Below are 113,502 nucleotides of genomic sequence, written 5' to 3' on the forward strand. Positions count from 1 at the left end.
CACACAGGATCCGCCCGCCTCGCAGCGGCGGATATCCTGGCTGTTGCCCCAGATACGGTTGCCGCTCAAGCGCGTGGCGGTGAGGTCCGGTTCCGGGCGCAGGGCGACGCCGATGCGATTGCCGTGGATCAGGTTGCCATCGAGGATGTTGCCTTCGCCGGTCACGCTGACGCCGATCGAGTTGCCGCTGAACGTATTGGCGCCCAGGTAGTTGCGCTTGCCCCAGTTGATCTGCAAGCCATCCGAGTAGTCCTCGAAGCGGTTGCGCACCACCGTGTTGTCGTTGCCCAACAAGATCTCGATGCCTTGTGACGGCTCGGGGTTGGCGGTGGTTGAGCGGAACAGGTTGTCGGCCACCAGGTTGAACGCCGCGCCTCGGGTCAGCTCCAGGCCGTCGCCGTTGTCGATCAGTTGGTTGCGCAGCACCTTGTTGTTGATCGTGGTGGTGGCTGTGGGGTTGCCGGCACCGTCGTCGCCGGTGAGCATGATGCCCGCACCGCCCTTGTTGGCGACGATGCGGTTGTCTTCGATGATGTTGCCGCTGGCACGGTTGACCAGGATGCCGATGCAGAAATTGCGCACCTCCAGGCCACTCAAGTGCACGCCTTGGGTATCACGAAGCACCAGTCCCGGATTGGTGGTGGTTCGCACATTGGTGCCGAACTGGCCGGGCAGGGCGCCGGGGCAGGTGCGTACACCTTGGTCCTTGATATAGCCGGAACCGTCGATGGCGATGTATTGCCCGTCGCGCGCCCAGGATTGGCCGGTGATGTGCACCGGGCCCTTGATTTCCGGCAGGGCACGGGTCGGGCGGATGACATACGGAGCCTGGCCGACCGCGGCGATTTCGATGCGGTAATGGCCGGGGTGCTGGTTGCTGGTCTCGATGGCCCAACGCAAGGTGCCGGGCTGGCCATCGTCGGCATAACGGTTCACCAGCAGGGTTTCACTGGCCGGTGCGGCGGCGAGTGCAGGCAAGGGCAATAGCGGTAGCAAGGCCGCGAGCAAAGGCATGAGGCGCATGGGTGCGGGTTTCCGATAATGGTTGTTCTTGTCGGTTGGCAGCCTGCTTCGGGTTGCCGTTTGCCCGCGATTCTAGGGGAGCCGGTTGGCGGGGCGTAGCGGCCCGGGGCTGATTTGGTGCGGTATTCGCCCGCAGATTCACCGCTCGGCTTGAGCGGGGCAAATTGTTTGAAACTCCTGGTGCAGAGGCTCGGTCCACCGACTGTCGACACGGTCCCCGTGTCTCCATTTGCAGGAGATTTGCCATGAGCGGCACCAAAGACAAAGCGAAAGGCTTGGCCAACGAAGCTGTAGGCAACATCAAGCAAGGTGTCGGTAAGGTCACCGACAACGAAAAGCTGCGCGCCGAAGGCAAGGCCCAGGAACTCAAGGGCGAGGCGCAGCAGATCAAGGGCAACGTCAAGGATGCGGTGAAGAAGCCTTGATGATGCACTGACTGGACCGGCCTCTTGCTCGTAGAGGCCGGAACAGTTTCAAGCAGGCAACTTCTTCTAGTACGGTAGGGAGCAGTACATCAGTCGCGTGGTCTATTAGACTTCCCTGTTGTATTGATCAAGCGGCGAAAGGAGACGCTATGATTTTCCCCGACCTGCGCGGCCTGCCCTTGCACCGCGTGCTGGTACGCACCGTCCAGGAATTTCTCGATGACGAGATGTCCACCTATGCGTCTGCGCTGGCCTACCAGATGCTGTTCTCGCTGTTCCCGTTCCTGCTGTTCCTGATTGCCTTGATCGGCTTTTTGCACCTGCCCGACTTCTTCTCCTGGTTGCGCCTGCAATCAGAACTGGTGCTGCCACCCCAGGCGCTTGAGCAGGTCAACCCGGTGATCGACCAGTTGCAACAGTCCAAGGGTGGCCTGCTGTCGGTGGGTATCGTGATCGCCTTGTGGACCGCTTCTGCCGGCGTGCGCCTGATGATGAGCGCCATGAACGCCGCCTACGACGTGCCCGAAGGCCGCCCGGTATGGAAACGCATTCCGCTGTCGATCTTCTACACCGTCGGCATCGCCGGCATGTTGCTCTCGACGGCAGCATTGATGGTGCTGGGGCCGCAGGTGATGGAGTGGATTGCCGCCCAGGTCGGCATGCAAGAGGTGGTGGTGACGGTGTGGACGATTCTGCGCTGGCCGGCGATCATCATCCTGATGATGGTGGCGGTCGCGTTGATCTATTACGTGATGCCCGATGTGAAGCAGAAGTTTCGCTTCATCACGCCAGGTTCGGTGCTGGCGGTGGTGGTCTGGATCATCGCCTCGCTGGGCTTTGCCTACTACGTGAAGACCTTCGCCGACTACAACGCCATGTACGGCAGTATCGGTGCAATCATCGTGCTTTTGCTGTATTTCTACATCTCTGCGGCCGTGTTGCTGTTGGGCGCAGAAATGAATGCCGTGATCGAGCACATGTCGGCCGAGGGCAAGAACCCTGGCGAGAAGGATTTCGAGGGCAGCAAGGCCAAGGAAACCATCACCGTGCTCGGCCATGAGCACCCCGTAGAGCCCCAACCGTCCGAGCCGAACCCGCGATGATCCGTGACATCCTCAAGATGGGCGACGAGCGCCTGCTGCGCGTTGCCCCTGCGGTCCCCGACCACCTGATCGGCAGCGCCGAACTGCAGCAACTGATCGACGACATGTTCGAAACCATGCGGCATGTCGGTGGGGTAGGGCTGGCAGCGCCACAGATCGGCATCGACCTTCAGCTGGTGATCTTCGGTTTCGAGCGCAGCGAGCGTTACCCGGATGCCGAACCGGTACCGCAGACCATCCTGATCAACCCGGTGATCACGCCGCTGTCGACCGAGATCGAGGATGGCTGGGAGGGCTGCCTGTCAGTCCCGGGTCTGCGCGGTGTGGTACCCCGCTACAAACACATCAGTTATGCGGGCATCGACCCGCAGGGCCAACCGATCAATCGCTTTGCCGACGGTTTCCACGCGCGGGTGGTGCAGCATGAATGCGACCACCTGATCGGGCGGCTTTACCCGTCGCGCATCCAGGATTTCAGCAAGTTCGGCTACACCGAGGTGCTGTTCCCCGGGCTGGACGCCAGCGACGACTGAGCACGCACCAAGGCGACCAACTGCTTGCTGCGTTGGTAGCGTGAAAGTCGGCTTGCCAAGGCTTGCGGGAGCGCGGCGGCGTGTTCGAAGCCAAGGCGCTCATACAGCGCGACAAGCTCGGGATGACAGAACAGCCAGGTGCTGCCCTGCGTTTGGGCCAACGCGGCGTTGACCAGTTGCCCAGCCACCCCCTGGCCCCGCAGCTGCGGGGCAACGAACAGACCGGTAAGCCAATGGCCGTCGTCGACGGGCCTGAGACTCAGGCCTGCAACGATGCCCGAAGCGCGCGCCACCCAAAGTTGCCCTTCATTGTCTGCACGCATGCGCGAGCCCTGCTGGCGGTAGAAATGGTCGAGCAGGCGGCGTTCGGCGCCAATCAGTTGTGTGCAGTCCAGCGAAGTCATGGGTTTTCCATTAAAAAGCATTTGCGACAAGGGCGCGTGTGAACCCGTGGCAGAGGCTCTGGGGCGGTATTTTCAGACGTTTTTTGTTGCGGATTGTTGCAAATCACACAAGGGTGAATGTCCGACGTCGGGGTTCAACTATTCCTATCCGGGAGTAGAATTTTACTCATCCCCCCTGGCAGTACGACAAAGCGGGATCGGTACTTCGTGTCATCTTCGCAGTCGATGACAACTTCTCCGCGCCATTGACGGCATATGAAGTCAATCGATCAGCTTGATTGCTTTGAAGGCCAAACACCATGAAACCATTACTGATTCTTGCACTGGTCGGTATGTCTTCGTTCGCCCTGGCGGATGAGGCCAAGCCTGTCTCCACCGAGCCTGTGGCCCAACAGTACGACTACTCCATGAACCTGGACATCAAACGGGTGATCAACCTGTCGACGATCCCCAATGTCTGCGAAGTGGTGCCTGCGACCATGACCTATGAAGACCATCAAGGCCAAGTGCACACCATTCAGTACCGGGCCATGGGCGAGGGCTGCCAGCAAGGTTGATGCGCAAATCCCAAAGCTGACGCAAATCCCTGTGGGAGCCGGCTTGCCGGCGATGAGGCCGGAGCAGGCAGAAGACTTTCGTCTTGAGTAGCCTGTTCTGGCCCTATCGCCGGCAAGCCGGCTCCCACAGGGGGCAGCGCTGTTTCCAATGACTGCTTCAGGCAGTTTGCCCCCCTGCCAACACCTGTCGCACCACCTCCAACCCTCGCTTCAGCCCGGCCCGGCTTGTCGCCGCCGACAAGCTGATACGCACCGCCTGTACCTCGCTCGCGCCAATCGCGAAGACACTCGCCGGCACCACCTCCACGCCTTGCGCCCGGCACTGCGCCACCACCCTGTCAGCTCCCCGCGAAGCCGCCACCCACACATGCGGTGAGGGCTCGCTGGCGTTGTGCAACGCATCCCCCAGCAACTGGCGCGCCAGGCGCCAGCGCACGGCCACCTCCCGGCGCTGCCAGGCCAACCGCCGCGCCGCCGTGCCGTCTTCGATCCACTGGCAGGCGATGTGCAGGTTCAGTGGCGACACTGGCCAATGGCTGGCACCCGCATGCGGATCGACCTGCTCCAGCAGGCCCGGGCTGGCCACGATCCACCCCAGGCGCAACCCGGCGGCCACGGTCTTGGACAGGCTGCTGATCAGAATGCCGTGGTCGCCCAGCAGCGGATAAAGCGGGGCGTGGTCGCTGAGTGCGCCGTACACATCATCCTCGATCACCCGCAGTCCCAGGCGCCTGACCACCTCGGCGATGGCCTGGCGGCGTGCGTCGCCCATGCAGGCACCGGTGGGATTGTGCAGGGCAGGGGTCGTCACCAGCACCCGTGCGCCACTGGCCCGGGCAACCCGGTCCAGCTCCTGCGGCAGCAGGCCCTGGGCATCGAGTGCGACCCCGTGTACCGGCAGGCGCAGTTGCCGGCACGCGGCCTTGATGCCGGGCGCGGTCAGGGCTTCGAGCAGCACCGGCTCACCGGCCTGGCAGAACGACTGCAGCAACAGAGTCAGGGCCTGCTGGGCGCCGCCGCAAGGTAGCAACTGCTCCGCCGACAGGGCCAGGCCGCGATTGCTCAGCCAGCGAGCACCCTGAAGGCGGCCCAGCAACAGTTGCTGCGGACCAAGGTAATGATCGAGCAGCTGCGTCTGACCTTGAGCCAGCAAGGCCTGAAGGCTTGTCTGCAGGTCCCGGTTGGCAGGGTCGGCTACCGGCACGTTGGTCGACAGGTCGATCAAAGCGCCCGGGCTGTCGTGCTGCTTGAGGCGAAATAGCGTGGCCTCTCGGCTGCCCGCCAATACATAGGTGCCGCGCCCGACTTCGCCCGCCACCAGGTGTCGGGCGGCCGCTTCGCGGTAGGCCTGCTGGGTGGTGCTGGGGTTGAGCCCGAGCTTCCAGGCCAGGCGGCGCTGGGGCGGCAGGCGCTCACCGACCTTGAGCGTGCCGGCTTCGATGGCGCTGGCGATGGCGTCGACCAGTGCCAGGTAGCGGGGCTGGCCATCGTCGGCCAGTTGAGGCATCCACATGAAATTGCCGCCCATGCAATATAAGGATTTACCCATACAATGCCCGGCGCCTAGGATCGGTTCAACCTCGTACCGATAAAGGATGACCGCCATGTTCGACCTTGCCGCCCTGCGTGAAGCCGCCGCCTACGTCCACCAGCATGTTCCCGCTACCGCGCAGTACCGTTGGCCGTTGCTGGCCGAGCAGCTGGGCTGCGAGGTCTGGGTCAAGCACGAGAACCACGCGCCCACCGGGGCGTTCAAGGTACGGGGCGGCCTGGTCTACGTGCGCTCGCTGCTGGCCGCTGGCGAGCCGCCCCGCGGGCTGGTCACCGCCACCCGTGGCAACCACGGCCAGAGCATGGCCCTGGCCGCGCGCCAGGCGGGTGTGCCGCTGGTGATCGTGGTGCCCGAAGGCAATTCGAAAGAGAAGAACGCCGCCATGCGCGCCCTCGGCGCCGAGTTGGTCGAGCACGGCGTGGACTTCGATGTGGCCCGCGAGGAGGCTGCCCGACTGGCCGAGGCCCTGGGCTATGACATGGTCCCCTCGTTCCACCCGGAACTGGTGCGTGGCGTGGCCACCTATGCCTTGGAGCTGTTCGAAGCCGTGCAGGCGCTGGACTGCGTCTACGTGCCGATCGGCATGGGATCGGGCATCTGCGGGCTGATCCAGGCGCGCAACCTGCTGGGGTTGAAGACCGAGATCGTAGGGGTGGTTTCCAGTGCGGCCGATGCCTACGCGCAAAGTTTCGAGCAAGGGCGCATCGTCACCACCCGCAGCGCCGAGACCTTCGCCGATGGCATGGCCTGCCGGGTGCCACACCCTGATGCGTTTGCCCTGGTCCGCCAGCATGCTGCGCGGATCGTGCGGGTCACCGACGGCGAAATCGCCGAGGCCATGAGGCTCTACCACGAGGCCACCCACAACACCGCCGAAGGTGCCGGGGCGGCGGCACTGGCGGCATTGATGCAAGAGCGCGAAAGCCAACGGGGCAAACGGGTGGCGGTGGTGCTGAGCGGGGCCAACGTGGACCGTGCACGCTATGCGCAGGTGCTAGCGGGGGACGAAAAATCCTGAATGAATATTGAGGAAAAAGTGCTATCTTATTTTGATAGCATTTTTCCATGAACACTCGATACCGAAAGATTTTCGATGCCATCCACCGGACGCCAACCACGTCGTCATTGGCCTTATCCGAGATCGAAGCGCTGGTGCTTCACCTCGGCGGCGAGGTGCTGGAGCGGCAAGGGTCCAGGGTCAAGCTGATGCTTGGCGGCCAGTGCTGGAGATGTCATCGCCCCCATCCAGGCAAGGAAGCCAGGCGGTATCAGATTGAAGAAGCCCGCGAATTCTTGTTGCGGGCAGGAGTCAGCCTATGAGTTGCATGCGCTACAAGGGCTATGCCGCCCGAATCGAATACGATGAGCGTGACGATATTTTCGTCGGCCGCGTGCTTGGCATGCGCGACATCATCAGCTTTCACGCAAGCTCCGTCCCCGAGCTGCATGAAGCCTTCCGTGAAGCGTTGGAGGATTATCTGGCCGACTGCGCCGAACAAGGCATCACCCCTGAAAAGCCCGCATCGGGCAAGGTCATGCTGCGTATCCGGCCGGAGGTGCATGCAGCTGCCAGCATTGCCGCTCGTGCTGCCGGCAAGAGCTTGAACCAGTGGGCGGATGAGGTGTTCGAGCAGGCGGCTTTCGCCTGACCGAACACCTCGCTTCCAATCCCCGGTTCACTCGTGGCAGGCTCTACCGCGCCTAAATTGGTCAGCCACCGAGTACTCAATGCCATTTTCCAACGGTTTTCTCCTCAGCCTGTCCCTGTGCCTCGATATCGGTATCGCCAACATCGCGATGATCACCCTGGCCATGCAGCGTGGCTTCCTGCAAGGGTTCTGGCTCGGCCTGGGCACCTGTGTCGGTGACCTGGTCTACGCGATTGCGGCGCTTGCCGGCATGACCGTGCTGTTGCAGTTCGAAAGCGTGCGCTGGACGTTGTGGCTGGGTGGCTCGGCGTTACTGGTCTGGTTCGCACTGAAGATGCTGATGGCTGCCTGGCGCGGTGGGCATATGGAGGCGCGAGCAGAGGTGGTGGTGGAGTCGGGATGGCGCGAGTTCTTGCGCGGTATCTTCCTGGCCATGTCGTCGCCCAGCGCCATTCTATGGTTCGCTGCGGTAGGTGGCGTACTGATTTCCCGCTCCGGCGGCGGCAGTTTGCTGGATGCGGGATTGTTTCTTGGCGGCTTCTTCGCTGCCGGGCTGGTGTGGTGCATGAGCCTGTGCGGCATTGCCAGCCACGGGGGGCGCTTGCTGGGTGATCGGCTGCTGACCTGGTCGTACCTGCTGTCGGCGGCGATTTTTTGCTACTTCGCGGTGTATGTCATCGTTTCGGGCTACCGTGAATTTATCCTGGTCAGCCCGGTGGTGTAAGCAGTGATCGTGTTGTGGGTGCGAGGGGCACGGTTTTAGCGCTTTGGCGCCCTCCAGATCGAGCGCCGCCCGCGCGGCGCTGGATCTTGAACCCCTGAAAATGGCATGGCGAACACTTCGCGCATCACCGCCCATCGACCGCCACGCCCTTCATGTCGATTTTTCGCTCCTCCGTTCGACCAGTGTTGAAGGCCCCCGCAAACGCCGTGGCCACTCACTACTTCGGAGACAACCCGATGAACTCCCAAGCCGAATCCGAAATCCGCCAACTGATCGATCGTTGGATGCAGGCCGTGCGCGACCGTGACATCCCGAACATCGTCGCCCCCTATGCCGACGATATCGTCGCCTTCGATGCCATCAAGGAACTGCAATTCAAGGGCAAGGCCGTGTACCAGGCGCATTGGGAAATGTGCATGGGCCTTTGCACCGGCCCCATGGTCTTCGAACTGGCCGAGCTCACCGTGCATGCCGATGGCGACCTGGGCCTGGCTCACTGGCTCAACCGCTGTGGCCCCTCAGACGATGAAAGCCAGTGCGGCTTCATGCGCGCCACCGTGGGCTATCGCAAGGCAGGCGGCCAGTGGCAGGTGATCCACGAACACTGGTCGGCACCGTTCGACATGGAAACCCAGAAAGCACTGTTCGATCTCAAGCCCTGAGCCGCTATCGCCAAACGCACTTTGCCGATGCCCTGGAGACGACCATGAAATACCTGTGCCTGGTCTATTGTGACGAAGGGCTGCTGCACAGCCTGCCCGACAGCCCGGAAGATGCCGAATGCATGGCCTACGCCGAAGCGCTGCACGGCTCCGGGCGCATGCTCGCAGCGGAGGCGCTCAAGCCTGTGCAGACCGCCACCACGGTGCGCATGCGCGCAGGGCGCATGAGCCTGACCGATGGTCCGTTCGCGGAAACCAAAGAACAATTGGCGGGCTTTTACCTGGTCGATGCCCGCGATCTCAACGAGGCGCTCAACATCGCCAAGGGCATCCCCGCTGCGCGGGTCGGCAGCGTTGAAGTACGGCCAGTGCGCGAATTGCAGCCCTGACAGCCACGGAGAACAACCAGCATGAGCCTTGCCCAGCCTGCGCAAGCGCAGCACGAATTGTCCATCAGCCGCCTCATCGATGCGCCGCCGGCCAAGGTGTTCCGTGCCTGGACCGAGCCCGAATGGCTGATGCAGTGGTGGGGGCCGCATGGCATGACGACCCCGGAATGCGAGATGCAGCTGTGGGTCGGCGGCCTCTTGCGTACCTTGATGCGCGCGCCAGATGGCACCGAGTACCCCACCCAGGGCGTGTTCCTGGAAATCGCCGCCCCACGTCGGCTGGTATTCACCGACGCGTTCGGCCCGGGCTGGGTGCCTTCGGACAAAGCCTTCATGACGGCGGTCATCACCTTTGACGAGGAACAGGGCAAGACCCGTTACACCGCCCGCGCCTGGCACTGGAGCGCTGCCGACAGCCGTGCCCATGAAGAAATGGGCTTCTACCAAGGCTGGGGAGAAAGCCTGGACCGCCTGGTGGAGGTCGTGACCCAGCGGATGCCGGACTGATGGCCCAGGTGAGCGCGGTGGGTGCTGAAGTCGAGGCGGTGTACCGCCGCGACTCGCGGCGCATTCTCGCGACGCTGATCCGTTTGCTGGGCGATTTCGACCTGGCCGAGGAGGCCCTGCACGATGCCTTCTTCATTGCCGTGGAGCGTTGGCAGCGCGATGGCATCCCGGACAATCCGCGCGCCTGGCTGGTGTCGGCCGGCCGCTTCAAGGCCATCGACGCGCTGCGCCGGCGCGCACGGTTCGACCGCTCCCAGGCAGACCTGATCATGCTCATCGAGGGCCAAGGCCAAGACCCCAGCGAGGAGGAGTTGCTCGCCGACGACCGCCTGCGGCTGATCTTCACTTGCTGCCACCCGGCCCTGGCCGCCGATGCCCAGGTGCCGTTGACCCTGCGTGAAGTCTGCGACCTGACCACCGAGCAGATTGCCCGGGCGTTTCTGCAGAGCCCGGCGACCATCGCCCAACGCATCGTGCGTGCCAAGGCCAAGATCCGCGATGCGTGCATTCCATACCAGGTGCCGGAGCTGCACGAGCTGCCGGAGCGGCTGGAGAGTGTGTTGCGAGTGATCTATCTGGTGTTCAACGAGGGGTACTCGGCGTCTTCTGGCGAGGAGGTGCTGCAACAGGCGCTGAGCGATGAGGCGATTCGCCTCGGACGTTTGCTGGTGCAGCTGTTGCCGGACCCGGAGGCCGTCGGCCTGCTGGCGCTGATGCTGTTGCAGGCATCGCGGCAGCGGGCGCGTAGTGATGCCGAGGGCAACCTGGTGCTGCTCGACCAGCAGGACCGCAGCCTTTGGGACCGCGAACAGATCAGCGAAGGTTGCGAGCTGGTGCGGTTGGCGTTGCGCAGCAGAGCGTTCGGGGCCTATACCGTGCAGGCGGCGATCGCTGCAGTGCATGCCGAGGCACCGAGCGCCGATGAAACGGACTGGGTGGAAATCGTCGGGCTTTACGATGTGCTGCAGCAGCATTGGCCTTCACCCGTGGTGGCGCTTAATCGGGCCGTGGCACTGGCCCAGCGGGATGGGCCGCAGGTGGGGTTGCGTGAGGTCGAGGCGATTCTGCGGGCTGGGGACTTGCGTGAGTATCACCTGGCGCATGCGGCGCGGGCCGAGCTGCACCAGCAACTGGGCAATGTCGAAGAGGCCAGGGCGGCCTGGCGGCGGGCGCTGGAGTTGACCCGGCAGGCGCCGGAGCGGCGGCATATCGAACAGCGGTTACAGGCGTTGGGGTGAGTTGCCTGTACCGGCCCTATCGCCGGCAAGCCGGCTCCCACAGGTATTGCGCAGCACTCAAATGCAGTGGGGTACCTGTGGGAGCCGGCTTGTCGTGGCGACGAACCGCGGCGATAGGGCCGGTACTGACGGAATCAATCAGCTGGCAACAAAATTCGGCGGCGACACCAGCTCGACGGTCTGCTGCTTGCGCGGCGCCAGGATCTCGGCCTCGCCCTCGACCACCAGTTCATCGTTCTGGTTGTACACGTTGGTGGCGATGCGCACCTTGAACTTGGGCAGCTTCTCGAGGATTTCCAGGCGCACGGTCAGCGTGTCGCCGATCTTCACTGGCTTCTGGAAGCTCATCTTCTGGCCCAGGTAGATGGTGCCAGGGCCGGGCAAGGTGCAGGCGACGGCGGCGCTGATCAGCGCACCGCTGAACATGCCATGGGCAATGCGCTCGCGGAACATGCTCTTGGCGGCGAACTCGGCATCCAGGTGCACCGGGTTGTGGTCACCGGACATGGCGGCGAACAGCTGGATGTCGCGTTCTTCCACGGACTTCTCGTAACTGGCCGTCTGGCCCACTTCAAGAGCTTCGTAAGGCGTGTTGGTGACCTGGGTCATTGGCGTTTCCTTGATGAAAGGACGAGGCCGCCATCATTCACTGCGGGCAGGGCGGCCAAGGGCCAGCGCCTGCTCCAGCCAAGCGAGGATATCGGCGGTGACCTCGTCTTTGTTGAGTTCATTCAGCACTTCGTGCCGCGCCTCAGGATAGACGCGCAGCTGTACATGTCGATTGCCGGTCGCGCGCAGGGCGTCGGCCAGATGAGTGAGACGCTTGCCGGCACTCACCGGATCACATTCGCCGCCAATTACCAGCAACGGCAGGTTCGGGTCGATCTGCGCCAGGTTCCTGGCCTGGCTGATCTGCGCCAGGCCCTGCAGCAGATCGAGCCACAGCTGGTTGCTGCAGCGAAAGCCGCACAGCGGGTCTTCGACGTACTTGTCGACTTCGACAGGATCGCGGCTTAGCCAGTCGAAAGTCGTGCGATTGGGCTTGAAGGTTTTGTTGAACGAGCCGAACGACAGCCAGTCGATCAAGGCACTTTTGCCCAATGGCCCCTGGCGTAAGGTTTCCAGGCGGGCAATCAGGCGCGCCGCCCGGTACAGCGCCGGCGGTTGCAGGTTGGAGCCACTGAGCACCGCCCCATGCAGGCTGCCACTGTGGTGCATCAGGTAGGCCTGGGCGATGTAGCTGCCCATGCTGTGGCCGAACAGGAACAGCGGCGTGCAGGGAAACTGCTGGCCGATGTGCTGGGCCAGCAAAGCGAGGTCGTTGACCACGGCATTCCAGCCATGCTTCCGGGCGAACAGGCCAAGGTTGCCGAGCTCGGCGGTGCGGCCGTGGCCGCGCAGGTCGGGTGCCAGTAGCGCGTAGCCGGCCTCGCTGAGGGCATGTCCCAGACGCTGGTAGCGGCCGGCATGCTCGGCCATGCCGTGCGCCAGCAGCACCACCGCCTTGACCGGCGTGGCGGGCAGCCATTGATGCACGTACAGGCTGCAATGCTCGCTGGCGGGCAGCCAGAAGGCGTCATGGGGCATGGCGAATCCTTTGCGCAGGGGTACGAGCACAGTGTATGCACAACCGCCCGGATTGCAGGAAGGCCACAAATAAGATTCACAATGTTAATGGCGGCACTTGGCGTATATGCCACCTTGGGCTTACCTGCTAACGTCGGTTCAACGCCTTTTTGCCATCAGGCAAACGAGGCAAGGGATCATGCAGGTCAAGGCAGAGGAACAACAATAAATGCAAGCCGACTTCTGGAATGACAAGCGCCCGGCGGGCGTACCTTCCACCATCGACATCCATGCATACACCTCGGTCGTCGAGGTGTTCGAGCGCTCCTGCAAGCGCTTCGCCGACCGCCCGGCGTTCAGCAACCTTGGCGTGACCCTGACCTATGCCGAGCTCGAGCGCCATTCCGCGGCCTTCGCCGCCTGGCTGCAACAGCATACCGACCTGGTACCGGGCGACCGCATCGCGGTGCAGATGCCCAACGTCCTGCAATACCCCATCGCGGTGTTCGGTGCCTTGCGTGCCGGGCTGATCGTGGTCAACACCAATCCGCTGTATACCGAGCGCGAGATGCGCCATCAGTTCAAGGATTCCGGTGCCCGCGCGCTGGTGTACCTGAACATGTTCGGCAAGCGCGTGCAGGAGGTACTGCCGGATACCGGCATCGAGTACTTGATCGAGGCGAAGATGGGCGACCTGTTGCCCACGGCCAAGGGCTGGCTGATCGACACCGTGGTCGACAAGGTGAAGAAAATGGTCCCGGCCTACCACCTGCCACAGGCGGTTTCGTTCAAGCAGGTACTGCGCGAGGGCCGCGGCCTGGTGCACAAGCCGGTACCCTTGACCCTAGACGACATCGCCGTACTGCAATACACCGGCGGCACCACCGGGCTGGCCAAGGGGGCCATGCTCAGCCACGGCAACCTGGTGGCGAACATGCTCCAGGTGCTGGCCTGCTTCTCCCAGCACGGCCCGGACGGGCAGAAGATGATCAAGGAAGGCCAGGAGGTGATGATCGCGCCGCTGCCGCTGTACCACATCTATGCCTTTACCGCGAACTGCATGTGCATGATGGTCACCGGCAACCACAACGTACTGATCACCAACCCGCGCGATATTCCCGGCTTCATCAAGGAACTCGGCAAATGGCGTTTCTCCGGGTTGCTGGGCCTGAACACCTTGTTCGTTGCCTTGATGGATCATCCCGGTTTCCGTCAGCTGGATTTCTCTGCGCTCAAGGTCACCAACTCGGGTGGTACGGCGCTGGTCAAGGCCACTGCCGAGCGCTGGGAGAGCCTCACTGGCTGCCGCATCGTCGAAGGCTATGGCCTGACCGAAACCTCGCCCGTGGCCAGCACCAACCCCTATGGTCAGCTGGCGCGCCTGGGCACCGTGGGCATGCCTGTGGCGGGTACTGCGTTCAAGGTCATCGACGACGAGGGCAACGAGTTGCCGGTGGGTGAGCGGGGCGAGCTGTGCATCCAGGGGCCGCAAGTGATGAAGGGGTATTGGCAGCAACCCGAAGCCACCGCCCAGGCGCTGGACCCTGAAGGCTGGTTCAAGACCGGCGACATCGCGGTGATCGACCCGGACGGCTTCACCCGCATCGTCGACCGCAAGAAGGACATGATCATCGTCTCGGGCTTCAACGTGTACCCCAACGAGATTGAGGATGTGATCATGGGCCACCCGCAAGTGGCCAACTGCGCGGCCATCGGGGTGCCGGACGAGCGTTCCGGGGAGGCGGTGAAGCTGTTCGTGGTGGCGCGCGAGGGCGGCCTCAGCCTGGATGAGCTCAAGGCCTACTGCAAGGCCAACTTCACGGGGTACAAGGTGCCCAAGCACATTGTGCTGCGTGAATCGTTGCCGATGACGCCGGTGGGCAAGATCCTGCGGCGCGAGTTGCGCGACATCGCCTGATTTTGCGGCGGCTCCATCGCCGGCAAGCCGGCTCCCACATGCTGTGCTGTACCTGTGGGAGCCGGCTTGCCGGCGATGCGGTCTCAGCCGCTCTAAAATGCCACTCCTGACCAGAAATCCCAGCCATTTCGCGACATTTTGGATAAATACTCTAAAAATGACTTGTATCGTTCATTGAGTCATTTTTGTGACCGTAAAGGCCAGATTTGGCCTCTAGGCGACCCCAAGCAAAGCTGTTACTCTCGGCGCGCTTTCAGATGATTCGGTTTGCAATGAACCGCCATCACATATCAATAATAAGCGCATCGACGCGTGAATCGAACTTCGCTGTTGCTGAAGGAGTGGGCTTCCATGATCGAACATTTTTGGAAGGATAAATACCCAGCCGGGATTACGGCGGAAATCAATCCTGACGAATTCCCCAATATCCAGGCGGTATTGAAGCAATCCTGCCAACGCTTTGCCGACAAACCGGCCTTTAGCAACCTGGGCAAGACTATCACCTACGGCGAGTTGTACGCGCTGTCGGGCGCCTTTGCCGCCTGGCTGCAGCAGCACACCGACCTCAAGCCGGGTGATCGCATTGCCGTGCAGCTGCCCAATGTCCTGCAGTACCCGGTAGCGGTATTCGGCGCCATGCGCGCCGGGCTCATCGTGGTCAACACCAACCCGCTGTACACCGCACGGGAGATGGAACACCAGTTCAACGACTCCGGTGCCAAAGCCCTGGTGTGTCTGGCCAACATGGCCCACCTGGCCGAGAAGGTGGTGCCCAAGACCCAGGTCAAGCACGTCATCGTCACCGAAGTGGCCGACCTGCTGCCGCCGCTCAAGCGCCTGCTGATCAACAGCGTCATCAAGTACGTGAAGAAGATGGTACCGGCCTACAACCTGCCGCGTGCCGTGCGATTCAACGACGCCCTGGCGCTGGGTAAAGGTCAGCCGGTCAGCGAAGCCAACCCGCAGGCCAACGACGTGGCGGTGCTGCAGTACACCGGTGGTACCACCGGCGTTGCCAAGGGCGCGATGCTGACCCACCGCAACCTCGTGGCCAACATGTTGCAGTGCCGTGCGCTGATGGGTGCGAACCTGCACGAAGGCTGCGAGATCCTGATCACCCCGTTGCCGCTTTACCACATCTACGCCTTTACCTTCCATTGCATGGCAATGATGCTGATCGGCAACCACAACGTGCTGATCAGCAACCCGCGCGACTTGCCCGCGATGGTCAAGGAACTGAGCAAATGGAAGTTCAGCGGCTTCGTCGGCCTCAACACCTTGTTCGTTGCCCTGTGCAACAACGAGGCGTTCCGCGCGCTGGACTTCTCGGCACTGAAAATCACCTTGTCCGGTGGCATGGCCTTGCAGTTGAGCGTGGCCGAACGCTGGAAGACGGTCACCGGTTGCGCCATCTGCGAAGGCTACGGCATGACCGAGACCAGCCCGGTGGCGGCGGTCAACCCGGCCGAGGCCAACCAGGTGGGTACCATTGGTATCCCCGTGCCGTCGACCCTGTGCAAGATCATCGACGACAGCGGCAATGAACTGCCGTTGGGCGAAACGGGAGAGCTGTGCGTAAAAGGCCCGCAGGTGATGAAGGGCTACTGGCAGCGTGAAGATGCCACCGCCGAGATCCTCGACGCCGAAGGTTGGCTGAAGACCGGTGACATCGCCCTGATCCAGCCTGACGGCTACATGCGCATCGTCGACCGCAAGAAGGACATGATCCTGGTCTCGGGCTTCAACGTGTACCCCAACGAGCTGGAAGACGTGCTTGCGGGCTTGCCGGGTGTGCTGCAGTGCGCCGCGATCGGCGTGCCGGACGAGAAGTCGGGTGAGGTGATCAAGGTGTTCATCGTGGTCAAGCCAGGCATGACCGTGACCAAGGAGCAGGTGATGGAGCACATGCGTGCCAACGTCACCGGTTACAAAGTGCCGCGTTTCATCGAGTTCCGTGATGCCTTGCCGACCACCAACGTGGGCAAGATCCTGCGTCGCGAACTGCGTGATGAAGAGTTGAAGAAGCAGGGGCTGAAGAAGATCGCCTGATCGTCTTCGCTGGCCTCATCGCCGGCAAGCCGGCTCCCACAGCTACTGCACAGTTTTCAGGGACTGTGCCGCACCTGTGGGAGCCGGCCTGCCGGCGATAGGGCCTAAAGAATCAGCGCAGTTTTTCCAGCATCTGGTAGTACCACATCCCCGCCGCCAATAGCGGATTCCCCAGCAGATCCCCCATCGGCACCTTGATGTGCTTGCACGCCGCAAAGGTATCGAACTTCTCCAGCGTCCCGGTCAGTGCCTCGGCCATGATTTCGCCCATGATATGGCTGGTGGCGATGCCATGCCCGGAGTAGCCCTGGCAATACCAGACATTGTCCGAGAGCTTGCCCAACTGCGGAATGCGGTTGACCACGATGCCCATCGCGCAGCTCCACTGGAACTCGATCGGCACACCCTTGAGCGCCGGGAAGGTGCGCTCGATGCACGGACGCAGTTCGCCTTCGATATCACGCGAATCCTTGCCCGAATAATTGGCGCCACCGCCGAACAGCAGGCGTTTGTCCGCCGTCAGGCGGTAGTAATCGAGGACGAAGCGGCAGTCGTACACCGCCAGGTCCTGCGGGTTGATCTGCTCGGCCAGTTCACCTAGCGGCGCCGTGGTGACGATGCCGCCCATGGCCGGGAAGATCTTGCCCTTGAGCTGACGTTTTTCCAGCTTGTGGTAGACGTCGCCAGCCAGCATGACCTGGCGTGCCTCGATCCGGCCCTGGGCAGTGACCACCGCTGGGCGCGGGCCGTGGACGATGTCCAGCACCTCGGAATTCTCGAAGATCAGCGCACCCAGGCTGTGGGCGGCGCGAGCCTCGCCGAGGCACAGGTTGAGCGGGTGCAGGTGCAGGTTGCGCAGGTTCTTCAGCGCACCCAGGTACAACGGGCTCTGCAGATGATCGGCGACGGCAGTGCGGTCGAGCAGTTGCACCTGCTCACCCATGCCGCGGCGCTGGGCCTCGGCCTGGAAACCGCGCAACTCGTCCATATGGGCAGGCTTCATTGCCGCGTGCAGGTGGCCACGCTTGAGGTCGCAGTCGATGCCATAGCGCTCGACCCGCTGCTCGATGATCTGATGCCCGCGCCAGCGCAGGTGCCAGATGAAGTCGTCGACATCGCTGCCCAACCGCTGGCGCATCTGCGTGCGCATGGCCTCGTCGCCCGACAGGCTGCCGGTGACCTGCCCGCCGTTACGCCCGCTCGCGCCCCAGCCGATACGGTTGGTTTCCACCACCGCTACCTTGAGGCCGCGCTCGGCCAGCTCGACGGCGGTGGCCACGCCGGTGAAGCCGCCGCCGATGATGGCCACGTCGACCTGCACCATACCCTTGAGTTGTGGGTACTCGGTGTGGTCGTTGAGCGAGGCGCTGTAATAGGACGGCGCGCGCTGGGCCGGGCCGTTGTTCACTGCTGCGTTCATGGGTATTCCTTGTTCTGAATAGGGTAGGGCTCAGGCCTGGTGCAGGTACCAGCGCCAGTCCTGTTCGCTGACTTCGGCCATGAACTGGCGGTATTCGGCACGCTTGACCTTCAGGTACACGCCAAGGAAGGCTTCGCCGAGCGCTTCCCGGGCCCACTCCGAGCGCTCCAGCGCGTCGAGGGCGGTCAGCCAGTCGGTGGGCAGGTGCTCGGTGGCCTGGGCGTAGCCGTTGCCTTCGACGGGGGCGCCCGGGTCGAGCTGCTCGCGGATGCCGCGATGGCTGGCGGCGAGGATCGCTGCCGCTGCCAGGTAAGGGTTGGCATCGGCGCCGCAGATGCGGTGCTCCACATGGCGGCTGTTGGCCGGCCCGCCGGGCACGCGCAGGCTGACGGTGCGGTTGTCGACGCCCCAGGTCGGCGCCAGCGGCGCGTAGCTGTTGGCCTGGAAGCGGCGGAACGAGTTGGCGTTGGGGCAGAACAGCAGCAGCGAGTCGCGCAGGTGGCGCAGCATGCCCGCCACCGCCTGGCGCAGCAGCGGGGTGCCGGCCTTGTCCTCGCTGGCGAACAGGTTGTTGCCGGCGCTGTCGGCCAGGCTCAGGTGCATGTGCATGCCGGTGCCGGCCAGTTGGGCGAAGGGCTTGGCCATGAAACAGGCTTGCATGCCATGGGCATGGGCCACGCCTTTGACCAGGCGCTTGTAGCGCACGGCCTGGTCCATGGCCTCCAGTGCATCGCCATGCTCCAGGGTGATTTCCACCTGGCCCGGGGCGTATTCGGAAATCGCCGTGCGGGCCGGGATGCCTTGGGCCTTGCAGGCTGCGTAGAGGTCGGCGAGGAACGGCTCGATCTGCTCCAGCTCACGCAGGCCATAGACCTGTGTGCTGCGCGGGCGGCCGCCGTCGTTGTCCAGGGCCGGTTGCGGGCGGCCCTGGGCATCGCGCTTCTGGTCGAGCAGGTAGAACTCCAGCTCGCAGGCCATCACCGGGTGGTAGCCATCGGCCTTCAGGGCTTCGACGGTGCGCAGCAGCACATGGCGCGGATCGGCGACGCTGGCCGGCAGGCCTTCGCTGGGGTGCATGCTGACCTGCACGGCGGCGGTCGGCACACGGCGCCAGGGCAGGCGCACCAGGCTCCCGTCCAGGGGGTAGGCGCGGCAGTCGATATCACCGACGTCCCAGACCAGGCCGGAGTTCTCCACGTCATCGCCGTTCAGGGTCAGGCCCAGGATGGTGCTGGGCAGCGGGCGGCCGCTCTGGTACACCGCCAGCAGTTCCTCGCGGTGCAGCAGCTTGCCGCGGGGTACGCCGTTGGCGTCGAGGATGAACAGTTCGAACAGCTCGATGTCCGGGTTGTCGGCGAGAAAACGGCTGGCTTGCTCTACGGGTGCAAAGTGCATGATGGATTCGCTCGTGGGCACACAGGACCGCCGCTTGGCTGCGGTCCGGCTGAGTCAATCGGCCGAGGGGCGGCCGGGTATGTTCAGAGAGGCGAGAGCGAAGTATCCGGTGGGCGGGCGTGGCGGCAGTGCCACAGGGCCCAGAAGGCGAGGATCACATGGACCAGCGGATTTTCGCCGGCGCAGGTCCTGGCCTTCGGTAGCGAAGGGCGGGACTGCGGCGGGGCGATGGTCGGTGCGGGGGTCATGCCTTTGATACTCACATGCGGCTCAAGGTTGATTAAAGCAGTGAATGGCAACCTTCAGATCGGACTTGGCTAAACATTCGCGATGTTGCCACTGGCCCTATCGCCGGCAAGCCGGCTCCCACAAAGAGCAGGCCAGTGCCGGCCCCTGTGGGAGCCGGCTTGCCGGCGATAAGGCCGGTACAGTCAGCAAATAACCGACAAATCTGCGACAATCGCGCACCCATCGAATGCCGATCATGAAAAAGCAGGCCCACCTGCATCACTAAAAAGCCCCATGACTGACCACGCCATCGACAAACTGCTGCAAAACCTCGACCACGCCATGATCGCCGACCGTCATCGTCTGCGTCGGCAGATCCATGAACTGCGCAAGCGCCCCGACGAGGCCAAGCTTGCCCAGTGGGTGGAGAAGGTTCAGGCATCCTGCGCCCAGGTCACTGCGCGCCAGCAAAGCGTGCCGCACATTCGCTACGACGACAGCCTGCCGATTGCCGCCAAGCGCGACGAAATCAAGAAGGCACTGGCAGAAAACCAGGTGTTGGTGATCGCCGGCGAAACCGGCTCGGGCAAGACCACCCAGCTGCCCAAGATCTGCCTGGAGCTGGGCCGTGGCAGCCATGGCCTGATCGCCCACACCCAGCCACGCCGAATCGCCGCGCGCAGCGTGGCAGCGCGGGTGGCCGAAGAACTGGGCACACCGCTCGGCGGGCTGGTCGGTTACCAGGTTCGTTTCGAAGACCAGAGCGACGCCAATACCCTGGTCAAGCTGATGACCGACGGCATCCTGCTGGCCGAGACCCAGCATGACCGCTTCCTCGAACGCTACGACACGATCATCGTCGACGAAGCGCACGAGCGCAGCCTGAACATCGATTTCCTCCTCGGCTATCTCAAGACCCTGCTGCACCGTCGGCCAGACCTGAAGCTGATCATTACCTCGGCGACCATCGACCTGGAGCGCTTCTCCAAGCACTTCGATGGCGCGCCGATCATCGAGGTGTCCGGTCGTACCTACCCGGTCGACACCTGGTATCGCCCGCTGACCAGCGAGCAGGACGAAGAGGGCAACCAGGTCGAGGACGACCTCACCGTCGACCAGGCGATCCTCGCCACCCTCGACGAGATCGCCCATCACGAACGCAGTGTGGGCAAGGGGCCGGGCGATGTGCTGGTGTTCCTGCCGGGCGAGCGTGAAATTCGCGATGCCGCCGAGATCCTGCGCAAGGCGCAACTGCGTCATACCGAAATCCTGCCGCTGTATGCCCGCCTGTCACCGGCCGAGCAGCAGCGCATTTTCCAGACGCACACCGGGCGCCGCGTGGTGCTGTCGACCAACGTCGCGGAAACCTCGCTGACCGTGCCCGGCATCCGCTACGTGATCGACACCGGCACTGCGCGCATCAGCCGCTACAGCTACCGCGCCAAGGTCCAGCGCCTGCCGATCGAGGCCGTGTCCCAGGCCAGCGCCAACCAGCGTAAAGGCCGCTGCGGCCGGGTCGAACCGGGCATCTGCATCCGCCTGTACAGCGAAGAGGATTTCAACGGCCGGCCGGCGTTCACCGACCCTGAGATCCTGCGCACCAACCTGGCGGCGGTGATCCTGCAGATGCTGCACCTGCGCCTGGGTGACATCGACGCATTCCCGTTCATCGAGCCGCCGGATGGCAAGGCCATCAGCGATGGTTTCAACCTGCTGCAGGAGCTGTCGGCGGTCAACCGCGAGAACCAGTTGACCCCACTCGGCCGTCAGTTGGCGCGCCTGCCGATCGACCCGCGTCTGGGTCGCATGCTGCTCGAAGGCGCCCGCCAGGGCAGCCTGCAGGAAGTGCTGATCGTCGCCAGTGCGCTGTCGGTGCAAGACCCGCGCGAGCGCCCGCCGGAGCGCCAGCAGGCGGCTGATCAGGCGCACGCACAGTGGAAGGATGTCGACTCCGACTTCGCCGCATTGGTCAACCTGTGGCGTGGTTTCGAGGAACAACGCCAGGAACTGACGGCCAGCCCACTGCGTAACTGGTGCCGCAAGAACTTCCTCAACTACCTGCGCCTGCGCGAATGGCGCGATGCCCATCGCCAGCTGGCGCTGATCTGCCGTGAGCTGCAGCTGGCGGTGAACAAGGAGCCGTCCGACTACCAGAAGATGCACAAGGCCATCCTCAGCGGCCTGCTCAGCCAGATCGGCCAAAAGACCGAAGAAGGCGACTATCAAGGCGCGCGCCAGCGACGCTTCTGGGTGCACCCGTCGTCTGGCATCGGCCGCAAGCGGCCGCAGTGGCTGATGGCCGCCGAACTGGTCGAGACTACCAAGCTGTATGCGCGCATGGTGGCCAAGATCGAGCCTGACTGGATCGAGCCACTGGCCGGCCACCTGGTGAAGAAGAACCACTTCGAGCCGCACTGGGAGAAAAAGCGCGGGCAGGTCGTGGCCTACGAGCAGATCACCTTGTACGGCCTGATTCTGGTCGGCCGTCGCCCCGTGCATTACGGCCCGATCGACCCGGTCACTTCGCGTGAGTTGTTCATCCGCGAGGGCCTGGTCGGTGGCGAGATCCAGTCGCGCGCCAAGTGCCTGGCGGCCAACAAGCGCCTGCTCGAAGCGCTCGACGAGCTGGAGGCCAAGGCCCGCCGACGCGACATCCTGGCCGATGAAGAAACCCTGTACGGCTTCTACGAAGCGCGCTTGCCGGCCGAGATCCATCAGACCGCGACCTTCGACAGCTGGTACCGCATGGGCAGCCAGAAGGACGCCAACCTGCTGATCATGCGCGAGGAAGACGTGTTGGCCCGTGAGGCCAGTGAAGTCACCGCCGCGCAATACCCCGACAGCCTGCAGGTGGGCGAACTGCGCCTGCCCCTGACGTATCACTTCGAACCCGGTCACCCACGTGACGGCGTCACCGTGCGGGTGCCGGCGCCGTTGTTGCCGAGCCTGCCGGGCGAGCGCCTAGAGTGGTTGGTGCCGGGCCTCCTGGAGGCCAAGTGCGTGGCCCTGGTGCGCAGCTTGCCCAAGGCCCTGCGCAAGAATTTCGTGCCGGTGCCGGATTTCGTCAAGGCCGCCCTGGCGCGCATGACCTTCGGCCAAGGCGCGCTGCCCCAGGCGCTGGGCCAGGAACTGCTGCGCATGACCGGTGCCCGCGTCTCCGACGAGGCCTGGGAAGAGTCCATCAGCCTGGTCGAAGGCCATTTGCGGATGAACATCGAAGTGGTCGACGGCGAGGGCAAGTTCCTCGGCGAGGGCCGCGACCTGGCCGAGCTGACCGCGCGCTTTGCCGCCGCCAGCCAGGCAGCGTTGGCGGTGCCGCGCAACGACAAGACCGAACAGCCGGTGCAGGCCAAGGCCTTCAGCGAGGTGAAGCAGACCGCCCAGCAGAAGATCGCCGGGTTGTCGATGACGGTGTATCCGGCGCTGGTGGAAGAGAACGGCAGCGTACGGGAAGGTCGATTCTCGACCCAGGCCGAAGCCGAGTTCCAGCACCGCCGCGCCTTGCAGCGCCTGTTGCTGCAGCAGTTGGCGGAACCTGCCAAGTTCCTGCGGGGCAAGCTGCCGGGGCTGACCGAATTGGGCTTGCTGTACCGTGAACTTGGGCGCGTCGAGGCGCTGGTGGAAGACATCCTGCTGGCCAGTCTGGACACCTGCATCCTCGACGGTGAAGCGAGCCTGCCACGCGATGGCGCGGCCTTGGCCGGGCTGGCCGAGCGCAAGCGCGGCAGCTGGGCCGAGCATGCCGAGCGTCTGGCGCGGCAGACCTTGGAGGTGCTCAAGCTGTGGCATGGCCTGCAGAAGCGCTTCAAGGGCAAGATCGACCTGAGCCAGGCCGTGGCCCTTAACGATATCAAGCAGCAGTTGGCCAATCTGGTCTATCCGGGCTTCGTGCGCGAGACGCCGAATGCCTGGTTCAAGGAGTTGCCACGTTACCTGAAGGCGGTGGAACTGCGCCTGGAAAAACTCGGCAGCCAGGTGCAGAAGGACCGGGTGTGGAGCGGTGAGTTGAGCAACCTTTGGGCCCAGTACAAGGCGCGTGCCGACAAGCATGCCCAGGAGGGCAAGCGCGACGAGCAGCTGACCCTGTACCGCTGGTTGCTGGAGGAGTATCGGGTGTCGCTGTTCGCCCAACAGTTGGGCACAAAAATGCCAATTTCCGACAAGCGCCTCAGCAAACAGTGGTCTCAGGTGGAAGCCTAAACACTCGAAGTTGTGGCAATATTGATGCAATTTGCGGCTGCTTCGCAGGCAAGCGCGTTCCTTTGCAGGAGCGGGGTTGCCTGCGATAGAGGGCAACGCCCTCGCCCCGGAATTGGTACTGAAGTGCCACTGTCCATTTTCCAGCCAACGCCCAGGGCGATGGCCTTTGACCAGAGGAACCACCGTGCATAACGTCGTGATCAGCGGCACCGGCCTGTATACCCCGGCCCAAAGCATTTCCAACGAAGAACTGGTGGAGTCCTTCAACGCCTGGTCGCAGCAGTTCAACCGCGACAACGCTGCGGCCATCGAGCGCGGCGAGCTTGAAGCCGCGCCGCTGTCCGATGTTGCCTTCATCGAGAAGGCATCGGGCATCAAGAGCCGCTTCGTCATGGACAAGGCCGGTATCCTCGACCCGCAACGCATGAAGCCCCGCCTGCCGGAGCGCTCCAATGACCAGCAGTCGATCCTGTGCGAGATGGGCGTGGCCGCAGCCCGCCAGGCGCTGGAGCGGGCCGGTCGGACCGCCGCCGATGTCGACGGGGTGATCGTCGCCTGTTCCAACCTGCAGCGCCCGTACCCGGCCATCGCCATCGAGGTGCAACAGGCACTGGGCATCGAGGGTTTTGCCTTCGACATGAACGTGGCCTGCTCGTCGGCCACCTTCGGCATCCAGACCGCCGCCAACAGCGTGCAGTTGGGCCAGGCCCGCGCGTTGCTGGTGGTCAGCCCGGAAATCTGCACCGGGCACCTGAACTTCCGCGACCGCGACAGCCACTTCATCTTCGGTGACGCGGCCACTGCGGTGCTGGTCGAACGGGCTGACAAGGCTACCTCGGCGCACCAGTTCGACATCGTCAGCACCAAGTTGCTGACGGCGTTTTCCAACAACATCCGCAACAACTTCGGTTTCCTCAACCGCACGGCGGAAGAGGGTATTGGCGCGCGCGACAAACTGTTCGTGCAGGAAGGCCGCAAGGTCTTCAAGGAAGTCTGCCCGATGGTCGCCGAACTGATCGGCAAGCACCTGGGCGAGAACGACCTGCAACCGTCCGACGTCAAGCGCTTCTGGTTGCACCAGGCCAACCTGAGCATGAACCACCTGATCGTGAAGAAGCTGCTGGGGCGTGAAGTGGCCGAGGAAGACGCACCGGTGATTCTCGACCGTTATGCCAATACCAGTTCGGCGGGGTCGGTGATTGCCTTCCACTTGTACCAGGATGATCTGGCCAAGGGGGCGCTGGGCGTATTGAGCTCGTTTGGCGCGGGGTATTCGATTGGTAGTGTGATTCTGCGCAAGCGCTGATTTTCTGGCTGTCTGTTCCGGCCCCATCGCCGGCAAGCCGGCTCCCACAGGTACGCCACCCTACTCAAGAGCGGTGGTGTCCCTGTGGGAGCCGGCTTGCCGGCGATAGGGCCGACGCATTTCTGCCCGACAAAAAAAGGCAGGAAACGCCGGATGGGGTCGGTATTTCCCGCCTTGAGTGAAACAGAGGCGTTGTCGCTTAGAACTTGGCTTCCAGATCGACCTGCAGCGTATCTACGTCAGCATCGCTGTTCGGCAAGTTGGAGTAATCGGTCTTGGCCATCAGGTAGGTCGCGCCAAGGGCGAAGTTCTTGTCGATCTCGTAGCCAACCTTGAACTTGTGGCCGCGCGAACCTGTGAAGCCGTTACCGAAGTCGGAATCGGTGAAAAGGCTGACCACAGCGTTACGCTGCACGTCGCGGTAGTTGTAGTCCAGGCTCCAGGCGCCCAGCTTGCTCTTCAGGCCCGCCAGCCAGCCGATGTCCTTGCCATCGGTACTCTGGGTGTTCTTGACGTACTGGCCATAGGCCGACAACGGAATGGCGAAGCCGGTGAAGTCCACCTGGCCGAAGCCTTCCACCAGGTTGAACTGGTCGGTGGTGTTGCCCAGCGAGCGCAGGGCGGCCGAGGCTTCGTCGTTGTCGTAGGCATAAAGGCTGCCGCCGACGGTCATCTTGACGGTATCGGCGACATTGAACTTGGTGCCCAACTGGCCGTGGTACAGCTGAGCGTCATGCTTGTACTGCACACCGTCGCCGTCGACGTTGTCCTTCAGGTTGTAGTGGCCGGCGCTGCCGAACACTTCGGCCGGGCCAATGTTGGTCTTGTAGGTAGCGGCCACACCCTCGGGGTTGATGTCGCTGTCCCAGATGATGTCGCCCATGCTCACCCACGGCTGGTTCATCTTGCCGCCGATCAGGTGCAGGTTCGGTAGGGCAGTGGGGTGCCAGTCGAGGTAGGCCAGGTCGAGCCACAGCGTCTTCTTCTCGAAGTAGTTGTCCAGGCTCTGGTTGGTCGAGCGGGCATCGGCGCTGCTGCCGGTGGCCACGCGCACACCGGCGTCGACCTGAGGGTTGATTTCGCTGTAGAAGCCAACGCGGGCACGGACGCGTTCACGGTCCTGGTTGCCGCTGCGCGAGTTCGGGTTGTCGACGTTGACGTCTTCGTAGCGCAGGCGCACATCACCCTTGATCTGGGTCTTGGCGGCCCATGCCACTTTCTGTTCGAAGGCGCTCATGCGTTCGGACTGAGCTTTCTGGTCGGCCTTTTCCTTGGTTTCTTTTGCCAGGTCGCCTTGCAGTTCGTTGTACTGCGCCTGGTTGATCGAGCCATTGGCGCGGAGCATTTCGAGCAGCTTGGCGTCGACAGCAGCACTGGCCGGAGTACTAAGAGCCAGCATCATGCCGGTGAGGCTCGCTCCGGTAAGTGTAGAAACAAGACGCATAAGGTTCTCCCTACTGAAAAATATTGGGGAGGCCGAGCGCCGCCCCCAGGTTGGCATGTCTTCGGAAAGGGCCTGAATAGACAGGTTCTGGGGTTCCGGAAAACAGGCGCAAGTATTGCGAGGGCGAATGACAGAATAATGTCTAATTAGTGGCACTGCGGTTAAGTAATTGAGTATTAAAGGGTCCTTCCGCAATACTGAGGGCGTTCAGCCAAGAGTCGACACCGTGACCAGCCTCTACAGCCTTGCCCATCTGCGCGACCTGCCCACGGCGACCTGGGACGCCTTGGTGCCCGACGGCCAACCCTTCCTGCGCCATGCCTTTCTCAGTGCGATGGAAGACAGCGGCAGTGTGGCCCCCGCTGGCGGCTGGGCCGCCGAACACCTGGTACTGGAGCGTGACGGGCAGGTTCGGGCGTTGCTGCCGGCCTATCGCAAGTGGCACTCGTATGGCGAGTATGTGTTCGACCACGGTTGGGCCGATGCTTGCGAGCGTGCCGGCATCGCCTACTACCCCAAACTGCTGGGAGCAGTGCCCTTCAGCCCGGTCAGCGGCCCACGCTTGCTGGCCACGGACCCTGCCGATGGCCTGCTGCTGCTGCAGGCTTTGCCGGAGTACCTGAGCAAGGGCGGACTTTCCAGTGCCCACATCAACTTCACCGACGCCAGCCTCGATGGTCAGATGGCCGGCTTGCCAGGCTGGATGGAGCGCCTGGGTTGCCAGTTCCACTGGCGCAACCGCGGCTACCGCGACTTCCAGGATTTTCTCGACAGCCTGAGCTCACGCAAGCGCAAACAGATGCGCAAGGAGCGTGAGCAGGTGGCCGGGCACGGCATCGACTTTCGCTGGTACCGTGGTGATGAACTGGATGAGGCCCAATGGGATTTCATCTATCTGTGCTATGCCAACACCTATGCCGTGCGCAGGCGTTCGCCATACCTGACCCGTGAGTTCTTCAGCCTGCTGGCCGAGCGCATGCCTGAAGCGATACGGGTGGTGATGGCCAGGCAGGGCGGGCGCGATGTGGCCATGGCCTTCAGTCTGGTGGGTGGAGACAGTTTGTTCGGACGTTATTGGGGCTGCCTGGACGAGTTCGACCGGCTGCACTTCGAAACCTGTTTCTACCAGGGTATGGACTTTGCGATTGCCGAAGGGCTGCAGCGCTTCGATGCTGGGGCGCAGGGGGAGCACAAGCTGATTCGCGGGTTCGAGCCGGTGCTGACGCGGTCGTGGCATTACTTGCTGCACCCGGGGCTGCGGCGGGCGGTGGAGGACTTTCTGCGCCAGGAGCGGGAAGGGGTGAGGGGGTATGCCGAGGAGGCGTGGGGGATGTTGCCTTATCGCCGGGATTGAAGCGTCTGGGGCCCTATCGCCGGCAAGCCGGCTCCCACAGGTACCCCACTGAATTCAAGAAATGTGGATTCCCTGTGGGAGCCGGCTTGCCGGCGATAGGGCCCTCACAGGCGTTAGTCGACCCCGACGAACCCCCCGGTCTGGTGATGCCACAACCGGGCATACAACCCCTGCTGCTCCAGCAATTCGCTGTGGCTGCCACTCTCGACAATATGCCCCTTGTCCAGCACCACCAGCCGGTCCATCCGGGCAATGGTCGACAGTCGGTGGGCGATGGCAATCACCGTCTTGCCCTGCATCAGGGTTTCCAGGCTTTCCTGGATGGCCGCTTCCACTTCCGAGTCCAGGGCCGAAGTGGCCTCGTCCATGACCAGGATCGGCGCATTCTTCAGCAGCACCCGGGCAATGGCGATCCGCTGGCGCTGACCACCTGACAACTTGACCCCGCGCTCGCCGACATGGGCATCGAAGCCTGTGCGCCCCTGGGCATCGGAGAGCTGCGGGATGAACTCGTCGGCCCGTGCACGGCGCACGGCTTCATGCAGCGCCGCCTCGCTGGCGTCAGGCCGGCCATACAGCAGGTTGTCGCGGATCGAGCGGTGCAGCAGCGAGGTGTCCTGGGTGATCATGCCGATCTGCGCGCGCAGGCTGGCCTGGCTGACCTCGGCGATGTTCTGCCCGTCGATCAGGATGCGCCCGCCCTGTACGTCATAGAGCCTTAGCAGCAGGTTGACAAGGGTCGACTTGCCGGCACCAGAGGGGCCGATCAGACCGATCTTTTCGCCCGGGCGGATGTTCAGGTTCAGCCCTTCGATGACGTTGCCGCCCTTGCCGTAATGGAAGTCCACATCATCGAAGTGCACCGCGCCGCGACTGACTTTCAACGGCGGGGCCTGGGGTTTGTCGGTGACAGTGACCGGCTGGGCAATGGTCTGCAGGCCGTCCTGGACCATGCCGATGTTCTCGAAGATGCCGTTGACCACCCACATGATCCAGCCGGACATGTTGACGATACGAATCACCAGGCCGGTGGCCAGGGCAATGGCGCCGACGGTAATCAGCGATTGGCTCCACAGCCACAGGGCAAGGCCGGTGGTGACAACCACCAGCAGGCCATTGAGGGTGGTGATGACCACATCCATGCTGGTGACCACGCGCGAGGCCAGCTGGGTTTTTTCGGTCTGCTCGCGGATCGCTTCACGGGCGTATTGCTGCTCGTAGTCGGTGTGGGCGAACAGCTTGAGGGTGGCGATGTTGGTGTAGCCGTCGACGATGCGGCCCATCAGCTTGGAGCGTGCATCGGAGGAGATCACCGAGCGCTCCTTGACCCTGGGCACGAAGTAGAACAGCGAAGCGACATAGGCGGCGATCCACGCCAGCAAGGGCAGCATCAGGCGCCAGTCCGCCTCGGCGAACAGCACCAGCGAAGTGATGGCGTAGATCAGCACATGCCACAAGGCATCGACCGCCTGCACCGCCGAGTCGCGCAGCGAGTTGCCGGTCTGCATGATGCGCTGGGCGATGCGCCCGGCGAAGTCGCTCTGGAAGAAGTTCAGGCTCTGCTTGAGCACATAGGTGTGATTCTGCCAGCGGATCAGGCTGGTCATGCCGGGGTTGATGGTCTGGTGCACCAAGAGGTCATGCAGGCCGAAGAAGATCGGCCGCAGCAGCAGGATCACCACCAGCATCCAGATCAGCTCAGCGCTGTGCTCGCTGAAGAAGTTGGCGTTGGGGGTACCCTGGGCCAGATCGATGATGCGGCTCAGGTAACTGAACATCGCCACTTCGATCAAGGAGGCGCCCAGGCCGACCACCAGCAGGGCGAGAAAGCTCGGCCACACCTGGCGCAGGTAGTACAGGTAGAAAGGCCACACCTGGGTAGGTGGCGATTCGCTCGGGGCGTCGCGAAAGATATCGATCAATTGCTCGAAGCGGCGGTACAGCATGGGTGACGAGACTCCTGTGCTACCCGACCTCAGGCGGTTTCACGTCCTTGTGAAACCTGCGTTCAGTCGATGCGTTTGGCAGACTTGATGAACACCGGATCGGCCGGTACATCACGCATGCCTTTCTTGACGGTGGTCGGCGAGTTGACGATCTGGTCGACCACCTCCATGCCCTTGGTGACCTTGCCGAACACCGCGTAGCCACGGTCACGGCCCGGGTTGAGGAAGTCGTTGTCGGCCACGTTGATGAAGAACTGGCTGGTGGCCGAATTCGGGTCGGAGGTGCGCGCCATCGACAGCGTGCCGCGGGTGTTCTGCAGGCCGTTGCTGGCTTCGTTGCGGATCGGGTCGTTGGTGGGTTTCTGCACCATCTGCTCGGTGAAGCCGCCGCCCTGGACCATGAAGCCCGGGATCACACGGTGGAAAATGGTGTTGTTGTAGAAACCGCTGTCGACGTATTCGAGGAAGTTCTTGGTACTGATCGGCGCCTTCTCGGCATTGAGCTCGATTTCGACCTGGCCGAAGCTGGTGTCCAGCAGTACGTGCGGGGTCTTGTCGGAAGCCATGACGCTGGTGGCGAAGGCGACCGAGCAGGCGGTGAGCAGGAGTTTTTTCAGCATGGGCTCAAAGATCCTTGAGAGGTGGAAGCGGCTGCGAGGAATTGCAGCACGGTCTGGTTGAAGACCTCGGGTTGATCGAGGGGCGTAGCGTGCCGGGAATCGTCGATGACCGCTAGCGTTGCCTGGGGCATCAGGGCGACATAGCGCTGTTTCAGATTGACCGGCGTGTAGTCATGGTCGGCGGCGATCACCAGCGTGGGACAGTGGATCTGTCCGATGCGTTCCAGCACGCCCCAATCGACGATGGCGTCGAAGCTCTTGAGGTAGGCGCGCTTGTCGTTGCGCGCCCAGCGCTGGGCCATCTTGTGCCGCAGATCGGTTTGTTCGGGCTTGGGAAACAGGCGCGCGGACAGGCCCTTGCCGATCGTTTCCATGCTCAGGATGCGCGCCAGGCCCCAGCGCTTGGCCCACCAGACCCAGTCGTTGCGGGTGCGGCGCTTGACCTCGGGGGCGCTGTTGACGATGCACAGGCTGCGCAGCCATTGCGGATGGTCGACGGCGAACTGGAAACCGACCATGCCGCCCATGGACAGGCCCACCAGGTGCACCGGGCCAGTCTGCAGGTGTTCGAGCAGGGCCAGCAGGTCGGCGCTGAAGGTGGCGATCTGGTAGCCGTCGCGGGGTTTGTCGGAGCGGCCGTGGCCACGCGTATCCATCAGGATCACCCGGTAGTGGCGGCTCAGCTCGGGCACCTGCAGTTCCCAGTCCTGGCTGCTGGAGCCCAGGCCATGCAGCAGCACCAAGGGTTCGCCCTGGCCGTATTCCTGATAATGCAGCGAGCATCCTTCATGTTCGAAATAGGCCAAGGTCGAGGTCCTCTCAGGCTTGTGGGGGGGCTGCGAAGGGCACGTCCAGCGGCGCGGTGTCGAAATTGCGCAGCAGGTCGATGAGAATCTGCGTGGCTGGGCCCAGGGTCTTTTCCTTGCTCGAATAAAGGTAGAACAGTGGGTGGCGGCTGCCACCCTGATCCAGCGGCAATGGTTTGAGCACGCCTTCGGCCAACTCGCGTTCGATCATGTGCCGTGGCAACCAGGCAAAGCCCAGGCCGCTGCTGACGAAGGTGGTGGCGGTGCCCAGGCTGCCCACGGTCCAGCGCTGCTCGGCACCGAGCCAGCCGACATCGCGCGGCTGTGCGCGGCCGGAGTCGCGGATCACCACCTGCAGTTGGCTCTCCAGGTCCTGGAAGGTCAGTTCGCGGCCCAGGCGGTGCAGGCTGTGTTCAGGGTGGGCGACGGCGACGAATTCCACCGCGCTCAGTTCGGCGCCCAGGTAGCCACCGATGCTGTAGCTGCTGATGGCCAGGTCGGCAATGCCTTCGTGCATCACTTCCTCGACGCCGGACAGCACTTCCTCACGCAAGCGCACCCGGCAGCCGCGGCTCTGCGGCATGAACGCGGCCAGGGCGCGTACCAGGCGGGCACTGGGGTAGGCGGCATCGACCACCACGCGCACCTCGGCTTCCCAGCCTTGCTCCATGTGGTGGGCCAGGTCTTCGAGCTGACTGGCCTGCTTGACCAGGTGCCGTGAGCGGCGCAGCAGCACGTTGCCGGCGTCGGTGAGCACGGCCTTGCGCCCGTCGATGCGCAGCAGGGGAACGCCCAGTTGCTCCTGCATGCGCGCCACCGTATAGCTGACCGACGACTGCGACCGGTGCAGCGCATCGGCAGCCTGGGCAAACCCACCGTGATCGACCACTGCCTGCAGGGTTCGCCACTGATCCAGGGTTACGCGCGGCGCTTTCATCTTTGGCTCCTGTTGTCCTAAGCTGCGCTCTTTCAAGGAGAGCGCCCCATGAAGAAATGTTGTGCGGCAATACTGATGTGCCTACCCCTTGGGGCCATGGCTTACCCCATCGACGTGGAGAAGGAACTGACCGGGGTCAAGCTGGACTACACCGCCTACGATACCGCCTACGATATCGGTGCCATTACCCTGAACAACTATGGGAAAGTGCCGGCGGCCTGCAAGGTGATGTTCCGTAATGGCCCGGAGGCGCCACGGGTGCGGCGGGTCAATGTACCGGCCGGCAAGAGCGTAGACGTGACGGCCAAGTTCAACCGGCAGATCATCAAGCTGCGCATCGCGCTGAACTGCAAAGCCGAATAAAACGGATTACTCGATATGTTTAACCCGCTTTTTACGCTTTTTTATCGATAGGTCAAGCCTTAATCTCACCTCCATCGAATCGCAACCCTTTTTGCCGATGGAGGCAGCCATGTCCCGTGTACTGATCATCGAAAGCAGCGCCCGCCAGCAGGATTCCGTATCCCGTCAACTGACCCGCGACTTCATCCAGCAGTGGCAGGCGGCGCACCCGGCCGACGAGATCAATGTGCGCGACCTGGCCGTGACGCCTGTGCCGCACCTGGATGCCAACTTGCTGGGCGGCTGGATGAAGCCTGAAGAGCAGCGCAGCGCTGCCGAGCTGGATGCCTTGGCCCGTTCAAACGAGCTGACCGATGAACTGCTGGCCGCCGATGTGCTGGTGATGGCCGCACCGATGTACAACTTCACCATCCCCAGCACGCTCAAGGCCTGGCTCGACCACGTCTTGCGCGCCGGCATCACCTTCAAGTACACGCCGACCGGTCCGCAAGGCCTGCTCACTGGCAAGCGCGCGATCGTTCTGACGGCCCGTGGCGGCATTCACGCCGGTGCCACCAGCGACCACCAGGAACCCTACCTGCGCCAGGTGATGGCGTTCATCGGCATCCATGATGTGAACTTCATTCATGCCGAAGGCCTGAACATGAGCGGTGACTTCCACGAGAAAGGCATCAACCAGGCCAAGGCCAAGCTGGCCGCGGTGGCCTGAGCTTCAACGAATTCCCAACCCTGACACCTTGTTTGCTCCTTTGGGTGTACCTGCCCGGCCTGCATGGCCGGGCTTTTTTATGCCTGTTCCGGCCCTATCGCCGGCAAGCCGACTCCCACAGGTACAGCGCAAGCCTTGAATGCTGTGGTGTCTCTGTGGGAGCCGGCTTGCCGGCGATAGGGCCAGAACAGCCCCCACATTCCTCATGGTTGAACACAGCCCCCGCAACCCGCTAAGGTCGCCGCCTTGATCCACGAGAGGCAACCATGGGCTACCTGATTATCGTCGCGCTGATCCAGGCGTTTTCCTTCAGCCTGATCGGCGAGTACCTCGCCGGGCACGTCGACAGCTATTTCGCCGTCCTCGCCCGCGTGCTGCTGGCCGGCCTGGTGTTCCTGCCGCTGACCCGCTGGCGCCAGGTCGAGCCGCGCTTCATGCGTTCGATGCTGTTGATCGGTGCGTTGCAGTACGGCATCACCTATGTCTGCCTGTACCTGAGCTTCCGCGTGTTGACGGTGCCGGAAGTGCTGTTGTTCACCATCCTCACGCCGTTGCATGTGACGTTGATCGAGGATGCCCTCAACCGGCGCTTCAACCCCTGGGCGCTGCTCGCCGCCCTGGTCGCGGTGGCAGGCGCCGCCGTGATCCGCTTCGATAGCATCAGCGGCGATTTCTTCATCGGCTTCCTGCTGCTGCAACTGGCCAACTTCACCTATGCCGCTGGCCAGGTGCTGTACCGCCACCTGGTCGCCCGCCACCCCAGCGACCTGCCGCACTACAAACGCTTCGGCTACTTCTACCTGGGTGCGTTGATCGTCGTGCTGCCGGCCTTCTTGCTGTTCGGCAACACCCAGCACCTGCCGAGCACCGACGTGCAGTGGCTGGTGCTGTTGTTCCTCGGCCTGTGCCCGACGGCGCTGGGTTTGTACTGGTGGAACAAGGGCGCCTGCCTGGTTTCCGGTGGCACGCTGGCGGTGATGAACAACCTGCATGTGCCGGTGGGCTTGCTGCTCAACCTGCTGATCTGGAATCAGCACGAGCCATTGGGGCGGCTGTTCATCGGTGGCGCGATCATTCTGGCGTCGGTCTGGCTGAGCCGCCTGGGCAACCGTGCCGAGGCGCCACTGACGCGCAAGGCCTGACATGCATACCATCTTCGTCATCGTCGCACCGATCTTTGCCCTGATCCTGGTCGGCTACCTGTGCCGCCGGGCCAACAAGCTCGGCGACAAGGCCGCCGCCGAGATCAACAAGATGGTGGTCTGGCTGTGCCTGCCGGCGTTGTTGTTCAAGGTGACGGCCACCGCGACCTGGACCGAGATCTGGCACCCCGGTTTCATCGTGGCGTTCGGCACGGGGGCGCTGGCGATGTTCGTGGTTACCCTGGCCTGGCGCCTCCACGGCGGCCATGGCCTGGTGGCAGCGAGCATCGATGGGCTCAGTGCGGGGTATGCCAACACCGGGTACATCGGCATTCCGCTGTGCCTGCTGCTGTTTGGCCAGCCGGGCCTGCAGCCCGCGCTGATCTCGTCGTTGCTCGTGGTCTGCCTGGTGTTTGCGATTTCGCTGACGTTGATCGAGATCGGCCTGCAGGAAGAGCGGCAGATTGGGCGCGCGGTTGTCGTGGTGGGCAAGGCGCTGGCGAAGAACCCGCTGGTGATCTCGCCGCTGGTGGGGGCAGCCTGGGCGGTGTCCGGGCTGGGGCTGGCGGAGCCGGTGATGCATTTTCTCGACATGCTGGCGCTGGCCACCACGCCTTGCGCGCTGGTGTCGCTGGGGGCATTTCTGGCAGAGAAGCGTACGGGCGCGCAGGCCAGCCCTTGGCCGTTGGTGGCCATGAAGCTGGTGGGGCAGCCGGCGTTGACCTGGGTGCTGGCGTTCAAGGTGTTCAGCCTGCCGACCATGTGGGCGGCGTCGGCGGTGTTGCTGGCGGCGCTGCCGACCGGGACCGGGCCGTTCATGCTGGCGGAATATTACAACCGGGAGGCGGGGCTGATCTCGCGGACGATTCTGTTGTCGACCGTGGCTTCGTTGGTGACTTTGACGGGGTTGTTGTACCTGTTGGGTTATGCGGGGTAGTTGAGGGCCCTATCGCTGGCAAGCCAGCTCCCACAGGTACGCCACAGTATTTGAAACTTGTGGAGTACCTGTGGGAGCTGGCTTGCCAGCGATTGGGCCGCAAAGCGGCCCCGGCATTCTCAAGCCTCGCTCAACTCCTCAAGTCGACGCGGCACCCGCCCCGCCAACCCCACCCGCATGTCATTGCCACTCGGCTGCTGATACAAGCTCAAGCCAAACTCCGGCAACACTGCCAGCAGGTAATCGAAGATATCCCCCTGAATCCGCTCGTACTCCGCCCACACCGTGGTGGTGGTGAAGCAGTAGATCTCCAGCGGCACGCCTTCGGCAGTGGTCTGCATCTGCCGGACCATGCAGGTCATGTTCGGGTGCACATTGGGGTGATTCTTCAGATAGGCCAGGGCAAAGGCGCGGAAGGTGCCGATGTTGGTCAGCTTGCGGCGGTTGGCCGCCAGCTCCGGCACCGGCCCCAGGGCCTCGTTCCAGGCCTGCAGCTCCTGGCGCTTGGTGGCCAGGTAGTCGCCCAGGAGGCGTACCTGGCCCAGGCGCTGTTCCTCTTCCTGGGTCAGAAAGCGCACGCCCGCCGCGTCGATGAACAGGCTGCGCTTGATCCGCCGCCCGCCCGATTGCTGCATGCCGCGATAGTTGCGGAACGACTCGCTCATCAGGCGCCAGGTAGGGATGGAGACGATGGTCTTGTCGAAGTTCTGCACCTTCACCGTGTGCAAGGTGATGTCCACCACATCGCCATCGGCACCGACCTGGGGCATTTCGATCCAGTCGCCCACATGCAGCATGTCGTTGCTGGTCAGCTGTACGCTGGCGACGAACGACAGCAGGGTGTCCTTGTACACCAACAGCAGCACCGCCGACATCGCACCCAGGCCCGACAGCAGCAACAGCGGCGAGCGGTCGATCAAGGTGGCGACGATGACGATCGAGGCGAAGATCCACAGCATCATCTTGGCCAACTGCACATAGCCCTTGATCGAGCGGGTGCGGGCATGCTCGGTGCGGGCGTAGATGTCCAGCAGGCCATCGAGCAGGCACGACAGCGCCAGGGTCATGAACAACAGGGTGAAGGCCAGGGCGACATTGCCAAGGAAGTGCTCGGCGGTATCGGACAGCTCCGGCACCAGTTTCAGGCCGAACTGGATGACCAGTGAGGGTGTGGTCTGCGCCAGGCGGTGGAAAACCTTGTTGTGGCGCAGGTCGTCGAGCCATTTGAGCGCCGGCTGACGAGCCAGCAGGCGGGTGCCGTGGAGGATCAGGAAGCGCGCCAGGCGGCCGATCACCAGGGAAATCAGCAGCAGCACGGCCAGGCCGATAGCGGCGTGGAGCATGGGGTGTTGGTCGAGGGTGCCCCACAGGTCGAGGCTGTCACGCCAGATTTTTTGCATATCCATAAGCTTGAAACGGTCTTTTCTTGCGAAACGAGGAGGCATTAGAGCGCGGATGGCGACAAAGTTGCCAAAAGAAATTCGGCTCTTGCGGCAGAAAACGTTACCCTATGCAACTGAATTTCCCCGCACTTGCCTGAGGTTACCTCCGTGTTCTCCCAATTCGCCCTGCATGAACGCCTGCTTAAAGCCGTGGCCGAGCTTAAATTTGTCGAGCCAACCCCGGTGCAGGCCGCGGCCATCCCCTTGGCCCTGCAAGGGCGTGACCTGCGTGTGACGGCCCAGACCGGCAGCGGCAAGACCGCGGCGTTCGTCCTGCCGCTGCTCAACCGCCTGGTCGACCTGAAAGGCGGGCGCGTCGAGATCCGCTCGCTGATCCTGCTGCCGACCCGCGAACTGGCCCAGCAGACCCTCAAGCAAGTGCAGCTGTTCTCGCAGTTCACCTACATCAAGGCGGGCCTGGTCACCGGCGGTGAAGACTTCAAGGAGCAGGCCGCCATGCTGCGCAAGGTGCCGGATGTTCTGATCGGCACCCCGGGCCGCCTGCTCGAGCATCTCAACGCTGGCAACCTCGACCTGTCCCACGTGCAGGTGATGATCCTCGACGAAGCCGATCGCATGCTCGACATGGGCTTCGCCGAAGACATGGAGCGCCTGTGCAAGGAGTGCGAGAACCGCGAGCAGACCCTGCTGTTCTCCGCCACCACCGGTGGTGCGGCGCTGCGCGACATCATCGGCAAGGTGCTGAAAGACCCTGAGCACCTGATGCTCAACAGCGTCTCGCAGCTCGCCGAAGGCACTCGCCAGCAGATCATCACCGCCGACCACGACCAGCATAAAGAAGCGATCGTTCAGTGGCTGCTGGCCAACGAAACCTTCGACAAGGCGATCATCTTCACCAACACCCGTGCCCTGGCTGACCGCATCTACGGCCACTTGGTCGCCAAGGATGTGAAGGCCTTCGTCCTGCACGGCGAGAAGGACCAGAAAGACCGCAAGCTGGCCATCGAGCGCTTCAAGCAAGGCAGCTCCAAGGTACTGGTGGCCACCGATGTGGCGGCCCGTGGCCTGGACATCGACGGCCTGGACCTGGTCATCAACTTCGACATGCCGCGCAGTGGCGACGAGTACGTACACCGTATCGGCCGTACCGGCCGTGCCGGCGGTGAAGGCCTGGCGATCTCGCTGATCACCCACAACGACTGGAACCTGATGTCCAGCATCGAACGCTACCTCAAGCAGCAGTTCGAGCGCCGGGTGATCAAGGAAGTCAAAGGCACCTACAACGGGCCGAAGAAGGTCAAGGCGTCGGGCAAGGCTGTCGGTACCAAGAAGAAAAAGGTCGAGAAGAAGGGCGGCGACAAGAAGGCCGCCGCCAAGCGCAAGCCTACCGCCAAGCCGAAGGCCAATGCACCGCTGGCCAGCTCCGACGGCCTGGCACCGCTGAAGAAGCGCAAGCCTGCGGCTGAGTAATCAGCTTTAGGCCCTATCGCCGGCAAGCCGGCTCCCACAGGTACAGCACAGCTCTTCAGCCCTGTGCTGTACCTGTGGGAGCCGGCTTGCCGGCGATAGGCTCACCACAGCAATTAATCAATCAGCCTTTTTCTCCGCTGTCTTCAGTTCCTTGATCCGTTTGTCGATCAGCTGACACTTGTCGGGCAAGTCCTTGCTCGCCGTCCCCAGCTCCATCCCCTGGAGCTCATCATTGATCTCCTTGGCTTTCTGCGGGTTCTGCTCGGTCAACTGGCTCACCAGCCCGGCCAGCTCCTCACGTTTCTGGGTGGCCTCTTCCGGCGTGCAGGCCCAGGCGGGCAGGGCGCAGAAGAGGGCAGTGGCACAGGCGATGCGCAGCAGCGGTTTCATCCTTACTACCTCCGGCAGTTGGGTATGCCCGGTGGAGAGGCGTGAGGTCCGGCAAGTTCAATGCTTGCGACCGCTGGCGATGTGGCTGGGCCTGATTCCTGTGCTTTGGTAGTCCTTTTCTGAATGCTGCTAATTGCCTATTGGCGATATTGATGACCCGGCAGCACTGCACTAGCCTCGCTCTCAAACAGGAGATATCGTATGTACAAGTGTAAATACGGAGCGTTCCATATTCTTTGAGTGGGACGACGCCAAGAATCAGATCAATATCCGCAAGCATGGAATCGATTTCAGCGATGTCCCGGACATGTTCAATCATCCCATGTTGATTCGCCGGGATGACGGTCTGGAATATGGTGAGGAGGGCTGGGTCAGCCTTGGTTGGTTGAAGTCGCTGATAGGCGTGGTTGTTTACGCAGAAAAGCGTGGTGAAGTCATACGTATCATTTCCGCGCGCAAAGCCACCAGATGGGAGGCCAAACACTATGACCAATACATCGAAAACTGACTGGGCTCGCCTGGCTCAGCAAGACGACAAGGATATCGACACATCGGATGTTCCAGAGCTGGATGATGATTTCTTCCGCCAAGCTGAGCTGCGAGTACCTGCCAAGCAGACAGTTACGATTCGCCTGGATGCCGATGTGCTTGCCTGGTTCAAGGCGCAAGGGGCGGGCTATCAGACTCGGATCAACCAACTGCTGCGCCAGTACATGCAAGCCCAACAACGAGACCGCTGATTTCTTTCTGAACGCTCTCGATCACCGTCTGGTCCCAAGCTGTGTACCCCTTCGTCCACAGCAAGAGGCCATCGCCATGAGCATCACCTACGACTGGGACCTGATCGAGCGCTTGCTGCACGAAGTGCAGAACGGCGCCGGTCACAACTTCACGCCGCGCCCCTATGCCGAGCAGCACGCAGCGGCGCTGGCCGCCAAGGGGCAGCCGGTGGGTGACATCGACCATCTGAAAACCCGCGCCTGCGAATACGAAAAGCTGCTGTTCGAGCGCGGCTTCATCGACAGTCGGACGCCGGAAGATGGCGGCACGGGCGAGAATTTCGTGCTCACCGAGCGCGGTTCGCGCTTGCTTAGCCTGCTCGACAGCAGCATCCCCGGGTTCGAGCACCCGCGCCAGGTGCTGGACGAGCAGGAAGATGCCCTGGACGAAGCCACGTTCGATCGGGTGTCCGCCAAGGCACAAATCGCTTGAGGTCGTTTTGAGGCTGGCAAGGGTGGTCCAGGAAAACCGATAATCGGTCCTTCTTGAAAACTGCCGAGCCTTTGCCATGCCATCGACCACCCTGGAGGGCCGCCCATGAGCGCGGCCCGCAAGAACCCCGATGCCTTTGCATTTCAGGTCATGCTGGGGCTGTGCCTGATCTGGGGCTGCCAACAGGTATTGATCAAGACAGCTGCCGTCGATATCGCACCCGTGATGCAGGCGGCCCTGCGCAACTGCCTGGCAGCGGTGCTGGTAGGTGGGATGATCTGCTGGCGCGGTGGCTGGGGGCAGGTGAGCACGACGTGGCGTGGCGGCCTGCTGGCCGGCGGGCTGTTCGGTATTGAATTTCTGTTCATTGCCGAGGGGCTGAAGCTGACATCGGCCGCGCACATGTCGGTGTTCCTCTACACCGCACCGGTGTTCACGGCACTCGGGCTGCACTTCATGTTGCCCAGCGAACGCCTGCGCTTGCTGCAATGGCTGGGCATCTTGCTGGCGTTTGGCGGGATTGCCACCGCGTTTGCCGGTGGCATGTCGTTCGAGGACATGGATGGGCGCATGCTGCTTGGCGATGCCTTTGGTGTACTGGCCGGCCTGGCCTGGGGCGCGACGACGGTGGTGGTGCGCGGCTCGCGATTGTCCGAGGCACCGGCGACCCTGACCCTGTTCTACCAGTTGGCGGTGGGTTTTGTCGGGTTGCTGCTGATTGCCCTGCTCAGCGGGCAGATCGACCAGGTGTCGTGGACGCCCTTGGCGATTGGCAGTGTGCTGTTCCAGGGCATCGTGGTTTCGTTCGTCAGCTACCTGACCTGGTTCTGGTTGCTGCGCAAGTACCTGGCCTCGAACCTGGCGGTGTTTTCGTTCATTACGCCGTTGTTCGGCGTGACCTTTGGGGTGTTGCTGCTGGATGAGCCCTTGAGCGTGAACTTTGTGCTCGGGGCGGTGATGGTGTTGCTGGGGGTGGTTCTGGTGAGTGCGGAGCCCTGGGTGAAGCAGCAGTTGCGCAGGTTTGTAGGATAAGGGTTGTCTGTACCGGCCCTATCGCCGGCAAGCCGGCTCCCACAGGTACAGCAGGGAACTCAGGACTTGCACAGTCCCCCTGTGGGAGCCGGCTTGCCGGCGATAGGGCAGCCCCGAGCACTGCGCGTCCCCGTAATCACCAACACCCCCGCCAGCCCCAGACCTGCAGCTGCCAGCACCAGCGCCGGCTGCAGGCTCCCGCTGTAATGGTTGCTCAAGGCGGCCAACAGCGGCCCGCTCAACTGCCCCAGGGCAAAGCAAGCGGTCAGCAGCCCGGCATTGCGTTGCGTCGCATGGGGCGCCAGCTCCCGCGAGCGCTGCATCACCAACTGCATGCAGGCCAGGAACGGTGTCCCGCAGAGCAACACACCCAGGGCCAGGCCAATGCCACCCCCCATCAGACAGGCCAGCACGCCCAGGCCTTGCAACCACAGCGTGGCGGTGAGCCAGGCTGAGGTGCGACCTGCACGGCGCGCACTGACCAGTACCACGCCCAATGCAGCCGCAACACCGAAGGCCGGCCAGAACAGGTCGGCCATCCACTGGCCCTGGAACTGCTGGTTGGCCATCTGCGACAGGAACGTGGCCGGCAGAATGTAGCCAACGCCATACAAGGCATACACCAGGCCGAGGCGGCCGATACCAACGCTGCGCGTGGAGCCCGCTTGCACGCTGCTCGAAACTACGGCGGGCTCCAGCGCGCGCGGCAACCACGGACGCACGGCCAGCAGCATGACCAGCGCGGCCAGCGCATACACAAGCCACAACGCCGCTGAACTCAGCCCCATCAGGTGCGCTGCCAGCGCCAGCAGACCCGTGAGGGCGATGCCCAGGCCGGGCCCTGCGAACACCAGGGCACCCAGGCGCTGACGATTGTTGGCATTGGCTATCTGCTGGCTGAGGCTGGTGATCATCACCAGCACCCAGGCGCTGGCCACACCGGTGCCAAAGCGCAGCAGCAGGTGGCTCCAGAAGCCGTCGGCCAGCCATGAGGCCAGGGTCAGCAGCACGCACAGCCACAGCCCGCCGTGCAGGCGCAGCCTGACCTGGTTCGGCCTGCGGGCGAACATGGCGTCCGCCGCGCCAAGGAAGTAACCCAGGTAGTTGGCTGCCGCCACCAGACCGGCGGCGGTCAAGTCGAACTGGCCTTCGGCGATCAGTTGCGGCAGTTGTGGGGTGAGGGCAAAGCGGCCTATGCCCATGGCCATCATCAGGGCCACGGCGCTGGCGAGCAGTTGTACGAGCGGCGACATGGGGCACTCCTGCGGGAAACGGTAAGCGATGGATGGCAGGTTAGGGCGGATTGACTTTCAATAAAATTGAATAATGATGATCAAGTTATTCTGTTTTTGAGAACAATATGGAATTCAGCCAACTGCGCATCTTTCAGGCCGTCGCCGAAGAGGGTTCGGTGACCCGAGCGGCCGAACGCTTGCACCGGGTACCTTCGAACCTGTCGACGCGCCTGCGTCAGCTGGAGGAGCAACTGGGTGTCGAATTGTTCGTGCGCGAACGCCAGCGCCTTCAGTTGTCGCCTGCGGGCAAGGTGCTGCTGGATTACGCCAACCGCCTGGCGGTGCTGCGTGATGAAGCGATGGCGGCCGTGCAGGGTGGCCAGCCGGCCGGCGACTTCGTGTTGGGCACCATGTACAGCACGGCGGCCATCCACCTGCCGGCGCTGCTGGCCCGCTATCATCAGGCCTACCCGGCGGTGAACCTGCAAGTGCAGGCGGCGCCCAGCGGCGAACTGCTCGAAGGCCTGCTCGGCCATCGCCTGGATGCGGCCTTGGTGGATGGCCCGCCGAGCCTGGCCGGGCTCGATGGTGTGCGGTTGTGTGACGAGGTACTGGTGCTGATCACCAGCCCTGAACACCCAGCGGTCCACAGTGCCCGGGATGTAGCCGGCAACGCAGTGTTCACGTTTCGCCAGGGCTGTTCCTACCGGATGCGCCTGGAGGCCTGGTATGCCCATGCGCACACGCCCATGGGCAGGGTGATGGAAATCGAGTCGTACCAGAGCATGCTGGCCTGCGTCATCGCCGGTGCGGGCGTGGCCCTGATGGCGCAGTCGATGCTCGACAGCCTCCCGGGGCGTGACCGGGTGCGGGCGCACCGCCTGCAAGCGCCGTTCGATCAGGCGCAAACCTGGTTGATGTGGCGCCAGGGTATGCGCGGGGCGAATTTGCAGGCGTGGGTCGATTTGCAACAAAGCGAAACGATTAACCAGTCGTCGGAATGCACCGTTTCCGCTTGATCCGGGTCAAACTCGGCCATATCTGTAGGAACTAGGGCATGCGTAATACAGGACATCGGGCTATGATCTGTATGAAACATCGCAGGATTGATTGACCGTGAGGCTGACCCGTCAAGGGGGCACTATGAAAAACCAAATGTTCAACTGGCTCCATGACTTGGCTGTCGCGCTGGGGCTGATTCCACCACCCCTGCAGCCGGTGCCGATCCCGACTGATGAAGAGCAGCGCCGGCGCCAGCCGCGTCGCCGCTGAAAAGCAAAAGGCCGCCGCATCAGTGTTGATGCCGCGGCCTTTTTGTTGCTTTTGGATTATGGGTCGCTTGTACCGGCCTCTCGCCGGCAAGCCGGCTCCCACAGGGATCGCACCGCCCTTGAGCTGGGTGCTGTACCTGTGGGAGCCGGCTTGCCGGCGAGGGGGGCTGTGATCAGGCCAGTTTCAGCTCAGCCAGTGGCTTGCGCGACAGCAGGCTCACCATGACAAAGCTCACCAGTCCGACCGCCAGGCTGTAGTAGATCGGCGTATTGGCATCCAGCCCATCCTTGAACATGAACAGCAGCGCGGTGGCAAAGCCCAGCGACATGCTGGCGATGGCCCCTGCGGTGGTCGCGCGCTTCCAGAAGATCGCACCGATCAGCGGGATCAGCATGCCGCCAACCAGCAGGTTGTAGGCCAGGGTCAGGGCGCTGATCACATCGTTCACCGCCAGGGCGATACCCAGCACCACCAGACCGGTGAGCAGGGTGAACAGGCGGCTGACGCCCAGGCTCGACTGCTTGCCACCGCGCAGCTTCGGCAGCAGGTCTTCGGTGATGGTGGTCGAGGCGGCCAGCAGGCCGGCACTGGCGGTCGACATCATCGCCGCCAGGGCAGCGGCCATCAGCAGGCCGCGGATGCCGTCAGGCAACTGGCTCTTGATCATCTCGGCGAAGGCGTTGTTCGGGTTGGCCAGATCCGGCATCAGCACGTGGGCAGCCATGCCGATCAGGGCGCAGGCCAGGCCGTACAGCACGCAGTACACACCGGCGGTGGTGCCGGCGCGCTGGCAGACTTTCTCGTCACGGGCGGTAAACACCCGCTGCCAGATGTCCTGGCCGATCAGGATGCCGAAGAAGTAGATCAGGAAGTAGGTGATGATGGTGTCCCAGCCGATGGTGGTCCAGCTGAAGCTGGCCGCTGGCAGCTTGGCGACCAGGGTGTCCCAGCCTCCGGCGTTGTACAGGCACACCGGCAGCAGGATGAACATCAGGCCCACGGTCTTGATCACGAACTGGACGATGTCGGTGAGGGTCAGCGACCACATGCCGCCGATGGTCGAGTACACCACCACCACGCCGCCGCCGAGCAGCAACGACATCCAGAAAGGCAGGTCCAGCAGCACTTGCAGTACGGTTGCCATGGCCAGGGTCGAGGTGACTCCGATCATCAGCGCGTAGGCCAGCATGATTGCTGCACTGGCCTGGCGCGCCATAGGGTTGTAGCGACGCTCCAGCACCTGGGTCACGGTGAAGATCTTCAGGCGCAGCAGGGGTTTTGCGAGGAACAGGTTGAGGGCGATGATGCCCAGGCCCAGGGCCGCGCAGAGCCAGAAGCCGGAGATGCCGTGGACGTAGCCCAGGCGTACGGTGCCGACGGTGGAGGCGCCGCCGAGCACGGTGGTGGCCATGGTACCCATGTACAGGGTCGGGCCCAGATTGCGCCCAGCCACCAGGTAGTCCTCGTGGGTTTTTGCGCGGCGCATGCCATACCAACCGAGCCCGAGCATGCCGGCGGTATAGATCATTACAACGATGATGTCCAAGGCCATTGGGGGTCTCCCGATTATCTTTATTATGGCGAGATCGACCGCGCAGGCGTGTTCACGGCGCCCGGCGGCCTAGTCTTGTATTGGCGGGCCTCAGTGGCCCTCCCAGATGGCTCCTGCCAGGGTGTTTCTTCTGCCGCAGCGCGTTGGCTGTATCGCCGGCAAGCCGGCTCCCACAGGGGTCAGCGGCGCACCACGCCTGGCAGCACGCAGAGCATTTCGAACAACAGGTTGGCACCGAGCAGCGAGGTGTTGCCGGTGGTGTCGTAAGGCGGGGAGACTTCGACCAGGTCACAGCCGATCAGGTCCAGGCCGTGGCAGCCGCGAATGATCTCCATCGCCTGGATGGTGGTCAAGCCGCCGATTTCCGGAGTGCCGGTGCCAGGGGCCCAGGCCGGGTCGATACCGTCGATGTCGAACGACAGGTACACCGGGCCGCCACCGACCTTTTCACGCACTTCGGCCATCAGGGGTTCCAGCGACTTGTGCCAGCACTCTTCGGCCTGGACAACGCGGAAGCCCTGGCGACGGCTCCAGTTGAAGTCGTCGGCGGTGTAGCCCTGTGCACGCAGGCCGATCTGCACCACGCGGTCGCAATCGAGCAGGCCTTCTTCCACGGCGCGGCGGAAGGTGGTGCCGTGGGCGATCTTCTCGCCGAACATGTGGTCGTTGACGTCGGCGTGGGCGTCGATGTGCACCAGGCCGATCTTGCCGTGTTTCTTGTGCAGGGCGCGCAGGATCGGCAGGGTAATGGTGTGGTCGCCACCCAGGGTCATGGGGATGACGTTGTGCTCGACGATCTCGTCGTAGGCTTCTTCGATGATGCGCACGGCGTCAAGCAGGTTGAAGGTGTTGATCGCCACGTCACCGATGTCGGCGACCGACAGCGAGTCGAAGGGCGCGGCACCGGTGGCCATGTTGTAAGGGCGGATCATCACCGATTCGGCACGGATCTGCCGTGGGCCGAAACGGGTGCCAGAGCGCAGCGAGGTGCCAATGTCCAGGGGCACGCCGATGAACGCGGCGTCCAGGCCTTGGGCACTTTGCAGGTGGGGGAGACGGAGCATGGTGGCGATGCCGCCGAAACGCGGCATTTCGTTGCCGCCCAGTGGTTGGTGGAGAACTTTGTCCACGGTGGGCCTCATCAGTCGGTCGATTGTTTTGTTTGTTCGAACCTGTGCCGCCGCGCGCCTTGAGTGGGGTTTTGCCGGCGGGCAGGGACATTTCGGCCAAGTCTGCTGAAGGTAGTGCCTGCGACAAATCGCTACAGGCAAATACTTACTTCATGAATTTCTAAACTAAAGCCTGGCCAAGCGGTTAGACTGCGCGCTATCAATCCTGCGGAACCGTTGCACCATGGCCTCGACCTTGCCCGACCTGAAACTGCTGCGCATCTTCATCAGCGTGGTGCGCCACCAGGGCTTCGCCAATGCACAGCGCGAGCTCAACCTGTCGACGTCGGCCATCAGCACCTACATGAGTCAGCTCGAAGGCGCGCTGGGCATTGTCCTGTGCCATCGCGGGCGCGGCGGTTTCAGCCTGACCAGCAAGGGCGAGTTGTTCCATCAGGAGACCTTGCGACTGCTGGCCGAGCTCGATGGCTTCGAGCAGTACGCCGCAGCGCTCAAGGGCGAGTTGCGCGGCACGCTCAACCTTGGCGTGATCGACTCGACGGTCGGCGACCGGGCGCTGCCGTTGGCCGAGGCCATTGGCGCCTACAGCCAGGAGCATCCCGCCGTGCACTTGCACCTGTCGGTGTCCAGCCCCTATGAGCTGCAGCTCGGTGTGCAGGACAACCGCCTGGACCTGGCCATCGGCGCGTTCTCCTCACGCATGAGTGGTCTGGTCTACCAGCCGCTGTACCGTGAGCAGCACTGGCTGTACTGCAGCAGCCGTCACCCGTTGTTCGTCGAGCGGCGCATTCCGGAGCCGGTGGTGACCCAGCAGCGCATGGTCGGGCGCGGCTACTGGAGCCAGGCGGAACTGGCCAGGCATGGCTTCAAGCACAGTGCGGCGACAGTGGAGAGCATGGAGGCGCAGCTGATCCTGATCCTGTCGGGTGCCTATATTGGCTACCTGCCCGAACATTACGCTCAAGCCTGGGTCGACAAAGGGGATCTGCGGGTGCTTTCTCCGTCTACTTTCGGCTATCAGGCGCCATTTTCGTTGATCATTCGCCGGGGGCGGAGTCGTGAGCCGTTGATTCAGACCTTTCGCGATCTGCTGAAAAGCCAGCTCAATGTTGGCTGATACATAGTGTTTGGTTTTACCGGCCCAATCGCCGGCAAGCCGGCTCCCACACGGATTGCGTAGGCCTCTGTGGGAGCCGGCTTGCCGGCGATTGGGCCGCAACACGGGCCGAAAATTCTGGTGTATGGCAAAATCTCTCCGCCAACGGAGAACCCCATGCCAAGACCCCGCTGCGAGCGCTGCCAGCGCCCGCTCGACCACTGCCTCTGCCCACTGATCCCCTCGCTCGACAGCCGCACCCGCGTCGTCCTGCTGCAGCACCCCAGTGAAACCGCCCATGCCCTGAATACCGCCCGCCTGGCCGCACTTGGCCTGGTGAATGCCGAGTTGCGCATCGGCGAAGTGTTCGAAGACCTCGGCGAGCTGCTGGCCACGCCAGGTTATCGGCCTGTGCTGCTGTTCCCGGGCGACCACGCCCAAGTACTGACGGCCTATGGCGAAGCGGACGACACGCCATTGCTTTTGATCGTCCCCGACGGCACCTGGCGCAAAGCGCGTAAATTGCTGTACTTGAACCCGTTGCTGGAGGCACTGCCGAGGGTGACGCTGGCGCAGATTGCACCGTCACGCTACCGCCTGCGCAAGGCGCCGGAGCCGGGGGCGGTGTCGACCATCGAGGCGGTGGTGCAGGCGTTGAATGTGCTGGAGCAACCGGCGTGTTTCGATGACTTGCTGCGGCCGTTCGAGGCGTTGATCGAGGGGCAAATCAGGGCCATGGGAATCGAAACGTTCGAACGAAATCATGGCGAAGGCTAAGGGGGGCCAGCGCAGATACACTCTGGATGAAATCTCCTACAACCCTAACCCTTGCGATAGTTGTTGTAGGGGGATAAATTCCCTTCGTCGCGGCAAATTCCGCGATCGGGTTTGGCGACCCGGATAAACTTGGCGCAACAGCGCCCCACACGATTGCAGGCGCTTTTTTTGCGTCCGCAGCTTCGTGCCATGGCGGCTGTGCGTGGGAGACCTTCGAGTCTGCCGGGTTCCAAGTTCCCGGTTCGCCAACCTGCGTACAGCTGCCACCCAATTGTTTGGCGACGATGCGTGGCAGCTCCAACCTAACTTGGAGTTTCATGCATGCTTACCTTGAGCTTTGCCAGGATCCTCGCATTCGTTCTCCGCCGTCGTACTCCGCCGGCTCGCCCACCACACCGTTTTTACCCGATCTACAGCCCATCTCGCTCGGTGCCCGCAGCAAGGCAGATGCCTCATGAATGATCAGGAGCGCTTGTTCAATATCCAAAGCTATGCCTGGACATTGGAGCTGCTTGGAGAGGCACTGGTCCAGCATGATGAGATGTTGGAGTGTGAGCACAATCCGCATCTGAGTTTTCGCAACACTGCCGGTATTCATCAGGCGATCAGGATCATCAGTCGCTTGGCCAGTGAACAGTGTGGGAAGTTGGATCAGCTGAAGGAGGACTCTGGGCCAGATTAGTTGGCAGTGCCGGCCCTTTCGCGGGACAAGCCCGCTCCCACAGATACAGCGCCGCTCTCGCAAACCGTGGTGAACCTGTGGGAGCCGGCTTGCCGGCGATAGGGCCGGTAATGACAACTCAGCGCTCGCGTAATGCCTCTGTCCTGGCCTTCAGCACCGGCTTGAGCAGGTAATCCAGCACACTCTTCTGCCCGGTGATGATATCCACCGTGGCCACCATCCCCGGGATGATCAGCAGCGGCTTGTTATCCCCACCCAGGTGGTTCTTGTCGGTCCGCACCTGGATCAGGTAGAACGCATTGCCCTTGTCATCGGTGACGGTGTCGGCACCTATCAACTCGAGCTTGGCCTTCAACCCGCCATAGATTGTGTAGTCATAGGCACTGAACTTGACCATCGCCGGCTGCCCCGGGTGCAGAAACGCCACATCCTGCGGCCGCACCTTGGCCTCGATCAGCAGGTTGTCCTCGATCGGCACGATCTCTACCAGGTCGCTGCCCGGCTGCACCACGCCGCCGATGGTGTTGACCTTGAGCAACTTGACGATACCGCGTACCGGCGACACCACCGTGGTGCGGTTGACCCGGTCGTCGATGGCGATGCTGGTGGCGGTGATCTTCGACAGCTCCGTACGCTTCTCGTTGAGGTCCTTGGCCGCGTCCGAACGGAAACTCGCGTCGGACTCCTGGATCTTGCTGCGGATCTCCGCCACCGCCGCCTCGGCGCGGGGGATGGCCAGGCTGGTGGCGTTGAGCTGGCCGCGGGCTTCGACCGTACGCTGCTTGAGGCGCAGGATCTCCACGGGCGAAACCGCACCCTTGCTCACCAGCGGCGCTGACATGTCCAGCTCCTGCTGCAGCAGGCCAACAGCGGAGCGATATTGATCGACCTTGGAGCGAAATTCGGCCAGTTCCTGGGTTTTCTGGCGCAGCTGTTCGTTGAGGGTCTGCTTTTCACTGGCCAGCCGGCGCTGGCGCGAGTCGTAAAGGGCGGTCTCGTCCTCGGCCACCTGGGGTGCCTTGGCGCGCACTTCGTCGGAGAGCACGAAGGGGCGGCCTTCGGATTCTGCTGACAGCCGCTCCACCTGGGCGGTCAAGGCATAACGATCGGCTTCGCTTTCGCCCTTGTTGGACTTGAACCGGGTGTCGTCCAGGCGCAACAGCGTGGCGCCTTTTTCGACCATTTGCCCTTCGCGCACGAAAATCTCGGTCACGATGCCGCCTTCAAGGTTCTGCACCACCTGAACCTTGCTCGACGGGATCGCCTTGCCTTCGCCAACGGTCACTTCGTCGAGCACCGCCAGGCTGGCCCAGGCCAGCGCCACCATCAGCAGCGCTGCCGCCAGCCATACGGTCAGGCGCGACAGGCGCGGCGAATCCTGCAAGGTGGCGCCGGCCAGTTCCGGCATGTAGTCGCGCTCGGCGCGCTTGTCAGAGGCTGTGTGGGAACTGCGCACGCTATGGCTTGGGGTCATGGCCTAACTCTCATAGAACAGCACATAACTGATTGGCTCAGCGGGGCCGGTTGTGGGAGCAACTGTTTTGCTCAATTTCTAAAAGCTGACGCGATTCCTGTGGGAGCCGGCTTGCCGGCGATCACCGGCGAAGCCGGTGCCATGCACCGTGGTGACTGCATCGCCGGCAAGCCGGCTCCCACAGGTTTTTTTGGGCGTCTTCTGGCATCAGCTTTACAACGCCGCGCCAATGCGGCCCTTGCGCAGGGCGTCGATGACGGCGTCCTTCGGCCCGTCGGCGACGATCTTGCCGTTGTCCAGCACCAGCAGCCGATCCACCAGGTTGAGCATCGAGGTGCGGTGGGTGACCAGCAGCAGGGTCTTGCCCGGCACCCAGGTCGACAGGCGCTGGCGCAGTTGCTCTTCGCTGCTGTTGTCCATGTGGCTGGTGGGTTCGTCGAGGATCAGGATCGGCGGCTCCAGCAGCAGCGCGCGGGCCAGTAGCACGGCCTGGCGCTGGCCGCCGGAAAGCAGCTGGCCGCGCTCGCCGACCGGGCGGTCGAAGCCGTGCGGGTGCTGCCGGGCCAGCTCGCTGACGCCGGTCAGTTCGGCCACTTCGAGCATGCGCGCATCGCTCACGTGGCGGGCGCCCAGGATCAGGTTGTCGCGCAGGCTGCCGGCCAGCAGCGGCAGGTCGTGGGCGACATAGCCAAGCTGGCTGCGCAGGTCGGCGATATCCAGTTGGCGCAGGTCGAGGTTGTCCAGCAGGACCTGGCCTTCGTCAGGGTGGTGGAAACCCATCAGCAAGCGGCCCAGGGTGCTCTTGCCCGAACCGCTGCGGCCGATGATGCCGATTCGCTCGCCGGGCTTGATCGTCAGGTTCACGTCCTGCAGTGCCGGGCTGGTTTGCCCCGGGTAACGGAAGCTGACATGGCTCAGGGCCAGGCCGCCCTTGAGCGTGGTGTGCTCCAGCGCCTGCTGCTCGGTCTGGCGTTCCTGGGGCAGGGCCATCAGCGCGTCGGTACTGCGCATGGTCAATTGCGCCTGCTGGTAACGGGTGATCAGCCCGGCGATCTGACCGAGCGGTGCCAGCACGCGGCTGCCGAGCATGTAGCTGGCGACCAGGGCGCCGACGCTGAGGTTGCCGGCGATGATGCTGTACACCCCGGCGACGATGGTAGCCATGCCGCAGAACTGCTGGATGAACAAGGTGCCGTTGCTGGCCAGCGACGACAGGTTGCGGGCGTGGGCGTCGAGCCGGGCGATGGCACCGTTGGTGTGTTCCCACTGGTACTGGCGCTCGCTCTCGGCGCCGCAGGCCTTGAGGGTTTCCAGGCCGCCGAGGGTTTCGATCAACAGCGCCTGGCGCACCGCGCCGAGGCTCAGGCTTTTCTGCACGGTATCGCGCAGGCGTGCCTGGATCAGCAGGGCGAAGCCCACTGCCAGCGGGAAGGCGATCAGCGGGATCAGCACCAGCCAGCCGCCCAGCAAACCGATCACCAGCAGCATGAGGGCAACGAACGGCAGGTCGATGATGCTGGTCAGGGTCACGGCGGTAAGGAATTCGCGCAGGCCCTGGAAGTCATGGATGCTTTGGGCGAAGCCGCCGATGGTGGCGGGCTTGGCCTTCATGGCCATGCCGGTGATGCGTTCGAACAGGGTGGCGGAGAGGATCAGGTCGGTCTTCTTGCCGGCCTGGTCCAGCAAATTCGCGCGGACCATGCGCAGCACCAGTTCGAAAGCGGTGCCGATGAACAGGCCGGCGACCAGCATCCACAAGGTCGACAGCGCCTGGTTGGGCACGACGCGGTCGTAGGTCTGCATGACGAAAAGCGGCACCATCAGGCCCAGCAGGTTGATCAGCAGGCTGGCCAGCAGGGCATCGCCGTACAGCCAGCGGGAATGGCGCAGGGTGTCGCGGAACCAGGCGTCGACCCGTGGCAGCAACGGCGAGCGCAGGTTCTCCAGGGTATGCCGTGGCCGTGCGAACAGGGCGTGCCCGGTGTAGGCCTGGGCCAGCGCCTCGCGTTCGATCCACTGCTCCCCGCCGCCGGCCTCGCAGGGCAGGATCAGCGCCCGGCCATCTTCCCCCCAGCGCTGCAACACAGCGCTGCGGCCATCGTCGAGCAGCAGCAGCACGGGCAGGTTGAGCGCGGAGATGGCATCCAGTTCACGCGCCAGCACGCGCGCTTGCAAGCCGGCACGGGCCGCCGCCCTGGGCAGCAGGTCCGCGCTCAGGCGCTGCTGGGCCAAGGGCAGGCCGCTGCTGAGACTGGTGCGGCTGGCCGCGCAGCCATGCAGGCGGCACAGGATCAGCAAGCCATCGAGCAGCGGGTCATCGACATCGGGGCGCGGCTGCGCGCTTTGCATACTGGTCACGATGAACTACTCCCGCCTCGGTGGATGGGGTGTGACGCCTGGCGCTTAGCGCATGTCGGGCAGCTTCGCCTGATTGCGTACTTCACTCTGGGCGATGGCTTCCGGTGGCAGCGAAATGCGTTGTTTGCTCAGCAGCTCACCCATGGTCGCCAGCACCCGGTACATCGAGTACTCCTCGGTGTAACGCACTTCGGTGTAGCGGCGGTTGGCGTTGTACAGCTCGTTTTCGCTGTCGAGCACGTCGAGCAGGGTTCGCTGGCCGAGGCCGAACTGGTCCTGGTAGGCCGCACGCACGCGTTGGGTGGTTTCGGCGTATTCGCGGGCGGTCGGGGTTTGTTTGCGCGCGTTGTTCATGGCGTTCCAGGCCAGGCTGAGGTTTTCGGTCAGCTCGCGCAGGGCGTTGTTGCGGATGTCCATGGCCTGGTTGATCTTGTGCGCGTCGGATTGCAGGCGGGCCTTGTCGCTGCCACCCCGGAACAGGTTGTAACTGAGTTCGACGCCGGCTTGCCAATCGTTGTTGCTGTGGCCTTTTTCGCCGCCGATGTTGTTGTTGGCGCCCGTGGCCAGCACGGCATCCAGACGCGGGTAAAAGGGCGACTTGGCCACTTCGTACTGCTGCTCGGCGGCGTTGACGTCGGCCTGGGCCGATTTCAGGTAAGGGTTGTTTTCCAGCATGCCCTGGCGCGCCAGGTCGAGGCCGGTAGGCACTTCGCCCTTGATGGTAACCGGGGTATCCAGCTCGTCGGGCATGCGCCCGACGACGCTGTAGAAGTTGGCTTCGGCGTCGGCCAGGTCGACTTCGGCGGTATCCAGGTTGTTTTCGGCCAGCGCGCGACGGGCACGGGACTGGTCGAGGTCGGCGGTGCTGCCGACCCCCCGCTCGCTGCGCAGGCCGATCTGGTCGTTGACCCGCAGGTGGGCTTGCAGGTTGTTCTTGGCCAGGGTCACCAGCTCGCGGCGCTTGAGCACTTCGAGGTACACCTCGATGGCACGCAGGGCTACGGTTTCGGCGGTGGCCTGGGTGTAGTAGGCGCGCGAATTGACCACGGCTTCGGTGCGACCGACTTCATTGGGGGTGTTGAACCCGTCGAACAGCATCTGCCGCAGGCGCAGCTCCGACTGGGTGTAGTTGAGGGTTTCCTTGTTGTGGTCGGTGGTGCCGTCGGGGTTCAGGCGGCGAGTGTTGATGTTGTCCGAGCGCTGGCGGCCATAGCCGGCAACCAGGTCGACCGTTGGGTAGTACCCGCCACGCGCGAATTTCACATCTTCGTCGGCCGACAGCCGGTTGTTACGGCTGGCGCTGATTTCCGGATGATGGTCCACAGCGTTCTGGACGGCCTCGTTGAGTGACATCGCCTGAACGTTGGCGCACGCCATGGCCAACAGAATTGCGCTGGTGATGGGGTTGATTACGCGCATGGGGTACTTCTCCCTGATCTCAAAAGTTCCTGCATTCGCCAAAAAAATGACGATATTTATTGTTCAAACCGTTTCATGTTTGTAACAACAGAGCTAAGAACATTTAACGCGCGAGCTAAGAAGATTTCTTCATAAGTCCTATGCGAAAAAAAACTTATGCGGTCTATCGAAACCAAGACATTGTTTCATTCAAGTAAATTTGGAAGCCGCTGGAAGACGCGGTTTTCAAGCTTCCGAGAGAGTTCCAGATTTTTTACGGCTAAGGACGCGGGATGAAGTGGTGAAAGCGGAATTTGGCGACAAAAATTTGGCAGATTTTGATGGCCAAATTACATTAGTCCTATCGCCAAAGTAGTAGCTTGCGAGAACGATTCTCACCGTTGAGACTGTCGCAACTCCAGGCGCTGCCGCCCCACCCGCGATTTCATTGGCTGAACAAGCCAGTCGGTTAGGGGAGGCGTGTGTCATGGCGAAGTTGGTCGGTGTGGTCAGCAAGGTGATTGGTGAGGTTTTTGCCATTGGCAGCGACGGTAGCCGCCGTCCCTTGATCGAAGGCGATCGCCTGTTCGCGGGCGAGCAGTTGCAGACCGGTGCCGCAGGCGCGGTGGCGGTGCACTTGCAGAGCGGCGCCGAATTGACGCTGGGGCGTGACAGCAGCCTGCAGATGACCCCGGACCTGCTGGCCAGCCAGGCCACCCCTGCACAGGCCCAGGACGAACCGCCAAGCCAGGCGCAACTGAGTGATGTGGAACGCATCCAGCAGGCGATTGCCGCAGGTGCCGACCCCAGCGACGCGGGTGAAGCGACTGCTGCCGGGCCCAGTGGTACCGGCGCTCCGGGCGCACTGGGGGGCGGGCACAGTTTCGTGATGCTGAGTGAAGTGGGGGCCCATGTCGATCCGGTGGTGGGCTTCCCGACGGCGGGCTTCAATGGCATCCCGGAGCTTGCCAATCGCTATGTCGGTGACCTGCGAAACGACCAGGGCAGCAACCTGCCAGGCCCAGGTATCGACAATGGCGGCGATGGCAACGGAGAGGGCACCGGGCCCGACGGCGGCTTGCAGCCTGGCCAGCCCAATCCGCCTGGCGATCCCAATCCGCCGGTAGACCCCAATCCTCCGGTGACACCTGTCGATCCCAATCCCCCGGTGACACCTGTCGACCCAGACCACCCGGTTGAATTGCAGCTCACCCCCGGTGGCTCGGAGCTGAACGAGGCCAACCTGCCCCTGGGTTCGGCGAGCGACCCGGCAGCCCTGACCCAGCACGGCAGCTTCACCGTGCTGGCGCCGGACGGTGTGTTCAATCTCAGCGTGGGTGGCATCAATGTGGTGACGGGCGGTGTGGTCACTGGTGTTGGCCAGTCGATCACCACAGGCCTTGGCAATACCCTGGTCATCACGGGCTACGACCCGGCGACCGGCGTGGTGACCTACAGCTACACCCTGACCGGTGCCGAGCAGCATGCCGACGGCGCCGGGACCAATTCGCTGAACGAATACCTGCCGGTGTTGGTCAGCGACAGCGACGGCGATGTGGCCCAAGGCACGCTGCAAATCAGCATTCGCGACGACGTGCCCAGGGCCGTGGATGACAGCAACCCGGTCAACGCCAGCGAGCAGCACACCGAGTTGACCGGCAATGTGCTGGGCAACGACATCCAGGGTGCCGACCGGGTAACGGGAGGCCCGGTGATCGCCGGCACCTACACCGGCACCTACGGTACGCTGGTGCTGGCCGCGGACGGTTCCTACACCTACACCCTGAACACCAGCGACCCGGGCTTCAAGCACCTGGGGGGCGGCGGCCATGGGGTGGAAACCTTCACCTACACCATCAAGGATGCCGACGGCGACACCAGCAGCGCGACCCTGACTCTGAATATCAGCAACCTCGACGACGGGGTGCAAATCGACGGTCTGGACACGCAAGGTGGCCGCCTGACCGTCTACGAGAAAAACCTGCACGACGGCAGTGCACCCGATGCCAGCGCCCTGACCCAGCAAGGCACGTTCAAGGTCACCGCGCCAGACGGCCTGCAGAGCCTGAGCGTGGGTGGTATCAGTGTGGTCAGCGGTGGCGTGGCGGTGGGCTTCCCGCAATCGATCGTCACCCCTGAAGGCAACACCCTGACGATTACCGGCTACGACCCCAGCACCGGGGTGGTGAGCTACAGCTACACCCTGCTGGACAACGAACAGCACCCCGTCGGCGAGGGCAGCAACGTCATCACCGAGCAGTTCCAGGTGATCGCCCAGGATATCGACGGCAGCCAGGCGACTGGCAGCGTGCAGGTGACCATCGTCGACGACCTGCCGCAGGCCCATGACGATTACGTCAGCGTGGCCAAGGGCGATGTGGTACGCGGCAACGTGATGTACAACGACGTGGTCGGTGCCGACACCCGCAGCGACGGCCAGTACGTGGTCGGCGTGCGTGCCGGCAACGACACCTCGACCTCGGCCATCGGTCAGTTGAACATGCAGGTCAACGGCCAGTACGGTTACCTGACCATCGACGCCCAGGGCAACGCCGAGTACCACGCCAACCCCAATATCGCCTCGCCTCGCGATGCGCTCGACACCTTCGTCTACACCATCCGCGATGCCGACGGCGACGAGAGCACCACCACCCTCACCATCAACGTGCACAACTCGCTGATGGCCTGCGATGACCGTGACGTCACGGTCTACGAAAAGGCGCTGGACCTGCACAAGGACGGCAATGACCTGGCCGCAGGCACCGTCACCGGTAGCGAGCCTGGTTCGACCGGCGAAACGGCCACCGGGACACTGGCTGCCAGTGGCGGTGTCGGTGCGCTGACCTACAGCCTGGTCGGCAATGCCGTGGGCCAGTACGGTCAGCTCCACCTGAACGCGGATGGCTCCTACACCTATACCCTGACCTCACCGGCGAACTCGCCGACCCATGCCAACGACGGTGCCAATACCGTCTCGGAAACCTTCACTTACCGGGTCGAGGACGCGCTGGGCAACTGGACCACCAGTACCATCACCGTCACCATCGTCGACGACGTGCCGCAGGCCCATTGCGACTACGCCAGCGTTGGCAAGGGCGACGTGGTGCGTGGCAACGTGATGTACAACGACGTGGTCGGTGCCGATGTTCGCCATGACGGTCAGTACGTGGTCGGCGTGCGCGCCGGCAACGACACTTCGACCTCGGCCATCGGGCAACTGAACATGCAGGTCAACGGCCAGTACGGTTACCTGACCATCGATGCCCAGGGCAACGCCGAGTATCACTCCAACCCCAACATCGCTACGCCCAGGGATGCCATCGACACGTTCGTCTACACCATTCGCGATGCCGACGGCGACGAGAGCACCACCACCATCACCATCAATGTGCACAGCGCGTTGATGGCCTGCGAAGACCACGACGTCACGGTCTACGAAAAGGCGCTGGACACGTACAAGGATGGCAACGACCTGGCAGCGGGCAGTGTCACGGGCAGTGACCCGGGCTCTACCCAGGAGACTGCTTCCGGCACCCTGGCCGGCTCGACCAGTGGCGGAGTCGGCGCGCTGACCTACAGCCTGGTCGGCAATGCCATGGGCCAGTATGGGCAAATTCACCTGAATGCCGACGGCTCTTACACCTACACCCTGACCTCGCCGGCCAACTCCCCGACCCACGCCAACGATGGGCCTAACACGGTGACCGAAACCTTCACCTACCAGGTGCAGGATTCGCTCGGCCACTCGACCACCAGCAGCATCGTCATCACCATCGTCGACGACGTACCGACAGCCAACAGCGATTTTGTCAGTGTCGGCAAGGGCGACGTGGTGCGCGGCAACGTGATGTACAACGACGTGGTCGGCGCCGATGTTCGTCATGACGGCCAGTATGTGGTCGGCGTGCGTGCCGGCAGCGATACCTCGACCTCGGCCATTGGCCAGCTCAACATGCAGGTCAAAGGCCAGTACGGCTACCTGACCATCGATGCCCAGGGCAACGCCGAGTACCACTCGAACCCCGATGCCGTGGCACCGCGGGATGCGCTCGACACCTTCGTCTACACCATTCGTGATGCCGACGGCGACGAGAGCACCACCACTGTCACCATCAACGTGCACACCCACTCGTTGCAGCCCTGCACTGACGGCGGCGTAGCGGTCTACGAGAGCGCCCTGGACCTGTACAAGGACGGCAACGACCTGGCCGCCGGCAGTGTCATGGGCAGTGACCCGACCTCGCCCCGTGAAACCGCAAGTGGCAGCCTGGTCGGGCAGGTCGCAGGTGGCGTCGGAGCCTTGACCTACACCCTGGTCGGCAACGCGGTGGGCCAGTATGGCCAGATGCACCTGAACGCGGACGGCTCCTACACCTACACCCTGACATCGCCGGCGAACTCGCCGACCCATGCCAACGATGGCGCCAATACCGTCACGGAATCCTTCACCTACCGGGTAGAAGACACGGTGGGCAACTGGACCACCAGCACCGTGACCATCACCGTCGTCGATGACGTGCCGCAGGCCCATTGCGATTTCGTCAGCGTGGGCAAGGGCGACGTGGTGCGCGGCAATGTGATGTACAACGACGTGGTCGGGGCCGACACCTTGGGCGATGGCGCCTATGTGGTTGGCGTGCGCGCCGGCCATGACACGTCCACCTCGGCCATCGGCCAGCTTGGCACTCACGTGTACGGCCAGTACGGCTACCTGACCATCGATGCCCAGGGCAACGCCGAGTACCATTCCAATCCCAATGCCGTGGCACCGCGCGATGCGCTCGACTCCTTCGTCTACACCATTCGTGATGCCGACGGCGACGAGAGCACGGCGACCGTGACCATCAACGTCCACGACCACTCGCTGAACCCTTGCGGCGACGGTGGCGTGGCGGTGTACGAGAAGGCGCTGGACTATTACCAGGACGGCCATGACCTGGCGGCCGGCAGTGTCAACGGCAGTGATCCTTGCTCGACCGCTGAAACCGCCACCGGCAGCCTGGTCGGACAGGTCGGTGGCGGCGTGGGGGCGCTGACCTACACCCTGATCGGCAGCGCCGTGGGTCTGTATGGGCAGATCCATCTGAATGCCGATGGTTCCTACACCTACACCCTGACGTCGCCGGCGAATTCACCGGTGCATGCCAATGACGGTGCGAACACGGTGACCGAGTCCTTCATCTACCGCGTTGAAGACACGGTAGGGAACTGGACCACCAGCACCGTCAACATCACCATCGTCGACGACGTACCCCAGGCCCATTGCGATTATGCGAGTGTCGGCAAGGGTGGCGAGGTCAGTGGCAACGTGCTGAGCAACGACGTGATCGGCGCCGACGTGCCGAGCGACTGCGGCTATGTCGTCGGTGTGCGGGCCGGCAGCGATACCTCCACCTCCGCCATCGGCCAGCTCGGTACCCACGTGTATGGGCAGTACGGCTACCTGACCCTGGATGCCAGGGGCAATGCGGTCTACCACTCCGACCCCAACGTCGCCGCGCCGCGTGATGCGATCGACAAGTTCGTCTACACCATCCGCGATGGCGACGGCGACGAAAGCACCACGACCATCACCGTGAATGTGCATGACTACTCGATCTCCGGGTGCGGTGAGGGCTATGGACGGGGGCAGGAACGAGTGGTCGAGCGCGGCGCATTCAGCTTCGATGCCAGCAGCATGACCGCAGCGCTGGTGGTGCTGGGTTACCTGGGGGCGATGGGCAGCGCCCAGGGCAGCGCTGAAGAGGTGTTCAATGTCAGTCTGCGCAAGGGTGAAACCTTGCAGCTGAACCATGACCAGCACGATGGCAATGTGCTGATGGAGTGGAAGGACGGTGGTGGTAGCTATCAGGCCATTGCCGCTGGCGACAGCTTCACGGCCAGCCACGACGGGGTGTACAGCATTCAGCTGAGCACCCCAGCGGCTAACAGCCAGGTGGGGGAAAGCGTCAAGCTGAGCATGGTCCTCGACTACGCCAATGCACAACAGCCGGTCTCGCATGACAGTGGTGCCACGGAGCATGGCGCTGCGGGTCTCTCCAGCGCGATGGATGTCGCGTCGCTGGAAAGTCATGAGCCCACTCACCAGGGGGCACATGACACGGCCACCTTCGTCCAGGCCAAGGGCGCAGTGACCGTCGACCTGGGTCACGAAGGGGCGCAGGACACAGGCGGTGCAGGCATCCAGACCTTGAATGGCATTCATAACCTGATCGGTTCGGACTATGGCGACACCTTGATCGGCGATAGCCACGACAACCTGATCGACGGCGGCAAGGGCAACGACATTCTGGTCGGTGGGGCAGGCAACGACACCCTGACGGGGGGCAGCGGCAACGACACCTTCGTCTGGCAGAAAGGTGACAGCGGTCATGACACGGTCACCGACTTCACCCCGGGTAGCGACAAGCTTGACCTGTCGCAGCTGCTGCAGGGCGAGCACGCCACGGCGACGTCGCTGGACGATTACCTGCACTTCAAGGTCAGCGGTGCGGGAACCAATGTGGTGTCGACCATTGAGGTCAGCAGCACGGCAGGCGCGGCACCGGTCCAGACCATCGACCTGGCGGGTGTGGACCTGGCCCAGCATTACGGGGTGACGGCGGGGGCGGGTGGGGTGATCTCGGCGGGGCATGACACGGCGACCATCATCAACGGGATGCTCAATGATCATTCGTTGAAGGTGGATACGGTGTGAAGCTACTGGCCCTATCGCCGGCAAGCCGGCTCCCACAGGTACACCACAGCCCTTGAGAGCAGTGGTGTACCTGTGGGAGCCGGCTTGCCGGCGATGAGGCCAGTGCTGCCAACGCAGCTTAGCCTGGCCTGCGCAAGGTCTTCTGCTTGAGGATGTACAAGCTCACCAGCACCGCACTGGTGAGCATGAACGCCCGCGCCCAGAACAGCGGCACCAGGTAGCAGGACAGGCCAATGCTCGCCCACATCAGGCCGATGGCGTAGACCTTGCCCTTGAGCGGAATGCCTTCGCCACTCAAATAGTCACGGATCCACGGCCCAAGTCTTGGGTGGTTGACCAGCCAATGGTGAAAGCGGGGCGAGCTGCGAGCGAAGCAGGCGGCCGCCAGCAGCAGGAAGGGGGTGGTGGGCAACACCGGCAGGAAGATCCCCAGCACCCCCAGCGCGACGCTGAGCCAGCCGATGGCCAGCAGCAGGTAGCGCACGGCCGACTCAGTGGTGGCGTGGTTTGAGCAGCGCCGGCTTCTCGTCAGGGGCGTGCAGCAGCAGGAACAGTGCGCTCAGCGCCTCGGGGATCTGCACGATCATGTCGTCCTGCAGGTTGGCATTGCTGGCGATGTCGGCGAACTCTGGCTGCTCGTCGAACAGGCCCGAGCCAACCATGATTGGCAGCAGCATCTCGCTGACTTCCTCTTCGGCGTTCTCGAACCAGGCTTCCTCGCGCAGGAACACGCCTTCCATGAAACCGATGCACCAGCCGCGCAGGTCGGAATCGTCCGGTTCGTCGGTCAAGTCCAGGTCGCAGGGCAGGTCGAATTCTTCGTCGCTGGCCAGCTGGCGGGCAATGTGGCCCTTCAGTGCCACCAGGGTCGCTTCGATCTCGGTGCGCTGGGCATCGCTGGCGTAGTGGGGCTCTTCGGCGAACAGCGCGTCGATCCATTCACGCTCGGGGACGTCTTCCGAGCAGATCGACAGCGCGGTCAGGTAGCCGTGGGCGGCGACGTAGTCCAGCGCTTCTTCGTGCAGCTCATCGGCGTCGAGGAAGGCTTGCAGGCGGGTCAGTTGCTCGGCGAAGGACATTACAGGGCTACCTTGGGGGAATAAACGATAGTGAATTCTAGCACCTTGCGGCGACGGCGGTGCAAAGGGAACGTCTGTCACCCGGGCATCCTGCGTGATGCGGCACTACGGTATACTCCGCGATTTTTCATGCAGGGGCGGGGTTTCCCGGCCATCTGGCAAAAGCCGCTTACGCATTTGGCGTGTGCGGAGCGGTTTTTTCGTCCAGCCTGTGTCCAGGATGGTACGGCGATTTTGGAGTTGCACATGCTCGAACAGGCTCAGCGCGTTCTCAAGGATATCTTCGGCTACGACAGTTTCCGTGGGCGCCAGGCAGCGATCATCGAATGCGTGGCCAGCGGCGGCGATGCGCTGGTGCTGATGCCCACTGGCGGCGGCAAGTCGTTGTGCTTCCAGGTGCCAGGGTTGCTGCGCCCGGGGCTGACGGTGGTCGTGTCGCCGCTGATCGCGCTGATGGACGACCAGGTCGCCACGCTGGACGAGCTGGGCGTGGCCGCCGCGGCGCTGAACTCCACCCTGAGCGCGGAGCAGCAGCGCGACCTGGCCGGGCGCCTGCGCCGTGGCGAAGTGAAGATGCTCTACCTGGCGCCGGAACGCCTGGTGCAGCCACGTATGCTGGAGTTCCTGCGCGAGATGGACATCGCCCTGTTCGCCATCGACGAGGCCCACTGCGTGTCGCAATGGGGCCACGACTTCCGGCCTGAATACCTGCAGCTCGGCCAACTGGCCGAACTGTTCCCGCATGTGCCGCGTATCGCCCTGACCGCCACGGCCGATATGCGTACCCGCGAGGAGATCGTCCAGCGCCTGCACCTGCAGGGGGCCGAACGCTTCCTGTCGAGCTTCGATCGGCCGAACATCTTCTACCGCATCGTGCCCAAGGAGTCGCCGCGCAAGCAGTTGATGGCCTTCCTGGGCGAGCGCCGTGGCAATGCCGGCATCGTCTACTGCCTGTCTCGCAAGAAGGTCGACGAGACCGCGGCATTCCTCTGCGAGCAAGGCTTCCCGGCGTTGCCCTACCACGCAGGCCTGGCCGCTGAAACGCGTGCCGCCAACCAGCACCGCTTCCTCAATGAAGAAGGGCTGATCATGGTCGCCACCATTGCCTTCGGCATGGGTATCGACAAGCCCAACGTGCGTTTCGTCGCCCACCTCGACCTGCCCAAGTCGCTGGAAGCCTACTACCAGGAAACCGGCCGTGCCGGCCGTGATGGCCTGCCATCCGACGCCTGGATGGCCTACGGCCTGCAGGATATGGTGATGCTCAAGCAGATGCTGCAGAACTCCGAGGGTGACGAGCGCCACAAGCGCATCGAGCAGCACAAGCTCGACGCCATGCTCGCCCTGTGCGAAGAGACGCGCTGCCGCCGGCAGTCGTTGCTGGCCTACTTCGACGAGGTGCTCGAACAGCCGTGCGGGCATTGCGACAACTGCGTCGACCAGATCCAGACCTGGGACGCTACCGAGCCTGCACGCCAGGCATTGTCGGCGGTGTTCCGCACGGGGCAGCGTTATGGCGTGGGCCATCTGGTCGATGTACTGCTGGGCAAAGACACCGAAAAGGTGCGCAATTTCGGCCACGAGAAACTCTCGGTGTTCGGCGTCGGCAAGACGCTTGCCGAGGTTGAATGGCGCTCGTTGTTCCGTCAGCTGGTGGCGCGCGGCCTGGTCGACATTGACCTGGAGGGCTACGGCGGCCTGCGCCTGTCCGACAGCTGCCGGCCACTGCTGCGTGGCGAGGTCACCCTGCAGCTGCGCCGCGACCTCAAGCCGCAGACCGTGGCCAAGGCGTCCTCCAGCGGCGGCAGCCCGGCCAGCCAGCTGGTGCGGGCCGAGGAGCGCGAACTGTGGGAAGCCCTGCGTACCTTGCGGCGCAAGCTGGCCGAGGAGCACAGCGTGCCGCCTTACGTCATCTTCCCCGACTCCACCCTGCTGGAGATGCTGCGCAGCCAGCCCACCAGCCTCAGCGACATGGCCCAGGTCAGCGGTGTGGGCGCGCGCAAGCTGGAGCGTTACGGCCAGGCCTTCCTCGAAGTGCTCAACGGTGCCGGTGGCGCCGAGGAGGCGCCGAAAGTGGTGCTCGACCTGCGCCACGAACTGGTCAGCCTGGCCCGCGCCGGCATGACCCCCGCGCAGATCGCCGGTCAGCTCAACTGCAGCGAGAAGAACGTCTACAGCCTGCTGGCCGAAGCCATCGGCCGCCGGGAACTGAGCCTGGATCAGGCACTGGATCTGCCGGAAGACTTGCTGATGGAGGTGCAGGATGCCTTCCTCGATGGCGAAGGGGAGCTGCCGCCGGTGTCGGCCATTGCGCCCCTGTTCGGTGCTCGTGTACCGGACGGGGTGCTGCACTGCGTGCGCGCGGCGTTGGCGGCGGAATTCGAGTTGTGATTGAAGACATTTCGGACATCTACTGACCTGAGACACCCTTTTTGACGAATATCGGCCGTTTGTGAGGCGCCCAGCCTTGCCTGATGGCACGGGACATGGTTAGCTGGCTAATAATTAGTTCTAGTCCATGAGTTACTTATGCCCCTGACCGACAACCAACACCGCTTTGGCATGCAGCTGGCCCAGATGTCCCGGGGCTGGCGTGCCGAACTGGATCGCCGCCTGGCCGGGCTCAACCTGTCCCAGGCGCGCTGGCTGGTGTTGCTGCACCTTGCCCGTTTCGAAGAGGCGCCCACCCAGCGCGAACTGGCCCAGAGTGTCGGCGTCGAAGGCCCGACCCTGGCGCGCCTGCTCGACAGTCTGGAAAATCAGGGGCTGGTGCGCCGCCAGGCGGTGCTGGAAGATCGCCGCGCCAAGAAGATCCTGTTGTGCCCGCCGGCCAAGCCGTTGATCGAGCAGATCGAGACCATTGCCAATGCCTTGCGCCTGGAGCTGTTCACCGGGGTGGACGAGGCGGATCTGCAGGTGTGCATGCGGGTGCATGCGAAGATTCTGGGCAACCTGGAAAAAACCTGAATGGCTGGGGGCTGCTTTGCAGCCCAATCGCCGGCAAGCCGGCTCCCACAGGGTTCGGTGTGATCCTTGTGGGAGCCGGCTTGCCGTGGCGACGAACCGCGGCGATGCAATCTAGAAGGTATGCCCCAGGTTCAGATACACCGCCTGCTCATGCGCGCTGTTGGCGCCATAACTCAAGTTCAACGGCCCCAATGGCGTCTCCAGCCCCAGGAAGATGCTGGCCGCGTTGATATAGCCACTGTCGAATTCGTTGTCGTTGTTCCAGACCCGCCCACGCTCCAGCGACCCCCCGATATACAGGGGGAAGTCCAGCGGCACGTAAGCGCGTGGTGTCAGGCGGCGGTAGTAGACCATGCGCATCAGGCTCAGGTTCTGCCCTGATACCGAATCCTGGCGGAACCCCGACAGCTCCCGTGCACCGCCAATCACGAAGCTCGACGTCACCACATCGGTTTCGTCCAGCGTGCGTCCATAGCGTCCACCGACTACCCAGGTGTTCGGCCCGCTGCTGAAGGCCTTGTCCAGATTGAACAGCCATTGCCGGTACGCGTTGTCGGAGTCCAGCGACTTGTCGTACTTGCGCAAGGTCAGGCCGATGTCCTCGCCACTGTGCGGGAAGTACACGTTGTCGAGGGTGTCGAACGAATATTTCAGCTCATAGAAGCCTTCGTTGAAACTGACCTTGGGCAGGTCCTGGTCACCGATGCGCACCTCGGCTTCGCCCCAGGCCTTGCCGGCCCCCAGGCGCACTTCGCCATAGGTGCCGATCTGCCGACCGAAGTTGAGGCCGAAACCGTAGCGTTCCAGCCGGTATTCGGCGATCGGGTCGTCGTCCAGGGTCGCTTCGATGTTCTGTGAGCTGAAGTCCAGATAAGGCGCGATGAAATAACGCGAGCCAACGTCCAGCGGCTGGTAGAACTCGCTGTACAGTTCTTGCTGGTCACCGATCTGCGCGCGAGTGAGCCACTCGGCACCGAGCTCGTTGATGCCATTGACCCGGTAGCTGGCGCCCAGGTTGAAGGCGCTGTCACCGCGCAGGTCATCCGACAGGTTCAGGCCCAGACGCAGGAAGTCGGTGCCGCTGCGCTTGCCACGGGCGTTGATCACCAGGGTGTTGTCATCGCCTTTGTGCACCACGCGGTATTGCACCCGGTCGAAGTAGTCCAGGCCATACAGGGTACCCATGTCAGTCTGCAGGCGGTCGAGTTCCAGCGGCTCGCCAATCGGCTGGCGGATGTAGTAACGGATCACGTCGTCACTGACCTTGGAGTCGTTCTCCACCCGAATGGCGGTGATCACGGGCGTGCGCTGGCGCGGCGAACGCGCTACCGCCAGCTCCGCATCGCCTTCGGGTTGGCGCAGGCCGGCCAGGCGTGGTTCCAGCAGCTGCGCGGCGCGGTAGCCGGCTTCGATCATGTCGTGGGCGCGGCCGAAATCGGTGACGCCGAAGGCCGCCAGCTGCGGTTGGATAAGGATGTCGTCGCGGTGCAGGCTGGCCAGTTGCTCCTCGGAATTACGCCGGGTCATCAGGGTGATCGACTGGTTGAGTACATCGACCACCGTGGCCAGCTGCTTGCGGTCGCGCAGTGGTGTACCGATATCGACCACGATGGCAAGGTCAACGCCCATGTCGCGGGCCACATCCACGGGGATGTTGTCGACCATGCCACCGTCCACCAGCAGGCGGCCATCCAGCTCTACCGGCGCGAACACCGCCGGGATCGACATGCTGGCGCGGATCACCTGGGGCAGGTGACCCTTGCTGAACACCACTTTCTCGCCACTGGCGATGTCGGTGGCCACGGCGCGAAAGGGGATCGGTAATTTGTCGAAGTCGCGGGTGTCGGCGGTGTGGGCCAACTTGCTTTCCAGCAGCAGGGACAGGTTCTGGCCCTGGATCACACCCAACGGCAGGCCGAGGCTGCCGTCATCGCGAAAGCTCAGCTTCTGCTTGACCAGAAAGTCGCGGTCATCCTGCTTGCGCCTGAACGGTACGTCCTTGCGCGGCGGTGCGTCGGACAACGCCTGTTGCCAGTCGAGCGTGGTGGCCAGTTTCTCCAGCTCCTCGACGCTGTAGCCGGAGGCATATAGCCCGCCAACCACCGCGCCCATACTGGTGCCGGCGATGGCATCGATGCGCACGCCCTGTTCTTCGAGGGCCTTGAGCACGCCGATATGGGCCAGGCCCCGGGCAGCACCACCGGAGAGCACCAGGCCGACCTTGGGGCGGGCGGGTTCGGCGGCGAGCACGGTGATGGAGGTGAGCGTCAGCAGAAGGCAGAACAGCAGGCGGTGCATCGTGAGTCTCAAAGGCTGGGCTAAAGACCGCTAGTATAAGCGGCCCCTACCTGGAGAACCTTGACCATGGCCCACAGCAAGCCGGAAATTGTCATCACCTATTGCACCCAGTGCCAGTGGCTGCTGCGCGCGGCCTGGCTGGCCCAGGAGCTGCTCAGCACTTTTTCCGACGACCTTGCCCGGGTGGCGCTGGAACCTGGCACGGGCGGGGTCTTCCGTATCACCTGCCAAGGCGTGCAGATCTGGGAGCGCAAGGCCGATGGTGGCTTTCCTGAGGCCAAGGTGCTGAAGCAGCGGGTGCGTGACCAGATCGACCCGCAGCGCGACCTGGGCCACAACGATCGCTGATCAGGCGCCTTCGGCCAGCGTGCGCTGTTTGGTTGACGGTTCGGCGGCCAGGCGGCTGGACAGCACGATGGCGAAGATGATCAGCGCACCGCCAAGCAGCATGCGCAAGGTCGGTGTCTCGGCGAACACCACCCAGGCCACGGCAATGCCGTAGACCGGCTCCATGCCGAATACCACGGCGGCGGTGCGTGCCTTGATCACGGCCAGGCTGGCGACGAACAGGCTGTGGGCGACTCCGGTGCAGAAGATGCCGAGCAGGGCGATCCACAGCCAATCCTTGGTCTCTACCGCACCTAGGCCGGGCGCGGCCACCGGAAGCAGGCACAGGCCGACCACCAGGTTCTGCCACAGCGCTGCCTGCACGGCGGGCAAGCGCCCGGAGCCGGCACGGTTGGTCAGTGAGAGCAGCGAGAACAGCAGGCCCGAGAGCAGGGCCCAGAGCAGGCCTGCGGTGGCTTCGCTGGCCAGGTCGAAGGACGGCGTCACCAGGATCAGGCCGATGCTGACCAGCACCACCAGTACGGCTTCGTTGCGGCGGATGCGTTCACGGAACAGCAGGCCTTCGAGGATCACGGTAAACGCCGGGAAGCTGGCGAAGCCGAGGGTGGCGATGGCTACGCCAGCGACCTTGACGGCGATGAAGAAGCTGACCCAGTGGCCGGCCAGCAGCACGCCGCCGAGCAGCAGGCGGCGCATGTCGCGCCCGCTCAGGCGTTGCCAGCCGGGGCCGGTGAGGCTGGCGAACAGGGTCAGGGCGAGCACGGCGAACGCGGCGCGACCGAAGACGATGATGGCCGGGCTGGCGCTGGCGGCCAGTTTGCCGAACACGCCGGTCAGGCCGAAGAACAGTGCGCCGATGTGCAGGGCCCCGAGGGCGGTGCGGTGGTTCATGGTGGTCCTTGCGATCTTCGTGGTATTGGCCTGCCCTATCGCCGGCAAGCCGGCTCCCACAGGTACACCACAGCCCTCAAGCCAGTGATGTACCTGTGGGAGCCGGCTTGCCGGCGATAGGGCCGGTACAGGCGCAGTGTAAAACCTCAGGCTTGCTCGGTCTGTCGCAAGACTCGCCTCAGTTGTCGTCAGACTCTCGCCGCAACGCCACTGGCGAACAGCCGAACGCGCGCAGCATCGCCGCCGAGAACGCACTCTGCGAACTGTAGCCAACCTGCGCCGCGATCTCGCCCATCGGCAGCGCAGTCTGTCGCACCAACTGCCGCGCCTTGAGCAACCGCCGCTGGCGGATATAGTCCATCGGCGTCATCCCGCATTCGACGGTGAAGCGCGCATGCAGCCGGGCGCTGGACAGCCCTGCGATACGCGCAAGATCAGCGACCTGCAGCGGGTACGCGGCGTTGCGCTCGATATGGCTGTCGAACGCGGCATAAGGCAGCCGATGGCTGGGCGTGACCGTAGCCGAAGCGGTGGGATTCAAGCTGGCCAACAGCAGCACCGCACCTTGCCGGGCAATCAACGGGTCGTCCACCGGGCTTGCCGCCAGCCAGTCCACCAGTTGCTGCTGACGGTTGTCCAGGCCCAGGGCTGCCGGGCGGTCGAGCAGGCGGCGACTGGCGTCGGCATGCTCACCCAGTTGCTCGTGCAGCCAGTGATCGCCTGGCACATCGAGCACCAGGCAGTGGCTGCCGGTGTCACTACCACAGCTGTGATGGGTGCCGGCAGGTACGACCATGAGGCCCTGGCGAGCGACCCGGGCCCCTTGCCCCTGTACCTCGAAATCCAGGCGACCCTGCAGACCGAACACCAGCTGTGGGTGCTCGTGGCTGTGGGCGATCAGGTCGTCGCGGTAGTGGCGCAGGGAAAGAATCGGGCCGGCGGTCATGGGGCGTCCTCGCAGGGCAGGCAACCATTGTGCCCCATTCCCGACCCCTCATCACCCGTCACATCGCTGCCACCAACCTGTCACCTGGGCCTGCCAGTCTCCAGCAAACAGCGCCGGAGCCTGCCCATGACCCACGTCGAACTCTCTCGCCCTTCACTCAAGCAGCGTGTGCGCACGTTGTGGATTTCCGACGTTCACCTGGGCACGCGAGATTGTCAGGCCGAACACTTGTCGCAGTTTCTCAAGGGCTATCAGGCCGATCGCATCTACCTGGTCGGCGATATCATCGACGGCTGGAAATTGCGCGGCGGCATCTTCTGGCCGCAAGCCCACACCAATGTGATCCGCCGTTTGCTGACCATGAGCAAGCGGGGCACCGAGGTGATCTACGTCACCGGCAACCACGACGAGTTTCTGCGCCGTTATTCGAAGTTGATGCTTGGCAACATTCAACTGGTGGACGAGGCCGAGCACCTGACGGTGGATGGCCGCCGGCTGCTGGTGATCCACGGCGACCAGTTCGACGTGATTACCCGCTATCACCGTTGGCTGGCCTTCCTTGGCGACCGTGCCTACGAGGTCACCCTGGTACTCAACCGCTGGCTCAACCATTGGCGGGCGCGCTACGGCTATGGCTACTGGTCGCTGTCGGCCTATCTCAAGCACAAGGTCAAGGGTGCGGTGAACTTCATCAGCGATTTCGAGGACGCCATTGCCCACGAATGCACCCGGCGGGGTTTTCACGGGGTGGTGTGCGGGCATATCCACCACGCCGAAATCCGCAGGGTCGGCGAGGTGGAGTACCTCAACTGTGGCGATTGGGTCGAGTCATGCACGGCTTTGATCGAGCACTGGGACGGCAGCATCGAGTTGTATCGGCTGGCCGATGCCCAGGCGCGGCATGCCGAGCAGGCTGCCGCGCTGCGCGAACCTGCCTGAGGCGACCTAGAGGCTGATGCGCCCCAGCAGGATGTCTCGAAACATCGCGAAATCGCCGATCAGGCTGTACAGCGGGTGCTTGAAGGTGGCCGGGCGGTTCTTCTCGAAAAAGAAGTGCCCGACCCAGGCGAAGCCATAGCCGAACAGCGGCACGGCCAAGAGCAGCAACCACTTGCCACTGCCGATGGTGTAGGCCAGCAGGGCAATGACCAGGCTGGTACCGACGAAGTGCAGGCGTCGGCAAGTGGGGTTGCTGTGCTCCCCCAGGTAGTAAGGGTAGAACTCGGCAAAACTGCGAAACTGCGCTGTGCTGTTCATCGCAATGCTCCGGGATTATCACTTTTTCACAGGATACACGGCGTGGAGCCTGAATCGAGTCTAGAGTCACTGACGGAGCCGGCCAGTGACAATAGGCGCCAATTGAGTATCCTTAGGTTCACCGCATGAAGCGGTCAGCATAAGAAGCCTGTCATGAGTGAGAGAACCACGTCAGCCAGCTGGGCATCAGGGATCGTCAAGGCACTCGAGCTGGAAGGGCTCGATTGCCGTGCCATGTTCAAACAACTCGGGCTCGACTTCGCCGCCCTCGACGACCCGGATGCGCGTTTTCCGCAAGACTCCATGACCCGCCTGTGGCAGTTGGCGGTGGAACTGTCCGGCAATGAAGCCATCGGCCTGAACATGGCGCGGGTGGTGCGGCCGGCATCGTTCCATGTGGTGGGCTATGCGTTGATGTCGAGCCGCACCCTGGCCGAAGGTTTCGAGCGGCTGGTGCGCTATCAGCGCATCATCGCCGAAAGTTCCGACCTGAGCTTCCGTCTGGGCCCCGAAGGCTATTCCCTGATCCTTACCGTGCATGGCGATCATCTGCCGACAACCCGGCACAGTTCGGAGGCATCGCTGGCGTGCGCACTGGCCCTGAGCAAGTGGCTCAGCGGCCGCCCCATACAGCCCAGGCGGGTGCTGATCCAGGGGCCGCAACCGAAGAACATCGAACCCTACAAGGTGGCGTTCCATTCGCCCCTTGTGTTCGGCGCCGCCCACGATGCGCTGATCTTCGAACGCGCAGACATGGAGGCCCCGCTGCCAACCGCCAACGAAGCCATGGCGGTGCTGCATGACCGCTTCGCCGGCGAGTACCTGGCGCGTTTTTCCGAAAGCCGGGTAAGCCACCGTGTACGTCAGGTGCTGTGCCGCATCTTGCCCCAGGGCGAGCCCAAGCGGGAGACCCTGGCCCAGGCCCTGCACCTGTCCCAGCGCACCTTGCAGCGCCGCTTGCAGGAAGAGGGCACCAGTTTCCAGGCGTTGCTGGACGACACCCGCCGGGAGCTGGCCGAGCAATACCTCGCCCAGCCAGGCATGACCCTGCTGGAAACCGCCTACCTGCTGGGTTTTGCCGACCCCAGCAATTTCTACCGGGCGTTCCGTCGCTGGTTCGACGTTACCCCAAGCGAATTCCGCTCCCGTCTGGGCGCGGAACCCCTGGTACTCAGTGACGCCAGAACGCCGGCATACACAACACCAGCACCGTGATGATCTCCAGGCGACCGAGCAGCATGCCGCTGGCGAGGATCCACTTGGCAGCATCCGGCAGCGAGGCGTAGTTGCCCGAAGGGCCGATCACTTCACCCAGGCCCGGGCCGACACCCGAGACGGTGCCAGCGGCGCCCGTTAGCGCGGTCATCCAGTCAACGCCCAGCAGTGACAGCAGCAAAGCCATCACGCAGATGGTGATGGCGAAGAAGAACGAGAACGTCAGGATCGAACGCACGATTTCTTCGTCGAGGCGGTGGCCGTTGTACTTCTGCTTGATCACCGCGCGCGGGTGGATCAACTGGTTCAAGCTGGCCTTAAGCAGGATGTAGGCCACCTGGAAGCGGAAGATCTTGATGCCGCCGGCGGTGGAGCCGGAGCAGCCACCGACGAAGCCCAGGTAGAAGAACAGCATCAGCGAGAAGTTGCCCCACAGGCTGTAGTCGCCCAACGCAAAGCCGGTGGTGGTGACCACCGACGTCACGTTCAGCGCCACATGGCGCAAGGCATCCAGCCAGTGCAGTTTGGTGGTGGCCCAGTACCAGGTGCCCAGCACCAGCCAGGTGACCACCAGCATGCCGAGCAGCCCCTGGACCTGCTGGTCGCGGATCAGCGCCTTGCGGTTGCCGCGCAAGGTGGCCACGTACAGGGTGAACGGCATGCTGCCGAGGATCATGACCACCACGGCGACCCAGTGCACCGCCGGGATGTCCCATTTGGCCAGGGATTGGTCCGAGGTGGAGAACCCACCGGTGGAGATCGCCGACATGGCGTGGTTGATCGCATCGAACGGCTTCATGCCGGCCCACCAGAAGGCCACGGCGCCGAGCACCGAAAAACCGACGTAGACCCCGACGATCGACTTGGCGACCATGTGCGAGCGCGGCATGACCTTTTCCGAGCGGTCGGACGACTCGGTCTGGAACAGGCGCATGCCACCGATGCGCAGCAGCGGCAGGATCGCCACGGCCATGGCGATGAAGCCGATACCGCCGAGCCAGTGCAGCATCGAGCGCCACATCAGGATACCCGGCGACATGGTGTCCAGCCCGCTGAGCACGGTCGCGCCGGTGGCGGTGATGCCGGACATGCTCTCGAAGAAGGCATCGGTGTAGCTGATGTGCTGGGTCAGCAGGAAGGGCAGGGCGGCGAACACGCACACCACCAGCCAACTGCTGACGGTGAGCAGGTACATGTCGCGCGGGCGCAGGTGCACATGCTCCGGGCGGCCCTGCACGACCATCGCCAGGCCGGCGACGAAGGTGATCAGGCTCGACCAGAGGAACGACGGCATGTCGCCGGTGCGCTCGAAGATCACCAGGGTCGCCATGGGGACAACCATGCTGACTGCCAGGGTGATGAGGAAGATGCCGATGATGAAACCAATGATCCTTAAGGTCGGCAAGGCCATGTGATCTGCTCTGACTCTGAACGGAAGGGCGCCATTCTACCTATGGGTCTGGTGATGTAAACGCTAGAATGGCCGCACATTTACCAGCCAGGAGGGTAGCCGATGGAGGCTCTCGACGCATTGCTCAACCGTGTTTCCGTGCCACGCCTGACCGAACCTGCGCCCAATGCTGCCCAGCGCGAGGCGCTGTTCCAGGCGGCGCTGCGGGCGCCTGACCACGGTCAACTGCGGCCGTGGCGCTTCCTGACCATCGAGGGCCAGGGCCGCGAGAAACTCGGTGAGCTGTTCGCCCAGGCGCTGCAGAACAAGGGCGAAGCGAGCCAGGCTGCGCTGGACAAGGCGCGCGCCATGCCGTTGCGTGCGCCGTTGCTGATCGTGGTGATCGCCAAGTTGCAGGACCACTTCAAGGTGCCCAAGTCCGAGCAGCGCCTGGCCGCGGGCTGTGCGGCCCATGGCATCCTGATCGCGGCCTATGCCCAGGGCATCGGCGCGGTGTGGCGCACCGGCGACATGGCCTTCGATGCCTTTGTGCACCAGGGGCTGGCGATGGCCGAGAACGAGGAGGTGATCGGTTACCTGTATGTCGGTACGCCGCTGGCCGAGCCGCGCACGGCGCCGGTGCTGGAGACTGCAGCGTTCGTCAGCGCCTGGGGCGAGTGATGCACGGGGCCGCTCTGCGGCCCATCGCCGGCAAGCCGGCTCCCACAGGTATGGCACAAGCCTCAAGGCTAGCGCTGTACCTGTGGGAGCCGGCTTGTCGTGGCGACGAACCGCGGCGATGGGCTGCGCAGCAGCCCCTGTACCCCATCAAATGGTCGTAACAGTCACAGGCAGCTCCAGCCGAGCCACGAACCCACCCTGTGGATGATTCTCCAGCACCAGGCTGCCGCCATGGCGCTCCACCGCCTTGCGCGCGATCGCCAATCCCAACCCATGTCCCGCCGCCTCCTGCCCCGGCGCGCGGAAGAACGGTTCGCCCAACTGCGCCAGATGCTCCGCAGCCACCCCCGGCCCATGGTCGCGCACGCTCACCACGATCCGATCCTGCTCACGCTCGGCGCGAACCTCAATCGGTTGCCCCGACGGATTGAAGCGCAAGGCGTTGCGCAGCAGGTTGTCCACGGCCCGCTCGATCAAGGTCGGCCAGCCCTGTAGGGTCAGCCCTGGCTGCGCCTCCAGCTTCACCTCCTGCTCCGGTGCGCTGAGCTGGGCATCCTTGCGCACGCTGCCGAGCAAGGCATTCAGGTCGACGGGCTCGGCATGCGCCTGTTCGGCATCGACTCGGGCCAAGGTCAGGATCTCGCTGATCAGGTCTTCCAGGCGGTCGCACTCGCGGGTCAGGCGTGGCCACAGTGCCTGGCGTTGATCGGCCTCGGCCCGCTCGGCCAAGGCCAGGGCGATGCGCAGGCGGGCCAGGGGTGAGCGCAGTTCGTGGGAAACATCCCGCAGCAACTGGCGCTGGCTGCCGATCAGGCTCTGCAGACGAGCCCCCATCTTGTTGAAGTCCTTGGCCAGCACGCCGAACTCATCGCGCCGGGCCGCCAGGCGGGCCAGGCTGTTCTGCTGGTAGCTGGCCTGGCCGAGGTCGTGCACGGCGCTGCGCAGGCGGCTCAGTGGACGGGTGATGGACAGGGTCACCAGCAGGCTGAACAGGGTCAGCACCACCAGGGCAATGCCCAGGGCGCTCAGTGGCCAGAGCAGGCTCTCGCGGTGCCAGGCGTCCAGTTCGGGGTGAGGGATACGGTAGATCAGCAGGTAGGTTTCACCGCTCTCGGGGCTGGTGTATTCCTCGGTCAGGCGGCGCCACGGCAGGCGGCGCTGGTCATTGTGCTGGCGCGCCTCGAACGCGGCAGCACGGCGCGGGAAGGTTCCAGGCACCACCGCCTCGCCACTGTCATCGAGCACCTGCACGTCGATCTTGAAACGCTCTCTGCGTCGTTCCAGAAACATTTGCGCAGACTCTACGCCTTCCTGTTCGTAGTGCTTGGCCCAGTGGCTGGCCAGGGTGTTGAGGCCCGGGTGGCGGCTGAGGATCCAGGCGTCCTGGTTGAGCATGTGGCCCAGCAGGATCGACAGGCCAGCGACGAGGGTGATGGCCAGCCAGAAGCTGGCCAGGATGCGCCAGAACAGAGAACGCAAGAGCACCTCCTGTAAACGGGAAAAGCCCGGCCCGCGGGGGCGCGGGCCGGGCATCGGTGGGGCAGCTTACTGGGCCTTGTTGCCTTTTTCAGCTTTCCAGGCCTGGAATTCCTTCCATTCAGCCTTGCGTGCTTCTCGCTCTTTCTGCAATTCGTCGAACTTCTTCTGCTGGTCAGGCTTGAGCAGTGCGCGGACCTGGCTCTCGGTCTTGTCGTGGCTGGCCTTGAGCTCGTCCTTCATGGCTTTCTGTTCGGCGGCTGGCAGTTTGGCCATGTAGCGTTCGGTGATGTCGTGGCGGTTTTTCATCTGCTCGCCCATCAGCTTACGGATCTCCTGGCGCTGCTCACGGCTCAGGTCCAGTTGGGCGAAAGGCGCATCACCGCGATGATGCGGGCCGTCGTGGCGCGAGCCGCCTTCAGGCATGGCCATGGCCACGGTCGGCAGGGCGGCGGCGAACATCAGGGCGATAAGGGTCTTGCGCATGGTGTCTCTCCTTTCATAGGCCGGTGGTTACCGGATGAGCTCAGTCTAGGGAGATCAAGGTCAAGCGCGGTCAGGGAAGGGTAAAGGCTCGGTAAAGATGAGCAGGTCAGAGGCTGTAGTAATAGCCACGGCTGCGCAGAGCCACGATGCGCGGGCGACCGTCGGCGTGCGGGCCGATCTTCTTGCGCAGGTTGCTTACGTGCATGTCCAGGCTGCGGTCATACAGCGTCAATTTGCGACCCAGGCCGATTTGCGCGAGCTCCTGCTTGTCCAGCGGCTCGCCGGGTTGGCGCAGTAAGGCTTCGAGAATACGGCTTTCGGACAGGGTGAGGCTCATCTCCCGGCCGTCGATGCTGACCACGCCACGTACCGGGCTGAAAGCCAGGTCACCGATCTCCAGTTGCGTGGTGGCGGCCGTCGGGTGGCTGCGGCGCAGCACGGCCCGCAGGCGTGCGGTGAGTTCACGGGGGTCGCAAGGTTTGGCCAGGTAATCGTCGGCACCCAGTTCCAGGCCGAGAATACGGTCCAGCGGCTCGCCACGGGCCGAAAGCATCAGCACTGGCAACTCGGCATGCTCGCTGCGTAGCTGCTTGAGCAGCTCCAGGCCACTGCCGTCGGGCAGCATCACATCCAGCACCACGGCCGCGGGTTCGTGCTCGGCCAGGGCCTTGCGTGCGCTCTGGCCGTCGTGGCAGGCACGCACGGTAAAGCCTTCCTGGGTCAGCCAGCTGCCGAGCAGCTCGCAGAGTTCCTGGTCGTCATCAATCAGTAACAGCTCGCTCATGACTCACTCAATTCAAATCGACGGCGTCTGACGTATGCGCCAGAGGTAAAGATACAGCAGGCGCCGCCAATTCTTCGGTTATGGCAAGACTTGCTTGAATGGCTTGACGATGACCTTGTCATACACGCCGGCGGCAATGTACGGGTCGGCATCGGCCCAGGCCTGGGCGGCGGCGAGCGAATCGAACTCGGCGACGATCAGGCTGCCGCTGAAGCCGGCAACACCTGGGTCGTTGCTGTCGATGGCCGGGTGCGGGCCGGCCAGCACCACGCGGCCTTCTGCCTTGAGCTGCTGCAGGCGCTCGATGTGCGCCGGGCGTGCGGCCAGGCGTTTTTCCAGGGAGTTCGCGACGTCGCTGGCGATGATGGCGTAGAGCATGTCAATCCTTGGTCTTGGAGGTGGAAGGGTCGTCGTGCAGGTGGCGCGACAGGTACACACCCTGCGCCACCAGGAAGAGCACGGTCATGCCCAGGCTGCCGAACACCTTGAAGTCGACCCAGAAGTCCTGGAAGGTGAAGGCGACGAACAGGTTCGCCGCGCCGCAGAACAGGAAGAAGGCGATCCAGGCCAGGTTCAGGCGCGTCCACACGGCGTCGGGCAGGGTCAGGGCATGGCCCATGATGCGCTTGATCAGCACCCGGTCGCCGATGAAGTGGCTGCCGGCAAAGCCCAGGGCGAACAGCCAGTTGACCACCGGCGCCTTCCACTTGAGGAAGGTTTCGCTGTGGAAGGTCAGGGTCAGGCCGCCGAACACCAGGCAGGCGATCAGCGTCAGCCACTGGCCCTTCTCAAGCTTGCGCTGGCGCAGGAACAGCGCGCCGTAGACCAGCAGCGAGCTGGCGATCAGCATCGCCGTGGCGCTGTAGATGCCGCCGAACTCGAAGCTGTGGCCTGCGACTTCCATCGGGCGCGGGTCGAGCTTGTAGACGATGAAGAACAGCAGCAGCGGGATGAAATCGATGAATTGTTTCACAATGGCAGCCAGAATCAGGATGTGACGGCATAATAACAAACATCGATTCCAGCGAAAGCGCTCCTCCATGAATGTTGATCTGCACTGTCACAGCACGGCCTCCGATGGCGCCCTGTCGCCTGCGGTCCTGGTCGCCCGGGCCCATGAGCACGGGGTGCAGACCTTGTCCCTGACCGACCATGACACCCTCGAAGGCCTGCCAGAGGCGCGCCAGGCCTGTGCCGAGCTGGGCATGCGCTGGGTCAGTGGCGTGGAATTGTCGTGCACCTGGGGTGGCGCGACCATCCATGTGCTGGGCTATGACTTCCCGCTCGACGCCCCACCGTTGCTCGATGCCATCACGGCTTTGCACCGTGGTCGCTGGCTGCGCGCCGAAGAAATCGACAAACGGCTGTGCGCCAAGGGCATGCCGGGTGCCCTCGACGGCGCGCGCGCCGTGCAGCAGGAGCTGGGCGACAGCGGCAACGCACCTGCGCGGCCACATTTCGCCGAATTCCTGGTGCGTGCCGGGCACGTCAAGGACCGTGGTGAAGCCTTTCGCAAGTGGCTGGGGGCGGGCAAGCTCGGCGACGTCAAGCTGCACTGGCCGACCCTTGAAGAAACTGTTGCCACCCTGCGTCAGTCGAATGCCTGGGTGAGCCTGGCCCATCCCATGCACTACGATCTGACCCGCAGCAAGCGCAGGCGGCTGATTGCCGACTATATTCAGGCAGGCGGGCAGGCGCTTGAGGTGGTCAATGGGATGATGCCGGCCGAGCAGGTGGGCACGATGTCCATCCTCACCCGAGAGTTCGGCCTGCTGGCAAGCGCTGGCAGCGATTTCCACGGCCCCGGCACCTGGGGCGAGATCGGTGCCTACCGGCCATTGCCCGAGGACCTGCCACCTCTGTGGCGCCGATTTAGCCATGAACAGCCTTTGGCGGTATGAACAGGACGACTACGTGAGCCAATTTTTCCAGATTCATGCGGAGAACCCGCAGGCGCGCCTGATAAAACAGGCCGTCGAAATCATTCGCAAGGGCGGCGTGGTGGTGTATCCCACCGACTCGGCATACGCCTTGGGCTGCCAGATGGGCGACAAGAACGCGATCGAACGGGTTCGCCGCTTGCGCCAGCTGGACAAGCAACACAATTTCACCCTGTTGTGCTGCGACCTGTCGCAAATGGGGCTGTTCGCCAAGATCGATACCTCCACCTTCCGCCTGCTCAAGGCGCATGTTCCCGGGCCCTATACCTTCATCCTCAATGCCACCCGGGAAGTGCCGCGGCTGCTGATGCACGAGAAACGCCGTACCATCGGCCTGCGCGTACCGTCCAATCCGATTGTCCTGGCGCTGCTCGAAGAACTGGGCGAGCCGTTGATGAGCGTGAGCCTGATCTTGCCGGGCGACGAAGAACCCATGACCGATCCCTACGAGATCCGTCAGCGCCTGGAGCACCATGTCGACCTGATCATCGATGGCGGCTTCGGTGATCTGAAGGCCTCCACCATCATCGACCTGACCGGCGATGAACCTGCATTGATTCGCGAAGGCTGCGGCGACCCCACGCCGTTCCTGGTCAGCGCGTGAGCCAGCTGGACACCCCTGAGGCACCTGGCATCGAAGCCGAATCGCCGCAGCAGTTACAGTTGGCCCTGGTCTACGGCGAAGCGCTGACCGAGATGCCGGTGGACCTGTACATCCCGCCGGACGCCCTGGAAGTCATCCTCGAAGCCTTCGAGGGCCCGCTGGATTTGCTGCTGTACCTGATCCGCAAGCAGAACATCGACATCCTCGACATCCCCGTGGCGGAAATCACGCGCCAGTACATGGGCTACGTCGAGTTGATGAAGAGCGTGCGCCTGGAGCTGGCCGCCGAATACCTGGTGATGGCCGCGATGCTGGCCGAAATCAAGTCGCGCATGCTCCTGCCGCGCTCGACCGCGATCGAGGAAGAGGAGGGCGACCCGCGTGCCGAACTGATCCGTCGGCTGCAGGAGTATGAGCGGTTCAAGGCTGCCGCCGAGGGCCTCGACGAGCTGCCGCGGGTCGGCCGCGATGTCGTCGTGCCGCGTCTTGAAGCGCCCCAGGCCAAGGTGCGCAAGCTGTTGCCGCAGGTCAGCCTGGAGGAGCTGCTGGTGTCCATGGCCGAGGTCATGCGCCGCAACGACCTGTTCGAAAGCCACCAGATCACCCGCGAGACCCTGTCCACCCGTGAGCGCATGAGTGATGTGCTGGAGCGCCTCAAGGGGGGAGGTTTTGTGCCCTTCGTCGAGCTGTTCGGCGCCGAGGAGGGCAAGCTGGGCGTGGTGGTGACCTTCATGGCGATCCTCGAACTGGTCAAGGAGTCGCTGATCGAACTGGTGCAGAATGAGCCTTTTGCGCCCATCCATGTGCGGCTGCGCGCCGAGTCTGTCGAAGAAACCGATGAACCTGAATGACCCCCGCGACCTGGCGTCGCTGATCGAGGCTTTTCTGCTCGCCTCGGGCAAGCCGCAATCCCTCGAGCGCCTGTACGAGCTGTTCGAGGAGGCCGAGCGCCCCGAGCCGAAGGTCTTCAAGAAGGCCCTGGACGTGCTGGGCAAGTCCTGCGCTGGCCGTGCGTTCGAGCTCAAGGAAGTGGCCAGCGGCTATCGGCTGCAGATCCGTGAAAATTTCGCACCCTGGGTAGGCCGCTTGTGGGAGGAGCGTCCACAGCGTTACTCCCGTGCGCTGCTGGAGACCATGGCCTTGATTGCCTACCGTCAGCCGATTACCCGCGGTGAGATCGAGGATGTGCGTGGCGTGGCGGTCAACAGCAATATCATCAAGACCCTGATGGAGCGCGAGTGGATTCGCGTGGTTGGTCACCGTGAAGTGCCGGGTCGGCCGGCGATGTTCGCCACCACCAAGGCGTTTCTCGATCACTTCAACCTCAAGAGCCTTGAGGAGTTGCCGGCACTGGCCGAGCTGCGTGAGATGGAGCCGGAGCCGCTGCTCGACCCGGATGACGCGCCGGTGCCAGCGCATCTGCAGGCGCTGGCCGATGCCAGCCTGGGTGAAGATGAGGGGGGTGAGGAGCCGAAGGAGGAGACCAGTTTCCGCAGCCTGCTGGTGGAGCTGGATGCCATGGAAGAGGGGCTGAAGACCGATTTCGATGATTTGCGCGAAGAAGAGCCCGAGGCCTCGGTGGAGGATAAGGGCAAGGCAGAGCCCTGAGTTTTGTGCGGCCTGTACTGGCCCTATCGCCGGCAAGCCGGCTCCCACAGGTCCAGTGCAGTATTCAGAGGCTGTGGTGCATCTCAGGCACAGCGCAGGTTTCACAGGCTGTGATGTCCCTGTGGGAGCCGGCTTGCCGGCGATAGGGCCCGTGCAGACAAAGCACAAACCATCGGGCAGAAAATCCCTGCCAGCCACACAAAACCCACTACGCTCCACTGCGCGAACCGCGTATGATGCGCGGCCTTTTGGCGCTTCCGTCGCCAGAACCTGATTTTTCATTCCTACACCGGGAGGTGCCCAGATGAGTGAGCAAGACCTGCAAAATACCGAAATCACCCCGCCAGCCGGCGAAAAGCTGCAGAAAGTGCTGGCGCGTATCGGCGTGGGCTCGCGCCGTGACGTCGAGGCCTGGATCAGCCAGGGCCGCATCAAGGTCAACGGCGTCGAGGCCACCCTCGGCCAGCGCGTCGACCTGCATGACGCCATCGCCGTCGACGGCAAGCTGATCAAGCGTGAGGAGGCCGCCGAGGCCACCCGCCGGGTGATCATGTACAACAAGCCCGATGGCGAGATCTGCACCCGTGACGACCCGGAAGGCCGTCCGACCGTGTTCGACCGCCTGCCGCGTCCGAAAGAAGGCCGCTGGATCAACATCGGTCGCCTGGACATCAACACCACCGGCCTGCTGCTGTTCACCACCGACGGTGAGCTGGCCAACCGCCTGATGCACCCGTCCTACGAGATGGACCGCGAATACGCGGTGCGTGTGCGTGGCGAGGTCGACGACGAGATGATCGAGCGCCTGAAAGCGGGCGTGATGCTCGAAGACGGTCCCGCCAAGTTCACCGACATCCAGAAGGCACCGGGCGGCGAAGGCTTCAACCACTGGTACCACTGCGTGGTGATGGAAGGCCGCAACCGCGAAGTCCGTCGCCTGTGGGAATCCCAGGGCATGGTAGTCAGCCGCCTCAAGCGCGTGCGCTTCGGCCCGGTGTTCCTCAACTCCGACCTGCCGATGGGTCGCTGGCGTGAAATGAGCCAGGGCGAGATCGACATCCTGGCCGCCGAAGTAGGCCTGCAGCCGGTGGCGCTGCCTGCCATGAACCTCAAGGCCAAGGACAAGATGGAGCGCCTGCAGCGCAAGTCGAGCCGTCCATTGGGCCGTGGCGAGCGCGTGCGCAACCTGCGCCCGTCGCATGAAGCCGGTGCTGCTGCTGCCGAGCGCCCTGCACGCCAGCCGCGTGAAGAAGCGCCACGCAAGAGCCGTGGCAGCGCCGTTGCCGAGCGCCCGAGCGACATGCGCAAGCGCCCAGCCAAGCCTGAGGGTGGCAAGCCAGCAGGTCGCGGTCGCGGCAAGCCGCGCGGCTGATCCGCATCGGCCATGATCAAAAGCCAGCCTTCGGGCTGGTTTTTTTGTGCCTGTTTTCCAAGGTCGACTGCGCTCCCCTGTGGGAGCCGGCTTGCCGGCGATTGGCCGCAAAGCGGCCCAAGATATTGAGAAAAAACAATTTTTCGGACGACTGGCAAGTTTTCAAACCGCCCTGTAAAGAAATTTGTACAAATTCCCCCGCTTTCCTTGGTCGGTCTGGTTTTCTGTAAACAGATCTTGCCGCGCCCACTCTCGAAAGCCGGCGCCCCAGTCCGCCCCCCTATTGCTCAAACCCCCGTCCCCACGCTGTTATAGCGTCCATTGCCATGTGCAGAAGCCCGACCACAGAGTCGGGCACATAGAACAACAAATGGAGGCGCCATGTACGCCGATCACCTCGCCTTTGAAGGCTTCCACCACAGGATCGCTGCGTTTTTCCCCCGGGAATTGACGCAACGCGTTGACGCCTGCGCGCTCGCAGGGGTATACAGTGCGCCGCGTTTTACCTGTGACCCTTTTGCGTACCGCGCACTCTTGCTCACACCCGGTTGATCCGCCCTGGCGGCGCCCGTGTGCAAGAAACCCAAGGTAACCACCTTGCCCATTCCGCTGCGCCACGAGCGCGGTGGGTCCGATTCCGTCACAGATAAAAACAATGCAGGTGACTTCGTTCATGAGTGAACAAAACATGCATTCAGGCGAGCTCAAGCGGGGCCTGAAGAACCGCCATATCCAGTTGATCGCCCTTGGCGGCGCGATTGGTACCGGCCTGTTCCTCGGCTCGGCAGGCGTGATGAAATCCGCCGGCCCGTCGATGATCCTCGGCTACGCCATCTGCGGTTTCATCGCCTTCATGATCATGCGCCAGCTTGGCGAGATGATCGTCGAAGAGCCGGTGGCCGGTTCGTTCAGCCACTTCGCCCACAAGTACTGGGGCGGTTTCGCCGGCTTCCTGTCGGGTTGGAACTGCTGGGTGCTGTACATCCTGGTGGGCATGTCGGAACTCACGGCGGTTGGCAAGTACATCCACTACTGGTGGCCGGAGATCCCGACCTGGGTGACGGCGGCCGGTTTCTTCCTGCTGATCAACGCCATCAACCTGATGAACGTGAAGGTCTTCGGCGAAGCCGAGTTCTGGTTCGCCATCATCAAGGTGGCGGCCATCGTCGGCATGATCGGCCTGGGTGCCTACCTGCTGACCAGCGGCAGCGGCGGCCCCGATGCCTCGGTGACCAACCTGTGGGCCCATGGCGGCTTCTTCCCGCATGGTGTCAGCGGCCTGGTCATGGCCTTGGCGTTCATCATGTTCTCGTTCGGCGGCCTGGAAATGCTCGGTTTCACCGCCGCTGAGGCCGACAAGCCGAAAACCGTGATCCCCAAAGCGATCAACCAGGTCATCTACCGCATCCTGATCTTCTACATCGGTGCGCTGGTGGTGCTGTTGTCGCTGACCCCATGGGACAACCTGGTCGCCAGCATCGACGCGTCCGGCGGCAGCTACGGCAGCAGCCCGTTCGTGCAGGTGTTCTCGTTGCTGGGCAGCGATGTGGCTGCACACCTGCTGAACTTCGTGGTCTTGACTGCGGCGCTGTCGGTGTACAACAGCGGCACCTATTGCAATGCGCGCATGCTGCTGGGCATGGCCGAGCAGGGTGACGCCCCGGCGGCCCTGGCCAAGGTCGACAAGCGCGGTGTGCCGGTACGCTCGATCCTGGTGTCGGCAGCCGTGACCCTGATTGCGGTGCTGCTGAACTACTTCATTCCGCAGAATGCGCTGGAGCTGCTGATGTCGCTGGTGGTCGCGACCCTGGTGATCAACTGGGCGATGATCAGCTACTCGCACCTGAAGTTCCGCCAGCACCTCGACCGCACTGGCCAGAAGCCGCTGTTCAAGGCGCTGTGGTACCCCTACGGCAACTACATCTGCCTGGCCTTCGTGGTGCTGATCCTGGGCATCATGCTGCTGATCCCGGGTATCCAGGTGTCGGTGTATGCGATTCCGGTATGGCTGATGGTGATGTTCCTGGCCTACGCCATCAAGTCCAAGCGCCGGCCGCAGGTCAATGGCACGGCTGCTGGTACTGCGGCCAAGTAAAGGCTGCGGGCGGTAGACGCAAACCCGATGTCAGGTGACTGGCATCGGGTTTTTTGTTGTCTGCACTGGCCCTATCGCTGGCAAGCCAGCTCCCACAGGTACAGCGCTGATTTCAAGAACTGTGGTGTCCCTGAGGGAGCTGGCTTGCCAGCGATAGGGCCAGTGCAGGCTGAAAGGCTCTCAGATCTGTTCGAGCAACCAGCTACGAAACGCTCGCAACGAAGGCAGCGCCTCATTTCTCGGCGGGTAGATCAGGTAATAACTGCGCTGGCTGGCAAACGCCGCCCCGGGGCTGAACAGCTCACCCTTGGCCAATTCCTCCTCCACCAGAATGCGCGGCACCAACCCGATCCCAATCCCGGCCCGCACCGCCTGGATCAAATGCGAGGTCAATTCGAAACTCGGCCCCAGGCGCATCGCTCGGTGCGGCAAGCCATGATGCGAGAACCATTCGCCCCAGGCATGCGGGTTGTTGGCGACGTTGAGCAATACCTCTTCGCTGACCCGCGCGGGTGGCCAGTCCTGGGCTTGCGCGCCGGCCTGCGGCGGCAGGATCACCACCAGTTCCTCGGCGTGCAGGCGATGGCAGATCAATCCGGGCAGGTCATGGCTGGCCACGCCGATGGCAGCGTCGATCTCGCTGGTGTCGAAGTTGATGGCTTCGATCCGTGAATGGATATGCACCAGCATCCCCGGGTGGGCGCTATAGAACGCGTGCAGGCGCGGCAGCAGCCACTTGGAACCGAAGGTGGGCAAGGTGGCCAGGCGCAGGGTGCCGACCCCGGACTGATAGGCCAGGGCCTGCAGCGTGGCGCTGCGGATGCGCCCCAATGCTTCGCTCAACTCGCGCTGGTACAGCCGGCCCACATCGGTCAGTTGCACCTGGCGGCCTTCGCGACGGAACAGGGTCAACCCCAGTTGCTGCTCCAGCGCCTGCACCTGGCGGCTGACCGCGCTCTGGGTCAGAGACAGTTCGGCGGCGGCACGGGTGTAGCTTTCATGCCGGGCAGCGGCCTCGAAAGCCAGCAGCAGTGACATGGACGGGGTCAGGTGGCGGTAATTCATTCACAAAAGTCATCGATAGCGGCAGGATTATCCGTTTGCCCCTGAGGCGAAACTACAGGAACATTGGCCTATACGTCATCCCTGCCTGCATCGACCTATGCCGGGATGACAGGATTCCCGTGAATTAGCCCAAATCAAGAGGCCATCCTTCGATGATCGCCCAGCTGCCGACCCTTGCGCCGACCGCCGCTTACCCCGAATTCCTCGAAGCCCTGCGCAACAGCGGCTTCCGTGGCCAGATCAGTGCCGACTACGGCACCCGCACGGTGCTTGCCACCGACAACTCGATCTATCAGCGCCTGCCCCAGGCTGCAGTGTTCCCGCTGGACGCCGACGACGTGGCGCGGGTCGCCACGCTGATGGGCGAGCCGCGTTTCCAGCAGGTCAAGCTGACCCCGCGTGGCGGTGGCACCGGTACCAATGGTCAGTCGCTGACCGACGGCATCGTCGTCGACCTGTCGCGGCACATGAACAAGATCCTCGAAATCAACGTCGAGGAACGCTGGGTGCGGGTCGAGGCGGGTACGGTCAAGGACCAGCTCAATGCCGCGCTCAAGCCGCACGGGCTATTCTTCGCGCCCGAGCTGTCCACCTCCAACCGCGCCACCGTCGGCGGCATGATCAACACTGACGCCAGCGGCCAGGGCAGTTGCACCTACGGCAAGACCCGCGATCACGTGCTCGAACTGCACAGCGTGCTGCTCGGTGGCGAGCGCCTGCACAGCCTGCCGATTGGTGATGCCGCGCTGGAACAGGCTTGTGCCGCCAGCGGCCGGGTCGGCGAGGTGTACCGCATGGCCCGGGAAATCCAGGAAACCCAGGCCGAGCTGATCGAGAGCACCTTCCCCAAGCTCAACCGTTGCCTGACCGGTTATGACCTGGCGCACCTGCGCGACGAACAGGGCCGGTTCAACCTCAACAGCGTGCTGTGCGGTGCCGAAGGCTCGTTGGGCTACGTGGTGGAAGCCAAGCTCAACGTGCTGCCGATTCCCAAGTACGCGGTGCTGGTGAACGTCCGCTACGCAAGCTTCATGGACGCCCTGCGCGATGCCAATGCGCTGATGGCGCACAAGCCACTGTCGATCGAGACGGTGGACTCCAAGGTGCTGATGCTGGCGATGAAGGACATCGTCTGGCACAGCGTTGCCGAATACTTCCCGGCAGACCCCGAGCGTCCGACCCTGGGCATCAACCTGGTGGAGTTCTGCGGCGACGAGCCGGCCGAGGTCAATGCCCGCGTCGAGGCCTTCATCGAGCACCTGCAGCGCGATACCGGCGTCGAGCGCCTGGGCCATACCCTGGCCGAAGGTGCCGAGGCGGTGACCCGCGTCTACACCATGCGCAAGCGCTCAGTGGGCCTGCTTGGCAACGTCGAGGGTGAAGTACGTCCGCAGCCGTTTGTCGAAGACACCGCCGTGCCGCCGGAGCAGTTGGCCGACTACATCGCCGATTTCCGTGCGCTGCTCGACGGCTACGGCCTGGCCTACGGCATGTTCGGCCACGTCGATGCCGGCGTGCTGCACGTACGCCCGGCGCTGGACATGAAAGACCCGGCCCAGGCGGCGCTGGTCAAGCCGATCTCCGATGCCGTGGCGGCGTTGACCAAAAGCTACGGTGGCCTGCTCTGGGGCGAGCATGGCAAGGGCCTGCGTTCGGAGTACGTGCCGGAGTACTTCGGCGAGCTGTACCCCGCGCTGCAGCGCCTGAAGGGCGCATTCGACCCGCACAACCAGCTCAATCCCGGCAAGATCTGCACCCCGCCGGACAGTGCCGAGGGCCTGACCAAGGTTGACGGCGTGACCCTGCGCGGTGATCTCGACCGCACCATCGACGAGCGCGTCTGGCAGGACTTCCCCAGTGCCGTGCACTGCAACGGCAACGGCGCCTGCTACAACTACGACCCCAACGACGCCATGTGCCCGTCGTGGAAGGCCACCCGTGAACGTCAGCATTCGCCCAAAGGCCGTGCCTCGTTGATGCGCGAGTGGCTGCGCCTGCAAGGCGAAGCGAACATCGACGTGCTGGCCGCGGCGCGCAACAAGGTGTCGTGGCTCAAGGGCCTGCCGGCGCGTCTGCGCAACAACCGCGCGCGCAGCCAGGGGCAGGAAGACTTCTCCCATGAAGTGTACGACGCCATGGCCGGCTGCCTGGCGTGCAAATCGTGCGCGGGGCAGTGCCCGATCAAGGTCAACGTGCCGGACTTCCGCTCGCGTTTCCTCGAGCTGTATCACGGCCGCTATCAGCGCCCACTGCGTGACTACCTGATCGGCTCGCTGGAATTCACCATCCCTTACCTGGCCCACGCGCCGGGGCTCTACAACGCGGTGATGGGTTCGAAGTGGGTGAGCAAGCTGCTGGCGGAGCAGGTCGGCATGGTCGACAGCCCGCTGATCAGCCGCTTCAACTTCCAGTCCACCCTGACCCGTTGCCGGGTCGGCGTGGCCAGCGTGCCAGCGCTGCGCGAACTGACGCCAGCCCAGCGCGAGCGCAGCATCGTGCTGGTGCAGGACGCCTTCACCCGCTACTTCGAGACGCCGCTGCTGGCTGCGTTCATCGAGCTGGCCCACCGCCTTGGCCACCGGGTATTCCTGGCGCCTTACAGCGCCAACGGCAAGCCGCTGCATGTGCAGGGCTTCCTCGGCGCCTTCGCCAAGGCTGCCATCCGCAATGCCACCCAACTCAAGGCCTTGGCCGACTGTGGCGTGCCGCTGGTGGGCCTGGATCCGGCGATGACTCTGGTCTACCGCCAGGAATACCAGAAGGTGCCGGGGCTTGAAGGCAGCCCGAACGTGCTGCTACCACAGGAATGGCTGATGGACGTTTTGCCCGAGCAGGCACCGACCGCGCCAGGCAACTTCCGCCTGATGGCGCACTGCACCGAGAAGACCAACGTGCCGGCGAGTACCAAGCAATGGGAGCAGGTGTTCGCCCGCCTGGGCCTGAAGCTGGTGACCGAGGCCACGGGGTGCTGCGGCATGTCCGGCACCTATGGGCACGAGGCGCGTAACCAGGATACTTCGCGGACGATCTTCGAGCAGTCGTGGGCGACCAAGCTGGACAAGGAGGGTGAGGCACTGGCGACCGGTTATTCGTGCCGCAGCCAGGTCAAGCGCATGACCGAGCGGCAGATGCGTCACCCGCTGGAAGTGGTGTTGCAGTACGCGCAGCGCTGATCTTCAGGGCCCTATCGCCGCGGTTCGTCGCCACGACAAGCCGGCTCCCACAAACCTGTGGGAGCCGGCTTGTCGTGGCGACGAACCGCGGCGATAGGGCCAGTAGCCCCACTCAAGCTTCACGCCCCTTGTTGCGCCCGGCACGCGCCTGCCTGTACAGATACAAGCTCAACACCAACCCGCAACAGGCCGCCGCCGCCGCGAACAGAAACATCGAAGCAAACCCGAACCCCGACGCCACCGCCCCCACCAGCGGCCCGGTAATCCCCAGCGACAAGTCGATGAACAGCGAATACGCCCCCACCGCCGCCCCGCGGTTGGCCGCCGAAACCTGGTTCACCGCTTCCACGCCCAGCGCCGGGAACACCAACGAGAAACCAAACCCGCTCAGCGCCGCACCGGCCAGCGCCATCTCTGCGCTGGGCGCAAGCCACAGCATCAGCAGGCCCAATGTTTCCACCGCCAGGCAAACAATGGCCACGCGAAACCCGCCAATCCGGTTGATCAGGTTGCCGAACAACAACCGCGCACTGATGAAGCTGGCGCCGAACAGGCTCAGGGTCAGGGCGGCGTTACCCCAGCCGCGGCTGGCGTAGTACAGGGTGATGAACGTGGCGATGGTGCCGAAGCCGATCGAGCCCAGGGCCAGTCCCGAGCCATGCGGGAACACCTTGCCCAGCACCCGCAGGAACGGCAGGCGCACGCCACTGACGACCGGAGCAGCGCGCTTGGGCCAGGCCAGCAGCAGGCCGACGACACCCAGCAGGATGATGCTCGCGCCCATGCTCCACAGGCCCAGGCTCTTGACCATCAGCACGCCCAGCGGCGCGCCGACGGCCAGTGCGCCATAGCTGGCGATGCCGTTCCAGGAAATGACCTTGGCGGTGTTTTCGGCGCCGACCCGGCCGATGCCCCAGCCAATCGAGCCAGAGCCCACCAGGCTCTCGGCGCTGCCCAGCACCAGGCGGCCCACCAGCAGGCAGGCCAGGCTCACCCAGGGCAGGTGGGTCAGAAAGGCGCAGGCCAGCATGAACACGCCGCTCAAGCCGCAGCCGAACAGCCCGTACATGACCGCCTTCTTGCTGCCCAGGTTGTCGATGATGCGGCTCGCGGTGGGACGGCTGAGCAACGTCGCCAGGTACTGCACGCTGATCACCAGGCCCGCGACCACGGCGCTGAAGCCCAGTTCGTTGTGCACATAACCCGGCAGCACGGCCAGGGGGATGCCGATGTTCAGGTAGCCGATGAAGGTGAACAGGACGATGGAAACCACTTGCGCGGTGATCGCAAGCTGGGAGGGGGCAGGCGCGGACATGAAGAATCCAATGGGCAATAGGCAGGCGTGAACCCTGCGATGATAACTACCCAGGGATGATCTGTGGGAGAGGGTTGCATGAAGAATGCCTGTACCAGCAGGCTGCCGATCAAGGCTGGACGGTGTGAAAACTTAGATGACGGGGGTGGCCCGCAGGTCAGCCGTTTTCACACAGCCGATGGGGGTGCGCAGTTATTCCTGATCAGCGCTGGATTGATCGTCGCCATCCTCGACGGCAGGCGTCGGTTCGGAGTGGGCGGCAACGGTTTGCTCTTCGGGGTTCAGGCTTGGGAAGGGAAAATTCGGGATCTCATGCATCTCGTCGTTCCTCGCAAGTGTGAGTGAAAAGTCTGCGGCAGGCGCGGTTCGAGCTTCGGAAAGCTGGGGCAGGATACACAAGTCTGGATGACAGTTTGTAATTAATTCCCGGTCGCTTGTCGGTTTTGCGTGCGGATACCGGACATGTTTCCCAATGAAAAAGGGCCGCTGCGCGGCCCTTTTTTCAGGTTACTTACGGCCTTCAGCCGTTTCGGCAACCTTGTCTGTGCGAGCGCACATGATGAAGTCGTTGCGGTGCAGGCCCTTGATCGAGTGGCTCCACCAGGTCACGGTGACCTTGCCCCACTCGGTCAGCAGGCCCGGGTGGTGGCCTTCGGCTTCAGCGATCTCGCCCACGGCATTGGTGAAGGCCAGGGCGTGCTTGAAGTTCTTGAACAGGAACACGCGCTCCAGCTCCATGTGGCCGTCGCGTACTTCGATGTTCCAGTCCGGGATCTCGCGGATCAGCTCGGCCAGCTCGTCGTCGGTGACTTTCGGCGCATCGGCGCGGCAGGCTTCGCAATGGGCTTGGTTCAAGGCATTCATGGGTACTTTTCCGGTTCGAGTTGTTATCGAGAGGGCTCAGGCAGCCTGCTTGGGTGGAAACTTCGGCGCATGCAGCCCCAGCTTCATGGCTTGCTGGACCATGCCCATGATGTCTTCGTGGGCCAGGTCGAACAGCCGCTTGAGGTTTGGCAGCACGAAGTACAGCGGCTGCAGGATGTCGATGCGGTACGGGGTGCGCATGGCTTCGATCGGGTCGAAGGCCTGGTGCTCCGGCTCGCCTGACAGACTGTAGACGGTCTCCTTGGGCGAGGAGAGGATGCCACCGCCGTAGATCTTGCGACCTTGCGGGGTTTCCATCAGGCCGAATTCGATGGTCATCCAGTACAGCCGCGCCAGGTACACGCGTTGTTCCTTGGTCGCGGCCAGGCCCAGCTTGCCGTAGGTGTGGGTGAATTCGGCGAACCAGGGGTTGGTCAGCAGCGGGCAGTGGCCGAAGATCTCGTGGAAGATGTCCGGTTCCTGCAGGTAGTCCAGTTCTTCCGGTGTACGGATGAAGGTGGCGACCGGGAAGCGTTTGCTGGCCAGCAATTCGAAGAAGGTCTGGAAGGGGATCAGTGCCGGTACCCGAGCAACCTGCCAGCCGGTGGTGGCGCCCAGCACCTTGTTGATCTCGCCCAGTTGCGGGATACGGTCATGGGGCAGCTTGAGCTGGTCGATGCCGTCCAGGTACTCCTGGCACGCGCGGCCTTCGATGACCTTCAGCTGGCGGGTGATCAGTGTGTTCCACACCGCATGCTCTTGCTGCGGGTAGTCGATAAAACCATGCGCATCGGGCTCGCGTGCCACGTATTGCGTCTGTTTCATGTGGCTCTCCTGGTGAGGGCATTCTTGTTATGTCCACGACATACACCAGAAATATCCCGCATCCGCATGATTTGCACGGGGTTGGCAGGTAGTGCAGAGGGCCTGTCGATCTTCATTTCGTAACGATTATTTTACAAAGCGGGCGGCATGCCGGAAAATTCGGCACATCGAGCTGCTGAAAGCTTCAATTTTGTCAGCTTATCTTTACGAATTTTCCAGGCGAGGTTGAAATACTTCGCCGCTTCGAGAGCAATCATGCGTATCAAAGTGCATTGCCAGAACCGCATCGGCATCCTCCGCGACATCCTCAATCTGCTGGTGGAATACGGTATCAACGTGCTGCGCGGCGAGGTGGGAGGGGACCATGGCAATGCCATCTACCTGCACTGCCCGAATCTCATCAACTTGCAGTTCCAGGCATTGCGGCCCAAGTTCGAGTCGATCGCCGGGGTGTTCGGGGTCAAGCGTGTCGGCCTGATGCCCAGCGAGCGGCGGCACATGGAGCTCAATGCACTGCTGGGTGCCCTGGACTTCCCGGTGCTGTCGGTGGACATGGGCGGCAGCATCGTCGCCGCCAACCGTACCGCTGCGCAGTTGCTCGGCGTGCGCGTCGACGAAGTGCCAGGCATGCCATTGGCGCGCTATGTGGAGGATTTCGATCTGCCGGAGCTGGTGCGGGCCAACAAGTCACGGATCAATGGCCTGCGCATTAAGGTCAAGGGGGATGTGTTCCTGGCTGACATCGCACCGTTACAGTCCGAGCACGACGACAGTGAGGCGCTGGCGGGTGCGGTACTTACCCTGCATCGCGCCGATCGCATCGGCGAGCGCATCTATAACGTGCGCAAGCAGGAGCTGCGGGGCTTCGACAGCATCTTCCAGAGTTCACGGGTGATGGCTGCGGTGGTGCGTGAGGCGCGGCGCATGGCGCCACTGGATGCGCCGTTGCTGATCGAAGGCGAAACCGGTACGGGCAAGGAGCTGCTGGCCCGTGCTTGCCACCTGGCCAGCCCGCGTGGGCAGGCACCGCTGATGGCGCTCAACTGTGCCGGGCTGCCGGAATCCATGGCCGAGACCGAGCTGTTCGGTTACGGCCCTGGGGCATTCGAGGGCGCACGCGCCGAAGGCAAGCTAGGGCTGCTGGAGCTGACTGCCGGCGGCACGTTGTTCCTCGACGGGGTCGGCGAGATGAGCCCGCGCCTGCAGGTGAAACTGCTGCGTTTCCTGCAGGACGGATGCTTTCGTCGGGTCGGTAGTGATGAAGAGGTGTACCTCGATGTGCGGGTGATCTGCGCCACTCAGGTGGACCTGTCCGAGCTGTGCGCCCGCGGCGAGTTTCGCCAGGACCTGTACCACCGCCTCAACGTGCTGTCGCTGCATATTCCGCCGCTGCGTGAGTGCATGGACGGGCTCGAAGGGTTGGTGCAGCACTTCCTCGACCAGGCCAGCCGGCAGATCGGCTGCGCCATGCCGCGCCTGGCACCGGCGGCGATGGACAAACTGGCGCAATATCATTGGCCGGGCAATGTGCGGCAACTGGAAAACGTATTGTTCCAGGCGGTATCGCTCTGTGAAGGCGGGGTGGTTAAAAGCGAGCACATCCGTTTGCCGGATTATGGCGTGCGGCAACCCTTGGGCGAATTTTCCCTGGACGGGGATCTTTCGCAGATTGTCGGACGATTTGAAAAGGCGGTGTTGGAAAGTTTGATGGGTGAATACCCAAGTAGCCGTGCATTGGGCAAAAGATTGGGTGTTTCGCACACGACCATTGCCAATAAGTTGCGGGACTATTCCCTTGGCAAGTCGGGTGAATGAACTAAGGATCTTTGGATTGCAAGTTGCATCCCTGTGGGAGCCGGCTTGCCGGCGATGAGGCTTGCGCAGGCAAAAGGGGGTAGCCCCTGTCGCCGGCAAGCCGGCTCCCACAGAAAAACCACAGCGTTCAAAGCCTGTGGTTTGCCTGAGTTAGAAGGTCTCAGCCGTTGGAGCAACCGTTCCCCATCACGCGGTATTCAAGAATGTGCTTCTGGCCCTGGGAGTCCTCGTAGGTCATCCGAGCGGGCACGACTTCGCAGACATTTGGCACTTCGCTCATGGAAATGACGCGAGCGATGTCCAGGTGCTGCGAGTAACTGTACTGTTCAACCGGAATCTGCTCGACATCTTTTGCCTCGCCGGCGATTGCCGCGCTGCAAAGACCGCCAAGTACCAATACCAGTAAAGCTTTCATCTTCAATTTACCTGTCTAAGGTCGTGAGGGGGCACGCGGCGCTTGTGACGCCGCGAGTACAGCCAAGTTTTAACTTTCGGGATTAGAGAGGGATTAACGTGTGCCTTCGTGGGGGCTGTTGCCGGTAGTTAATCGCCTTGCCGTTGCTGGCGAGGTGAATCTTATGCCTCGGCAACTAAGGGAAACAGATAGTGTTTTGATAAAGTTTTTTTGCCTTTTGACAGAATCTGTAACAATCCCCCGGCAAGATCCTCCTCATTTTTACCTCGCAGGGCCGCCGGCCGCGGGCTAGAGCTGTCCCCTCCAAGCCCCGAAGATTTTTCCCGTCGCGCTACTACCATCGTCGAATGGCTTTTGCCGCTCTGGTACAGTTACAAACGATTCCATACAAAAACAATTACACCGAGGTAACACAGATGAGTGCGGCTCCACTGTATCCCGTTCGTCCCGAGGTTGCGGCCACTACCCTGACCGACGAGGCCACCTACAAGGCCATGTACCAGCAATCGGTGATCAACCCGGACGGCTTCTGGCGCGAGCAGGCCCAGCGTCTCGACTGGATCAAGCCATTCACCAAGGTCAAGCAGACTTCCTTCGACGATCACCATGTCGATATCAAGTGGTTTGCCGATGGCACTCTGAACGTTTCCTCCAACTGCCTGGACCGCCACCTCGAAACCCGCGGCGACCAGCTAGCAATCATCTGGGAGGGCGACGACCCTTCCGAGCACCGCAACATCACCTACCGCGAACTCCACGAGCAGGTCTGCAAATTTGCAAACGCCCTGCGTGGCCAGGATGTGCACCGTGGTGACGTGGTAACCATCTACATGCCGATGATCCCGGAAGCGGTGGTAGCCATGCTGGCCTGTGCCCGCATCGGTGCCATTCACTCGGTGGTCTTCGGCGGCTTCTCGCCGGAAGCGCTGGCCGGGCGCATCATCGACTGCCGCTCCAAGGTGGTGATCACCGCCGACGAAGGTGTGCGCGGTGGCCGTCGTACCCCGCTCAAGGCCAACGTCGACCTGGCGCTGACCAACCCTGAAACCAACAGCGTGCAGAAGATCATCGTGTGCAAGCGCACCGGCGGCGACATCGCCTGGCACCAGCACCGTGACATCTGGTACGAAGACCTGATGAAAGTCGCTTCCAGCCACTGCGCGCCGAAAGAGATGGGCGCCGAGGAAGCACTGTTCATCCTTTATACCTCTGGCTCCACCGGCAAGCCGAAGGGTGTGCTGCACACCACCGGCGGTTACCTGGTGTACGCCGCGCTGACCCATGAGCGGGTGTTCGACTACCGCCCGGGCGAAGTCTACTGGTGCACCGCCGACGTCGGCTGGGTGACCGGCCACAGCTACATCGTCTACGGCCCGCTGGCCAACGGCGCGACCACGTTGCTGTTCGAAGGCGTGCCGAACTACCCGGACATCACCCGCGTGTCGAAGATCGTCGACAAGCACAAGGTCAACATCCTCTACACGGCCCCGACCGCCATCCGCGCGATGATGGCCGAGGGCGAGGCCGCAGTGGCCGGTGCTGATGGTTCCAGCCTGCGGTTGCTTGGATCGGTGGGCGAGCCGATCAACCCCGAAGCCTGGAACTGGTACTACAAGACCGTGGGCAAGGAGCGCTGCCCGATCGTCGACACCTGGTGGCAGACCGAGACCGGCGGCATCCTGATCAGCCCGCTGCCGGGCGCCACCGGCCTCAAGCCGGGGTCGGCGACCCGTCCGTTCTTCGGCGTGGTGCCAGCCCTGGTGGACAACCTGGGCAACCTGATCGATGGGGCGGCCGAAGGTAACCTGGTGATTCTCGATTCCTGGCCGGGCCAGTCGCGTTCGCTGTACGGCGACCATGACCGCTTCGTCGATACCTACTTCAAGACCTTCCGCGGCATGTACTTCACCGGTGACGGTGCTCGCCGCGACGAGGATGGCTACTACTGGATCACCGGCCGCGTGGATGACGTGCTCAACGTGTCCGGCCACCGCATGGGTACCGCCGAAATCGAAAGTGCCATGGTCGCCCACGCCAAAGTGGCCGAGGCGGCAGTGGTGGGGGTGCCGCACGACATCAAGGGGCAGGGCATCTATGTCTATGTCACCCTCAATGCTGGGGTGGAGCCGAGCGAGCAGTTGCGCCTGGAACTGAAGAACTGGGTGCGCAAGGAGATCGGCCCGATTGCCTCGCCGGATGTGATCCAGTGGGCGCCGGGTCTGCCGAAAACCCGCTCGGGCAAGATCATGCGGCGGATTCTGCGCAAGATCGCCACGGGGGAATACGGCGCGCTGGGTGATATATCGACCCTGGCCGACCCGGGTGTGGTGCAGCACCTGATCGACACGCACAAGGCGATGAACCTGGCGACGGCCTGATCGTAATGGGCTGCGGTGCAGCCCAATCGCCGGCTTGCCGGCGATTGGGGCGCAAAGCGGCCCCTTTCAAAACCCAAAACCTCGCCCAGGCAATCGGCGGGGTTTTTGCTTTACTGTTACCCGACATTCATCGGTAACTCTTCTGTCACCGGCTTCGCACGAAAACGAGGCGCAGGGAAACATTTCATGCCCCATTTCGATGCGTTCATGTGGGTGTTTTGTGCGACGTAGCACGCTGCACTTGCCGTAGCACAAGGGTTTGCCAATAATAGGCCCAGTAATTGCTAGTCCTATGGGTTCTATTTCTTGCGCTCTTGCATATCTTGCAATGGCTGTCAACATCGCCCGCAGCGGTTTCAAGCGCTTCTGTAAGTAGTTGTCGCTTTGAAGAAATATCGACTACCGGGCTGTCGTTAAAATGCCACTCACTCGCTCGTGGTCTGCGACCTTGGTCGAACCCTGCGCGGCTCGCGTTGTACCCATTCGCATATCGGGCAGTTGTTACCCTGCCTTGTAATGCCCCGTACCGATGGAGTTACCTGATGAAGAAGCTCGCACTGCTTGGCGCCCTGGCGCTTTCCGTGTTTTCCCTGGTGTCGCAGGCCGATGATGTAAAGCCGTTGAAGATCGGTATCGAAGCCGCCTACCCACCCTTCGCCTTCAAGCAGCCCGACGGCAGCATCGCTGGTTTCGACTACGACATCGGCAACGCCCTGTGTGAAGAAATGAAAGCCAAGTGCACCTGGGTCGAGCAGGAATTCGACGGCCTGATCCCGGCGCTGAAAGTGCGCAAGATCGACGCCATCCTGTCGTCCATGTCGATCACCGAGGACCGCAAGAAGTCTGTCGACTTCACCAAGCGCTATTACCTGACCCCGGCGCGCCTGGTGATGAAGGAAGGCAGCACCGTCAGCGAAAGCCTGGATGAACTGAAGGGCAAGAAGATCGGTGTGCAGCGCGGCTCGATCCATGACCGTTTCGCCAAGGAAGTACTGGCGCCCAAAGGTGCCACCGTCGTGCCTTACGGTACCCAGAACGAAATCTACCTGGACGTCGCCGCCGGCCGCCTGGACGGCACCGTGGCCGATGCCACCCTGCTCGAAGATGGCTTCCTGAAGACTGACGCCGGCAAGGGCTTCGCCTTCGTGGGCCCGTCGTTCACCGACGTTAAATACTTTGGTGATGGCGTGGGCATCGCTGTGCGCAAGGGTGACAAGGCCAACGCCGACCGCATCAATGCCGCTATCGACGCCATCCGTGCCAACGGCAAGTACAAAGAAATCGAGAAGAAGTACTTCAACTTCGATATCTACGGTCCAGACTCGAACTAAGACGTCGAGTTTCACCTGTTCAATGGTGCAAACAGCAGAGGCTCTGAGGTTTGCACCATTTTTCATTCTCTAGGTCGAGGACCTCATCATGTTGAAAGGCTACGGGGCAGTCATCCTCGACGGGGCGTGGCTGACGCTGCAGCTCGCCCTGTCGTCGATGGCCCTGGCCATCGTGCTCGGCCTGATTGGCGTGGCATTGCGCTTGTCGCCTGTGCGCTGGCTGGCCTGGTTGGGCGATATGTATGCCACGGTGATCCGTGGTATTCCGGATTTGGTATTGATCCTGCTGATCTTCTACGGCGGGCAGGACATCATCAACCGCTTGGCGCCGCTGGTCGGCTATGACGATTACGTCGACCTCAACCCGCTGGTCGCGGGTATCGGTACGCTGGGCTTCATCTTTGGTGCCTACCTGTCGGAAACCTTCCGCGGTGCATTCCTCGGTATTCCCAAGGGCCAGGCCGAAGCCGGCGTGGCCTATGGCATGAGCAACCGCCAGGTGTTCTTCCGCGTCCTGGTGCCGCAAATGATCCGTCTGGCGATCCCGGGCTTCACCAACAACTGGCTGGTGTTGACCAAGGCCACGGCGCTGATCTCGGTAGTCGGCCTGCAGGACATGATGTTCAAGGCCAAGCAGGCAGCGGACGCCACGCGCGAACCCTTCACCTTCTTCCTGGCGGTGGCGGCACTGTACCTGGTGATCACCAGCGTCTCGCTGCTGGCCCTGAAGTATCTCGAACGGCGCTACTCGGTGGGAGTCAAGGTGGCTGAACTATGATCTTCGACTACAACGTCATCTGGGAGGCCATGCCGCTGTACATTGGCGGCCTGTTCACCACCCTCAAGCTGCTGGCGCTGTCGCTGCTGTTCGGCCTGCTGGCGGCCGTGCCGCTGGGACTGATGCGGGTGTCCAAGCATCCGCTGGTGAACATCAGCGCCTGGCTATACACCTACGTCATCCGCGGCACGCCGATGCTGGTGCAGCTGTTCCTGATCTACTACGGTCTGGCCCAGTTCGAGGCGGTGCGCGAGAGTATCTTCTGGCCATGGCTGTCCAGCGCGACCTTCTGTGCGTGCCTGGCCTTCGCCGTCAACACCAGCGCCTACACCGCCGAGATCATCGCCGGCAGCCTCAAGGCTACGCCCCATGGCGAGATCGAGGCGGCCAAGGCCATGGGCATGTCGCGCATGAAAATGTACCGCCGCATCCTGCTGCCTTCGGCCTTGCGTCGGGCGTTGCCGCAGTACAGCAACGAAGTGATCATGATGCTGCAGACCACCAGCCTGGCGTCGATCGTGACCCTGATCGACATCACCGGTGCGGCGCGCACGGTCAATGCCCAGTACTACCTGCCTTTCGAGGCCTACATCACGGCGGGCGTGTTCTACCTGTGCCTGACCTTCATCCTGGTGCGCCTGTTCAAGCTGGCCGAACGCCGTTGGCTCGGCTACCTGGCGCCGCGCAAGCACTGAACGCTCTGTGAGAACCGACAGCATGTACAAACTCGAAGTCCAAGACCTGCACAAGCGCTATGGCAGCCATGAGGTGCTCAAGGGCGTCTCCCTGGCGGCCAAGGCAGGCGATGTGATCAGCATCATCGGCTCCAGCGGTTCGGGCAAGTCGACCTTCCTGCGCTGCATCAACCTGCTCGAGCAGCCGCACGCGGGCAAGATCCTGCTCAACAACGAAGAGCTGAAGATGGTCGCCGGCAAGGATGGCGCGCTCAAGGCGGCCGATCCGCGCCAGTTGCAGCGCATGCGTTCGCGCCTGTCGATGGTGTTCCAGCACTTCAACCTGTGGTCGCACATGACCGCGCTGGAGAACATCATCGAAGCCCCGGTGCATGTGCTCGGCGTGAGCAAGAAGGAAGCCCTGGAGAAGGCCGAACACTACCTGGCCAAGGTCGGTGTCGCGCACCGCAAGGACGCCTTCCCCGGCCACATGTCCGGTGGCGAGCAGCAGCGCGTGGCGATCGCCCGGGCCCTGGCCATGGAGCCAGAGGTGATGCTGTTCGACGAGCCGACCTCGGCGCTCGACCCGGAGCTGGTGGGCGATGTGCTCAAGGTCATGCAGGCCCTGGCCCAGGAAGGCCGCACCATGGTGGTGGTGACCCACGAGATGGGCTTTGCCCGCGAGGTGTCCAACCAGCTGGTGTTCCTGCACAAAGGCCTGGTCGAAGAAACCGGTTGCCCACGCGAAGTGCTGGCCAATCCGCAATCCGAGCGGCTCAAGCAGTTTCTCTCGGGCAGCCTGAAGTAAAGGCTGCATCTTTGCACCAGAATAGGGCATGCTGCGCAGCGAGCGCGGCTTGCCCCCGGCGCCACAGACGCGAACGACCTCAGGTTTCGGACCTTACCCTATGACCACCCAGCGAATCGGTTTTCTCATCTGGCCCAGCACCAAGCCTTTGACCCTGGCGCTGGCGGAAGAGGTATTGCAGGTGGCCCAGCGGGTGCATCCGGATGTGGCCTACGAACTGGTCTTCCTTCAGGCCGAGCCCGCTCAAGAAGGTGCCTGGCGCCTTCCAGGCGAGCCCTGGAGTGGCCGCCTGGAAGGGTGCCACAAGCTGTTTCTGCTGGCCGATGAGCTGCCACAGGCAGTGGGTTCGACGCTGTCGACGGCACTCAAGCAAGTGGCGCGCAGCGGCTGCATGATTGGCGGCTTGTCTGCCGGCGTATACCCGCTGGCCATGCTGGGTCTGCTCGATGGTTACCGCGCCGCCGTGCACTGGCGCTGGCAGGACGACTTTGCCGAGCGTTTCCCCAAGGTCATTGCCACCAGCCACCTGTTCGACTGGGACCGTGATCGCCTCACCGCCTGTGGCGGCATGGCGGTGACCGACCTGCTGCTGGCGGTGCTGGCCCGCGACCACGGCGCGGAGCTGGCGGGTGCGGTGTCCGAGGAGCTGGTGGTCGAGCGCATTCGCGAGGGCGGCGAGCGTCAGCGTATTCCCCTGCAGAATCGACTGGGTTCGAGCCACCCGAAGCTGACCCAGGCGGTGCTGTTGATGGAAGCCAACATCGAAGAGCCGCTGACCACCGACGAAATCGCCCAGCATGTGTGCGTGTCGCGGCGCCAGCTTGAGCGTATCTTCAAGCAGTATCTGAATCGCGTGCCAAGCCAGTATTACCTGGAGCTGCGCCTGAACAAGGCGCGGCAGATGCTGATGCAGACCAGCAAGTCGATCATCCAGATTGGCTTGTCCTGCGGATTCTCGTCGGGGCCGCACTTCTCCAGTGCCTATCGCAACTTCTTTGGCGCCACACCGCGCGAAGACCGCAACCAGCGGCGTAGCAGCAGCCCGTTCGAGCTGAGCTCGGCGCCTGCGGAGAAGGGCTGAAACTTCGGCTGTCCAGTCGGGCCCTATCGCCGGCAAAGCCGGCTCCCACAATGATCGCGGTGCCGCAGGTTCCTGTGGGAGCCGGCTTGCCGGCGACAGGGCCGGTACAGCCACCGTCCTTTCTTATGTGAACACCCGTTCACCCAGCCCCCCGCTGCCGTTACACTGCGCGATTGCGACAGTGTTTGTCGCATTGCCGAAAGCCTGGCTAAAACTGGGTTTTGCGCTGTAACAAGTTGTCGCTTGGCCGCAAGGACAGGCGCGGATCAGTCCTTACAATCCCCCCATCGCTCGCCATTTTCAGGCCAGCGTTCCTCTTCAGGAGACTCAGATGTCCGTTGAGCAAGCCCCGGTGCAACGTGCCGATTTCGACCAGGTCATGGTTCCCAACTATTCTCCGGCGGCCTTCATTCCTGTGCGAGGCGAGGGCTCCCGCGTGTGGGACCAGTCGGGGCGTGAGCTCATCGACTTTGCCGGCGGCATCGCGGTGAACGCCCTGGGCCATTGCCACCCGGCGCTGGTCAAGGCCCTGACCGAACAGGCCAATACCCTCTGGCACGTATCCAACGTCTTCACCAACGAGCCGGCCCTGCGTCTGGCGCACAAGCTGGTCGACGCCACCTTTGCCGAGCGTGCCTTCTTCTGCAACTCCGGCGCCGAATCCAACGAGGCCGCCTTCAAGCTGGCCCGTCGCGTGGCCCATGACCGCTTCGGCCCGGACAAGCACGAAATCATCGCCACCGTGAACAGCTTCCACGGCCGCACCCTGTTCACCGTCAGCGTCGGTGGCCAACCGAAGTACTCCGACGGTTTCGGCCCGAAGATCACCGGTATCAGCCATGTGCCGTACAACGACCTGGAAGCGCTGAAAGCGCAGATTTCCGACAAGACCTGCGCCGTGGTAATCGAGCCGATCCAGGGCGAGAGCGGCGTGGTGCCGGCCGACAAGGCCTACCTGGAAGGCGCGCGCAAACTGTGTGACGAACACAATGCGCTGCTGATCTTCGACGAAGTGCAGACCGGCGTCGGCCGTACCGGCTCGCTGTATGCCTATCAGCACTATGGCGTGACCCCGGACATCCTCACCAGCGCCAAGAGCCTGGGCGGTGGTTTCCCGATCGGTGCCATGCTCACCACCAGCGAAATCGCCAAGCACCTGGCCGTTGGTACCCACGGCACCACCTATGGTGGCAACCCGCTGGGCTGCGCCGTGGCTTGCGCCGTACTGGACGTGATCAACACCCCAGAGACCCTGGCCGGTATCAAGGCCAAGCACGAACGCTTCAAGACCCGCCTGGAGAAGATCGGCCAGCAGACTGGCCTGTTCACCCAGGTGCGCGGTGTCGGCCTGCTGATTGGTTGTGTACTGAGCGATGCCTGGAAGGGCAAGGCCAAGGACATCCTCAACGCCGCCGAGAAGGAAGGCGTGATGGTGCTGCAGGCAGGCCCGGACGTGGTGCGCTTCGCACCGAGCCTGGTGGTCGAAGACGCCGACATCGATGAAGGCCTGGACCGCTTCGAGCGTGCCGTGGGCAACCTGATCAAGGGCTGATTCGCCTGTGATCCTCGCCGGCGCCTGGTGGCGCCGGCGAACCCCGATTTCCACAGCGGGTGCGTGCTTGCAGGCGCCCGCCGTTTTTTCGCGCCGTCGTGCACGGCCAGTTTTTCCAAAGGAGTGACACCATGCTGGTGATGCGCCCCGCGCAAATGGCTGATCTGAACGAAGTGCAGCGCATGGCTGCGGACAGCCCCGTTGGTGTCACCTCGCTGCCGGACGACGCTGCCCGTCTGGGCGACAAGATCGCCGCCTCGGAAACATCGTTCGCTGCCGAAGTCAGCTTCAACGGCGAGGAGAGCTACTTCTTCGTGCTCGAGGACAGCGCCACCGGCAAGCTCGCCGGTTGCTCGGCCATCGTCGCCTCGGCCGGCTATTCCGAGCCGTTCTACAGTTTCCGTAACGAAACCTTCGTGCATGCCTCGCGCGAGCTGAAGATCCACAACAAGATCCACGTCCTGTCGCTCTGCCACGACCTCACCGGCAACAGCCTGTTGACCAGCTTCTATGTGCTGCCAGAGCTGGTCGACAGCGGCTGGGCCGAGCTCAACTCGCGCGGACGCCTGCTGTTCATGGCTTCGCACCCGGAGCGCTTTGCCGAGTCGGTGGTCACCGAGATCGTCGGCTACAGCGACGAGCAGGGCGAGTCGCCGTTCTGGGACGCCATCGGACGCAACTTCTTCGACCTCAACTACGCCCACGCCGAGCGCCTGTGCGGCCTGAAGAGTCGCACCTTCCTCGCCGAGCTGATGCCGCACTACCCGATTTACGTGCCACTGCTGCCCGATGCTGCGCAGGAGGCCATGGGCCAGGTCCATCCGCGCGCGCAGATCACCTTCGACATTCTCATGCGCGAAGGTTTCGAGACCGAGCACTACATCGACATCTTCGACGGCGGGCCGACCTTGCACGCACGGGCTTCGGGTATTCGCTCGATCGCCCAGAGCCGTGTGGTGCCGGTCAAGCTTGAAGAGGCGCCGGCCAAGGGCGGGCGTCAGTACCTGGTGTGCAATGGCCAGCTGCAGGACTACCGCGCGGTGCTGCTGGAGCTGGACTGGGTGCCGGGCAAGCCGGTCGGCCTGAGCGCCGAAGCGGCCGATGCGCTGGGTGTGGGCGAGGGCGCCAGCGTGCGCCTGGTCGCGGTCTGAGGCCTGGGAACAGAGTTTTGCGGCAGCGCTCGCTGCCGCACAAGGAGATAGCATGATCGTTCGTCCTGTACGCAGCAGCGATTTACCCGCGCTGATCGAATTGGCTCGCAGCACCGGCACCACCGGGCTGACCACCTTGCCGGCCAACGAGGAACGCCTCGGGCATCGCGTCGGCTGGGCCGAGAAGAGCTTCCGTGGCGAAGCCGAGCGTGGCGACACCGACTACCTGTTCGTGATGGAGAACGACGAAGGCCTGGTGGTCGGCATCAGCGCCATCGCCGGCGCTGTCGGCCTGCGCGAGCCTTGGTACAACTACCGGGTCGGCCTGACGGTCAGCGCTTCCCAGGAGCTGGGCATCTACCGCGAGATCCCGACCCTGTTCCTGGCCAACGACCTCACCGGCAACTCCGAGCTGTGCTCGCTGTTCCTGCGCGGCGATCACCGTTCCGGCCTCAATGGCCGCCTGCTGTCGCGGGCGCGCATGCTGTTCATTGCCGAGTTCCCGGAACTGTTCGGCAACAAGATCATCGCCGAGATGCGCGGCATGTCCGACGAACATGGGCACTCGCCGTTCTGGGAAAGCCTCGGCCGGCACTTCTTCAAGATGGAGTTCAGTCAGGCGGATTACCTCACTGGCGTTGGCAACAAGTCGTTCATCGCCGAGCTGATGCCCAAGTTCCCGTTGTACACCTGCTTCCTCTCGGAGGCGGCGCGCAGTGTCATCGGCCGTGTGCACACCGACACCGAGCCCGCGCTGGCCATGCTCAAGCAGGAAGGCTTCAGCTACCAGGGGTACGTCGACATCTTCGACGCCGGCCCTGCCATCGAATGCGAAACCTCGAAGATTCGCGCCGTGCGTGAGAGCCAGACTTTGGTGCTGGCCGTCGGCACGCCAGGCGATGACGCTACCCCTTACATCATCCATAACCGCAAGCGCGACGACTGCCGCATCACCGCTGCGCCCGCGCGCCTGGCCGCCGGCACCCTGGTGGTCGACCCGTTGACTGCCAAGCGCCTGCGCATGGGCGCAGGCGACAACGTGCGCGCCGTGCCGCTGTCGGCAAGCCGGGAGGCCCAGTAAATGACCACGCATTACATCGCCGGCACCTGGCAGGCCGGCCAGGGCGAACCCCTGCAGTCACTCAACCCGGTAACCCAAGCCGTCATCTGGCAAGGGCAGGGCGCCGCTGCCAGCCAGGTCGAGGCCGCCGTGCAGGCGGCTCGCCAGGCCTTCCCGGCCTGGGCGCAGTTGAGCCTGGAAGCGCGTATCGATGTGCTGGAAAAATTCGCCGAACAGCTCAAGCAGCACGCCGAAGCGTTGGCCCATTGCATTGGCGAGGAAACCGGCAAGCCACTGTGGGAGTCGGCTACCGAAGTCACCAGCATGGTCAACAAGGTGGCGATCTCGGTGCAGAGCTACCGCGAACGCACGGGTGAAAAAAGCGGCCCGCTGGCCGATGCCACGGCGGTGTTGCGCCACAAGCCCCATGGTGTGGTGGCCGTATTCGGCCCCTACAACTTCCCCGGCCATCTGCCCAACGGCCATATCGTGCCCGCGCTGCTGGCGGGCAACTGCGTGGTGTTCAAACCCAGCGAGCTGACCCCCAAGGTCGCCGAGCTGACCGTCAATTGCTGGATCGCCGCCGGCCTGCCGGCCGGTGTGCTGAACCTGGTTCAGGGCGCCCGCGAAACCGGCGTGGCACTGGCAGCCAACCCCGGTATCGATGGGTTGTTCTTCACCGGCTCCAGCCGCACCGGCAACCTGTTGCACCAGCAGTTCGCCGGGCGCCCGGACAAGATTCTGGCCCTGGAAATGGGCGGCAACAATCCGCTGGTGGTCGATGAGGTCAAGGATCTCGACGCTGCGGTGTACACCATCATCCAGTCGGCTTTCATCTCCGCTGGCCAGCGCTGCACTTGCGCCCGGCGGCTGCTGGTACCGGACGGTGCCTGGGGTGATGCGCTGATCGCGCGCCTGGTCGAGGTAAGCAAAAGCCTCACGGTCGGTGCGTTCGACCAGCAGCCTGCGCCATTCATGGGGGCGGTGATCTCGCTGCAGGCCGCGCAGGCCTTGGTGGCGGCCCAGACCGAACTGCTCGACAAGGGCGCAGTGGCGTTGTTGCCGCTGACCCAGCCGCAGGCGAATGCTGCGCTGCTGACCCCCGGCATCCTCGATGTCACCGGCGTGGCCGAGCGCCGCGATGAAGAGTTCTTCGGCCCGCTGTTGCAGGTGATCCGCTACGCCGACTTCGACGCCGCCATCGACGAAGCCAACAACACCCAGTACGGCCTGGCCGCTGGCCTGCTGTCCGATTCCCGTGCCCGCTACCAGTACTTCTGGCTGCGCAGCCGCGCCGGCATCGTCAACTGGAACAAGCAACTGACCGGTGCCGCCAGCAGCGCGCCGTTCGGTGGCGTGGGCGCCAGCGGCAATCATCGGGCAAGTGCCTACTACGCGGCCGATTACTGCGCTTACCCCGTGGCTTCGCTGGAGACCGCCAGCCTTGCCTTGCCGGCGTCCCTGACGCCGGGCGTCACCCTATAACAACAGGTCACGGAGCCTTGCCGATGAAATCCTATGAAGTGAATTTTGATGGCCTGGTGGGGCCTACCCACAACTACGGCGGCCTGTCCTACGGTAACGTGGCTTCGCAGAGCAACAGCCAGCAGGCCTCCAACCCGCGTGAAGCGGCGCGCCAGGGCCTGGCGAAGATGAAGGCGCTGGCCGACATGGGCTTCCAGCAGGGCGTGCTGGCACCCCAGGAGCGCCCGGACGTAGCGGCGCTGCGCCGCTTGGGCTTTGCTGGAAGCGATGCCGAAGTGATCCAGCGTGCGGCCAAGGAGGCCATGCCCCTGCTGGTCGCCAGCTGCTCGGCGTCGAGCATGTGGGTGGCCAATGCGGCCACCGTCAGCCCCAGCGCCGACACCGCCGATGGCCGCGTGCATTTCACTGCCGCCAACCTCAACTGCAAGTACCACCGCAGCATCGAGCACCCGACCACCAGCCGCGTGCTGGCGGCCATGTTCAACGACGACAAGCACTTTGCCCATCACCCGGCACTGCCCGCCGTGGCGCAGTTCGGCGACGAGGGCGCCGCCAACCACACGCGCTTCTGCCGCCGCTATGGCGAGGCGGGTGTCGAGTTCTTCGTCTATGGCCGCAGCGCCTTCGACAGCCGCTACCCCGCGCCACAGAAATACCCGGCGCGCCAGACCCTGGAAGCCTCTCAGGCCGTAGCGCGGCTGCATGGCCTGAGCGACGACGGTGTGGTCTACGCTCAACAGAACCCGGCGGTGATCGACCAGGGTGTGTTCCATAACGATGTGATTGCGGTGGGCAACGGCGAGGTGCTGTTCTACCACGAAGACGCCTTCCTCGAGACCGACGCGGTGCTTGGCCAACTACAGGCTAAACTGGCCAGCAAGGGCGGCCGTTTCCAGGCCGTCCGCGTGCCACGCGCGGCAGTGACGGTAGAGGATGCGGTGCGCTCCTACCTGTTCAACAGCCAGCTGCTCAGCCGCGACGACGGCTCCATGCTGCTGGTGGTGCCGGAAGAGTGCCGCAACAACGAGCGGGTCTGGACGTACCTGAACCAGCTGACGGCCCAGGGTGGCGCGGTACAGGAGGTCAAGGTGTTCGACCTCAAGCAGAGCATGCAGAACGGCGGTGGCCCGGCTTGCCTGCGCTTGCGCGTGGCTTTGAAGGAATCGGAACTGGCAGCGGTCAATCCAGGCGTTATCATGACCGCCCCGCTGTACGACACGCTGCTGCAGTGGGTCGACAAGCACTACCGCGACCGCCTTGGCGAAGCGGACCTTGCCGATCCGCAGTTGCTGGTGGAGTGCCGTACCGCGCTGGATGAGTTGACCCAGATCCTGAAGTTGGGTTCGGTCTATCCGTTCCAACGCCAACCTTGAAGAGAGAACCTGTAATGACCGACGCCATGCGCCTGATCCTCGAAGACACCGACGGCACCCAGCTGGAAACCTCCTGCACCCGCTTTGCCGTGGTCTGGCAAGGCAAGGAAGTGTGGATTCAGCAGGATGGCCGCGGCCAGCTGCTGATCGGCGTGGACGTCGAGGAAGACGCCGCCGAGTACGCCAACCTGCTGCTGCGCCCGATGGCCACCAACCTGGTCAGCCTGCAGCTGGAGATGGAACCGGCGGAGGTCGAGGAAGGCGACGATCACGTCCATGGCCCCGATTGCGGCCACCACCACTAAGGAAGTGCCTATGCTTGCCCTTGGCAAACTGCTTGAGCTGACCCTGACCGATCACGAGCCGGCCGAGAAGACCCAAGTGACACCCAAGGGCGTGCGTTTGCGCTGGCTGGGGGAGGGCGCACTGGAAGTGCGTCCGCCGGAAGGCGAGGATTGCGGGCTGGACCTGCTGCTCTCGGCCGGTATCCATGGTAACGAGACAGCGCCGATCGAACTGCTCGAACGGCTGCTGCACGGTGTGGCAAACGGCAAGATCAAGCCGCGTGCGCGGCTTCTGTTTCTGTTCGGCAACCCAGTGGCGATCCGCAAGGGCGAGCGCTTCATCGAACAGGACATCAACCGCCTGTTCAACGGCCGCCATGAGCTGTCCAGTGGTTTCGAGGCATTGAGGGCGGCGGAGCTCGAACAGTTCGCCCGGGTGTTCTTCAGCAAGCCTGAGCGCACTCGCCTGCATTATGACCTGCACACCGCGATTCGTGGCTCGAAGATCGAGCAGTTCGCCCTGTACCCCTATAAAGAAGGGCGCAAGCATTCTCGCCGCGAGCTGGCTCGCCTGGCCGCGGCCGGCATGGAGGCAGTGCTGCTGCAGAGCAAGTCGTCGATCACCTTCAGTGCCTTCACCTATGAGCAACTCGATGCCGAGGCGTTTACCCTGGAGCTGGGCAAGGCGCGACCGTTCGGGCAGAACGAGCAGGTCAACCTCGACAAGCTCGAAGAGCGGTTGATCCGCATCATCGAGGACACCGAGCCCGAGATCGATGAATCGCTGGATGGGCTGAAACTGTTCAGTGTCGCCCGCGAGATCATCAAGCACAGTGACAGCTTCCACCTGCACCTGCCGGCGGATATCGAGAACTTCTCCGAGCTGAGCAAGGGCTACCTGCTGGCCGAGGACTTGGCGGAAATGCGCTGGGTGGTCGAGGAGGAGGGGGCGCGGATCATTTTCCCTAACCCAAAGGTCAAAAATGGCCTCAGGGCAGGGATACTGATCGTGCCGGATGCAGGGCAGAAGCTCGCCTGAACGAGCCGTGGCGAGCCCGCTTCCGCAGGTATTGAGGCAGAGCGGGCCCAGCGCAGGACTCAGTGCGTTATCGCATCAGTTTAGTAATAGTGGCGTGGTTGCAGGCCTAGCTCGAGTCTCAAGCCATTCTCGGTGAACTGCGAAGGGTTGGTTTCGGTCGGCGGCGTCGACGGATCATTGTCGAAGTCGTAGGAGATGCCGGCCGCCAGGCCGATCGCTTGCAGATTGGCCCTGGCGACCTGAATCAGCCTGAGATCATAAGTTTCTGTCGCTATGCTGTCCGGCATGGTCGTGCCGTTGAAGGCGTTGTATGCCTCGCACAGGCAGCGGTAGAAATCCAGTAGCGGCAGATTGTCGCTGTCCGAACGCGTCAGGTTGAGCGCCAGATTGCCACCTTCGGCAGGCCAACCGGCAACCCATTGCCCCTGACTGTTTCGTTGCAGGTGGTGATCCTCGTCCGTGGGGTCTGTAACGTGAACCTCGAACTGGGTGACACCCTCCGTTTCGGTGATCTTTATCCCCGAGCGCCTGGCCAGTTCGGCCAAAAGTTGCTGGCCACAGTGCGTGTGGCGGAGAAAGATAAGGTGGTTGTCAACTGCCTGCTTGAAGGTATCGCTGCCTGCTACCTCGAATGTAGAGTTGGCGAGCGTATCGAAGGGAGGCTCAAGAGGTGCTGCAAAACGTTCGTCACCGGGCTGCGAGCGTGCATAGGTACCCGATGCGTGAGGGTTGTCGATCAGGATGTGGCCGGTGATACGGCAGTTGGCCGAGTCACTTTTGATAAATGCCAGCCCTTTGCCCACTTCGATGTGGAAGTCGCCCGTACCGGTGAATACCTCGGTGATGCCGCTGCCTGTCTTGACGCTACTGTTGCCGCTACCGATCTGGATGATGAGCGGTATATCCACGTCATCTTGCACATTGACCTGGGTGTTTCCATCTGCTGCCTTGATGATGAGGGTTGTTTCCGGTGTCGGCGCGAGGATGAAGCGTTTGCTGTCGACGATGGCCTGGAGGTGGCAATCGTAGGGCGACAGGTCGATGGTCGCGCCAGCAAAGCGACTCTCTAGCACCATGTGGAATCGACTTGGGAATTGGCCCTCCTTGAACCGGATCTGCTCCAGGTAGATATCTAGCTGGTCGTCGCGGTGCACGAGCAGTTTGTGGATTTCCTTGTCTGGCGAGAGCTTTTCCTTCCACTGTTGGAAACCACTGGTTCTTCCAGAAATGAAGTAGGTCGGATTGGGATTCATGCAAATACCTCGTCGCACACTGTGCAGGCCTGGGAAAGGTTGCAGAGCAGCCGAGGGTAGGGTGGTGCAAGGGCGGGGGCGTAGTAGCTATCTAGCACATCGTCGCGGAAGGCTGAAATTTGCATCGTTTACAGGGCCATTGCGGCTCCGGCCCCAGATGAAAACCTCTTAATTCACCGCCTGTTCCATTTTCCCTGCCCTTGGGCGGTAATTGGCTTGCCAGGGGCGAAAGGCTGCATTTAGCATCAGGTCATGTCATTTTCGATTGCAAGCGCTTCAAAAGCCGCCCAACCGACACTTTCTATCGCATAAACACACTGCACCGAGTTTGCAGGACCGATATAATGCGGCCCTTTGCCGTCGTTTCGTCGACGCGTTTGCCCCAAGGGCCGCCGTTTCCGTGGAAGAACCTATGAAAAGCGCAGAAATCCGTGAAGCCTTCCTTCGCTTCTTCGAAGAGCAGGGACATACCCGAGTCGCCTCCAGTTCGCTGATCCCGAACAACGACCCGACCCTGCTGTTCACCAACGCAGGCATGAACCAGTTCAAGGACTGCTTCCTCGGTGCAGAGAAGCGTGCGTACACGCGCGCCGTCAGCAGCCAGAAATGCGTGCGCGCCGGCGGCAAGCACAACGACCTGGAAAACGTCGGTTACACCGCGCGTCACCACACCTTCTTCGAAATGCTGGGCAACTTCAGCTTCGGCGACTATTTCAAGCGCGATGCGATCACCTTCGCCTGGAACTTCCTGACCTCCGAGCAGTGGCTGAACCTGCCCAAGGAAAAGCTCTGGGTCACCGTCTACGCCAGCGACGACGAAGCCTACGACATCTGGACCAAGGAAGTCGGCGTGCCGGCCGAGCGCATGGTGCGCATCGGTGACAACAAAGGCGCCCCGTACGCCTCAGACAACTTCTGGACCATGGGCGACACCGGCCCGTGCGGCCCGTGCACCGAGATCTTCTACGACCACGGCGCCGACATCTGGGGCGGCCCACCCGGCTCGCCGGAAGAAGACGGTGACCGCTACATCGAGATCTGGAACAACGTCTTCATGCAGTTCAACCGCACGGCCGATGGCGTGCTGCATCCGCTGCCAGCGCCGTCGGTGGACACCGGCATGGGCCTGGAGCGCATCAGTGCGGTGATGCAGCACGTGCACTCGAACTACGAGATCGACCTGTTCCAGAACCTGCTGACTGCCGCGGCCAAGGCCATCGGCTGCAGCAACGATGGCCAGGCTTCGCTGAAGGTAGTCGCCGACCATATTCGTTCCTGCGGCTTCCTGATCGCCGACGGCGTGCTGCCGTCCAACGAAGGCCGTGGCTACGTGCTGCGTCGCATCATTCGTCGCGCCTGCCGTCACGGCAACAAGCTCGGCGCCAAGGGCAGCTTCTTCTACCAGATCGTCGCGGCCCTGGTAGCCGAAATGGGCGAGGCCTTCCCTGAGCTGAAGGGCCAGCAGGCGCACATCGAGCGCGTGCTCAAGGCCGAAGAAGAGCAGTTCGCCAAGACCCTGGAGCAGGGCCTGCGCATCCTCGAGCAGGACCTGGCGCAGCTGCAAGGCGACGTGGTACCGGGCGACGTGGTGTTCAAACTGTACGACACCTACGGGTTCCCGATGGACCTGACCGCCGACATCGCCCGCGAGCGCGAGCTGACCATCGACGAAGCCGGCTTCGAGCGCGAGATGGACGCCCAGCGTGAGCGTGCCCGTTCCGCCAGCGCCTTCGGCATGGACTACAACAGCCTGGTCAAGGTCGACACCGCTACCGACTTCCTTGGCTACGACGCCACCGAAGGCCAGGGCAAGGTCATCGCCCTGTACAAGGATGGCCAGTCGGTCGATCAGCTGGGTGAAGGCGAGCAGGGCGTCGTGGTCCTCGATCGCACCCCGTTCTACGCCGAATCCGGTGGCCAGGTCGGTGACACTGGCTACCTGCAGTCCGGCGCCGTGCGTTTCGATGTGCGCGACACCACCAAGACCGGCGGTGCCTTCCTGCACCACGGCGTGGTCGCCAGCGGCGCACTGGTCATTGGCGCACCCGTTGAAGCCAAGGTCGATGCCGAAGTGCAGCACGCCACTTCGCTGAACCACTCCGCGACCCACCTGCTGCACGAGGCGCTGCGCCAGGTGCTGGGCGATCACGTGCAGCAGAAGGGCTCGTTGGTCGATAGCCAGCGCCTGCGCTTCGACTTCAGCCACTTCGAAGCGGTGACGCCTGCGCAGATCAAGGCCCTGGAAGACATCGTCAACCGCGAAGTGCGCAAGAACACCCCGGTCGAAACCGAACTGACCGATATCGAAACCGCCAAGCGCAAGGGCGCCATGGCCCTGTTCGGCGAGAAGTACGGTGACACCGTGCGCGTGCTGAGCATGGGTGGCGATTTCTCCGTCGAGCTGTGCGGCGGTATCCACGCCAAGCGCACCGGCGATATCAGCCTGTTCAAGATCATCAGCGAAGGTGGCGTGGCCTCGGGCGTGCGCCGCATCGAAGCGGTTACCGGTGCCGCCGCGCTGGCCTACCTGAACGCTGCCGAAGAGCAGGTCAAGGAAGCCGCGCAGCTGGTCAAGGGCAACCGTGACAACCTGATCGACAAGCTGTCGGCGGTGCTTGAGCGCAACCGTCAGCTGGAGAAGCAGCTGGAACAGCTGCAGGCCAAGGCCGCCAGCGCCGCCGGGGATGATCTCTCCAACGCGGCTGTTGAGGTCAAGGGTGCCAAGGTGCTCGCCGCCCGCCTGGATGGGCAGGATGGCAAGGCACTGCTGGCCCTCGTCGATCAGCTGAAGAACAAGCTCGGCCACGCAGTGATCCTGCTGGGCAGTGAGCATGAGGGCAAGGTCGTGCTGGTGGCCGGCGTGACCAAAGACCTCTCCAGCCAACTCAAGGCTGGCGACCTGATGAAACAAGCCGCGGCAAAAGTGGGTGGCAAGGGCGGTGGCCGTCCGGACATGGCCCAGGGTGGTGGCGTCGACGTCGCTGCGCTGGACCAGGCCCTGGCGCTGGCCGTGCCGTTCGCTGAGCAGGGACTTTGAGATGAGGGGGCGGCGGTCTAGTCGTCGCCCCTTCATGTTGGATGGTTTTTTTGGGGCCCTGTATGGGCTGAGGCACCATTGAAATGGCGTTGATCGTACAGAAATTTGGCGGCACCTCTGTCGGTTCCATCGAGCGGATCGAGCAGGTTGCCGACAAGGTCAAGAAACACCGTGAGGCGGGCGACGACCTGGTGGTTGTGCTGTCGGCCATGAGCGGAGAAACCAATCGCCTGATCGACCTGGCCAAGCAGATTACCGACCAGCCGGTTCCACGTGAGCTGGACGTGATCGTGTCCACCGGCGAGCAGGTCACCATTGCCTTGCTGGCCATGGCCCTGATCAAGCGTGGCGTGCCGGCGGTGTCCTACACCGGCAACCAGGTGCGCATTCTCACCGACAGCTCGCACAACAAGGCGCGCATCCTGCAGATCGACGACCAGAAAATTCGCGCCGACCTGAAGGCCGGGCGCGTGGTGGTGGTGGCGGGTTTCCAAGGTGTCGACGAGCACGGCAGCATCACCACCCTCGGTCGTGGTGGCTCCGACACCACCGGTGTGGCCCTGGCGGCCGCGCTCAAGGCTGACGAGTGCCAGATCTACACCGACGTCGATGGCGTCTACACCACCGACCCGCGTGTCGTGCCTCAGGCGCGCCGTCTGGAGAAGATCACCTTCGAAGAGATGCTGGAAATGGCCAGCCTCGGTTCCAAGGTGCTGCAGATCCGGTCGGTGGAGTTCGCCGGCAAGTACAACGTTCCGCTGCGCGTGCTGCACAGCTTCAAGGAGGGTCCGGGTACCCTCATTACCATTGATGAAGAGGAATCCATGGAACAGCCGATCATTTCCGGTATCGCCTTCAACCGTGATGAAGCCAAGCTGACCATTCGTGGCGTGCCGGACACCCCGGGCGTCGCTTTCAAGATCCTCGGCCCGATCAGCGCTTCGAACATCGAAGTGGACATGATCGTGCAGAACGTTTCGCACGATAACACCACCGACTTCACCTTCACCGTACACCGCAACGAG

The 113,502-nt window shown here is 63.2% G+C and carries 100 protein-coding genes (2 of these 100 cut by a window edge); 61 read left to right on the plus strand and 39 right to left on the minus strand.

Going from position 1 to position 113,502, the window contains the following annotated elements:
- Positions 1–1,023: the 5' portion of a nitrous oxide reductase family maturation protein NosD gene (locus ACIPZB_RS16490; protein WP_400641617.1), read on the minus strand. 447 nt of this gene lie to the left of the window's left edge; the window shows 1,023 of its 1,470 coding nt (coding positions 1–1,023); its start codon is at positions 1,021–1,023; the stop codon falls past the left edge of the window.
- Positions 1,024–1,268: 245 nt separating this feature from the next.
- On the opposite strand from ACIPZB_RS16490, the gene ACIPZB_RS16495 reads away from it, so the two are divergent.
- The 3 genes from ACIPZB_RS16495 to def all read left to right on the plus strand — a co-directional run bounded on the left by ACIPZB_RS16495 (position 1,269) and on the right by def (position 3,084).
- Positions 1,269–1,448, plus strand: coding sequence for a CsbD family protein (locus tag ACIPZB_RS16495; RefSeq protein ID WP_008098780.1), 180 nt, complete (start codon positions 1,269–1,271; stop codon positions 1,446–1,448).
- Between the two features lie 149 nt (positions 1,449–1,597).
- On the plus strand, positions 1,598–2,551 hold the full coding sequence (locus ACIPZB_RS16500) for a YihY/virulence factor BrkB family protein (protein ID WP_400641619.1): 954 nt from the start codon (positions 1,598–1,600) through the stop codon (positions 2,549–2,551).
- Positions 2,548–3,084: a peptide deformylase gene (gene def / locus ACIPZB_RS16505; RefSeq protein ID WP_400641621.1), complete on the plus strand. Its 537-nt coding sequence runs from the start codon at positions 2,548–2,550 to the stop codon at positions 3,082–3,084. The genes ACIPZB_RS16500 and def overlap by 4 nt, the downstream gene beginning before the upstream one ends.
- On the opposite strand, the gene ACIPZB_RS16510 is transcribed toward def, so the two are convergent.
- Complete coding sequence (locus ACIPZB_RS16510; protein ID WP_400641623.1) at positions 3,039–3,488, minus strand: GNAT family N-acetyltransferase; 450 nt, start codon at positions 3,486–3,488, stop codon at positions 3,039–3,041. The genes def and ACIPZB_RS16510 overlap by 46 nt on opposite strands.
- Positions 3,489–3,787: 299 nt before the next feature.
- Between ACIPZB_RS16510 and ACIPZB_RS16515 the strand changes: the two genes are divergently transcribed.
- On the plus strand, positions 3,788–4,045 hold the full coding sequence (locus tag ACIPZB_RS16515; protein WP_008098787.1) for a DUF2790 domain-containing protein: 258 nt from the start codon (positions 3,788–3,790) through the stop codon (positions 4,043–4,045).
- Positions 4,046–4,202: 157 nt separating this feature from the next.
- On the opposite strand, the gene ACIPZB_RS16520 is transcribed toward ACIPZB_RS16515, so the two are convergent.
- Positions 4,203–5,558, minus strand: coding sequence for a PLP-dependent aminotransferase family protein (locus ACIPZB_RS16520; RefSeq protein WP_400641871.1), 1,356 nt, complete (start codon positions 5,556–5,558; stop codon positions 4,203–4,205).
- Positions 5,559–5,649: 91 nt separating this feature from the next.
- On the opposite strand from ACIPZB_RS16520, the gene ACIPZB_RS16525 reads away from it, so the two are divergent.
- The 8 genes from ACIPZB_RS16525 to ACIPZB_RS16560 all read left to right on the plus strand — a co-directional run bounded on the left by ACIPZB_RS16525 (position 5,650) and on the right by ACIPZB_RS16560 (position 10,766).
- Complete coding sequence (locus tag ACIPZB_RS16525; protein WP_400641625.1) at positions 5,650–6,615, plus strand: threonine dehydratase; 966 nt, start codon at positions 5,650–5,652, stop codon at positions 6,613–6,615.
- A gap of 47 nt (positions 6,616–6,662) precedes the next feature.
- Complete coding sequence (locus tag ACIPZB_RS16530; protein WP_400641627.1) at positions 6,663–6,917, plus strand: type II toxin-antitoxin system HicA family toxin; 255 nt, start codon at positions 6,663–6,665, stop codon at positions 6,915–6,917.
- The gene (locus ACIPZB_RS16535) at positions 6,914–7,246 is read left to right on the plus strand and encodes a type II toxin-antitoxin system HicB family antitoxin (protein ID WP_008098794.1); all 333 of its coding nucleotides are present in this window, start codon (positions 6,914–6,916) and stop codon (positions 7,244–7,246) included. Before ACIPZB_RS16530 ends, ACIPZB_RS16535 begins: the two co-directional genes overlap by 4 nt.
- 79 nt (positions 7,247–7,325) lie before the next feature.
- Complete coding sequence (locus tag ACIPZB_RS16540; protein WP_400641629.1) at positions 7,326–7,970, plus strand: LysE family translocator; 645 nt, start codon at positions 7,326–7,328, stop codon at positions 7,968–7,970.
- A gap of 236 nt (positions 7,971–8,206) precedes the next feature.
- Positions 8,207–8,632: a YybH family protein gene (locus tag ACIPZB_RS16545; RefSeq protein WP_400641631.1), complete on the plus strand. Its 426-nt coding sequence runs from the start codon at positions 8,207–8,209 to the stop codon at positions 8,630–8,632.
- A gap of 44 nt (positions 8,633–8,676) precedes the next feature.
- Positions 8,677–9,021 carry a YciI family protein gene (locus tag ACIPZB_RS16550; RefSeq protein WP_008098803.1) on the plus strand — a complete coding sequence of 115 codons (345 nt, stop codon included), beginning with the start codon at positions 8,677–8,679 and terminating at the stop codon, positions 9,019–9,021.
- A gap of 21 nt (positions 9,022–9,042) precedes the next feature.
- Entirely contained in the window at positions 9,043–9,528 is a 486-nt protein-coding gene (locus tag ACIPZB_RS16555) for an SRPBCC family protein (RefSeq protein WP_008098806.1), read from the plus strand.
- On the plus strand, positions 9,528–10,766 hold the full coding sequence (locus tag ACIPZB_RS16560) for an RNA polymerase sigma factor (protein ID WP_400641634.1): 1,239 nt from the start codon (positions 9,528–9,530) through the stop codon (positions 10,764–10,766). The genes ACIPZB_RS16555 and ACIPZB_RS16560 overlap by 1 nt, the downstream gene beginning before the upstream one ends.
- A gap of 138 nt (positions 10,767–10,904) precedes the next feature.
- Here the strand turns inward: ACIPZB_RS16560 and ACIPZB_RS16565 are convergent, their stop codons facing one another.
- Together ACIPZB_RS16565 and ACIPZB_RS16570 are read right to left on the minus strand one after the other, a co-directional pair.
- Positions 10,905–11,375: a MaoC family dehydratase gene (locus ACIPZB_RS16565; RefSeq protein WP_008098003.1), complete on the minus strand. Its 471-nt coding sequence runs from the start codon at positions 11,373–11,375 to the stop codon at positions 10,905–10,907.
- 33 nt (positions 11,376–11,408) lie between these two features.
- Positions 11,409–12,353, minus strand: a complete 945-nt coding sequence (locus ACIPZB_RS16570; protein WP_400641636.1) for a lysophospholipase — start codon at positions 12,351–12,353, stop codon at positions 11,409–11,411.
- Between the two features lie 208 nt (positions 12,354–12,561).
- Between ACIPZB_RS16570 and fadD2 the strand changes: the two genes are divergently transcribed.
- Both fadD2 and fadD1 read left to right on the plus strand, forming a co-directional pair.
- Positions 12,562–14,250, plus strand: a complete 1,689-nt coding sequence (fadD2, locus tag ACIPZB_RS16575) for a long-chain-fatty-acid--CoA ligase FadD2 (protein ID WP_400641637.1) — start codon at positions 12,562–12,564, stop codon at positions 14,248–14,250.
- A gap of 351 nt (positions 14,251–14,601) precedes the next feature.
- Entirely contained in the window at positions 14,602–16,299 is a 1,698-nt protein-coding gene (gene fadD1, locus ACIPZB_RS16580) for a long-chain-fatty-acid--CoA ligase FadD1 (RefSeq protein WP_008097998.1), read from the plus strand.
- Positions 16,300–16,411: 112 nt separating this feature from the next.
- On the opposite strand, the gene ACIPZB_RS16585 is transcribed toward fadD1, so the two are convergent.
- Positions 16,412–17,719: an NAD(P)/FAD-dependent oxidoreductase gene (locus tag ACIPZB_RS16585; protein ID WP_400641639.1), complete on the minus strand. Its 1,308-nt coding sequence runs from the start codon at positions 17,717–17,719 to the stop codon at positions 16,412–16,414.
- Between the two features lie 30 nt (positions 17,720–17,749).
- On the minus strand, positions 17,750–19,114 hold the full coding sequence (locus ACIPZB_RS16590) for a glutamine synthetase family protein (protein ID WP_400641641.1): 1,365 nt from the start codon (positions 19,112–19,114) through the stop codon (positions 17,750–17,752).
- A gap of 522 nt (positions 19,115–19,636) precedes the next feature.
- Here ACIPZB_RS16590 and hrpA point away from each other — a divergent pair.
- Entirely contained in the window at positions 19,637–23,542 is a 3,906-nt protein-coding gene (gene hrpA / locus ACIPZB_RS16595) for an ATP-dependent RNA helicase HrpA (protein WP_400641643.1), read from the plus strand.
- Between the two features lie 184 nt (positions 23,543–23,726).
- A complete protein-coding gene (locus tag ACIPZB_RS16600) occupies positions 23,727–24,848 on the plus strand; it encodes a beta-ketoacyl-ACP synthase III (RefSeq protein ID WP_400641645.1) in 1,122 nt (373 codons plus the stop codon).
- 199 nt (positions 24,849–25,047) lie between these two features.
- Here ACIPZB_RS16600 and ACIPZB_RS16605 read toward each other — a convergent pair whose 3' ends face one another.
- Complete coding sequence (locus tag ACIPZB_RS16605; protein WP_400641647.1) at positions 25,048–26,292, minus strand: putative porin; 1,245 nt, start codon at positions 26,290–26,292, stop codon at positions 25,048–25,050.
- Positions 26,293–26,518: 226 nt separating this feature from the next.
- Between ACIPZB_RS16605 and ACIPZB_RS16610 the strand changes: the two genes are divergently transcribed.
- Complete coding sequence (locus ACIPZB_RS16610) at positions 26,519–27,646, plus strand: GNAT family N-acetyltransferase (RefSeq protein ID WP_400641649.1); 1,128 nt, start codon at positions 26,519–26,521, stop codon at positions 27,644–27,646.
- Between the two features lie 113 nt (positions 27,647–27,759).
- On the opposite strand, the gene ACIPZB_RS16615 is transcribed toward ACIPZB_RS16610, so the two are convergent.
- The 4 genes from ACIPZB_RS16615 to ACIPZB_RS16630 all read right to left on the minus strand — a co-directional run bounded on the left by ACIPZB_RS16615 (position 27,760) and on the right by ACIPZB_RS16630 (position 31,955).
- Positions 27,760–29,592, minus strand: a complete 1,833-nt coding sequence (locus ACIPZB_RS16615; protein WP_400641651.1) for an ABC transporter ATP-binding protein — start codon at positions 29,590–29,592, stop codon at positions 27,760–27,762.
- A gap of 62 nt (positions 29,593–29,654) precedes the next feature.
- A complete protein-coding gene (locus ACIPZB_RS16620; RefSeq protein WP_400641653.1) occupies positions 29,655–30,212 on the minus strand; it encodes a peptidylprolyl isomerase in 558 nt (185 codons plus the stop codon).
- A complete protein-coding gene (locus tag ACIPZB_RS16625; RefSeq protein ID WP_400641655.1) occupies positions 30,206–31,018 on the minus strand; it encodes an alpha/beta fold hydrolase in 813 nt (270 codons plus the stop codon). The genes ACIPZB_RS16620 and ACIPZB_RS16625 overlap by 7 nt, the downstream gene beginning before the upstream one ends.
- A 13-nt stretch (positions 31,019–31,031) precedes the next feature.
- Positions 31,032–31,955, minus strand: coding sequence for a LysR family transcriptional regulator (locus ACIPZB_RS16630; protein ID WP_008098956.1), 924 nt, complete (start codon positions 31,953–31,955; stop codon positions 31,032–31,034).
- Positions 31,956–32,003: 48 nt separating this feature from the next.
- Between ACIPZB_RS16630 and ACIPZB_RS16635 the strand changes: the two genes are divergently transcribed.
- The 4 genes from ACIPZB_RS16635 (at position 32,004) to ACIPZB_RS16650 (ending at position 35,106) form a co-directional block, all read left to right on the plus strand.
- Positions 32,004–32,318, plus strand: coding sequence for a hypothetical protein (locus tag ACIPZB_RS16635; RefSeq protein ID WP_008098958.1), 315 nt, complete (start codon positions 32,004–32,006; stop codon positions 32,316–32,318).
- Positions 32,319–32,427: 109 nt separating this feature from the next.
- Positions 32,428–33,027: an FMN-dependent NADH-azoreductase gene (locus tag ACIPZB_RS16640; protein ID WP_008098960.1), complete on the plus strand. Its 600-nt coding sequence runs from the start codon at positions 32,428–32,430 to the stop codon at positions 33,025–33,027.
- Positions 33,028–33,293: 266 nt separating this feature from the next.
- Positions 33,294–34,169, plus strand: coding sequence for a carboxylate/amino acid/amine transporter (locus ACIPZB_RS16645; RefSeq protein ID WP_008091714.1), 876 nt, complete (start codon positions 33,294–33,296; stop codon positions 34,167–34,169).
- 1 nt (position 34,170) lies between these two features.
- Positions 34,171–35,106: an AEC family transporter gene (locus tag ACIPZB_RS16650; RefSeq protein WP_400641658.1), complete on the plus strand. Its 936-nt coding sequence runs from the start codon at positions 34,171–34,173 to the stop codon at positions 35,104–35,106.
- Positions 35,107–35,225: 119 nt separating this feature from the next.
- On the opposite strand, the gene ACIPZB_RS16655 is transcribed toward ACIPZB_RS16650, so the two are convergent.
- Entirely contained in the window at positions 35,226–36,512 is a 1,287-nt protein-coding gene (locus ACIPZB_RS16655) for a mechanosensitive ion channel family protein (RefSeq protein WP_400641659.1), read from the minus strand.
- 144 nt (positions 36,513–36,656) lie between these two features.
- Between ACIPZB_RS16655 and ACIPZB_RS16660 the strand changes: the two genes are divergently transcribed.
- The gene (locus ACIPZB_RS16660) at positions 36,657–37,979 is read left to right on the plus strand and encodes a DEAD/DEAH box helicase (RefSeq protein ID WP_400641661.1); all 1,323 of its coding nucleotides are present in this window, start codon (positions 36,657–36,659) and stop codon (positions 37,977–37,979) included.
- Between the two features lie 117 nt (positions 37,980–38,096).
- Here the strand turns inward: ACIPZB_RS16660 and ACIPZB_RS16665 are convergent, their stop codons facing one another.
- Complete coding sequence (locus tag ACIPZB_RS16665; RefSeq protein WP_400641663.1) at positions 38,097–38,369, minus strand: hypothetical protein; 273 nt, start codon at positions 38,367–38,369, stop codon at positions 38,097–38,099.
- 229 nt (positions 38,370–38,598) lie between these two features.
- Between ACIPZB_RS16665 and ACIPZB_RS16670 the strand changes: the two genes are divergently transcribed.
- The 4 genes from ACIPZB_RS16670 (at position 38,599) to ACIPZB_RS16685 (ending at position 40,613) form a co-directional block, all read left to right on the plus strand.
- Entirely contained in the window at positions 38,599–38,877 is a 279-nt protein-coding gene (locus ACIPZB_RS16670) for a BrnT family toxin (RefSeq protein ID WP_400641872.1), read from the plus strand.
- Complete coding sequence (locus ACIPZB_RS16675) at positions 38,855–39,109, plus strand: BrnA antitoxin family protein (protein WP_400641665.1); 255 nt, start codon at positions 38,855–38,857, stop codon at positions 39,107–39,109. Before ACIPZB_RS16670 ends, ACIPZB_RS16675 begins: the two co-directional genes overlap by 23 nt.
- A gap of 76 nt (positions 39,110–39,185) precedes the next feature.
- Entirely contained in the window at positions 39,186–39,581 is a 396-nt protein-coding gene (locus tag ACIPZB_RS16680; protein ID WP_400641667.1) for a transcriptional regulator, read from the plus strand.
- 105 nt (positions 39,582–39,686) lie between these two features.
- The gene (locus tag ACIPZB_RS16685) at positions 39,687–40,613 is read left to right on the plus strand and encodes a DMT family transporter (protein WP_400641669.1); all 927 of its coding nucleotides are present in this window, start codon (positions 39,687–39,689) and stop codon (positions 40,611–40,613) included.
- 59 nt (positions 40,614–40,672) lie between these two features.
- Here the strand turns inward: ACIPZB_RS16685 and ACIPZB_RS16690 are convergent, their stop codons facing one another.
- Positions 40,673–41,866: an MFS transporter gene (locus tag ACIPZB_RS16690; RefSeq protein WP_400641671.1), complete on the minus strand. Its 1,194-nt coding sequence runs from the start codon at positions 41,864–41,866 to the stop codon at positions 40,673–40,675.
- A gap of 107 nt (positions 41,867–41,973) precedes the next feature.
- Here ACIPZB_RS16690 and ACIPZB_RS16695 point away from each other — a divergent pair, with 107 nt between their 5' ends.
- Together ACIPZB_RS16695 and ACIPZB_RS16700 are read left to right on the plus strand one after the other, a co-directional pair.
- Positions 41,974–42,867, plus strand: a complete 894-nt coding sequence (locus ACIPZB_RS16695) for a LysR substrate-binding domain-containing protein (RefSeq protein ID WP_400641673.1) — start codon at positions 41,974–41,976, stop codon at positions 42,865–42,867.
- Between the two features lie 124 nt (positions 42,868–42,991).
- The gene (locus ACIPZB_RS16700; RefSeq protein ID WP_008090807.1) at positions 42,992–43,120 is read left to right on the plus strand and encodes a PA1414 family protein; all 129 of its coding nucleotides are present in this window, start codon (positions 42,992–42,994) and stop codon (positions 43,118–43,120) included.
- A gap of 172 nt (positions 43,121–43,292) precedes the next feature.
- On the opposite strand, the gene ACIPZB_RS16705 is transcribed toward ACIPZB_RS16700, so the two are convergent.
- Both ACIPZB_RS16705 and speB read right to left on the minus strand, forming a co-directional pair.
- Complete coding sequence (locus tag ACIPZB_RS16705; protein ID WP_400641675.1) at positions 43,293–44,672, minus strand: sodium:solute symporter; 1,380 nt, start codon at positions 44,670–44,672, stop codon at positions 43,293–43,295.
- A gap of 179 nt (positions 44,673–44,851) precedes the next feature.
- Positions 44,852–45,802: an agmatinase gene (gene speB / locus ACIPZB_RS16710; protein WP_008090804.1), complete on the minus strand. Its 951-nt coding sequence runs from the start codon at positions 45,800–45,802 to the stop codon at positions 44,852–44,854.
- A 223-nt stretch (positions 45,803–46,025) separates the two neighbouring features.
- Between speB and ACIPZB_RS16715 the strand changes: the two genes are divergently transcribed.
- The 3 genes from ACIPZB_RS16715 (at position 46,026) to ACIPZB_RS16725 (ending at position 48,357) form a co-directional block, all read left to right on the plus strand.
- Positions 46,026–46,919 carry a LysR family transcriptional regulator gene (locus ACIPZB_RS16715; protein WP_400641677.1) on the plus strand — a complete coding sequence of 298 codons (894 nt, stop codon included), beginning with the start codon at positions 46,026–46,028 and terminating at the stop codon, positions 46,917–46,919.
- Positions 46,920–47,075: 156 nt separating this feature from the next.
- Complete coding sequence (locus ACIPZB_RS16720; RefSeq protein WP_400641679.1) at positions 47,076–47,675, plus strand: tRNA-uridine aminocarboxypropyltransferase; 600 nt, start codon at positions 47,076–47,078, stop codon at positions 47,673–47,675.
- A 454-nt stretch (positions 47,676–48,129) separates the two neighbouring features.
- Positions 48,130–48,357 carry a hypothetical protein gene (locus ACIPZB_RS16725; RefSeq protein WP_400641681.1) on the plus strand — a complete coding sequence of 76 codons (228 nt, stop codon included), beginning with the start codon at positions 48,130–48,132 and terminating at the stop codon, positions 48,355–48,357.
- A 118-nt stretch (positions 48,358–48,475) separates the two neighbouring features.
- On the opposite strand, the gene ACIPZB_RS16730 is transcribed toward ACIPZB_RS16725, so the two are convergent.
- The 3 genes from ACIPZB_RS16730 to ACIPZB_RS16740 all read right to left on the minus strand — a co-directional run bounded on the left by ACIPZB_RS16730 (position 48,476) and on the right by ACIPZB_RS16740 (position 53,608).
- Positions 48,476–49,831 carry an HlyD family type I secretion periplasmic adaptor subunit gene (locus tag ACIPZB_RS16730; protein WP_400641683.1) on the minus strand — a complete coding sequence of 452 codons (1,356 nt, stop codon included), beginning with the start codon at positions 49,829–49,831 and terminating at the stop codon, positions 48,476–48,478.
- Between the two features lie 213 nt (positions 49,832–50,044).
- A complete protein-coding gene (locus ACIPZB_RS16735) occupies positions 50,045–52,180 on the minus strand; it encodes a type I secretion system permease/ATPase (RefSeq protein WP_400641873.1) in 2,136 nt (711 codons plus the stop codon).
- A 54-nt stretch (positions 52,181–52,234) separates the two neighbouring features.
- The gene (locus ACIPZB_RS16740; RefSeq protein ID WP_400641685.1) at positions 52,235–53,608 is read right to left on the minus strand and encodes a TolC family outer membrane protein; all 1,374 of its coding nucleotides are present in this window, start codon (positions 53,606–53,608) and stop codon (positions 52,235–52,237) included.
- Positions 53,609–54,074: 466 nt separating this feature from the next.
- Here ACIPZB_RS16740 and ACIPZB_RS16745 point away from each other — a divergent pair, with 466 nt between their 5' ends.
- Complete coding sequence (locus ACIPZB_RS16745; RefSeq protein WP_400641687.1) at positions 54,075–60,284, plus strand: retention module-containing protein; 6,210 nt, start codon at positions 54,075–54,077, stop codon at positions 60,282–60,284.
- A gap of 118 nt (positions 60,285–60,402) precedes the next feature.
- Here ACIPZB_RS16745 and ACIPZB_RS16750 read toward each other — a convergent pair whose 3' ends face one another.
- On the minus strand, positions 60,403–60,768 hold the full coding sequence (locus tag ACIPZB_RS16750; RefSeq protein ID WP_008091853.1) for a YbaN family protein: 366 nt from the start codon (positions 60,766–60,768) through the stop codon (positions 60,403–60,405).
- A gap of 7 nt (positions 60,769–60,775) precedes the next feature.
- Complete coding sequence (locus ACIPZB_RS16755) at positions 60,776–61,363, minus strand: YecA family protein (RefSeq protein ID WP_012315632.1); 588 nt, start codon at positions 61,361–61,363, stop codon at positions 60,776–60,778.
- 246 nt (positions 61,364–61,609) lie between these two features.
- Here ACIPZB_RS16755 and recQ point away from each other — a divergent pair, with 246 nt between their 5' ends.
- Both recQ and ACIPZB_RS16765 read left to right on the plus strand, forming a co-directional pair.
- Positions 61,610–63,754 carry a DNA helicase RecQ gene (gene recQ, locus ACIPZB_RS16760; protein ID WP_400641689.1) on the plus strand — a complete coding sequence of 715 codons (2,145 nt, stop codon included), beginning with the start codon at positions 61,610–61,612 and terminating at the stop codon, positions 63,752–63,754.
- 138 nt (positions 63,755–63,892) lie between these two features.
- On the plus strand, positions 63,893–64,330 hold the full coding sequence (locus tag ACIPZB_RS16765; RefSeq protein WP_008091847.1) for a MarR family transcriptional regulator: 438 nt from the start codon (positions 63,893–63,895) through the stop codon (positions 64,328–64,330).
- A 111-nt stretch (positions 64,331–64,441) separates the two neighbouring features.
- Here the strand turns inward: ACIPZB_RS16765 and ACIPZB_RS16770 are convergent, their stop codons facing one another.
- Positions 64,442–66,628 (minus strand): patatin-like phospholipase family protein, encoded by a 2,187-nt coding sequence (locus ACIPZB_RS16770; RefSeq protein WP_400641691.1) that lies wholly within the window; start codon positions 66,626–66,628, stop codon positions 64,442–64,444.
- A 66-nt stretch (positions 66,629–66,694) separates the two neighbouring features.
- Between ACIPZB_RS16770 and ACIPZB_RS16775 the strand changes: the two genes are divergently transcribed.
- Positions 66,695–66,976 carry a SelT/SelW/SelH family protein gene (locus ACIPZB_RS16775; protein ID WP_008091843.1) on the plus strand — a complete coding sequence of 94 codons (282 nt, stop codon included), beginning with the start codon at positions 66,695–66,697 and terminating at the stop codon, positions 66,974–66,976.
- Here ACIPZB_RS16775 and ACIPZB_RS16780 read toward each other — a convergent pair whose 3' ends face one another.
- Together ACIPZB_RS16780 and ACIPZB_RS16785 are read right to left on the minus strand one after the other, a co-directional pair.
- Complete coding sequence (locus ACIPZB_RS16780) at positions 66,977–67,867, minus strand: DMT family transporter (protein ID WP_400641693.1); 891 nt, start codon at positions 67,865–67,867, stop codon at positions 66,977–66,979.
- A gap of 178 nt (positions 67,868–68,045) precedes the next feature.
- Positions 68,046–68,813, minus strand: coding sequence for an AraC family transcriptional regulator (locus ACIPZB_RS16785; RefSeq protein WP_400641695.1), 768 nt, complete (start codon positions 68,811–68,813; stop codon positions 68,046–68,048).
- A 126-nt stretch (positions 68,814–68,939) separates the two neighbouring features.
- Between ACIPZB_RS16785 and ACIPZB_RS16790 the strand changes: the two genes are divergently transcribed.
- On the plus strand, positions 68,940–69,752 hold the full coding sequence (locus ACIPZB_RS16790) for a UDP-2,3-diacylglucosamine diphosphatase (protein WP_400641697.1): 813 nt from the start codon (positions 68,940–68,942) through the stop codon (positions 69,750–69,752).
- Positions 69,753–69,758: 6 nt separating this feature from the next.
- On the opposite strand, the gene ACIPZB_RS16795 is transcribed toward ACIPZB_RS16790, so the two are convergent.
- Entirely contained in the window at positions 69,759–70,070 is a 312-nt protein-coding gene (locus ACIPZB_RS16795; protein WP_008091834.1) for a DUF962 domain-containing protein, read from the minus strand.
- Between the two features lie 153 nt (positions 70,071–70,223).
- Here ACIPZB_RS16795 and ACIPZB_RS16800 point away from each other — a divergent pair, with 153 nt between their 5' ends.
- The gene (locus tag ACIPZB_RS16800; RefSeq protein WP_400641699.1) at positions 70,224–71,285 is read left to right on the plus strand and encodes an AraC family transcriptional regulator; all 1,062 of its coding nucleotides are present in this window, start codon (positions 70,224–70,226) and stop codon (positions 71,283–71,285) included.
- On the opposite strand, the gene ACIPZB_RS16805 is transcribed toward ACIPZB_RS16800, so the two are convergent.
- Entirely contained in the window at positions 71,242–72,696 is a 1,455-nt protein-coding gene (locus ACIPZB_RS16805; RefSeq protein WP_400641701.1) for a TrkH family potassium uptake protein, read from the minus strand. The genes ACIPZB_RS16800 and ACIPZB_RS16805 overlap by 44 nt on opposite strands.
- Before the next feature lie 102 nt (positions 72,697–72,798).
- Between ACIPZB_RS16805 and ACIPZB_RS16810 the strand changes: the two genes are divergently transcribed.
- Complete coding sequence (locus ACIPZB_RS16810) at positions 72,799–73,356, plus strand: NAD(P)H nitroreductase (RefSeq protein WP_400641703.1); 558 nt, start codon at positions 72,799–72,801, stop codon at positions 73,354–73,356.
- Positions 73,357–73,503: 147 nt separating this feature from the next.
- On the opposite strand, the gene ACIPZB_RS16815 is transcribed toward ACIPZB_RS16810, so the two are convergent.
- The 5 genes from ACIPZB_RS16815 to ACIPZB_RS16835 all read right to left on the minus strand — a co-directional run bounded on the left by ACIPZB_RS16815 (position 73,504) and on the right by ACIPZB_RS16835 (position 77,075).
- Positions 73,504–74,841, minus strand: coding sequence for a sensor histidine kinase (locus tag ACIPZB_RS16815; protein ID WP_400641705.1), 1,338 nt, complete (start codon positions 74,839–74,841; stop codon positions 73,504–73,506).
- 60 nt (positions 74,842–74,901) lie between these two features.
- Positions 74,902–75,318, minus strand: coding sequence for a Spy/CpxP family protein refolding chaperone (locus ACIPZB_RS16820; protein WP_400641707.1), 417 nt, complete (start codon positions 75,316–75,318; stop codon positions 74,902–74,904).
- A gap of 106 nt (positions 75,319–75,424) precedes the next feature.
- Positions 75,425–76,102 (minus strand): response regulator transcription factor, encoded by a 678-nt coding sequence (locus ACIPZB_RS16825; RefSeq protein WP_400641709.1) that lies wholly within the window; start codon positions 76,100–76,102, stop codon positions 75,425–75,427.
- 78 nt (positions 76,103–76,180) lie between these two features.
- Complete coding sequence (locus ACIPZB_RS16830) at positions 76,181–76,480, minus strand: YciI family protein (RefSeq protein WP_400641711.1); 300 nt, start codon at positions 76,478–76,480, stop codon at positions 76,181–76,183.
- Position 76,481: 1 nt separating this feature from the next.
- On the minus strand, positions 76,482–77,075 hold the full coding sequence (locus tag ACIPZB_RS16835; protein WP_043273141.1) for a septation protein A: 594 nt from the start codon (positions 77,073–77,075) through the stop codon (positions 76,482–76,484).
- A 67-nt stretch (positions 77,076–77,142) separates the two neighbouring features.
- On the opposite strand from ACIPZB_RS16835, the gene ACIPZB_RS16840 reads away from it, so the two are divergent.
- From ACIPZB_RS16840 to ACIPZB_RS16865, 6 genes are all read left to right on the plus strand, one after another.
- Positions 77,143–78,003, plus strand: coding sequence for a PHP domain-containing protein (locus tag ACIPZB_RS16840; RefSeq protein ID WP_400641713.1), 861 nt, complete (start codon positions 77,143–77,145; stop codon positions 78,001–78,003).
- A gap of 13 nt (positions 78,004–78,016) precedes the next feature.
- Complete coding sequence (locus ACIPZB_RS16845; protein WP_400641715.1) at positions 78,017–78,646, plus strand: L-threonylcarbamoyladenylate synthase; 630 nt, start codon at positions 78,017–78,019, stop codon at positions 78,644–78,646.
- 125 nt (positions 78,647–78,771) lie between these two features.
- Positions 78,772–79,497, plus strand: a complete 726-nt coding sequence (locus tag ACIPZB_RS16850; RefSeq protein ID WP_162130460.1) for a ScpA family protein — start codon at positions 78,772–78,774, stop codon at positions 79,495–79,497.
- Positions 79,484–80,254, plus strand: a complete 771-nt coding sequence (gene scpB, locus ACIPZB_RS16855) for an SMC-Scp complex subunit ScpB (protein ID WP_400641717.1) — start codon at positions 79,484–79,486, stop codon at positions 80,252–80,254. Before ACIPZB_RS16850 ends, scpB begins: the two co-directional genes overlap by 14 nt.
- 304 nt (positions 80,255–80,558) lie before the next feature.
- Positions 80,559–81,626, plus strand: coding sequence for a 23S rRNA pseudouridine(2605) synthase RluB (gene rluB, locus ACIPZB_RS16860; RefSeq protein ID WP_400641719.1), 1,068 nt, complete (start codon positions 80,559–80,561; stop codon positions 81,624–81,626).
- A gap of 673 nt (positions 81,627–82,299) precedes the next feature.
- Positions 82,300–83,721: an amino acid permease gene (locus tag ACIPZB_RS16865; protein ID WP_400641721.1), complete on the plus strand. Its 1,422-nt coding sequence runs from the start codon at positions 82,300–82,302 to the stop codon at positions 83,719–83,721.
- Positions 83,722–83,901: 180 nt separating this feature from the next.
- Here the strand turns inward: ACIPZB_RS16865 and ACIPZB_RS16870 are convergent, their stop codons facing one another.
- Complete coding sequence (locus tag ACIPZB_RS16870) at positions 83,902–84,786, minus strand: LysR substrate-binding domain-containing protein (RefSeq protein WP_400641723.1); 885 nt, start codon at positions 84,784–84,786, stop codon at positions 83,902–83,904.
- 152 nt (positions 84,787–84,938) lie between these two features.
- Between ACIPZB_RS16870 and ACIPZB_RS16875 the strand changes: the two genes are divergently transcribed.
- Entirely contained in the window at positions 84,939–87,959 is a 3,021-nt protein-coding gene (locus ACIPZB_RS16875) for an FAD-binding and (Fe-S)-binding domain-containing protein (RefSeq protein ID WP_400641725.1), read from the plus strand.
- Between the two features lie 112 nt (positions 87,960–88,071).
- On the opposite strand, the gene ACIPZB_RS16880 is transcribed toward ACIPZB_RS16875, so the two are convergent.
- The 4 genes from ACIPZB_RS16880 to phhA form a co-directional block, all read right to left on the minus strand.
- A complete protein-coding gene (locus tag ACIPZB_RS16880) occupies positions 88,072–89,274 on the minus strand; it encodes an MFS transporter (protein ID WP_400641727.1) in 1,203 nt (400 codons plus the stop codon).
- A 192-nt stretch (positions 89,275–89,466) separates the two neighbouring features.
- On the minus strand, positions 89,467–89,592 hold the full coding sequence (locus ACIPZB_RS16885) for a hypothetical protein (RefSeq protein WP_400641728.1): 126 nt from the start codon (positions 89,590–89,592) through the stop codon (positions 89,467–89,469).
- Between the two features lie 189 nt (positions 89,593–89,781).
- Entirely contained in the window at positions 89,782–90,138 is a 357-nt protein-coding gene (locus tag ACIPZB_RS16890) for a 4a-hydroxytetrahydrobiopterin dehydratase (protein WP_008096719.1), read from the minus strand.
- A gap of 36 nt (positions 90,139–90,174) precedes the next feature.
- Entirely contained in the window at positions 90,175–90,963 is a 789-nt protein-coding gene (gene phhA / locus ACIPZB_RS16895) for a phenylalanine 4-monooxygenase (protein ID WP_400641730.1), read from the minus strand.
- A 255-nt stretch (positions 90,964–91,218) separates the two neighbouring features.
- Between phhA and ACIPZB_RS16900 the strand changes: the two genes are divergently transcribed.
- Positions 91,219–92,778, plus strand: coding sequence for a sigma-54-dependent transcriptional regulator (locus tag ACIPZB_RS16900; RefSeq protein ID WP_400641732.1), 1,560 nt, complete (start codon positions 91,219–91,221; stop codon positions 92,776–92,778).
- A gap of 160 nt (positions 92,779–92,938) precedes the next feature.
- Here ACIPZB_RS16900 and ACIPZB_RS16905 read toward each other — a convergent pair whose 3' ends face one another.
- Positions 92,939–93,193: a DUF2790 domain-containing protein gene (locus ACIPZB_RS16905; protein ID WP_400641734.1), complete on the minus strand. Its 255-nt coding sequence runs from the start codon at positions 93,191–93,193 to the stop codon at positions 92,939–92,941.
- A 416-nt stretch (positions 93,194–93,609) separates the two neighbouring features.
- Here ACIPZB_RS16905 and acs point away from each other — a divergent pair, with 416 nt between their 5' ends.
- From acs to astE, 13 genes are all read left to right on the plus strand, one after another.
- Positions 93,610–95,571, plus strand: a complete 1,962-nt coding sequence (acs, locus tag ACIPZB_RS16910; protein WP_400641736.1) for an acetate--CoA ligase — start codon at positions 93,610–93,612, stop codon at positions 95,569–95,571.
- A gap of 542 nt (positions 95,572–96,113) precedes the next feature.
- Positions 96,114–96,902, plus strand: coding sequence for an ABC transporter substrate-binding protein (locus tag ACIPZB_RS16915; protein WP_008096714.1), 789 nt, complete (start codon positions 96,114–96,116; stop codon positions 96,900–96,902).
- Between the two features lie 88 nt (positions 96,903–96,990).
- Positions 96,991–97,680, plus strand: a complete 690-nt coding sequence (locus ACIPZB_RS16920) for an ABC transporter permease (RefSeq protein ID WP_400641737.1) — start codon at positions 96,991–96,993, stop codon at positions 97,678–97,680.
- Entirely contained in the window at positions 97,677–98,375 is a 699-nt protein-coding gene (locus tag ACIPZB_RS16925) for an ABC transporter permease (protein WP_400641738.1), read from the plus strand. Before ACIPZB_RS16920 ends, ACIPZB_RS16925 begins: the two co-directional genes overlap by 4 nt.
- Before the next feature lie 22 nt (positions 98,376–98,397).
- Complete coding sequence (locus tag ACIPZB_RS16930) at positions 98,398–99,162, plus strand: ABC transporter ATP-binding protein (protein WP_008096710.1); 765 nt, start codon at positions 98,398–98,400, stop codon at positions 99,160–99,162.
- A gap of 100 nt (positions 99,163–99,262) precedes the next feature.
- Entirely contained in the window at positions 99,263–100,243 is a 981-nt protein-coding gene (gene argR / locus ACIPZB_RS16935; protein WP_400641739.1) for a transcriptional regulator ArgR, read from the plus strand.
- 331 nt (positions 100,244–100,574) lie between these two features.
- A complete protein-coding gene (locus ACIPZB_RS16940; protein ID WP_400641740.1) occupies positions 100,575–101,795 on the plus strand; it encodes an aspartate aminotransferase family protein in 1,221 nt (406 codons plus the stop codon).
- Positions 101,796–101,926: 131 nt separating this feature from the next.
- The gene (gene aruF, locus ACIPZB_RS16945) at positions 101,927–102,946 is read left to right on the plus strand and encodes an arginine/ornithine succinyltransferase subunit alpha (RefSeq protein ID WP_008098644.1); all 1,020 of its coding nucleotides are present in this window, start codon (positions 101,927–101,929) and stop codon (positions 102,944–102,946) included.
- 52 nt (positions 102,947–102,998) lie between these two features.
- The gene (astA, locus tag ACIPZB_RS16950; RefSeq protein ID WP_400641741.1) at positions 102,999–104,027 is read left to right on the plus strand and encodes an arginine N-succinyltransferase; all 1,029 of its coding nucleotides are present in this window, start codon (positions 102,999–103,001) and stop codon (positions 104,025–104,027) included.
- Entirely contained in the window at positions 104,028–105,491 is a 1,464-nt protein-coding gene (astD, locus tag ACIPZB_RS16955) for a succinylglutamate-semialdehyde dehydrogenase (protein WP_400641742.1), read from the plus strand. It abuts the gene before it with no gap.
- A gap of 23 nt (positions 105,492–105,514) precedes the next feature.
- On the plus strand, positions 105,515–106,864 hold the full coding sequence (gene astB, locus ACIPZB_RS16960) for an N-succinylarginine dihydrolase (protein WP_008098650.1): 1,350 nt from the start codon (positions 105,515–105,517) through the stop codon (positions 106,862–106,864).
- Positions 106,865–106,878: 14 nt separating this feature from the next.
- A complete protein-coding gene (locus tag ACIPZB_RS16965; protein WP_400641743.1) occupies positions 106,879–107,169 on the plus strand; it encodes a topoisomerase II in 291 nt (96 codons plus the stop codon).
- A 10-nt stretch (positions 107,170–107,179) separates the two neighbouring features.
- Entirely contained in the window at positions 107,180–108,187 is a 1,008-nt protein-coding gene (astE, locus tag ACIPZB_RS16970) for a succinylglutamate desuccinylase (protein ID WP_400641744.1), read from the plus strand.
- An 80-nt stretch (positions 108,188–108,267) separates the two neighbouring features.
- Here the strand turns inward: astE and ACIPZB_RS16975 are convergent, their stop codons facing one another.
- Positions 108,268–109,440 (minus strand): M91 family zinc metallopeptidase, encoded by a 1,173-nt coding sequence (locus ACIPZB_RS16975; protein WP_400641745.1) that lies wholly within the window; start codon positions 109,438–109,440, stop codon positions 108,268–108,270.
- 412 nt (positions 109,441–109,852) lie between these two features.
- Here ACIPZB_RS16975 and alaS point away from each other — a divergent pair, with 412 nt between their 5' ends.
- Together alaS and ACIPZB_RS16985 are read left to right on the plus strand one after the other, a co-directional pair.
- Entirely contained in the window at positions 109,853–112,477 is a 2,625-nt protein-coding gene (gene alaS, locus ACIPZB_RS16980) for an alanine--tRNA ligase (protein WP_400641746.1), read from the plus strand.
- Positions 112,478–112,560: 83 nt separating this feature from the next.
- Positions 112,561–113,502 carry the 5' portion of an aspartate kinase gene (locus ACIPZB_RS16985; RefSeq protein ID WP_008098658.1) on the plus strand. 294 nt of this gene lie beyond the right edge of the window, so the window shows 942 of its 1,236 coding nt (coding positions 1–942); the start codon lies at positions 112,561–112,563; the stop codon falls past the right edge of the window.

Origin of the sequence: Pseudomonas sp. NPDC089396 (assembly GCF_044749545.1) — a bacterium.
Classification (GTDB): Bacteria; Pseudomonadota; Gammaproteobacteria; order Pseudomonadales; family Pseudomonadaceae; genus Aquipseudomonas.

Bases quoted from the DNA above. Each gene is read 5' to 3' on its own strand.
- ACIPZB_RS16690 (WP_400641671.1), bottom strand. From the start codon at position 41,866: ATGTCGCCGCTCGTACAACTGCTCGCCAGCGCCGTGGCCCTGATGATG.
- recQ (WP_400641689.1), top strand. From the start codon at position 61,610: ATGCTCGAACAGGCTCAGCGCGTTCTCAAGGATATCTTCGGCTACGAC.
- ACIPZB_RS16705 (WP_400641675.1), bottom strand. From the start codon at position 44,672: ATGGCCTTGGACATCATCGTTGTAATGATCTATACCGCCGGCATGCTC.
- ACIPZB_RS16975 (WP_400641745.1), bottom strand. From the start codon at position 109,440: ATGAATCCCAATCCGACCTACTTCATTTCTGGAAGAACCAGTGGTTTC.
- ACIPZB_RS16915 (WP_008096714.1), top strand. From the start codon at position 96,114: ATGAAGAAGCTCGCACTGCTTGGCGCCCTGGCGCTTTCCGTGTTTTCC.
- ACIPZB_RS16620 (WP_400641653.1), bottom strand. From the start codon at position 30,212: ATGCTGAAAAAACTCCTGCTCACCGCCTGCTCGGTCGCCTTCGCCACC.
- ACIPZB_RS16730 (WP_400641683.1), bottom strand. From the start codon at position 49,831: ATGACCCCAAGCCATAGCGTGCGCAGTTCCCACACAGCCTCTGACAAG.
- ACIPZB_RS16905 (WP_400641734.1), bottom strand. From the start codon at position 93,193: ATGAAAGCTTTACTGGTATTGGTACTTGGCGGTCTTTGCAGCGCGGCA.
- ACIPZB_RS16665 (WP_400641663.1), bottom strand. From the start codon at position 38,369: ATGAAACCGCTGCTGCGCATCGCCTGTGCCACTGCCCTCTTCTGCGCC.
- ACIPZB_RS16545 (WP_400641631.1), top strand. From the start codon at position 8,207: ATGAACTCCCAAGCCGAATCCGAAATCCGCCAACTGATCGATCGTTGG.
- ACIPZB_RS16685 (WP_400641669.1), top strand. From the start codon at position 39,687: ATGAGCGCGGCCCGCAAGAACCCCGATGCCTTTGCATTTCAGGTCATG.
- ACIPZB_RS16765 (WP_008091847.1), top strand. From the start codon at position 63,893: ATGCCCCTGACCGACAACCAACACCGCTTTGGCATGCAGCTGGCCCAG.
- ACIPZB_RS16805 (WP_400641701.1), bottom strand. From the start codon at position 72,696: ATGGCCTTGCCGACCTTAAGGATCATTGGTTTCATCATCGGCATCTTC.
- ACIPZB_RS16650 (WP_400641658.1), top strand. From the start codon at position 34,171: ATGCATACCATCTTCGTCATCGTCGCACCGATCTTTGCCCTGATCCTG.
- ACIPZB_RS16500 (WP_400641619.1), top strand. From the start codon at position 1,598: ATGATTTTCCCCGACCTGCGCGGCCTGCCCTTGCACCGCGTGCTGGTA.
- ACIPZB_RS16655 (WP_400641659.1), bottom strand. From the start codon at position 36,512: ATGGATATGCAAAAAATCTGGCGTGACAGCCTCGACCTGTGGGGCACC.
- ACIPZB_RS16820 (WP_400641707.1), bottom strand. From the start codon at position 75,318: ATGCGCAAGACCCTTATCGCCCTGATGTTCGCCGCCGCCCTGCCGACC.
- ACIPZB_RS16645 (WP_008091714.1), top strand. From the start codon at position 33,294: ATGGGCTACCTGATTATCGTCGCGCTGATCCAGGCGTTTTCCTTCAGC.
- ACIPZB_RS16530 (WP_400641627.1), top strand. From the start codon at position 6,663: ATGAACACTCGATACCGAAAGATTTTCGATGCCATCCACCGGACGCCA.
- ACIPZB_RS16870 (WP_400641723.1), bottom strand. From the start codon at position 84,786: ATGAATTACCGCCACCTGACCCCGTCCATGTCACTGCTGCTGGCTTTC.
- ACIPZB_RS16515 (WP_008098787.1), top strand. From the start codon at position 3,788: ATGAAACCATTACTGATTCTTGCACTGGTCGGTATGTCTTCGTTCGCC.
- ACIPZB_RS16775 (WP_008091843.1), top strand. From the start codon at position 66,695: ATGGCCCACAGCAAGCCGGAAATTGTCATCACCTATTGCACCCAGTGC.
- ACIPZB_RS16840 (WP_400641713.1), top strand. From the start codon at position 77,143: ATGAATGTTGATCTGCACTGTCACAGCACGGCCTCCGATGGCGCCCTG.
- ACIPZB_RS16555 (WP_008098806.1), top strand. From the start codon at position 9,043: ATGAGCCTTGCCCAGCCTGCGCAAGCGCAGCACGAATTGTCCATCAGC.
- astD (WP_400641742.1), top strand. From the start codon at position 104,028: ATGACCACGCATTACATCGCCGGCACCTGGCAGGCCGGCCAGGGCGAA.
- scpB (WP_400641717.1), top strand. From the start codon at position 79,484: ATGAACCTGAATGACCCCCGCGACCTGGCGTCGCTGATCGAGGCTTTT.
- ACIPZB_RS16965 (WP_400641743.1), top strand. From the start codon at position 106,879: ATGACCGACGCCATGCGCCTGATCCTCGAAGACACCGACGGCACCCAG.
- ACIPZB_RS16865 (WP_400641721.1), top strand. From the start codon at position 82,300: ATGAGTGAACAAAACATGCATTCAGGCGAGCTCAAGCGGGGCCTGAAG.
- ACIPZB_RS16540 (WP_400641629.1), top strand. From the start codon at position 7,326: ATGCCATTTTCCAACGGTTTTCTCCTCAGCCTGTCCCTGTGCCTCGAT.
- ACIPZB_RS16640 (WP_008098960.1), top strand. From the start codon at position 32,428: ATGTCCCGTGTACTGATCATCGAAAGCAGCGCCCGCCAGCAGGATTCC.
- ACIPZB_RS16930 (WP_008096710.1), top strand. From the start codon at position 98,398: ATGTACAAACTCGAAGTCCAAGACCTGCACAAGCGCTATGGCAGCCAT.
- ACIPZB_RS16940 (WP_400641740.1), top strand. From the start codon at position 100,575: ATGTCCGTTGAGCAAGCCCCGGTGCAACGTGCCGATTTCGACCAGGTC.
- ACIPZB_RS16615 (WP_400641651.1), bottom strand. From the start codon at position 29,592: ATGCTGTACCGCCGCTTCGAGCAATTGATCGATATCTTTCGCGACGCC.
- ACIPZB_RS16525 (WP_400641625.1), top strand. From the start codon at position 5,650: ATGTTCGACCTTGCCGCCCTGCGTGAAGCCGCCGCCTACGTCCACCAG.
- ACIPZB_RS16735 (WP_400641873.1), bottom strand. From the start codon at position 52,180: ATGCAAAGCGCGCAGCCGCGCCCCGATGTCGATGACCCGCTGCTCGAT.
- alaS (WP_400641746.1), top strand. From the start codon at position 109,853: ATGAAAAGCGCAGAAATCCGTGAAGCCTTCCTTCGCTTCTTCGAAGAG.
- ACIPZB_RS16890 (WP_008096719.1), bottom strand. From the start codon at position 90,138: ATGAATGCCTTGAACCAAGCCCATTGCGAAGCCTGCCGCGCCGATGCG.
- ACIPZB_RS16925 (WP_400641738.1), top strand. From the start codon at position 97,677: ATGATCTTCGACTACAACGTCATCTGGGAGGCCATGCCGCTGTACATT.
- ACIPZB_RS16720 (WP_400641679.1), top strand. From the start codon at position 47,076: ATGCCAAGACCCCGCTGCGAGCGCTGCCAGCGCCCGCTCGACCACTGC.
- ACIPZB_RS16550 (WP_008098803.1), top strand. From the start codon at position 8,677: ATGAAATACCTGTGCCTGGTCTATTGTGACGAAGGGCTGCTGCACAGC.
- ACIPZB_RS16825 (WP_400641709.1), bottom strand. From the start codon at position 76,102: ATGAGCGAGCTGTTACTGATTGATGACGACCAGGAACTCTGCGAGCTG.
- ACIPZB_RS16875 (WP_400641725.1), top strand. From the start codon at position 84,939: ATGATCGCCCAGCTGCCGACCCTTGCGCCGACCGCCGCTTACCCCGAA.
- aruF (WP_008098644.1), top strand. From the start codon at position 101,927: ATGCTGGTGATGCGCCCCGCGCAAATGGCTGATCTGAACGAAGTGCAG.
- ACIPZB_RS16725 (WP_400641681.1), top strand. From the start codon at position 48,130: ATGAATGATCAGGAGCGCTTGTTCAATATCCAAAGCTATGCCTGGACA.
- ACIPZB_RS16745 (WP_400641687.1), top strand. From the start codon at position 54,075: ATGGCGAAGTTGGTCGGTGTGGTCAGCAAGGTGATTGGTGAGGTTTTT.
- ACIPZB_RS16635 (WP_008098958.1), top strand. From the start codon at position 32,004: ATGAAGAAATGTTGTGCGGCAATACTGATGTGCCTACCCCTTGGGGCC.
- astE (WP_400641744.1), top strand. From the start codon at position 107,180: ATGCTTGCCCTTGGCAAACTGCTTGAGCTGACCCTGACCGATCACGAG.
- fadD2 (WP_400641637.1), top strand. From the start codon at position 12,562: ATGCAAGCCGACTTCTGGAATGACAAGCGCCCGGCGGGCGTACCTTCC.
- def (WP_400641621.1), top strand. From the start codon at position 2,548: ATGATCCGTGACATCCTCAAGATGGGCGACGAGCGCCTGCTGCGCGTT.
- ACIPZB_RS16880 (WP_400641727.1), bottom strand. From the start codon at position 89,274: ATGTCCGCGCCTGCCCCCTCCCAGCTTGCGATCACCGCGCAAGTGGTT.
- ACIPZB_RS16535 (WP_008098794.1), top strand. From the start codon at position 6,914: ATGAGTTGCATGCGCTACAAGGGCTATGCCGCCCGAATCGAATACGAT.
- ACIPZB_RS16630 (WP_008098956.1), bottom strand. From the start codon at position 31,955: ATGAAAGCGCCGCGCGTAACCCTGGATCAGTGGCGAACCCTGCAGGCA.
- ACIPZB_RS16770 (WP_400641691.1), bottom strand. From the start codon at position 66,628: ATGCACCGCCTGCTGTTCTGCCTTCTGCTGACGCTCACCTCCATCACC.
- argR (WP_400641739.1), top strand. From the start codon at position 99,263: ATGACCACCCAGCGAATCGGTTTTCTCATCTGGCCCAGCACCAAGCCT.
- ACIPZB_RS16695 (WP_400641673.1), top strand. From the start codon at position 41,974: ATGGAATTCAGCCAACTGCGCATCTTTCAGGCCGTCGCCGAAGAGGGT.
- ACIPZB_RS16495 (WP_008098780.1), top strand. From the start codon at position 1,269: ATGAGCGGCACCAAAGACAAAGCGAAAGGCTTGGCCAACGAAGCTGTA.
- ACIPZB_RS16830 (WP_400641711.1), bottom strand. From the start codon at position 76,480: ATGCTCTACGCCATCATCGCCAGCGACGTCGCGAACTCCCTGGAAAAA.
- ACIPZB_RS16780 (WP_400641693.1), bottom strand. From the start codon at position 67,867: ATGAACCACCGCACCGCCCTCGGGGCCCTGCACATCGGCGCACTGTTC.
- ACIPZB_RS16800 (WP_400641699.1), top strand. From the start codon at position 70,224: ATGAGTGAGAGAACCACGTCAGCCAGCTGGGCATCAGGGATCGTCAAG.
- fadD1 (WP_008097998.1), top strand. From the start codon at position 14,602: ATGATCGAACATTTTTGGAAGGATAAATACCCAGCCGGGATTACGGCG.
- rluB (WP_400641719.1), top strand. From the start codon at position 80,559: ATGAGTGAGCAAGACCTGCAAAATACCGAAATCACCCCGCCAGCCGGC.
- ACIPZB_RS16510 (WP_400641623.1), bottom strand. From the start codon at position 3,488: ATGACTTCGCTGGACTGCACACAACTGATTGGCGCCGAACGCCGCCTG.
- ACIPZB_RS16570 (WP_400641636.1), bottom strand. From the start codon at position 12,353: ATGCCCCATGACGCCTTCTGGCTGCCCGCCAGCGAGCATTGCAGCCTG.
- ACIPZB_RS16740 (WP_400641685.1), bottom strand. From the start codon at position 53,608: ATGCGCGTAATCAACCCCATCACCAGCGCAATTCTGTTGGCCATGGCG.
- ACIPZB_RS16680 (WP_400641667.1), top strand. From the start codon at position 39,186: ATGAGCATCACCTACGACTGGGACCTGATCGAGCGCTTGCTGCACGAA.
- ACIPZB_RS16605 (WP_400641647.1), bottom strand. From the start codon at position 26,292: ATGCGTCTTGTTTCTACACTTACCGGAGCGAGCCTCACCGGCATGATG.
- ACIPZB_RS16590 (WP_400641641.1), bottom strand. From the start codon at position 19,114: ATGCACTTTGCACCCGTAGAGCAAGCCAGCCGTTTTCTCGCCGACAAC.
- ACIPZB_RS16920 (WP_400641737.1), top strand. From the start codon at position 96,991: ATGTTGAAAGGCTACGGGGCAGTCATCCTCGACGGGGCGTGGCTGACG.
- ACIPZB_RS16900 (WP_400641732.1), top strand. From the start codon at position 91,219: ATGCGTATCAAAGTGCATTGCCAGAACCGCATCGGCATCCTCCGCGAC.
- ACIPZB_RS16585 (WP_400641639.1), bottom strand. From the start codon at position 17,719: ATGAACGCAGCAGTGAACAACGGCCCGGCCCAGCGCGCGCCGTCCTAT.
- ACIPZB_RS16790 (WP_400641697.1), top strand. From the start codon at position 68,940: ATGACCCACGTCGAACTCTCTCGCCCTTCACTCAAGCAGCGTGTGCGC.
- ACIPZB_RS16675 (WP_400641665.1), top strand. From the start codon at position 38,855: ATGACCAATACATCGAAAACTGACTGGGCTCGCCTGGCTCAGCAAGAC.
- ACIPZB_RS16755 (WP_012315632.1), bottom strand. From the start codon at position 61,363: ATGTCCTTCGCCGAGCAACTGACCCGCCTGCAAGCCTTCCTCGACGCC.
- ACIPZB_RS16565 (WP_008098003.1), bottom strand. From the start codon at position 11,375: ATGACCCAGGTCACCAACACGCCTTACGAAGCTCTTGAAGTGGGCCAG.
- acs (WP_400641736.1), top strand. From the start codon at position 93,610: ATGAGTGCGGCTCCACTGTATCCCGTTCGTCCCGAGGTTGCGGCCACT.
- ACIPZB_RS16715 (WP_400641677.1), top strand. From the start codon at position 46,026: ATGGCCTCGACCTTGCCCGACCTGAAACTGCTGCGCATCTTCATCAGC.
- hrpA (WP_400641643.1), top strand. From the start codon at position 19,637: ATGACTGACCACGCCATCGACAAACTGCTGCAAAACCTCGACCACGCC.
- ACIPZB_RS16885 (WP_400641728.1), bottom strand. From the start codon at position 89,592: ATGCATGAGATCCCGAATTTTCCCTTCCCAAGCCTGAACCCCGAAGAG.
- phhA (WP_400641730.1), bottom strand. From the start codon at position 90,963: ATGAAACAGACGCAATACGTGGCACGCGAGCCCGATGCGCATGGTTTT.
- ACIPZB_RS16785 (WP_400641695.1), bottom strand. From the start codon at position 68,813: ATGACCGCCGGCCCGATTCTTTCCCTGCGCCACTACCGCGACGACCTG.
- ACIPZB_RS16795 (WP_008091834.1), bottom strand. From the start codon at position 70,070: ATGAACAGCACAGCGCAGTTTCGCAGTTTTGCCGAGTTCTACCCTTAC.
- ACIPZB_RS16560 (WP_400641634.1), top strand. From the start codon at position 9,528: ATGGCCCAGGTGAGCGCGGTGGGTGCTGAAGTCGAGGCGGTGTACCGC.
- ACIPZB_RS16700 (WP_008090807.1), top strand. From the start codon at position 42,992: ATGAAAAACCAAATGTTCAACTGGCTCCATGACTTGGCTGTCGCGCTG.
- ACIPZB_RS16810 (WP_400641703.1), top strand. From the start codon at position 72,799: ATGGAGGCTCTCGACGCATTGCTCAACCGTGTTTCCGTGCCACGCCTG.
- ACIPZB_RS16520 (WP_400641871.1), bottom strand. From the start codon at position 5,558: ATGTGGATGCCTCAACTGGCCGACGATGGCCAGCCCCGCTACCTGGCA.
- astA (WP_400641741.1), top strand. From the start codon at position 102,999: ATGATCGTTCGTCCTGTACGCAGCAGCGATTTACCCGCGCTGATCGAA.
- astB (WP_008098650.1), top strand. From the start codon at position 105,515: ATGAAATCCTATGAAGTGAATTTTGATGGCCTGGTGGGGCCTACCCAC.